This is a genomic window from Micromonospora parathelypteridis (assembly GCF_014201145.1).
GTDB classification, from domain to species: domain Bacteria; phylum Actinomycetota; class Actinomycetes; order Mycobacteriales; family Micromonosporaceae; genus Micromonospora; species Micromonospora parathelypteridis.
The window spans coordinates 3,321,160-3,435,091 of the sequence record NZ_JACHDP010000001.1 but is presented as its reverse complement, the minus strand read 5'-3'; the positions used below and the strand labels follow the sequence as shown (position 1 = coordinate 3,435,091).

The 113,932-nt window shown below is 71.0% G+C and carries 106 protein-coding genes, 3 tRNA genes and 2 pseudogenes (2 of these 111 running past the window's edge); 52 read left to right on the top strand and 59 right to left on the bottom strand.

Features of this window, described 5'->3' with window-relative positions; genetic code table 11:
- The 10 genes and pseudogenes from HNR20_RS15435 to HNR20_RS15390 all read left to right on the top strand — a co-directional run.
- Window positions 1-472: the 3' portion of an SAF domain-containing protein gene (locus tag HNR20_RS15435; RefSeq protein WP_184180493.1), read on the top strand. It extends 188 nt beyond the left edge of the window; only the last 472 of its 660 coding nucleotides appear in the window; the start codon falls outside the window, past its left edge; the stop codon is at window positions 470-472.
- A gap of 2 nt (window positions 473-474) precedes the next feature.
- Window positions 475-1,275, top strand: coding sequence for a CpaE/TadZ family protein (locus tag HNR20_RS15430; RefSeq protein WP_184180491.1), 801 nt, complete (start codon window positions 475-477; stop codon window positions 1,273-1,275).
- On the top strand, window positions 1,265-2,803 hold the full coding sequence (locus HNR20_RS15425; RefSeq protein WP_184180489.1) for a TadA family conjugal transfer-associated ATPase: 1,539 nt from the start codon (window positions 1,265-1,267) through the stop codon (window positions 2,801-2,803). Before HNR20_RS15430 ends, HNR20_RS15425 begins: the two co-directional genes overlap by 11 nt.
- Window positions 2,764-3,710 (top strand): annotated as a pseudogene (locus tag HNR20_RS15420) (type II secretion system F family protein). The gene HNR20_RS15425 and the pseudogene HNR20_RS15420 overlap by 40 nt, the downstream one beginning before the upstream one ends.
- A gap of 58 nt (window positions 3,711-3,768) precedes the next feature.
- The gene (locus tag HNR20_RS15415; RefSeq protein WP_184188491.1) at window positions 3,769-4,641 is read left to right on the top strand and encodes a type II secretion system F family protein; all 873 of its coding nucleotides are present in this window, start codon (window positions 3,769-3,771) and stop codon (window positions 4,639-4,641) included.
- 24 nt (window positions 4,642-4,665) lie between these two features.
- Window positions 4,666-4,872, top strand: coding sequence for a hypothetical protein (locus HNR20_RS15410; RefSeq protein WP_184180486.1), 207 nt, complete (start codon window positions 4,666-4,668; stop codon window positions 4,870-4,872).
- An 8-nt stretch (window positions 4,873-4,880) separates the two neighbouring features.
- On the top strand, window positions 4,881-5,324 hold the full coding sequence (locus tag HNR20_RS15405; protein WP_184180484.1) for a TadE/TadG family type IV pilus assembly protein: 444 nt from the start codon (window positions 4,881-4,883) through the stop codon (window positions 5,322-5,324).
- Window positions 5,321-5,788, top strand: a complete 468-nt coding sequence (locus tag HNR20_RS15400) for a TadE/TadG family type IV pilus assembly protein (protein ID WP_184180482.1) — start codon at window positions 5,321-5,323, stop codon at window positions 5,786-5,788. Before HNR20_RS15405 ends, HNR20_RS15400 begins: the two co-directional genes overlap by 4 nt.
- On the top strand, window positions 5,785-6,240 hold the full coding sequence (locus tag HNR20_RS15395; RefSeq protein ID WP_184180480.1) for a pilus assembly protein TadG-related protein: 456 nt from the start codon (window positions 5,785-5,787) through the stop codon (window positions 6,238-6,240). Before HNR20_RS15400 ends, HNR20_RS15395 begins: the two co-directional genes overlap by 4 nt.
- A 14-nt stretch (window positions 6,241-6,254) precedes the next feature.
- Window positions 6,255-7,331 (top strand): annotated as a pseudogene (locus HNR20_RS15390) (LysM peptidoglycan-binding domain-containing protein); the annotation flags it as partial.
- Between the two features lie 466 nt (window positions 7,332-7,797).
- On the opposite strand, the gene HNR20_RS15385 reads toward HNR20_RS15390, so the two are convergent.
- The gene (locus tag HNR20_RS15385; RefSeq protein WP_184180476.1) at window positions 7,798-8,652 is read right to left on the bottom strand and encodes a Rieske (2Fe-2S) protein; all 855 of its coding nucleotides are present in this window, start codon (window positions 8,650-8,652) and stop codon (window positions 7,798-7,800) included.
- A 79-nt stretch (window positions 8,653-8,731) separates the two neighbouring features.
- Here HNR20_RS15385 and HNR20_RS15380 point away from each other — a divergent pair, with 79 nt between their 5' ends.
- A complete protein-coding gene (locus tag HNR20_RS15380) occupies window positions 8,732-9,532 on the top strand; it encodes a crotonase/enoyl-CoA hydratase family protein (RefSeq protein ID WP_184180474.1) in 801 nt (266 codons plus the stop codon).
- A gap of 1 nt (window position 9,533) precedes the next feature.
- On the opposite strand, the gene HNR20_RS15375 is transcribed toward HNR20_RS15380, so the two are convergent.
- The 8 genes from HNR20_RS15375 to HNR20_RS15340 form a co-directional block, all read right to left on the bottom strand.
- Complete coding sequence (locus tag HNR20_RS15375; RefSeq protein ID WP_184180472.1) at window positions 9,534-13,235, bottom strand: discoidin domain-containing protein; 3,702 nt, start codon at window positions 13,233-13,235, stop codon at window positions 9,534-9,536.
- Between the two features lie 190 nt (window positions 13,236-13,425).
- Window positions 13,426-16,323, bottom strand: a complete 2,898-nt coding sequence (locus HNR20_RS15370) for a galactose-binding domain-containing protein (RefSeq protein WP_184180470.1) — start codon at window positions 16,321-16,323, stop codon at window positions 13,426-13,428.
- 141 nt (window positions 16,324-16,464) lie between these two features.
- The gene (locus HNR20_RS15365) at window positions 16,465-18,072 is read right to left on the bottom strand and encodes a glycoside hydrolase family 13 protein (protein WP_229687022.1); all 1,608 of its coding nucleotides are present in this window, start codon (window positions 18,070-18,072) and stop codon (window positions 16,465-16,467) included.
- A gap of 138 nt (window positions 18,073-18,210) precedes the next feature.
- Entirely contained in the window at window positions 18,211-19,098 is an 888-nt protein-coding gene (locus HNR20_RS15360) for a carbohydrate ABC transporter permease (protein ID WP_184180466.1), read from the bottom strand.
- Between the two features lie 11 nt (window positions 19,099-19,109).
- Complete coding sequence (locus HNR20_RS15355) at window positions 19,110-20,066, bottom strand: carbohydrate ABC transporter permease (protein WP_184180464.1); 957 nt, start codon at window positions 20,064-20,066, stop codon at window positions 19,110-19,112.
- Between the two features lie 87 nt (window positions 20,067-20,153).
- The gene (locus tag HNR20_RS15350) at window positions 20,154-21,533 is read right to left on the bottom strand and encodes an ABC transporter substrate-binding protein (RefSeq protein WP_184180462.1); all 1,380 of its coding nucleotides are present in this window, start codon (window positions 21,531-21,533) and stop codon (window positions 20,154-20,156) included.
- 333 nt (window positions 21,534-21,866) lie between these two features.
- Window positions 21,867-22,871, bottom strand: a complete 1,005-nt coding sequence (locus tag HNR20_RS15345) for a LacI family DNA-binding transcriptional regulator (RefSeq protein WP_184180460.1) — start codon at window positions 22,869-22,871, stop codon at window positions 21,867-21,869.
- A gap of 92 nt (window positions 22,872-22,963) precedes the next feature.
- On the bottom strand, window positions 22,964-24,439 hold the full coding sequence (locus tag HNR20_RS15340) for a dihydrolipoyl dehydrogenase family protein (RefSeq protein WP_184180458.1): 1,476 nt from the start codon (window positions 24,437-24,439) through the stop codon (window positions 22,964-22,966).
- Between the two features lie 92 nt (window positions 24,440-24,531).
- Here HNR20_RS15340 and HNR20_RS15335 point away from each other — a divergent pair, with 92 nt between their 5' ends.
- Complete coding sequence (locus HNR20_RS15335; protein ID WP_184180456.1) at window positions 24,532-25,608, top strand: serine hydrolase domain-containing protein; 1,077 nt, start codon at window positions 24,532-24,534, stop codon at window positions 25,606-25,608.
- 16 nt (window positions 25,609-25,624) lie between these two features.
- Here the strand turns inward: HNR20_RS15335 and HNR20_RS15330 are convergent, their stop codons facing one another.
- Entirely contained in the window at window positions 25,625-26,950 is a 1,326-nt protein-coding gene (locus tag HNR20_RS15330; protein ID WP_184180454.1) for a cryptochrome/photolyase family protein, read from the bottom strand.
- On the bottom strand, window positions 26,947-27,870 hold the full coding sequence (locus HNR20_RS15325) for a phytoene/squalene synthase family protein (RefSeq protein WP_184180452.1): 924 nt from the start codon (window positions 27,868-27,870) through the stop codon (window positions 26,947-26,949). The genes HNR20_RS15330 and HNR20_RS15325 overlap by 4 nt, the downstream gene beginning before the upstream one ends.
- A 64-nt stretch (window positions 27,871-27,934) precedes the next feature.
- Here HNR20_RS15325 and HNR20_RS15320 point away from each other — a divergent pair, with 64 nt between their 5' ends.
- From HNR20_RS15320 to HNR20_RS15285, 8 genes are all read left to right on the top strand, one after another.
- On the top strand, window positions 27,935-29,077 hold the full coding sequence (locus tag HNR20_RS15320; RefSeq protein ID WP_184180450.1) for a polyprenyl synthetase family protein: 1,143 nt from the start codon (window positions 27,935-27,937) through the stop codon (window positions 29,075-29,077).
- Between the two features lie 28 nt (window positions 29,078-29,105).
- Entirely contained in the window at window positions 29,106-30,587 is a 1,482-nt protein-coding gene (crtI, locus tag HNR20_RS15315) for a phytoene desaturase family protein (RefSeq protein WP_184180448.1), read from the top strand.
- The gene (gene idi / locus HNR20_RS15310; protein WP_184180446.1) at window positions 30,584-31,204 is read left to right on the top strand and encodes an isopentenyl-diphosphate Delta-isomerase; all 621 of its coding nucleotides are present in this window, start codon (window positions 30,584-30,586) and stop codon (window positions 31,202-31,204) included. The genes crtI and idi overlap by 4 nt, the downstream gene beginning before the upstream one ends.
- Window positions 31,194-32,138 (top strand): MerR family transcriptional regulator, encoded by a 945-nt coding sequence (locus HNR20_RS15305; RefSeq protein WP_184188490.1) that lies wholly within the window; start codon window positions 31,194-31,196, stop codon window positions 32,136-32,138. The genes idi and HNR20_RS15305 overlap by 11 nt, the downstream gene beginning before the upstream one ends.
- Window positions 32,139-32,212: 74 nt before the next feature.
- Window positions 32,213-32,998, top strand: a complete 786-nt coding sequence (locus HNR20_RS15300) for a polysaccharide deacetylase family protein (RefSeq protein ID WP_184180444.1) — start codon at window positions 32,213-32,215, stop codon at window positions 32,996-32,998.
- A gap of 153 nt (window positions 32,999-33,151) precedes the next feature.
- Window positions 33,152-33,224 (top strand) — tRNA-Glu (locus HNR20_RS15295).
- A 52-nt stretch (window positions 33,225-33,276) separates the two neighbouring features.
- Window positions 33,277-33,350, top strand: a tRNA-Asp gene (locus HNR20_RS15290).
- A gap of 99 nt (window positions 33,351-33,449) precedes the next feature.
- Window positions 33,450-33,523, top strand: a tRNA-Phe gene (locus HNR20_RS15285).
- Between the two features lie 254 nt (window positions 33,524-33,777).
- Here HNR20_RS15285 and HNR20_RS15280 read toward each other — a convergent pair.
- Window positions 33,778-34,572, bottom strand: coding sequence for a hypothetical protein (locus HNR20_RS15280; protein ID WP_184180442.1), 795 nt, complete (start codon window positions 34,570-34,572; stop codon window positions 33,778-33,780).
- A gap of 193 nt (window positions 34,573-34,765) precedes the next feature.
- Between HNR20_RS15280 and HNR20_RS15275 the strand changes: the two genes are divergently transcribed.
- On the top strand, window positions 34,766-35,290 hold the full coding sequence (locus HNR20_RS15275; protein WP_184180440.1) for an SRPBCC family protein: 525 nt from the start codon (window positions 34,766-34,768) through the stop codon (window positions 35,288-35,290).
- A 20-nt stretch (window positions 35,291-35,310) separates the two neighbouring features.
- On the opposite strand, the gene HNR20_RS15270 is transcribed toward HNR20_RS15275, so the two are convergent.
- Window positions 35,311-36,018, bottom strand: a complete 708-nt coding sequence (locus tag HNR20_RS15270; RefSeq protein WP_184180438.1) for a DUF2786 domain-containing protein — start codon at window positions 36,016-36,018, stop codon at window positions 35,311-35,313.
- Between the two features lie 127 nt (window positions 36,019-36,145).
- Between HNR20_RS15270 and HNR20_RS15265 the strand changes: the two genes are divergently transcribed.
- Window positions 36,146-36,586 (top strand): hypothetical protein, encoded by a 441-nt coding sequence (locus tag HNR20_RS15265; protein ID WP_184180436.1) that lies wholly within the window; start codon window positions 36,146-36,148, stop codon window positions 36,584-36,586.
- A gap of 74 nt (window positions 36,587-36,660) precedes the next feature.
- On the opposite strand, the gene HNR20_RS15260 is transcribed toward HNR20_RS15265, so the two are convergent.
- Window positions 36,661-37,050, bottom strand: coding sequence for a hypothetical protein (locus HNR20_RS15260; protein ID WP_184180434.1), 390 nt, complete (start codon window positions 37,048-37,050; stop codon window positions 36,661-36,663).
- Between the two features lie 155 nt (window positions 37,051-37,205).
- Here HNR20_RS15260 and HNR20_RS15255 point away from each other — a divergent pair, with 155 nt between their 5' ends.
- Window positions 37,206-38,549: an ABC transporter substrate-binding protein gene (locus HNR20_RS15255; RefSeq protein WP_184180432.1), complete on the top strand. Its 1,344-nt coding sequence runs from the start codon at window positions 37,206-37,208 to the stop codon at window positions 38,547-38,549.
- 66 nt (window positions 38,550-38,615) lie between these two features.
- Here the strand turns inward: HNR20_RS15255 and HNR20_RS15250 are convergent, their stop codons facing one another.
- Window positions 38,616-39,368 (bottom strand): enoyl-CoA hydratase/isomerase family protein, encoded by a 753-nt coding sequence (locus HNR20_RS15250; RefSeq protein ID WP_373290973.1) that lies wholly within the window; start codon window positions 39,366-39,368, stop codon window positions 38,616-38,618.
- Window positions 39,365-40,222: a 3-hydroxyacyl-CoA dehydrogenase family protein gene (locus HNR20_RS15245; protein WP_184180428.1), complete on the bottom strand. Its 858-nt coding sequence runs from the start codon at window positions 40,220-40,222 to the stop codon at window positions 39,365-39,367. Before HNR20_RS15245 ends, HNR20_RS15250 begins: the two co-directional genes overlap by 4 nt.
- A gap of 176 nt (window positions 40,223-40,398) precedes the next feature.
- Between HNR20_RS15245 and HNR20_RS15240 the strand changes: the two genes are divergently transcribed.
- Window positions 40,399-40,686, top strand: a complete 288-nt coding sequence (locus HNR20_RS15240; protein ID WP_184180426.1) for a hypothetical protein — start codon at window positions 40,399-40,401, stop codon at window positions 40,684-40,686.
- Window positions 40,687-40,736: 50 nt separating this feature from the next.
- Here the strand turns inward: HNR20_RS15240 and HNR20_RS15235 are convergent, their stop codons facing one another.
- On the bottom strand, window positions 40,737-41,516 hold the full coding sequence (locus tag HNR20_RS15235) for a class I SAM-dependent methyltransferase (RefSeq protein WP_184180424.1): 780 nt from the start codon (window positions 41,514-41,516) through the stop codon (window positions 40,737-40,739).
- A 54-nt stretch (window positions 41,517-41,570) separates the two neighbouring features.
- Here HNR20_RS15235 and HNR20_RS15230 point away from each other — a divergent pair, with 54 nt between their 5' ends.
- The gene (locus HNR20_RS15230) at window positions 41,571-41,960 is read left to right on the top strand and encodes a PPOX class F420-dependent oxidoreductase (protein WP_184180422.1); all 390 of its coding nucleotides are present in this window, start codon (window positions 41,571-41,573) and stop codon (window positions 41,958-41,960) included.
- Window positions 41,961-42,040: 80 nt separating this feature from the next.
- On the opposite strand, the gene HNR20_RS15225 is transcribed toward HNR20_RS15230, so the two are convergent.
- Both HNR20_RS15225 and HNR20_RS15220 read right to left on the bottom strand, forming a co-directional pair.
- Window positions 42,041-42,250 (bottom strand): BldC family transcriptional regulator, encoded by a 210-nt coding sequence (locus HNR20_RS15225; RefSeq protein WP_007073996.1) that lies wholly within the window; start codon window positions 42,248-42,250, stop codon window positions 42,041-42,043.
- A 250-nt stretch (window positions 42,251-42,500) separates the two neighbouring features.
- Window positions 42,501-43,340 (bottom strand): DUF8083 family protein, encoded by an 840-nt coding sequence (locus tag HNR20_RS15220; RefSeq protein WP_184180420.1) that lies wholly within the window; start codon window positions 43,338-43,340, stop codon window positions 42,501-42,503.
- A 195-nt stretch (window positions 43,341-43,535) separates the two neighbouring features.
- Here HNR20_RS15220 and HNR20_RS15215 point away from each other — a divergent pair, with 195 nt between their 5' ends.
- Window positions 43,536-44,618, top strand: a complete 1,083-nt coding sequence (locus tag HNR20_RS15215; RefSeq protein ID WP_184180418.1) for a Glu/Leu/Phe/Val family dehydrogenase — start codon at window positions 43,536-43,538, stop codon at window positions 44,616-44,618.
- A gap of 300 nt (window positions 44,619-44,918) precedes the next feature.
- A complete protein-coding gene (locus HNR20_RS15210) occupies window positions 44,919-45,134 on the top strand; it encodes a DUF3073 domain-containing protein (RefSeq protein WP_030332207.1) in 216 nt (71 codons plus the stop codon).
- Window positions 45,135-45,270: 136 nt separating this feature from the next.
- Here HNR20_RS15210 and amcA read toward each other — a convergent pair whose 3' ends face one another.
- The 5 genes from amcA to HNR20_RS15185 form a co-directional block, all read right to left on the bottom strand.
- Entirely contained in the window at window positions 45,271-45,498 is a 228-nt protein-coding gene (amcA, locus tag HNR20_RS15205) for a multiple cyclophane-containing RiPP AmcA (RefSeq protein WP_184180416.1), read from the bottom strand.
- On the bottom strand, window positions 45,467-46,570 hold the full coding sequence (gene amcB, locus HNR20_RS15200) for a cyclophane-forming radical SAM peptide maturase AmcB (RefSeq protein ID WP_308425408.1): 1,104 nt from the start codon (window positions 46,568-46,570) through the stop codon (window positions 45,467-45,469). Before amcB ends, amcA begins: the two co-directional genes overlap by 32 nt.
- A 127-nt stretch (window positions 46,571-46,697) precedes the next feature.
- Window positions 46,698-47,852: a phosphoribosylformylglycinamidine cyclo-ligase gene (purM, locus tag HNR20_RS15195; RefSeq protein ID WP_184180412.1), complete on the bottom strand. Its 1,155-nt coding sequence runs from the start codon at window positions 47,850-47,852 to the stop codon at window positions 46,698-46,700.
- Between the two features lie 57 nt (window positions 47,853-47,909).
- Window positions 47,910-49,448: an amidophosphoribosyltransferase gene (purF, locus tag HNR20_RS15190; protein ID WP_184180410.1), complete on the bottom strand. Its 1,539-nt coding sequence runs from the start codon at window positions 49,446-49,448 to the stop codon at window positions 47,910-47,912.
- Between the two features lie 167 nt (window positions 49,449-49,615).
- Window positions 49,616-49,969, bottom strand: a complete 354-nt coding sequence (locus HNR20_RS15185; RefSeq protein WP_184180408.1) for a sterol carrier family protein — start codon at window positions 49,967-49,969, stop codon at window positions 49,616-49,618.
- 160 nt (window positions 49,970-50,129) lie between these two features.
- On the opposite strand from HNR20_RS15185, the gene HNR20_RS15180 reads away from it, so the two are divergent.
- Window positions 50,130-52,193 (top strand): carboxypeptidase-like regulatory domain-containing protein, encoded by a 2,064-nt coding sequence (locus HNR20_RS15180; protein ID WP_184180406.1) that lies wholly within the window; start codon window positions 50,130-50,132, stop codon window positions 52,191-52,193.
- A gap of 125 nt (window positions 52,194-52,318) precedes the next feature.
- On the opposite strand, the gene HNR20_RS15175 is transcribed toward HNR20_RS15180, so the two are convergent.
- From HNR20_RS15175 to purS, 4 genes are read right to left on the bottom strand one after another with little or no spacing between them, the layout of a single operon-like run.
- A complete protein-coding gene (locus HNR20_RS15175) occupies window positions 52,319-53,074 on the bottom strand; it encodes a 2-phosphosulfolactate phosphatase (protein WP_184188489.1) in 756 nt (251 codons plus the stop codon).
- Window positions 53,075-53,078: 4 nt separating this feature from the next.
- A complete protein-coding gene (gene purL / locus HNR20_RS15170; protein ID WP_184180404.1) occupies window positions 53,079-55,754 on the bottom strand; it encodes a phosphoribosylformylglycinamidine synthase subunit PurL in 2,676 nt (891 codons plus the stop codon).
- Between the two features lie 22 nt (window positions 55,755-55,776).
- The gene (gene purQ / locus HNR20_RS15165; protein WP_184180402.1) at window positions 55,777-56,460 is read right to left on the bottom strand and encodes a phosphoribosylformylglycinamidine synthase subunit PurQ; all 684 of its coding nucleotides are present in this window, start codon (window positions 56,458-56,460) and stop codon (window positions 55,777-55,779) included.
- Window positions 56,457-56,720, bottom strand: a complete 264-nt coding sequence (gene purS, locus HNR20_RS15160) for a phosphoribosylformylglycinamidine synthase subunit PurS (protein ID WP_184180400.1) — start codon at window positions 56,718-56,720, stop codon at window positions 56,457-56,459. Before purS ends, purQ begins: the two co-directional genes overlap by 4 nt.
- 355 nt (window positions 56,721-57,075) lie before the next feature.
- Between purS and HNR20_RS15155 the strand changes: the two genes are divergently transcribed.
- Together HNR20_RS15155 and HNR20_RS15150 are read left to right on the top strand one after the other, a co-directional pair.
- Window positions 57,076-57,759 carry a S1 family peptidase gene (locus HNR20_RS15155; protein WP_184180398.1) on the top strand — a complete coding sequence of 228 codons (684 nt, stop codon included), beginning with the start codon at window positions 57,076-57,078 and terminating at the stop codon, window positions 57,757-57,759.
- 24 nt (window positions 57,760-57,783) lie between these two features.
- Window positions 57,784-58,347 (top strand): YbjQ family protein, encoded by a 564-nt coding sequence (locus tag HNR20_RS15150; protein WP_184180396.1) that lies wholly within the window; start codon window positions 57,784-57,786, stop codon window positions 58,345-58,347.
- A 105-nt stretch (window positions 58,348-58,452) separates the two neighbouring features.
- On the opposite strand, the gene purB is transcribed toward HNR20_RS15150, so the two are convergent.
- The 4 genes from purB to HNR20_RS15130 all read right to left on the bottom strand — a co-directional run bounded on the left by purB (window position 58,453) and on the right by HNR20_RS15130 (window position 64,794).
- A complete protein-coding gene (purB, locus tag HNR20_RS15145; RefSeq protein ID WP_184180394.1) occupies window positions 58,453-59,877 on the bottom strand; it encodes an adenylosuccinate lyase in 1,425 nt (474 codons plus the stop codon).
- Window positions 59,878-59,937: 60 nt separating this feature from the next.
- The gene (locus HNR20_RS15140) at window positions 59,938-62,313 is read right to left on the bottom strand and encodes a hypothetical protein (RefSeq protein ID WP_184180392.1); all 2,376 of its coding nucleotides are present in this window, start codon (window positions 62,311-62,313) and stop codon (window positions 59,938-59,940) included.
- Window positions 62,306-63,343 carry a glycosyltransferase family 2 protein gene (locus HNR20_RS15135; protein ID WP_184180390.1) on the bottom strand — a complete coding sequence of 346 codons (1,038 nt, stop codon included), beginning with the start codon at window positions 63,341-63,343 and terminating at the stop codon, window positions 62,306-62,308. The genes HNR20_RS15140 and HNR20_RS15135 overlap by 8 nt, the downstream gene beginning before the upstream one ends.
- A 158-nt stretch (window positions 63,344-63,501) precedes the next feature.
- A complete protein-coding gene (locus HNR20_RS15130) occupies window positions 63,502-64,794 on the bottom strand; it encodes an acetyl-CoA C-acetyltransferase (RefSeq protein ID WP_184180388.1) in 1,293 nt (430 codons plus the stop codon).
- 53 nt (window positions 64,795-64,847) lie between these two features.
- On the opposite strand from HNR20_RS15130, the gene HNR20_RS15125 reads away from it, so the two are divergent.
- The 7 genes from HNR20_RS15125 (at window position 64,848) to HNR20_RS15095 (ending at window position 71,772) form a co-directional block, all read left to right on the top strand.
- A complete protein-coding gene (locus HNR20_RS15125) occupies window positions 64,848-66,212 on the top strand; it encodes a 3-oxoacyl-ACP reductase (RefSeq protein ID WP_184180386.1) in 1,365 nt (454 codons plus the stop codon).
- Window positions 66,212-67,051 carry a MaoC/PaaZ C-terminal domain-containing protein gene (locus HNR20_RS15120; protein WP_184188488.1) on the top strand — a complete coding sequence of 280 codons (840 nt, stop codon included), beginning with the start codon at window positions 66,212-66,214 and terminating at the stop codon, window positions 67,049-67,051. The genes HNR20_RS15125 and HNR20_RS15120 overlap by 1 nt, the downstream gene beginning before the upstream one ends.
- Window positions 67,052-67,124: 73 nt before the next feature.
- Window positions 67,125-67,880 (top strand): NUDIX hydrolase, encoded by a 756-nt coding sequence (locus tag HNR20_RS15115; protein ID WP_184180384.1) that lies wholly within the window; start codon window positions 67,125-67,127, stop codon window positions 67,878-67,880.
- Window positions 67,877-68,851, top strand: coding sequence for a BUD32 family EKC/KEOPS complex subunit (locus HNR20_RS15110; RefSeq protein ID WP_184180382.1), 975 nt, complete (start codon window positions 67,877-67,879; stop codon window positions 68,849-68,851). The genes HNR20_RS15115 and HNR20_RS15110 overlap by 4 nt, the downstream gene beginning before the upstream one ends.
- Window positions 68,852-68,860: 9 nt before the next feature.
- Window positions 68,861-69,820 (top strand): hypothetical protein, encoded by a 960-nt coding sequence (locus HNR20_RS15105; RefSeq protein WP_184180380.1) that lies wholly within the window; start codon window positions 68,861-68,863, stop codon window positions 69,818-69,820.
- A complete protein-coding gene (locus HNR20_RS15100) occupies window positions 69,817-71,079 on the top strand; it encodes an adenylosuccinate synthetase (protein ID WP_184180378.1) in 1,263 nt (420 codons plus the stop codon). The genes HNR20_RS15105 and HNR20_RS15100 overlap by 4 nt, the downstream gene beginning before the upstream one ends.
- A 72-nt stretch (window positions 71,080-71,151) precedes the next feature.
- Window positions 71,152-71,772, top strand: a complete 621-nt coding sequence (locus HNR20_RS15095) for a DedA family protein (RefSeq protein WP_184180376.1) — start codon at window positions 71,152-71,154, stop codon at window positions 71,770-71,772.
- Window positions 71,773-71,821: 49 nt separating this feature from the next.
- On the opposite strand, the gene HNR20_RS15090 is transcribed toward HNR20_RS15095, so the two are convergent.
- Entirely contained in the window at window positions 71,822-72,463 is a 642-nt protein-coding gene (locus tag HNR20_RS15090) for a response regulator (RefSeq protein ID WP_184180374.1), read from the bottom strand.
- On the bottom strand, window positions 72,460-73,611 hold the full coding sequence (locus HNR20_RS15085) for a sensor histidine kinase (RefSeq protein WP_184180372.1): 1,152 nt from the start codon (window positions 73,609-73,611) through the stop codon (window positions 72,460-72,462). The genes HNR20_RS15090 and HNR20_RS15085 overlap by 4 nt, the downstream gene beginning before the upstream one ends.
- A gap of 167 nt (window positions 73,612-73,778) precedes the next feature.
- Between HNR20_RS15085 and HNR20_RS15080 the strand changes: the two genes are divergently transcribed.
- A complete protein-coding gene (locus HNR20_RS15080; RefSeq protein ID WP_184188487.1) occupies window positions 73,779-74,426 on the top strand; it encodes a DedA family protein in 648 nt (215 codons plus the stop codon).
- 11 nt (window positions 74,427-74,437) lie between these two features.
- On the opposite strand, the gene HNR20_RS15075 is transcribed toward HNR20_RS15080, so the two are convergent.
- Window positions 74,438-75,076, bottom strand: a complete 639-nt coding sequence (locus tag HNR20_RS15075) for a TetR/AcrR family transcriptional regulator (protein WP_184180371.1) — start codon at window positions 75,074-75,076, stop codon at window positions 74,438-74,440.
- Between the two features lie 67 nt (window positions 75,077-75,143).
- Between HNR20_RS15075 and HNR20_RS15070 the strand changes: the two genes are divergently transcribed.
- From HNR20_RS15070 to HNR20_RS15060, 3 genes are all read left to right on the top strand, one after another.
- Window positions 75,144-75,596 (top strand): SCP2 sterol-binding domain-containing protein, encoded by a 453-nt coding sequence (locus tag HNR20_RS15070; protein ID WP_184180368.1) that lies wholly within the window; start codon window positions 75,144-75,146, stop codon window positions 75,594-75,596.
- A gap of 1 nt (window position 75,597) precedes the next feature.
- A complete protein-coding gene (locus tag HNR20_RS15065; protein ID WP_184180366.1) occupies window positions 75,598-76,812 on the top strand; it encodes an acyl-CoA dehydrogenase family protein in 1,215 nt (404 codons plus the stop codon).
- A gap of 272 nt (window positions 76,813-77,084) precedes the next feature.
- Window positions 77,085-78,647 carry an AMP-binding protein gene (locus HNR20_RS15060; RefSeq protein WP_184180364.1) on the top strand — a complete coding sequence of 521 codons (1,563 nt, stop codon included), beginning with the start codon at window positions 77,085-77,087 and terminating at the stop codon, window positions 78,645-78,647.
- Between the two features lie 54 nt (window positions 78,648-78,701).
- Here HNR20_RS15060 and HNR20_RS15055 read toward each other — a convergent pair whose 3' ends face one another.
- The 5 genes from HNR20_RS15055 to HNR20_RS15035 all read right to left on the bottom strand — a co-directional run bounded on the left by HNR20_RS15055 (window position 78,702) and on the right by HNR20_RS15035 (window position 84,702).
- Window positions 78,702-79,907 carry a hypothetical protein gene (locus HNR20_RS15055; protein ID WP_184180362.1) on the bottom strand — a complete coding sequence of 402 codons (1,206 nt, stop codon included), beginning with the start codon at window positions 79,905-79,907 and terminating at the stop codon, window positions 78,702-78,704.
- A gap of 2 nt (window positions 79,908-79,909) precedes the next feature.
- Window positions 79,910-80,542, bottom strand: a complete 633-nt coding sequence (locus tag HNR20_RS15050; RefSeq protein ID WP_311736870.1) for a SigE family RNA polymerase sigma factor — start codon at window positions 80,540-80,542, stop codon at window positions 79,910-79,912.
- Window positions 80,543-80,950: 408 nt separating this feature from the next.
- A complete protein-coding gene (gene purD, locus HNR20_RS15045; RefSeq protein ID WP_184180358.1) occupies window positions 80,951-82,201 on the bottom strand; it encodes a phosphoribosylamine--glycine ligase in 1,251 nt (416 codons plus the stop codon).
- A 103-nt stretch (window positions 82,202-82,304) separates the two neighbouring features.
- A complete protein-coding gene (locus HNR20_RS15040; RefSeq protein WP_184180356.1) occupies window positions 82,305-83,234 on the bottom strand; it encodes a type IV toxin-antitoxin system AbiEi family antitoxin domain-containing protein in 930 nt (309 codons plus the stop codon).
- A gap of 178 nt (window positions 83,235-83,412) precedes the next feature.
- Window positions 83,413-84,702 (bottom strand): adenylosuccinate synthase, encoded by a 1,290-nt coding sequence (locus HNR20_RS15035; RefSeq protein ID WP_184180354.1) that lies wholly within the window; start codon window positions 84,700-84,702, stop codon window positions 83,413-83,415.
- A 124-nt stretch (window positions 84,703-84,826) separates the two neighbouring features.
- Between HNR20_RS15035 and HNR20_RS15030 the strand changes: the two genes are divergently transcribed.
- Both HNR20_RS15030 and HNR20_RS15025 read left to right on the top strand, forming a co-directional pair.
- Complete coding sequence (locus tag HNR20_RS15030; protein ID WP_184180353.1) at window positions 84,827-85,888, top strand: diacylglycerol kinase family protein; 1,062 nt, start codon at window positions 84,827-84,829, stop codon at window positions 85,886-85,888.
- A 97-nt stretch (window positions 85,889-85,985) separates the two neighbouring features.
- Window positions 85,986-88,181 carry a chromosome partitioning protein gene (locus HNR20_RS15025; RefSeq protein ID WP_184180350.1) on the top strand — a complete coding sequence of 732 codons (2,196 nt, stop codon included), beginning with the start codon at window positions 85,986-85,988 and terminating at the stop codon, window positions 88,179-88,181.
- 45 nt (window positions 88,182-88,226) lie between these two features.
- Here the strand turns inward: HNR20_RS15025 and HNR20_RS15020 are convergent, their stop codons facing one another.
- The gene (locus HNR20_RS15020) at window positions 88,227-88,655 is read right to left on the bottom strand and encodes a DUF3151 domain-containing protein (protein WP_184180349.1); all 429 of its coding nucleotides are present in this window, start codon (window positions 88,653-88,655) and stop codon (window positions 88,227-88,229) included.
- A 249-nt stretch (window positions 88,656-88,904) separates the two neighbouring features.
- Here HNR20_RS15020 and HNR20_RS15015 point away from each other — a divergent pair, with 249 nt between their 5' ends.
- Window positions 88,905-90,098 (top strand): LOG family protein, encoded by a 1,194-nt coding sequence (locus HNR20_RS15015; RefSeq protein ID WP_184180347.1) that lies wholly within the window; start codon window positions 88,905-88,907, stop codon window positions 90,096-90,098.
- Window positions 90,099-90,152: 54 nt separating this feature from the next.
- Here the strand turns inward: HNR20_RS15015 and fbaA are convergent, their stop codons facing one another.
- Both fbaA and HNR20_RS15005 read right to left on the bottom strand, forming a co-directional pair.
- The gene (gene fbaA, locus HNR20_RS15010; protein WP_184180345.1) at window positions 90,153-91,178 is read right to left on the bottom strand and encodes a class II fructose-bisphosphate aldolase; all 1,026 of its coding nucleotides are present in this window, start codon (window positions 91,176-91,178) and stop codon (window positions 90,153-90,155) included.
- A 143-nt stretch (window positions 91,179-91,321) separates the two neighbouring features.
- The gene (locus tag HNR20_RS15005; RefSeq protein ID WP_184180343.1) at window positions 91,322-91,696 is read right to left on the bottom strand and encodes a phage holin family protein; all 375 of its coding nucleotides are present in this window, start codon (window positions 91,694-91,696) and stop codon (window positions 91,322-91,324) included.
- 124 nt (window positions 91,697-91,820) lie between these two features.
- On the opposite strand from HNR20_RS15005, the gene HNR20_RS15000 reads away from it, so the two are divergent.
- Entirely contained in the window at window positions 91,821-92,033 is a 213-nt protein-coding gene (locus HNR20_RS15000; RefSeq protein ID WP_184180341.1) for a hypothetical protein, read from the top strand.
- Between the two features lie 219 nt (window positions 92,034-92,252).
- On the opposite strand, the gene HNR20_RS14995 is transcribed toward HNR20_RS15000, so the two are convergent.
- Together HNR20_RS14995 and HNR20_RS14990 are read right to left on the bottom strand one after the other, a co-directional pair.
- A complete protein-coding gene (locus HNR20_RS14995) occupies window positions 92,253-93,314 on the bottom strand; it encodes an LCP family protein (protein WP_184180339.1) in 1,062 nt (353 codons plus the stop codon).
- A gap of 2 nt (window positions 93,315-93,316) precedes the next feature.
- Complete coding sequence (locus tag HNR20_RS14990) at window positions 93,317-93,796, bottom strand: SigE family RNA polymerase sigma factor (protein WP_184180337.1); 480 nt, start codon at window positions 93,794-93,796, stop codon at window positions 93,317-93,319.
- A 181-nt stretch (window positions 93,797-93,977) separates the two neighbouring features.
- Here HNR20_RS14990 and HNR20_RS14985 point away from each other — a divergent pair, with 181 nt between their 5' ends.
- Window positions 93,978-95,564 carry an LPXTG cell wall anchor domain-containing protein gene (locus HNR20_RS14985; protein WP_184180335.1) on the top strand — a complete coding sequence of 529 codons (1,587 nt, stop codon included), beginning with the start codon at window positions 93,978-93,980 and terminating at the stop codon, window positions 95,562-95,564.
- A 128-nt stretch (window positions 95,565-95,692) separates the two neighbouring features.
- Window positions 95,693-96,514: a DedA family protein gene (locus HNR20_RS14980; protein WP_184180333.1), complete on the top strand. Its 822-nt coding sequence runs from the start codon at window positions 95,693-95,695 to the stop codon at window positions 96,512-96,514.
- A gap of 169 nt (window positions 96,515-96,683) precedes the next feature.
- Here HNR20_RS14980 and HNR20_RS14975 read toward each other — a convergent pair whose 3' ends face one another.
- From HNR20_RS14975 to HNR20_RS14935, 9 genes are all read right to left on the bottom strand, one after another.
- Window positions 96,684-97,061, bottom strand: coding sequence for an ArsR/SmtB family transcription factor (locus HNR20_RS14975; protein ID WP_030332125.1), 378 nt, complete (start codon window positions 97,059-97,061; stop codon window positions 96,684-96,686).
- 57 nt (window positions 97,062-97,118) lie between these two features.
- On the bottom strand, window positions 97,119-97,658 hold the full coding sequence (pyrE, locus tag HNR20_RS14970; protein ID WP_184180331.1) for an orotate phosphoribosyltransferase: 540 nt from the start codon (window positions 97,656-97,658) through the stop codon (window positions 97,119-97,121).
- A gap of 169 nt (window positions 97,659-97,827) precedes the next feature.
- Window positions 97,828-98,637 (bottom strand): SDR family NAD(P)-dependent oxidoreductase, encoded by an 810-nt coding sequence (locus tag HNR20_RS14965; RefSeq protein WP_184180329.1) that lies wholly within the window; start codon window positions 98,635-98,637, stop codon window positions 97,828-97,830.
- Window positions 98,638-98,647: 10 nt separating this feature from the next.
- The gene (locus HNR20_RS14960) at window positions 98,648-99,313 is read right to left on the bottom strand and encodes a hypothetical protein (RefSeq protein WP_184180327.1); all 666 of its coding nucleotides are present in this window, start codon (window positions 99,311-99,313) and stop codon (window positions 98,648-98,650) included.
- 72 nt (window positions 99,314-99,385) lie between these two features.
- The gene (locus tag HNR20_RS14955) at window positions 99,386-100,183 is read right to left on the bottom strand and encodes a hypothetical protein (RefSeq protein WP_184180325.1); all 798 of its coding nucleotides are present in this window, start codon (window positions 100,181-100,183) and stop codon (window positions 99,386-99,388) included.
- 94 nt (window positions 100,184-100,277) lie between these two features.
- Window positions 100,278-100,874: a DUF4178 domain-containing protein gene (locus HNR20_RS14950; RefSeq protein WP_184180323.1), complete on the bottom strand. Its 597-nt coding sequence runs from the start codon at window positions 100,872-100,874 to the stop codon at window positions 100,278-100,280.
- A gap of 172 nt (window positions 100,875-101,046) precedes the next feature.
- Window positions 101,047-101,427, bottom strand: a complete 381-nt coding sequence (locus tag HNR20_RS14945) for a hypothetical protein (RefSeq protein ID WP_184180321.1) — start codon at window positions 101,425-101,427, stop codon at window positions 101,047-101,049.
- Window positions 101,428-101,554: 127 nt separating this feature from the next.
- On the bottom strand, window positions 101,555-104,146 hold the full coding sequence (clpB, locus tag HNR20_RS14940) for an ATP-dependent chaperone ClpB (RefSeq protein ID WP_184180319.1): 2,592 nt from the start codon (window positions 104,144-104,146) through the stop codon (window positions 101,555-101,557).
- Window positions 104,147-104,232: 86 nt separating this feature from the next.
- Window positions 104,233-104,877 carry a TetR/AcrR family transcriptional regulator gene (locus HNR20_RS14935; RefSeq protein ID WP_184180317.1) on the bottom strand — a complete coding sequence of 215 codons (645 nt, stop codon included), beginning with the start codon at window positions 104,875-104,877 and terminating at the stop codon, window positions 104,233-104,235.
- A gap of 84 nt (window positions 104,878-104,961) precedes the next feature.
- On the opposite strand from HNR20_RS14935, the gene HNR20_RS14930 reads away from it, so the two are divergent.
- The 4 genes from HNR20_RS14930 to HNR20_RS14915 all read left to right on the top strand — a co-directional run bounded on the left by HNR20_RS14930 (window position 104,962) and on the right by HNR20_RS14915 (window position 108,544).
- The gene (locus tag HNR20_RS14930; RefSeq protein WP_184180315.1) at window positions 104,962-106,098 is read left to right on the top strand and encodes an epoxide hydrolase family protein; all 1,137 of its coding nucleotides are present in this window, start codon (window positions 104,962-104,964) and stop codon (window positions 106,096-106,098) included.
- Window positions 106,099-106,260: 162 nt separating this feature from the next.
- Window positions 106,261-106,761: a cation:proton antiporter regulatory subunit gene (locus HNR20_RS14925; protein ID WP_124815967.1), complete on the top strand. Its 501-nt coding sequence runs from the start codon at window positions 106,261-106,263 to the stop codon at window positions 106,759-106,761.
- A gap of 5 nt (window positions 106,762-106,766) precedes the next feature.
- Window positions 106,767-107,972 (top strand): cation:proton antiporter, encoded by a 1,206-nt coding sequence (locus HNR20_RS14920; protein WP_184180313.1) that lies wholly within the window; start codon window positions 106,767-106,769, stop codon window positions 107,970-107,972.
- 140 nt (window positions 107,973-108,112) lie between these two features.
- Window positions 108,113-108,544 carry a hypothetical protein gene (locus tag HNR20_RS14915; protein ID WP_184180311.1) on the top strand — a complete coding sequence of 144 codons (432 nt, stop codon included), beginning with the start codon at window positions 108,113-108,115 and terminating at the stop codon, window positions 108,542-108,544.
- A gap of 92 nt (window positions 108,545-108,636) precedes the next feature.
- Here HNR20_RS14915 and HNR20_RS14910 read toward each other — a convergent pair whose 3' ends face one another.
- From HNR20_RS14910 to dnaK, 5 genes are all read right to left on the bottom strand, one after another.
- Window positions 108,637-108,831, bottom strand: coding sequence for a hypothetical protein (locus tag HNR20_RS14910; protein WP_184180309.1), 195 nt, complete (start codon window positions 108,829-108,831; stop codon window positions 108,637-108,639).
- Between the two features lie 136 nt (window positions 108,832-108,967).
- A complete protein-coding gene (locus tag HNR20_RS14905) occupies window positions 108,968-109,408 on the bottom strand; it encodes a heat shock protein transcriptional repressor HspR (protein WP_030332087.1) in 441 nt (146 codons plus the stop codon).
- Window positions 109,409-109,438: 30 nt separating this feature from the next.
- Window positions 109,439-110,617, bottom strand: a complete 1,179-nt coding sequence (gene dnaJ, locus HNR20_RS14900; RefSeq protein ID WP_184180307.1) for a molecular chaperone DnaJ — start codon at window positions 110,615-110,617, stop codon at window positions 109,439-109,441.
- Between the two features lie 85 nt (window positions 110,618-110,702).
- Window positions 110,703-111,461, bottom strand: a complete 759-nt coding sequence (gene grpE, locus HNR20_RS14895) for a nucleotide exchange factor GrpE (RefSeq protein ID WP_184180305.1) — start codon at window positions 111,459-111,461, stop codon at window positions 110,703-110,705.
- 48 nt (window positions 111,462-111,509) lie between these two features.
- Window positions 111,510-113,381 (bottom strand): molecular chaperone DnaK, encoded by a 1,872-nt coding sequence (dnaK, locus tag HNR20_RS14890; protein WP_184180303.1) that lies wholly within the window; start codon window positions 113,379-113,381, stop codon window positions 111,510-111,512.
- A gap of 219 nt (window positions 113,382-113,600) precedes the next feature.
- Between dnaK and HNR20_RS14885 the strand changes: the two genes are divergently transcribed.
- Window positions 113,601-113,932, top strand: the beginning of a protein-coding gene (locus HNR20_RS14885; RefSeq protein WP_184180301.1) for a GTPase family protein. The gene runs 1,510 nt beyond the window's last position; 332 of the gene's 1,842 nt are visible here — the first part of the coding sequence; its start codon is at window positions 113,601-113,603; its stop codon lies off the right edge, out of view.

Below are 113,932 nucleotides of genomic sequence, written 5' to 3'. Positions count from 1 at the left end.
CCGGCAGGTGGAGGTGGGCCGGGAGATCAGCGCCGCCGACCTGGTCACCGTGCAGGTCGCCGGCGGCCAAGGGCTGCGCCCGGTGCCCGCCAGCCGGCTCGACGAGGTGGTCGGCAAACGGGCCGCGGTGGCACTCGTCCCGGGCACCCTGCTCACCCTGGGGCAGATCACCGACAACCCGCTGCTCGGCCCGGGCCAGCAGCAGATCGCGCTCGGCCTGAAGACCGCCCAGGTGCCCGCTCGCCAACTGCACCCCGGGGACAAGGTCCTGCTGGTGAGCACCCCGGACCGCAGCAACACCGCAGAGGTGGACGCCGCCGGCACCAGATTCTCGGCCGTCGTGATCGACATGGTCAGCCCGGCCAACGACGACAAGGTGCTCTACCTGGCGCTCACCACACGGGACGTGCCCGCGGTGGTGGCGCTCGCCGCGCAGGGGCGTATCGCCGTCGTGCTGACCGAGGCGGCCTGAGCATGGCGATCATCGCGCTGGTGTCCGCGAAGGGTTCGCCCGGCGTCACGACCTCGGCGCTGGCCTGCGCGCTGGCCTGGCATCGACGACTGGTACTCGCCGAATGCGACCCGGCTGGCGGTTCGATCCTCGCCGGCTACCTCGGCGGCCAGTTGGACGGCCCGCGCGGGATCGGCGAGTTGGCCGTCGGGGAGCTGCGCGACGGCAACCTGGAGACCGCGTTCTGGTCGCAGCTGGTCGACCTGGACGCACCCCGCCGGGAACGACTGTTGCTGCCCGGGCTCGTCGACCCGGCCCAGGGCGGCAGCGTCACGCCGCTCTGGCAGCGGTTCGCCGACTACTTCAACGCCCTGGACCGCGGCACCCCCGGCTACGACGTGCTGGTCGACTGCGGCCGGCTGCACGTGACCGGGCCACCGTGGCCGCTGCTGCGAGCCGCCTCCGTGGTGCTGCTGGTGACCCGGGCGCAGTTGCCGGACCTCTCCGGCACCCGGGCGGTGGTCACCGCGATCGAACGGGACTTCGCCGAGCACCGGGTGCCGCCGGGCACACTGCGGCTGCTGCTGGTCGGGGGCGGGCACGGGCGAGCCGAGATCAGTCGCGCCCTGAAACTGCCGGTGATCGCACGGCTGCCGCACGACCCGCGTACCGCCGGGGTGCTCGCCCTGGGCGGGACGGTCCGCACCGGACGGCCGCTGATGCGCGCGGCCGCCGCCCTGGAGGTGCCGATCGGGGCGCTGCTGGAGCGGCGGCAGGCCCGGCTGGCGTGGCCCGTGCAGCAGGGGGTGCCGGATGCGGTTTGAGCCGGTCTCCGCCGACCCGCGCCAACAGCCCCCGGGTGTCACCTCGACCGCGCCCCCACTGACCGCGCCGAACGGCCGGCACCACTCCGTGCCGATGCCACACCCGACGCCCGCGGCCACACCGCCGCCGGAGTCATCGCCCCGGCCCCGGATGGACTTCCAGGTGGTTCGGGAGCTACGCCGGGAACTCACCGAACGGCTCACCCTGTGGCAGCGCGGCCGGGAGTTCACCGTCGACGAAGAGGACACCGAACGGGCCCGGCTGGCCGTCACGGTGGTCGCCGAGTACGCGGACGCGGTCCGCCGTGCCGGCACCCCGATGGCGGCCGGCGAGGAACGCCTGCTGCTCGACCAGGTGACCGCCGAGTTGGTCGGGCTCGGCCGACTGCAGACGCTGCTGGTCGACGACACCATCGAGGAGGTGCACATCCTCGGCTGCGACCAGGTACGCATCACCCGGCACGGCGGTGGGGTGGACTGGGCCGAGCCGATCGCCGACAGCGACGCGGAGCTGGTGGAGATCCTTCAGGCGGCAGCCCGCCGGGCTGGCGCGACCGAGCGGTCCCTGTCCACCGTGAAGCCCACGCTCGACCTGCAACTGCCCGACGGCAGCCGGCTGGCCGCGGTGTTCCTGGTCAGCCACCGCCCGTACGCGGTGATCCGCAAGCACAACACCCTGGACGTGAGCCTCGACGACGTCGCGGGCACCCGGGCCGACCTGGACGAGATGATCGACCCGCTGCTGCGCGACTTCCTCCGCGCGGCGATGCGCGCCGGGCTGAACATCATGGTCGCCGGGCTGGCCGGCGCCGGAAAGACCACGATCATCCGGGCGCTGATGAACGAGATCCCGCCCGACGAGCCGTACGTGCTGCTGGAGGAGAGCCGGGAGCTGCTGCCGGCCCGCCGCCGCGAGCGGCACCGGGCGGTGATGAGCTTCGAGGCCCGGGAGGGGCACGGCGAACGCGGCTTCGACGGCCGCCCAGCCGGCGAGGTGACCATCGCCGACCTGATCCCCCTGTCGCTACGGATGGGCGTACTGCGGATCATCGTGGGCGAGGTGCGGTCCCGGGAGATCGTGCCGATGCTCCAGGCGATGACCACCAGCCGGGGTTCGATGTGCACCATCCACGCCCGCACGGCTGCCGGGGTGGGTGAACGGATTGTCGAGCTGGCGTTGGCGCACGGCCGAGAGATGACCGTCGACCAGGCCCGCCGCATGGCCGGCAACGCCCTCGACCTGATCGTCTACGTCACCGTCGAGGACGAGACCGCCATCGGTGGGCGTAAACACCGGTTCGTGTCGCATGTGGAGGAGGTGATCGGCGCTGGCGAGGCCGGTCGCATCACCACCACCACGGTCTTCGGGCCCGGCCCCGACGGTCGTGCGGTCCCCCGTCACCTGCCGGAGCGGGTCCGCGACCAGTTGATGAGGGTGGGTTACGACGCGCGGCTGCTGACCCGGTGGATCGAGGCCGGCACGGGCGCCTGGCGGCGGCCTCGGCAGACCCGACTGGCCCGGCGGTGACCTGATGCTGGGCAGCCTGGAGTTGATCGCGGTGGTCTCCGGAGCCGCCTGTGTGGCCGGGCTGCTGTTGGCCCTGGTCGCGCTGATCGGCACCCGACGCCCACCTGGTCCGCGCCCAGGTGCCGGGCCGGGCCTCGGTCGACTCTGGCGAGGGCCTGGCGCCACCCCGGCGGAGCAGCGGGCCTACCAGGCGCTGCTGATCGCCGCGCTGGTTGCTGGCGCGCTTGCCTTCCTGCTGACGGGGCTGCCGGTGGTCGGCCTGCTGGTGGCGGTGGCGGTGCCCGGCACCCCGTGGCTGTTCGGGGTGGGCAAGGCCGAGCAGAAGGCGATCGCTCGGATCGAGGCGGTGGGCGAGTGGACCCGCCGACTCAAGGACGTCTCCGGCACCGGCCAGGGCCTCCAACAGTCGATCATCGGCACGATCGGCAGCGTGCCACCCGGCGTCGAGGACGAGGTACGGCTGCTCGCCGCCCGCCTGCAGGCCGGCTGGACGGCCCGCTCCGCGCTGCTGGCGTTCGCCGACGAGATCGCCGACCCGGTCTGCGACCAGGTGGTCGCGGCGCTGATCCTGCACCTCTCGGACCGGGGTGAACGGCTGGGTGACGTGCTCGGCTCGATCGCCGGCGCGGCGTCCGCGGAGGTGGCCACCCGTCGGGAGATCGAGGCCAAACGCACGCAACCCCGGTTCGCGGTCCGCTTCCTCACTGGAATGACCCTGGCAACCCTGGCGTACGGGCTGCTCAACACCGAGTACATCAAGCCGTACGGCACTCCGGTCGGTCAGGTGGTGATGGCCGCCCTCGGCGCCGCCTTCATCGGCCTGCTGGCCTGGGTGCGGTCGATGAGCCAGCCGCAGCGGCCGGCCCGGTTCCTGCCCGCGCCCGACCCTTCCGAGGTGATCGCGTGAGCGCGAGGAGTGCAGCGCAGCGGAGCCCCGCAGTCGCGAACGAAAGGCGGCTCCCGTGATCGTGAACTGGTCGTTGGCGATCGCGGTCTGTGGTGGTGCCGGGATCGGGTTGGGCGTGTTCCTGGTGATCCGGGAGATGGTGCCGGCGACGCCGGCGCTCGGGCCGGCGCTGCGCCGACTGCACGAGCCACCGGGTATCGGCGGTCGGGTCGCCGCTCCCGCCTCCCGCCGACTGGACTGGCTGACCGGGTTGTCGCGCTGGCTGCGTCCGCCGCACCGGCAGCTCGCCCTGATCGGTCAGACCCCCGAGCAGTACACGCTGTCGGTGCTGCTCTCCGCGCTGATTGGGCTGGCCATGCCGACCCTGCTCGGGGTGGCGCTGCTGGTGCTCGGCATCTCGTTCCCGCTCGTCATACCGGTGCTCGGCAGCCTGGGCCTGGCACTGATGGGCGGGTTGTTGGCGCACCGGGCCGTGCTGACCAAGGCCAACGCCGCCCGGGACGAGTTCCGTCAGGCCGTCTGCACCTACCTCGACCTGGTGGCGTTGCAGCTCTCCGCCGCGCACGGACCGGTGCAGTCACTTGAGCGTGCTGCGGCGGTCTGCGACGGCTGGGTGTTCGACCGGCTCCAGGAGTCGCTGCGGATCGCCCAGATGCAGATGCACGCGCCCTGGGACGAGCTGCGCGACCTCGCCGACAAGATCGGCATTCCGGAGTTGGGCGACGTGGGCGCGATCATGCGCTCCTCCGGCAGCGAGGGTGCGCAGGTTCACGAGACCCTGCGCAGCAGGGCCGACTCGCTACGCGACCAGATCCGCACCGACAACCTCGCCCGCGCCGAGGGAGTCACCAGCCGTCTCGACATTCCGGGCGCACTGCTCGTCTTCGTGCTGCTCGGCTTCGTCGTCTATCCGTTCATCGCCCGCATCTGACCCAATCTCCTGAAGGAGCACGCCATGTCCATCCTCAGCTATCTGCACGTCGTGCTGACGACGCGCCTGGTCGAGCTGCGCCGTGACGGCGAGCGCGGTGACAGCCCGGTCCCCACCGCGGTGATCATCTTCGGGCTGGTCTTCGTGGCGACGGTCGTCACCGGCCTGGCCCTCAACCGGGCCAACAACTGGATGACCAACATCCCGACCTTCACGAACCCGGGTCCGTAGTAGCCGGCATGAGCCGAGCCACGTACCTGAGGTGGCACCGGGCGGTCCTCGCCGCCCGGCGCCGCCTCGCGGGGTGCGACCGGGAGCGGGGTGCCAACCCGGTGGAGTTGGCCGTGATGATGCCGCTGATCCTGGTGCTGCTCTTCGCCTCGGTCCAGATCGCGGCTGTCTTCCTCGCGCGTTCGACCGCGTTGAACGCGGCGCAGAGCGGCGTCAACGCTCAGCGGCCGTACCAGGCGCGGAACGGTGCCGGGGTGGACAGCGCGACCCGGTTCCTGACTGCTGCCGGGGGCTGGCTGGTGGGCTGGCAGACAACCCCCCCGAGCTGCGCGACCGACGCCACCGATGTCACCTGTACGGTGCGCGGCCGGTCCCTGTCGGTGATTCCGGGCGTGACCTTCGCGGTGCAGCAGACCGCCCATGGGACGGTGGAAAGGTTGACCCCGCCATGACGCGCACCACCGAGCGGGGCTCGGTCTCCATCGAGGTGGCGGTGCTCGCGCCCGCGTTCATCGCGCTGATGGTGCTGGCCGGCGTGGTGGGGCGCACCGCGGTGGCGGCGGAGGCGGTCGAAACCGCCGCCCACGACGCCGCCCGCGCCGCCTCGATCTCCCGGAACTCGGGTACGGCCCGACAAGAGGCACTGGAGGCCGCCCAGAAACAGTTGGACTGGCACGGACTGGCCTGCACCAACGACCTCGAACCGGGTTTGACCGGCACGGTGGCCGGCGTGGACACCACCTTCGACTCGGCGTTCAGCAGCAAGGTCGGCGAGGACGCCACGGTGACGGTGACAATCACCTGTCTGGTCTCTTTCCGCGACATCGCACTCGACATCCTGCCCGGGATGCAGAGCGAGAGGCAGATCACGGCGGAATTCACCTCGCCACTGGACCGCTACCGGGGGCGGCAATGATCACCACCTCCCCGACTGCCCGGAGCTTCTACGCGCGCGATCACGGCCGGGTGAGCATCTTCCTGGCGATAACCATGATCGGCGTACTGGCCATCGTGGGCCTCACCTTCGACGGCGCCGGGCAGCTACGCACCCTGCAACGTGCCGAGAACCTGGCCGCCGAGGCTGCCCGCGCCGGTGGTCAGGCCATTGACCGGGCCACCGCGATCGAGGGCAGGCCGACGCGGATCAACGAGGCCGAGGCCCGCGTGGCGGTCGACAACTACCTGGACGCCGCCGCTGGCACCGCCGGCCACACCGTGAGCTTCCCCGCGGTCGCCGGGGAAACCCTGATCCGGGTCACCGTCACGATCACCTACCAGCGCTCGATGCTCGGGCCGTTCGTCCGAGCCAGGACGGTCACCCTCACCGGCGAGGCGACTGCGCGGGCCATCACCGCAGCAGCACCGTAGGAAGGAAGGCAGCCATGCCCGTATCTGGTGGGTCCGTCGTACGACGGACCGGACGGGTCCTCACCGGCATCGGCGCGCTGGCCGTGCTGTGCGCGCTGCTGGTTGGCGCGCCGATCGCACTGCTGGCCTTCGCCGGCAATCCGCTGCCTGACCACCTGCCCACGATCAGCGAGGTGGGCACCACGCTGACCAGCCGGGACGACGGGCAGCTCTTCCTGCGGGCACTGGCCGTGGCCGGCTGGTTCGGCTGGGCCACGTTCGCGTTCTCCGTCCTCGTCGAGTTGGGGGCACAGAGCCTGCGCCGGCCGGCGCCGAAGCTGCCCGGGATGAGCCGCCAGCAGAAGGCCGCCGCCGCGCTGGTCGGCTCGGTCGCGCTGATCCTCGTCGCCAGCCCGGCCGCCGCCAGCGCCGCTGCGGTCTACGGCGTCCCGGCGTACGCGAGTCCGAGCGCACCGGCCGTCGCCACCCTGGCCGCGCCGACCCGCGTGAGCACGACACCCGACACGGCGGCCCCGCTGGCCCGTAGCGAGCTACTCGGCTTGGCCGGGACGGAGTTCGCCGCGCCCAGTGGCTCAGCAGCAGCCAACGACGAGGCCGCCCCGGTGTACCGGGTGGCGCGGGGTGACTACCTCGGCGAGGTGGCCGAGCGTTACCTGGACGAGTTCGGCGACTACCGACAGCTCGCCGAGCTGAACCAGCTCGACGACCCGGACCGGATCCGCCCCGGGCAGCTGCTCCGGCTGCCCACGGAGGCCGCCGACCAGGGTGCCCGTCGACATGCCACCGGCCGGCTGGTCGACCGACCAGCGGCGCCCAAGCCGCCGCCGCCCCGGCCGGCGCCCGAACGGGCCGCACCGGAGCGGGTGGACCCGGCACCACCCAGCGGTACGGAGTCGGCAGGCCAACCACCAGCGATGACCGTCGGCGCAGCCCGAGCCGGCACCGAGGACCGGGTGAACCGACCGCTGGCGGTCTCCGCCGTACTCGCCGTGGCGAGCATTGTCGGCGCCCAGATCGGTGCGGTGCTGGGGCTACGTCGTCGCCCCGCAACCGCCGGGGCGGCCCCCCGGCTGGCCGCGCCCTCGGGCAAGCCCCGGGGCGGTGCGGCCCGGAGGACCGGCGGGAACACGAGCCGGGGTGCTGACGGCGCGGGCCGGACCAGCGGCGGCACTCGGCGGACCAGTGGTGGGATGGCGGGGAGCGGTGCCGCATGGGCTGCCAGCCGGGCGGCCGCCGCGATCGAAGCACCGGCAACGCAGGACAACGGCACGGCACCCAACGGCACGGGCACGGCACCGATCGGTAGCGGCCCCACGCCCGGCGGGGGCGGGATGGCACCTCCCGGCGGAATGGCACCTCCCGGCGGTGGGATGGCACCCGCCGGGGCCTCGGGCTGGGGTGACGACGACGGTTGGGCTGACGACAGTGCCGGAGGCGGGCTGCTCGACGGCGGGCACGGTCTGGATTCCGTACCGGACGGACCGCCGGTCGGCCGACACCGACGCAGCTGATCTCTGCCGCCCGGCTGGACGCCGAAGACACCCCGGGCGCGGGCCGTCAGGGCAGGCGGGTCTGGAGCACGCCGTTCTGGATCCGGGTGGGAAGGATCTGCTGGTCGTTGCCGGACGGCCCCTGCATGACCTCGCCGCCGTTCAGCCGGAACGCGCTGCCGTGCCACGGGCAGACCACGCACGCGTGGCCGTCGATCTCCTGCACCTCGCCCTCGCCGAGCGGCCCGCTCTGGTGCGGACAGCGCTCCAACATGACTGTGACCTCGTCGCCGTGGCGGTAGAGGATCACCGAGATGTCGTCGTCCACCTCGCGGGTGATCAGCGTGCGTTGCGGCAGCGTCGCCATGTCGGCCAGCGAGTGCCAGCCGTCGGTCATCCGATGCAGCTCGGAGACACTCTGGTTGACCTGCGCCCCCTGCTTGTACGCGAGGTGACCCCCGACGTACGCCCCGAGGCTCACGGCGGATAGCCCGAGAAAGCCGAGGGCACGGCCGACGCCGTGCCGGCCGGAGAGCCGAGCGGCCAACGAGCCGGCGTAGAGCCCAATGCCGATGGTGTTCGTTGCAGCGTGCACCAGGCCGACCCGACGCTGGTCCCGGGCGAGTGCCGCCCAGTCGTTCAGCCCGGCGACCGCCGCCGGCAGCGCGCTGGCGGTGCCCAGGCCGACAAGCATGGTGGCGGGTCGGCGTTGCCCGGGCATGAGGTCCAGCACCGCGGCGCTGATCCACGCGCCGACCGGCACCTGCACCATCGCCGGGTGCAGCGGATGCCCGAGGGTCACCCCGTGCAACAGGTCTCGCAACCGCCGCGGACGCAGCGTGCCCAGGACCACCCGCTGCAACCGGTCACCTGTCCGGTCCAGCCGGGATGCCTGCTCAACTTTCGTCAGAAGTGCTCGCACGAGGACCGACTTCCCGGCGAACGCCGTCGCAAACCGGTCGGCGGTGACAAACCTGTCGCAGGGCGGGCATGCTGGGTTGATGGGTGTACGGGTGGAGCGTGCCGGGCCGGTCACCACGGTTGTGCTGGACCGGCCGGCGGCTCGCAACGCCGTCGACGGGCCCACGGCCCGGGCGTTGGCGGACGCCTTCCGCGCCTTCGAAGCCGACCCGGACGCGGCGGTGGCCGTGCTCTGGGGCGCCGGTGGCACGTTCTGCGCCGGGGCCGACCTCAAGGCGATCGGCACGCCGAGCGGCAACCGGGTCGAGCCGGAGGGGGACGGCCCGATGGGTCCGACCCGGATGACGCTGAGCAAACCGGTGATCGCGGCGATCTCCGGCTACGCGGTGGCCGGCGGGCTCGAGTTGGCGCTCTGGTGCGACCTGCGGGTCGCCGAGTCCGACGCGACGCTCGGGGTGTTCTGCCGCCGCTGGGGAGTGCCGTTGATCGACGGTGGCACGGTCCGCCTCCCCCGGCTGATCGGTGAGAGCCGCGCCATGGATCTGATCCTCACCGGGCGTCCCGTGCCGGCGGATGAGGCGTACTCGATGGGGTTGGTCAATCGGTTGGTGCCGCCCGGCCAGGCACGGGCCGCGGCCGAGGAGTTGGCCGCGGCGATCGCCCGGCACCCGCAGACCTGCCTGCGCAACGATCGGGCGGCGGTGCTCGCCGGGGGCGGGCTGCCCGAGCCGGAGGCGCTGGCGACCGAGTTGGCGTACGGGATGAACTCGCTGGCCACGGACGCGCTCGCCGGCGCGGCCCGGTTCGCCGCCGGCGAGGGCCGGCACGGCACGATGCCGCCGGGAGGGGTGACCCTCCCGGCGGCATCCGGTGCTGGCTAGATCAGTTGCGGTTGATGGTGAAGGTCGACGTGGTGTTGCGGATGTCCACCGCGTTGTTGGTCAGTCGCAGGTTGTTGAAGGTGACCGAGCCGACCGCCGGGCCCTGACCAGGTTCCGGCATCTCGTTGGCCCAGACCGCGAAGCCCGACTTCGCGTCGAACGCGTCACCGCTCTTGCGGGCACCGCTGATCGAGATGTTGGTGAAGACCGTGTCGGTGATCGGGTTCTCCGGCCGCGACCCGGTGTACTTGGTCTGGAACATGATTCCCGAGTACGTCGGATCGACGATGTCCACGTCGGACACCCGGATGCCGCGGAACTCCTTCGAGGCGGAGAAGACCCAGATCGCGGGGAATGTCTGGGAGCCCCAGAAATGCCCACCCGCACGGATCAGCGAGATGTTCTGGAACTGGGTCGGTGGGCTGGATCCGAACCCGATGAACGGGTAGCCGAAGTCCAGCGAGCTGATGGTGAGGCCGGAGTACGTCAACATGTCCGCGATGTACAGGTTGCGGAAGATGTTGTTGTAACCGCCGTAGACCGCCAGTCCGGCCGCCCGCCAGGTCAGCGTGGCCGAGAGGTTCTCGAACACGTTGCCGTTGTTGGAGGTCGACGCACCCTGGTCGGTGGCCGAGAAGAGGGCGAACGCGTCATCGCCGTTCGACCGCCCCTCGGTGTTGGTGACCAGGTTGTTGGTGCTGCCGTTGGTGAGGTTCACACCGTCGGCGAAGGTGTTCCGGAAGCGGCTGTTGCGGATGGTCAACCCGCTGACGCTCACTCCCCAGTACGCGCAGACGGTGTGCTCGACCCAGACACTGTCCAGGGTCATGTTGTCGACGTCCTTCAGCTCACCCCAGACCTTGCCCGGCCCGTCGATGCGGTTGGTGTAGTTGCCGAAGAAGGCCAGGTGGGAGAAGGTCGACCCGCTGGCAGACGACTCCACCCGGAAGCCCGCGTCGGTGTTCTGCTGGCCGGTCGGCGTCTGGAAGCGGGTGTACCACATGCCCGCGCCGGTCACCGTGACCGGCTTGCCGTACACCTGGAACTTCTGCGCGGTCTCGTACGTGCCGGCCGGGAGGTAGACGCCGATCAGGTTTCCGGTGGTGTCCATCCGGACCGCGTCCAGGGCGTTCTGGACGTCCTGGTGGCTGAAGCCGGACGGCACCCGGTAGCGGGCCGGGTCCGGGTTCGCGCGCGGTGCGACCAACTCAAGGTTGATGAAGTCGATCGCGTACGTGGTGGTGTTGGCCGGGTCCTTCTGCAGCCGGATCCTGCTGCCGGCCGGGATGGTCGAGTTCAACATCACGTTGGCCTCGTCGTACAGGTGGCGAGGCGGGCCAGCGCTCGGCGAGTCACTCGGGCTGGCCTCCGCGCCGTAGAGCCAGATGTGCTTGGAGGTCAGGTTGATCGGCTTGTGCAGGGTGCCGTTGACGTAGATGTTCAACGTCGAGTCGATGCCTCCGCCGCCCGCCGAGTCGGGGATGGAGAAGCGGGTGACCAGGGTGTTGGTCGCCGCCCGGGTGGTCCACTCGACGTACGAGCCGGTGCTGTTCAGGGTGACCGCCCGACGTCCGGAGGCCTCACCACCGAGGTTTCCGATTTCCCGGTTGGGCCCGACCTGACCGGCGCCGCCGCCGGTCGTGCCGTCCTCGGCCTCGTACATGTCGTAGCCGAGGTTGGCGCCGCGCCCCACGAAGAGCGGGCGATCACTGGTGTTGTTGGTCTGCTTGACCGGCAGCTCGTTGCCGTCGACGGCGAGCACCACCCGGACGGTGTACTTGCCGTTCGCGGCGGTCCAGGTGCCCAGGTTGATCGGGCCGACCGTAGCGCCGGCGTTGATCACACCGGAGTACGACCCGGTCAGCGTGCGTACGACGGTGCCGGACTCGTTGAGCACGGTCAGGGTGATGCCGTGCGAGCCGGACGCGGACGCCTGGTTGCCGGCGTTGCGGATCGACACCGAGAAGGTGACCGTGCTGCCGGGCGGCGGGTTACCCGGTGACCAGTCGACCGCGGAGGCGACCAGGTCCGAGCTGGCGACCGCGCCGACCACCAGCGGGCTGGGGTTGGTGTAGCTGTTGTTGGTGTCGTCCTGCTCGACGACGGTGTTCGACTCGTCGACCTTCGCGCTGAGCGGGTAGCTGCCCGAGTCACGGGTGCCGATGCTGGCGCTGACCGTGGTCGACGCGCCGGCCGCGAGGCCACCGACCGACGCGGTGCCGACCCGGGTGGAGCCCAGGTAGAAGTTGACGTTCGTCGCGCCGGAGGCCGCCGAGCCGGCGTTGCGTACGGTCGCGGAGAGCGTGATGGTGCTGGTCTCCACGGGTGCGGACGGGCTGAACGACATGCCGGTGACGGTCAGGTCCGGGTTCGGCGCCGGAGTGCCGAAGACCTGGAACTCGGCCACCTGCCCGGCCGGTGCGCCGGTGTTCGAGGCGATCGAGAGCCGTACGTCGGCGGCCGCAGCGGAGACCGGGATGGTCACCGTGTTGCCGCTGCCCGGGTTGAAGGAGTAGTTCGCCGCCCCGACCAACGTGGTGAAGGTCGACGAGCCCTGGTCCCGGCCGAGCACGGTGATGTTCTGCGTACGCGCACCCCAGGCCGAGTCCGGGTTCAACTTCACCACGATCTGGCTGAGGCTGGCGTTCGCGCCGAGCTGCACGGTCAGCGTGCTCGGGTTGCCGTTGCCCTCCCAGTAGGTGGCCACGTTGTTGTCGTTGGCGTTGGTGGCCACGAACGTGTGCACGAACCCGGAGGCGCTGATCGGCTTGCCGATCGCCAGGTTGGTGCCGGTCGGCGGGTTGCCGGTGCCGGTCCGGGTCACGGTGTTGCTGTTCGCCGACTGGTTACCGGCCGCGTCCTTGGCTCGGACGTAGTACGACACCGTGGCGCTGTCGGGCTGGCTGTCGGTGTACGTGAGCGTCGAACCGTTGACACTGCCGCGCAGCGCGCCGTTGGCGTAGACGTCGTACCCGGTCACCCCGACGTTGTCGGTGGACGCCGACCAGGTGAGCCGGACCTGCCCGCTGGCCGGCTGGGTGTAGGCCAGGTTGCCCGGGACGCTGGGGGCCTGGGTGTCCGGGCTGCCGGTGGCGCCGTAGACCTCGACCTCGGAGAACTGCGCGGCCGGCCAGCCGGTGTTGCCGGTGACCTGCACCCGGACGTAGCGGGTGCTGGCGGCGGTGAAGCTGACGGTGACGGTGTTGCCGCTGCTGGGATTGAAGGTGTAGCCGGCGGACGCCTTCAGGGTGCTGAAGGACGAGCCATTGGTGGAGCCGAGCACCGACAGCGTCTGGGTGCGGGTCTGCCAGTCCGACGAGGGCGGCAGTTTGAGCACCACCCGGTCGACGCTGACCGTGGCGCCCAGGTCGGCCTGGATCCACTGCGGGAACGCGTTGTTGGCGCTCTCCCAGTAGGTCGACGCGTTGCCGTCGTTGGCGTTGCCCGCCACGTAGTTCTGGTTGTAGCTGCTGGCGGTCATGGTGGCGGAGAGCCCGGCGAGCATGGCCACGCGGGCAGCGGCCGCGGACGCGTCGACCGCCGGCGCGGCGCTGGCCGCAGGCGTGACGACCGGGGCGGTGGCGAGGAGCATTCCGGCGAGCGCACCGGCGAGGAGCCGCCGGCCACGCGTGCGGGTGGTTCGGGGGACGGGGTTGGGCGCGCCGCTCGGCGGCGTGCCTCGTCTGGTGCCGTTGCTGGCCATGGGGTCGCTACACCTCTTTCGGGGGTGGGTGTGGGTGCGTTGCCCGGCGACGGGTGCAGGGGTACGCCCGTCGTTCCGCGACAGGTGGGGGACGGTGCGGGTTGGGGACGGGGGTCGGACGGCCGGGGCTGCGTTGCGCCGGACCGCCCGGACCGGGTGCCCCCGCCCTGGGCGGGCGGGGGCACCCGACCTAGCTGGAATACACCTCGAACTCGCTGAGCTGACCCGCTGGCCAGCCGGTGTTGCCGGTGATGGTCAGCCGCAGGTACCGCTGGCTGGTCGCCGTGAAGGTCACGGTGACCGTGTTGCCGCTGCCCGGATTGAAGGTGTAGCCGGCGGACGTTTTCAGGGTCGCGAACGTCGATCCGTTGGTGGACCCGAGCACCGAGAGCGTCTGCGTGCGCGTCTGCCAGGCCGATGACGGTGGGAGCTTCAGCACGACCCGGGACACCGTCCGGTTGGCACCCAGGTCCACCGTCAGTGACTGCGGGAACGCGTTGTTGGCGCTCTCCCAGTACGTGTTCGGGTTGCCGTCCACCGCGTTGGGGGCGGCGTACACGTCGGAGTGGCTGGTCTCGGTGATGGACCGCCCGGCCGCCAGGTTGCCGCTGGGCGGAGGCGTGGTCGGCGGGGGCGTGGTTGGCGGCGGGGTGGTCGGGGGTGGTGTGGTGGGCGGTGGCGTGCTGGACGTGCCGCCGTACACCTCGACCTCGGAGAGTTGCGCGGCCGGCCAGCCGGTGTTGCCGGTGACGGTGACCCGGATGTAGCGACGGTCACCGGAGGGCAGCCCGATCGACACGGTGTTACCCGTGCCGGGGGCGAAGACCCGACCGGCCGACGACGCCAGGGTGGCGTAGGACGAGCCGTCGGTGGAGCCGAGCACCGACAGCGTCTGGGTGCGTTGCTCCCAACCGCTGGGCAGCTTGAGCACCACCCGGTCGACCGACCGGGACGCGCCCAGGTCGATGGTGACCGACTGGGGGAAGGCGTTGTTGGCGCTCTCCCAGTAGCTGGCCGCGTTGCCGTCCACCACGTTGGCCGCCGTGTAGCTCTGGTTGGTGCTGGTCGCGGTCGTCGGTCGGCCCAGCGCCAGGTTCCCGCCGGTCGGGGGCGGCGTGGTGGGGGGCGGCGTGGTGGGAGGCGGGGTGGTGGGGGCCGGGCTGGTCGGGGGCGGGGTGGTGGGTCCACCGCCCCACTGCGGGTTCGGCCACGGCCCGCAGTACGGGGTCGGGGTGTACCAGCCGGAGTTGCCGGAGCCCTGGGTGATCTGGAAACCGCTGCCGACGCAGTTGTGGATCGGGTTGCTCTGCGCGATGTTGGTGGCCCGGACGTTGGTGAAGGACACCTGGCTGTTCGCCTGCACCTGGAGCGCGTACGTGCCGGCGCCGTCGATCCGCACGTTGTTGAGGTTGATCCCGTTGGTCTGGCCCTCGATCCAGTGCAGGGCCGCGTACGAGCTGTCCAGGATGTCGGTGTCGGTGATGTTGATGGTGGGGTTCTGGAACGCCTCGTTGAGTGCGGAGAACCAGATCGCGCCGACGCCGAAGTTCCAGTTGTAGTCCGAGTTGCCGTTACGGATCAGCGTGTTCCGGGCGATCGTCCAGGTGCCCTGGACCCCGGTGGCACCCTGCACACCCGGGTAGCGGTTGGCGACGTGGATGCCGCCGCCGTTGGTCAGCGAGTCGGCGGTCACGTTATCGGTGATCTTGATGTCCCGGCCGCCGTAGCTGACCAGGTGGTTCGCCAGCAGGGTCACGCCGATGGTGTTGAAGGTGAAGGAGTTGTTGACGTTCGGCACGCTCTGCGCCCACATCGCCAACGCGTCGTCGCCGGTGTTGCGGACGAACGTGTTCGTCACCGTCGAGTTGGTCACGCCGGTGTGGAAGTTCACCCCGTCCGCGGTCTGGTCCAGGATTCGGCTGTTGCGGATGGTGAAGTTGTCCATCGGGCCGTCCATCCACGCCCCGACCTTGGTGTTCTCCAGCCACAGGTTGTCGACCACCGAGTTGGTCATCGCCCCGCCCAGGGCGTTGACCTGGTCGTCGTCGATCCGTTCGCGGATGTCGCCGATGATGGCGAAGTCTCGCAGTGTGACGTTGCGGCTCGGCCCGTTCGCCTCGTGCGAGCGGACCGGGCCGGTGTAGCCGCCACCGGGGACGTACTTGCCGTAGATGCCGACGGACCTGTTCCGCTCGGTGGGGTGCCGGCCGCCGAGCACCGAATACCAGGGGCCGGCGCCGCGCAGGGTCACCCCGTCGACCACCACGTGGTCCCAGAGGGTGAAGGTGCCCGTCGGGATCCAGACCGCCCTGCCCTGGGCCTTACCGGCGTCGACCGCCGCCTGGAACTTCGCGGTCGAGTCGGTCGCGCCGCTCGGGTCGGCGCCGAAATCGGTGACCACGTCGAGCACGCCGCTGGGCTTGCTGATCGCGGGGGCGACCAGCTCGAAGTCGGCCAGGTCGATGGTGAACGAGGGCGACTGGGCGGTCGAGGAGACCTGGAACCGGATCTTCGTGCCGGCGGGCTGGGTGCCGCCGAACATCGCCCGGGTCTCGTCGTAGAAGTGGTGCGGGTTGGTGTCGCCCGGGTTGTTGTTGAACGGGTAACCGCCGTAGTACCAGCCGTACTTCGACGTCACCGGGACCGACTTCAGCAGGGTCCCGTTGGCCCGCAGGTCGATGGCGGCGTCCCGGCCGGTGCCTGCCGAGTTGTCCGGCAGGCTGTACCGGAAGGTGACCGCGTTGGCCGGAGCACTGAGAGTGAACTCGACGTACTCGCCGACCGCGTCGAGGGTGACCGCCTCCCGGCCGGACGCCTCGGACGGCAGCGTGCCGTAACGCCGGTCCGGGCCGATCTTCGTGCCGTTGTGGGCGACCTCCTCCGCCTCCTGTTCGACGAACGGGACGGTGGCGCCCCGGCCGGCGATGTCGAACGGGGACAGCCCGGCCGCCGAGGCCGGGGTCGCGGTGCCGGTGACCGCGAGGGCGGTCAACGATGTGGCGGCGAGCAGGGTGGCGGCGATGGCGGCCAACCCTGCCCGGGCCGGGTGTCGGAGATGGTGCGGGGTGCCGGTGGTGTGGTTGGCCATGAGCTGCGCTCTCCCTTTCGTCAGGCAGGCCAGATCCCCCCGTGTCGGTGCGGCGTGACGCGTTCCCCCCTTGCTCCTCCTTTCCTGGGTGGCGTGGTGCCGGCGGCCGGGACGGGCCGCCGGCACCACGGGCGATCAGAGTCAGGTCAGCGCGGCTCCGTCCGCTGATTCGGCGGTACGCAGCCAGACCGCGGTGTCCGACGGCAGCAACCCGTCGTCAAGCGGCCCACTGGCCAGCACCAACTCCCCCTGGGCTGGCATCGGAACCGGGACGTCGGAGAGGTTGACCAGGCAGCTGAAGCCACCGCCGCGGCTGAACGCGAGCACCCCTTCCGGGGCCGGCAGCCAGGTCAGCTCGCCGTCACCGAGCGCCGGCTCGGCCCGTCGGGCCTGGATCGCCGCCCGGTACAGCTCCAGCATCGAGGCCGAGTCGCCGGTCTGCGCACGGGCGGTCCGGCCCTTCCAGTCGGCAGGCTGGGGCAGCCAGGGCGCGGCGGCACCGGCGGGGCTGAACTCGAACGGCGGCTCGTCACCCGCCCAGGGCAGCGGTACGCGGCAGCCGTCCCGCCCGGGGTCGATCCGACCGGAACGTTCCCACATCGGGTCCTGACGCAGCGCGTACGGAATGTCCTCGACCTCGTAGAGGCCCAACTCCTCGCCCTGGTAGACGTAGGCGGCGCCGGGCAGCGACAGCGACAGCAGCGCGGCGGCCCGGGCCCGGCGGGTGCCCAACTCCAGGTCGGTGGGGGTCCCCTCGCGCTTGGCGGCGAAGCTGAACCTGGTGTCCGCCCGCCCGTAGCGGGTGACGTGCCGGGTGACGTCATGGTTCGAGAGCACCCAGGTGGCCGGCGCGTTGACCGGCGCGTGCGCGCTCAGGGTGCCGTCGATGCTCTCGCGCAGCGCCGAGGCGTCCCACGCGCAGCCGAGGAAGTCGAAGTTGAACGCCGCGTGCAGCTCGTCCGGGCGCAGGTAGTTGGCGAACCGCTGCCGGTCCGGCAGCCACACCTCACCGATCAGCGCGCGGTCGGCGTACTCGTCGGCGACCCGGCGCCAGCCCCGGTAGATGTCGTGCACCCCGTCGAGGTCGTGGAACGGGTGCGGCTGGTCGGGCTGGACCTCGGGCAGTGTGCCGTCCTTGACCAGCAGCCCGGCCGAGTCAATCCGGATGCCGTCCACCCCCCGGTCGAACCAGAACCGCAGGATGTCCTCGAATTCCTCCCGTACCCGGGGGTGGTCCCAGTTGAAGTCCGGCTGCTGCGGGGCGAACAGGTGCAGGTACCAGTCGCCGGGGGTGCCGTCCGGGTTGGTGGTGCGGGTCCAGGTCTCGCCACCGAACTCACCGATCCAGTCGGTGGGCCGCTGGTCGCCGTTCGGGCCCCGGCCGGGCCGGAACCAGAACAGGTCCCGTTCCGGCGCGTCGGGCCCGCCGGCGAGCGCCGCCTGGAACCAGGGGTGCGCGTCCGAGCAGTGGTTGGGCACCACGTCGACGATGGTCCGGATGCCCAGCGCGTGCGCCTCCGCGATCAGCGCCTCCGCCTCGACGAGGCTGCCGAAGACCGGGTCGATGTCGCGGTAGTCGGACACGTCGTAGCCGGCGTCGGCCATCGGGGAGGGGTACCAGGGGCTGAACCAGATCGCGTCGATGCCGAGCGCGGACAGGTGATTCAGCCGCGACCGGATGCCGGCGATGTCGCCGATGCCGTCGCCGTTGCCATCCGCGAAGCTCCGGGGATACACCTGGTAGATCACCGCTCCACGCCACCACGGACTTTTGTCAGCTGTGGACACGAGCACCTGCTTTCTGCGTCAGTACGTCGGCGGGTTCGCCGGACCTGGTTATGTGTCGGGCGAACGGTCGTTGTTCGCCGCGGGAGGTTACGCTGCCGGCTATCCCTTGACGCTTCCTGCGGTCAGACCGGACATGATGTTCCGCTGGAAGATCAGGAAGATGATGACGGTCGGGATCGCGGCGATGACCGACGCGGCGATGACGACGTTCATGGGCGTACCACCGGCGAAGGCGTAGATGCCGACGCTGACCGTCCGGGTCTCTGGCGACGGCATGACCAACTTCGGCCAGAGGAAGTCCTTCCAGACCGCCGTCACGGCGAAGATCGAGACGACGCCGAGGATGGGACGCGACAGCGGCAGGATGATCGACCAGAGCGTGCGCAGCGGCGTCGCCCCGTCCATGAGGGCCGCCGCCATCAACTCCTCGGGAATCGAGTCGAAGAACCGTTTCAACAGGAAGATGTTGAACGCGTTCGCGACCAACGGCAACCAGATGGCAAACGGGGAATCGAGCAGGTTGATGTGCACGATCGGCAGGTCGATCACCGTCACGTACTGCGGGACGATGAGGACCATCGCCGGGATCATCAGCGTTCCCAGCATCAGGGCGAGGATCACGTTGCCGAACATCGGTCGAAGCTTGGACAGGGAGTACGCCGCAGCGGTGTCGAAGACGAGTTGGAACAGCACCGCGCCAACCGCGTAGTAGAAGGTGTTGAACAGCAGCTTGGCGAGGGCCAGGTTGTTCCAGGCGTCGATGTAGTTCTGCGGCTGGGGATCCTTCGGGAACAGCGTGGGTGGGGTCTGCGCGATCTCCTGGCCGGACTTGAGCGCGCCGGTGACCATCCAGTAGAGCGGCCCGAGGAAGACGAGTGTGAAGCCCGCGACGACGACGGCGAGCAGCGTCCAGTAGATGACCCTGCCACGCCCCCGACTGAGCTGGGCATGAGAGATGAGGGTCCGGGTTCCGGAGTCCTGTGCCATTCCTCGCCGTCCTAGTCCTGTTTCGCAGTCAGCCGCACGTACACGGCGGAGAAGCCGGCCAGCACCACGAGCATGATCACGCCCAGCGCGGCGGCGCCGTTGAGGTCGTTCTGGAAGAACCCGTGCTGGTAGATGAGGTACGCCACCGAGGTCGCGGAGTCCTCCGCGCCCGCACCGTTGGCGAGGATCAATGGCTCGATGAAGAGCTGCATCGTGGCGACGATCTGCAGCATCGCCAGGAGCGCGAGGATCAGCCGGGTCTGCGGGATCGTCACGTGGCGGATGCGCCGCCAGATCCCGGCGCCGTCGAGCTCGGCGGCCTCGTAGAGCTCGCCAGGAATGTTCTGCAACGACGCCAGGTAGATCAGTACGGCGCCACCCATGTTCATCCAGGTCGACGCGATCACCATCGCCGGCATCGTCATCTCGGGCGACTGCATCCACTGCGAGGTGGGCAGGTGCAGCGCCTTCAGGATCGCGTTGAAGAGCCCAGCCTCGCTGGGGTCGTACGCGTAGAACTTGAAGAGGAACAGCGCGGACGCCGGGGGCAGCATCACCGGTAGGTAGACCAGGATGCGCAGGTAACCCTTGGCGTGCCGGAACTCGTTGAGCAGGATCGCCACGAAGAACGGCACCGCGTACCCGAGGACGAGGGCGAGCACCGTGAAGTAGAACGTGTTCTGCCAGGCAGGCCAGAAGCTGGGGTCGGCGATGATGCGGGAGTAGTTGTCCCAGCCCACCCAGGTGGTCTCGCCGCGCCTGGTGCGCTGGAAGCTCATCACGATGCCGCGGACCATCGGGTACCAGGAGAAGACGACGAAGCAGAGCACCGCGCCGATCAGGAACGCGTGACCGGTGAGGTTGTCCCGTACCTTGCGGCCGAGGCTGGTTCGCTGCGGCCTCGCCGAGTACGGCGACGGCGGGCGGCCCGGTTTCCTGGGGGTCTCCGGGACGGTGGTGATCGCCAAGGCAACTCCTGGGTGAGTCGGTGACGTCGACGACGCGGTGCGGATGGTGTGGGGGCCGGGTCGGCGTCCCGGCCCCCACACGATCGGTCAGCTCTCGGCGGCGAGGAGTTGGTTGACCTTCTCCTCGGCGGTCTTGAGCAGCGCGTCGATGTTCGAGTTCGGGTTGGTCAGCACACCGGACATCGCGGCGTCGAGCACCGCGTAGACCGCCTGCGCGTTGCGCGGCTCACCCTTGATCGTGACCGGGGTCGCCTCGAAGAGCGCGAAGTTCGCGGTGTCGACGTTGGCGTTCGCCTTACGCAGCTCGAGCTCCTGCTTCTGCGCCTCACTGCCGTTGGCGAAGAGCAGCGGCTGGGGCAGACCAACCGGGTAGTTCTGCGGCTTGGCCCGGACGTAGTCGAACTGTCCCTTGCCCGGCGTCAACTTCTGGTACGCGATCCACTTGAGACCGGCCTTGACCTGCTCCGGAGTGAGGTCCTTCTTGAAGAAGTAACCCTCGCCACCGCCGAGCGTTCCCTTGGCCGCGCCGTCCTGGCCGGGCAGCGGGCTCATCGCCCAGTCCTGGAACTTGCCCTGGAACTGGCTGACGATCGCCTGGGTGGCGTCCGGTGCACCGATGAACATGCCGACCTTGCCCGCGCCGGCGTTCGTCAGCAGGTCGCCCCACTGCAGCAGCTGGCGTGCGCCCATGCTGTTGTCGCCGTACCGCATGTCCTTGATGTTCTGCAGGACCTGCTTACCCATGGCGTTGTTGAAGTCGGCCTTCTTGCCGTCCGCCGTGAGCACCTGGCCGCCCTGCGAGTAGAGCAGGGAGGTGAAGTGCCAACCGCCGGTGTTTCCGGCGCTGTACTCCGAGTAGCCGGCGATGCCGTTGCCGAGCGCGGAGATCTTCTTGGCGGCGGCCCGGACGTCGGCCCAGGTCTTGGGCGGGTTGTTCGCGTCGAGCCCCGCCTGCTGGAACAGGACCTTGTTGTAGACCAGGCCCATCGAGTAGTTCTTCACCGGAACGGCGTAGAGCTTGCCGCCGTCGGTGAAGACCCCCTTGAGCGCCGGGTCGACGCTGTCCCAGGTCGGGATCGTGTCCTTGTTGGTGTACTGGCTGATGTCCATCGCCTGACCGGAGTCGAGCACCTGCTGGAGGTCGGTCATGTACCCGTAGAACACGTCGGTGACGGTGCCGCCGGCGAGGCGAGCGGTGAAGTCCGGCGGGTTGTTGCACTGCTCGCCGACGCTGACGCTCTTGATGATGATGTCCGGGTTCTGCTTCTGGAACTCGGCGACGTCGTCGTTCCAGTTCTTCAACAGCTCTTTCTGAGCACCGACCGGCTGGCAGTCAACCGTGATGGTGACCTTGCCGCCGGCGGTCGAGTCCTTGTCGTCGCTCTTCGTGGAGCATGCCGTGAGGCTGAGCCCCAGGCCGGCCACGAGCGCAACCGCCGCAGCCTTTCGGTATTGCGGTACGGACATCTGTCCATCCCTTCGGGAACGGGTGTCTCCAATGACCTTCGCTGATCTGCGGTGATGCGACCTGACGCCCAGTAGCTGCGTCGGAGCCAGGTGTGAGTGGAGTCACTGTAGCGAGGCCGACTCATTTCGGCAAGGTATCGACCCTGTTCCGAAAGGACACGACGTGATTACGACAGATGTTGGCAAGGCCCTGAAAGTAGCCCGAGATGTTTGCTTTTGCTCACTTATGGAGGGTCATTCGGCCCGGTCGATCTCGCCCGTGGCGAGCAACGACGAAAACGGCCGCCGACCGCGAGTAGCGGTCGACGGCCGAAGCGTCGTGCGGTGCGGGCCCTAGCGGCCAGGGGCAGGCGCGGTCGAGCCGCGCACCACCAACTCCGGCTCGAAGAGCAACTCGTCCTGCAGGACGCCGGCACCCTCGATCTGGGTGACCAGCAGATCCACGGCGGCCTGCCCCATCGTCTCGATCGGCTGCCGCACCGTGGTCAACGGCGGATCGGTGCACGTCATGAAGGCGGAGTCGTCGTAGCCCACCACCGACACGTCGGCCGGCACCGAACGCCCCAGCCGTCGGACCGCGCGGATCGTGCCCAGCGCCAGCACGTCGCTGGCGCAGATGATGCCGGTCACGTCCCGCTCGACCAACTTCGTGGCGGCGACCCGCGCCCCCTCCATCGAGAAGCTGGAACGCTCGACGCACTCGGCGTCGCCCTCGTCCCAGCCGGCGACCCGGATCATCGCGTCCAGCTTGCGTCGGGACGGCACATGCCCCTCCGGGCCGAGCACCATCCCGATCCGCTCGTGCCCGAGCGAGCGCAGGTGCCCGTACGCCTGCTCCACCGCCACCGCGTCGTCCGTGGAGACCCGGGGGAAACCCAGCTCGTCCACGCCCGCGTTGACCAGCACGACCGGAAGCCCCCGGTCGGTCAGCCGACGGTAGTGATCGTGTCGCGCGTCGGCCAGCGCGTACGAGCCACCAGCGAAGATCACCCCGGAGACCTGGTGGTCGAGGAGCATCTCGACATAGTCCATTTCGGACACGCCACCGATGGTCCGGGCACAGAGGGCCGGGGTGTAGCCACGCTGAGCGAGAGTCCCGGTGACCACCTCGGCCAGCGCCGGGAAGATCGGGTTCTGCAACTCGGGCAACACCAGCCCGACGAGCCGGGCGCGTTCGCCGCGCAGCTTGGTCGGCCGCTCGTAACCGAGCACGTCCAGCGCGGTCAGCACGGCGGTCCGGGTCGCCTCGGAGACACCGTCGCGGCCGTTGAGCACCCGGCTGACGGTGGCCTCGCTGACGCCCGCCTTCTTGGCAACTTCAGTCAACCGCTTGGTCACGGTCGCAATCGTACGTCACCTCAATGAAAGAAATGAACAGCAAAGTGCGCAGCATTTGCGCGCTCGCTGCCGCATCTTGCCTGACGCCGCCGTCAGGACAGGTCGTGCAACGCCGCCTCGATGGCTCGGTGGAAGGTCGGGTACGCGTAGATCATGTGGCGGAGCTGGCTCAGCGGCACCGCCGCGTGCACCGCCACCACCAGCGCGGAGAGCACCTCGCCGCCAGCCGGGCCGACCGAGGTCGCACCGATCAGCACGCCCTGGTCGGCGTCCGCGACGACCTTGATGAAACCGTCGTCGCCGACCTGGTGGATCCAGCCCCGGGTCGAGCTGCCGAGCTTGGTGAAACCGACCTGCACGTTGATGCCACGCTCTCGGGCCTGCCGCTCGGTGAGCCCGACCGCACCAACCTCGGGATCGGTGAACGTCACCCGGGGCAGCGCGCGGTAGTCGGCTCGCGGCACGGTGCCGGCCGACCCGCTCGACCCGCTGGAGGCCAGCGAGCTGGACGCGCCCATCGCGCCGCCGACCACGCTGGAGGTCCCGCTGGCGTCCGCCCCCGCCTCCGCCTGCCGGGCGCGGGCCAGCACGTCGGCGATCACGATCCCCGCCTGGTACATGGCGATGTGGGTGAAGGCACCCTCGCCGGTCAGGTCACCGACCGCCCAGACCTGGTCGGTGACGTGCAACCGGTCGTCGACCGGCAGGAAGCGCTGCCCGGCGTCCACGCCGATCGTGTCCAACCCCAGCTCTTCGAGGTGCGCCTTGCGCCCGGTCACCACGAGCAGCTGGTCGGCGGTGAACTCCATCCCGCCGCCACCGTGCAGGGTGAACCGGGTCCCGTCGTGCTCGACCCGCTCGGCGCGTACCCCGGTGTGGATCTCCACGCCGTCGGCGCGCAGCGCCGCGGCGGCGACGTCGGACGCCTCCGGCTCCTCGACGGCCAGCACCCGGTCGAGCGCCTCCACCACGGTGACCCGCACTCCGAAGCGGGCGAAGACCTGGGCAAGCTCCAGGCCGATCGCGCCGCCGCCGAGCACCAGCAGCGACTCCGGCAGTTGCTCGACCTCGATCGCCTGGTGGTTGGTCCAGTACGGCGTGTCGGCCAGACCGTCGATCGGCGGCACCGAAGGACGGGAGCCGGTGCCCAGCACGACCCCGTGCCGAGCCTGGAACACCTGGTCACCGACCCGGACCCGGCCCGGACCGTCGAACCGGCCGCTACCTCGGACGAGCCGGCCGCCCTTACCGGTGAACCGCTCCGCCGCGACCGTGTCGTCCCAGGTGTCGGTGGCCTCCTCGCGGATCCGCTTCGCCACCGGCGCCCAGTCCGGCTGGACCTGCGCCGTCCCGGCCAGCCCATCGACCCGGCGGGCCTCGGCGAGCGCGTTCGCGGCCCTGATCATCATCTTGCTCGGGATGCAGCCCCAGTACGGGCACTCCCCACCGACCAGGTCCCGTTCGATGCCGACGACGCTCAGGCCGGCCTCGGCGAGCCGCTCGGCCACCTCCTCGCCGCCGACGCCGAGCCCCACCACGACCACATCCACCAGCTCCAACTCCGCCACTGGGACAGCATCCCCCAGCGACAACACCGCAACCACCGGGGTGGGAGGAAAAGTCGGCACGCTCTCCGGTCCCGGCCGCCTACCGTGGCGGGATGCACGCACGCTTCGCGCCGGTCCGGGACTGCTTCCACGACCTGTTCACCGCCGGTCGGGAGACCGGCGCCAGCCTGACCATCTGGTACGACGGGCAGCCGGTCGTCGACCTGGTCGAAGGCTCCCGGACCGGTGCCGGGCACGACGGCGAGCCGTGGCGCCCGGACACGCTGGTGAACGTCTACTCGGCCGGCAAGCCGGTGGCCGCGCTCTGCCTGCTGATGCTCGTCGACCAGGGAAAGGTCGATCTCGACGCTCCGGTCGCGCGGTACTGGCCGGAGTTTCGCACCCCCGCCACCCTGCGCCAGGTCTTGTCGCACACCGCCGGGCTGCCAGCCTTCCCGGTGCCCCGGCCGGCCGCCGCGATCGCCGACTGGGCGCTGCTCGCCGACGACCTGGCCGCCGCCGACCCGGAGTGGCCGCCGGGATCGGTCGCCGGGGAGCACGCCTGGACGTACGGGCACCTGGTGGGCGAGGTGGTCCGCCGGGTCGACGGGCGGTCGGTCGGCCGTTTCCTGGCCGAGGAGATCGCCGGCCGGTGGCAGCTCGACCTCGGCTTCGGGCTGGCCGAGGCGGACCAGCGGCGCTGTGCGGACCAGCGGTACGGCGACCCGCAGTGGCCGAGTCGGAAGCTCGGCGAGCCGGGATCACTGCGAGCGCGCGCGATGGGCAATCCGGCCGGAGGACTGGACGTCGCCGTGCTGAACAGCCCGCTCTGGCGGGGTGCCGAGATGCCCGCGGTCAACCTGCACGCCACCTCGGCCGGCCTGGCGCGGCTCTACGCCGGTCTGCTGGCCGGCGGCATCCTGGACGGCGTCCGGCTGATCAGCCCGGAGTTGGTGGCCGAGGCGACCCGGGTCCAGTACGACGGGCCGGACCTGGTGCTGGACCGTCCGGCCCAGTGGACGCTGGGCATGCAGCGGGAGCCGGACGGCAGCTGGGGCATGGGTGGCATCGGCGGCAGCAGTGCGTGGGCCGACCCTGAGCGCGGCTACACCTTCGCGTACGCCACCGCCCACCTGGCCGAGCACGACCGCGTGGACGAGCTGGTCGACGCGCTGCACTCCGTGCTCTGACCAGCCGCAGCGCGCGTCAGCGCAGCCAGACCGGGTCGGTGCCGGGAACGGTGAGCGGCGGTGGGTAGTCCAGCGTGCGACGGACCTGGTCGGGCAGCTTCCACGGTTGGTGGATGGCGTTGCCCTGCACCCCCGCCAGCTCGGGCACCCACCGGCGCACGTAGTCGCCGGCCGGGTCGTACCGTTCGGCCTGCCGGACGGGGTTGAACCCCCGGTACGGCTTGGTGTCGTTGCCGGTGCCGGCGACCCACTGCCAGTTGCCGGAGTTGTTCGCCACGTCCCCGTCCAGCAGCCAGCGGAAGAACACCGCCACCCCGGCTCGCCAGTCCTGCCCGAGGTGCTTGGTCAGGTAGCCGGACGTGATCAACCGGGCCCGGTTGTGCATCCAGCCCTGCGTCCGCATCTGCCGCATCCCGGCGTCGACTATCGGCATCCCGGTCCGCCCCTCGGTCCAGGCCGCCAGCGCGTCGTCATCGTAGCGCCACTGCTCGGTGGCACCCCGTCGGTACGCCGAGGTCGAGATCTCCGGGAAGGCGGCGGTGACCTGGTAGTAGAAGTCCCGCCAGCCGAGCTGACGGACGAACGGCCCGGACCGGTCCCCGGCGCGGTTGGCCACCGCCAGCGGGGACACGCAACCGAAGCGCAGGTACGGGCTGAGCCGGGAGGTGTCGTCGCCGGCCATGTCGTCGTGCTGATCGCCGTACCGGTTCAGGTCGGGCAGCCAGTCGGTGAGCCGCTGCCGGGCGACCCGCTCGCCACCGACCGCCGCGTCCGGCGAGTCCCCGGCCGGCGGTGCCGGCAGGCTGCCCACGCGCACGCCGTCGGGCAGCGCCACCCGGCGCGGGGCGGCCAACTCCTCGCGCCACTTCTTGGCCGCCCAGGCCCGGTGGTAGGGGCTGAACACCCGGTAGTGGTCGCCGCCGCCACCGGGCCGTAGCGCGCCCGGCTCCACCACGGTCAGCCCGGGAAACAGTCGCAGGTGCAGCCGGTGCTGCTCGCACCCGGCACGTAGTCGCCGCTCCCGACGGCGGGCGTGGTGGCTGACGTCGGCGGAGAGCGCGACCGCGCTGGCACCGACCTCGCCGGCCAGCCGGATCGTCTCGGCCACCGGGTCACCGTGTCGCACCACCAGGTCGCCACCGCACTCGCGCAGTTGGGCGCGCAGGTCGGCGAGGGCCTGGTGCAGGAACCGGGTGCGGTTGGCCGACAGGCCGGCCAACTCCGGGTCGAGCACGTACAGCGGCACCACCCGGTCGAAGGCCGCACAGGTGGTGGCCAGCGCCGGGTGGTCGTGCACCCGCAGGTCGCGGGTGAGGAGCACGATCGCGGTGCTCGCGGTCACCGGGCCGCCGGGTGGATCGTCGGCCCCGGGATCGTGACCGGTGTACCGGTCGAGGTGAGCAGAGACCGTGCGGCCACCGCCATCCGTCGCCGCTGCGGCACCACTGCCCGCCGGACGAAGACGTCGTAGTTCTGCGCGGCCACCTCGTCGAGGATGCCGCCGTAGAGGGCGTACGCGGTACGCATGCAGGCCTGCGAGGCCGGCGCCAGCATGGTGATGCCCGGCGCCGCGGCGGCGTAGTGCGCCTGGGCACGGGTCACCTCGTACTCGATCAGCTCGCGGGTCCGGGACGTGCCGCGGCCCCGGGCGCGGGCCTTGGCCAGCTCGTCGTGGGTGACCCCGAACTTCGCCAGGTCCTCGTCGGGCAGGTAGGTGCGGCCCCGGTCGAGGTCCTCCGCGACGTCCCGGATGAAGTTGGTGAGTTGGAAGGCGAAGCCGAGCTGCCGCGCCGGTTCCCGAGCCTCGGCCGGGTCGGAGCTGCCCAGGATCGGCAGCATCATGGTGCCGATGACCGCCGCCGAGCCCTCCATGTAGTCGAGCAGGTGGTCGTAGGTCGGGTACGTGGTGACGGTCAGGTCCATCGCCATGCTCTTCAGAAACGACGCAAAATCGTCCCGGTCGAGATCGAAGACCGCGATCGTGTGCAGCACGGCCGGCAGCAGCGGGTCGTCGACCGGCGCACCGTGCAGGCCGGCCATGAACCGGCCGGCCCAGTCGTCGAGGCGGGCGGCCCGCTCGGCCGGCGGCAGGTCCTCGGTGCGGTCGACGATCTCGTCCGCGAACCGGGTGAACCCGTAGAGGGCGTGGACATGTCGTCGTTTCCAAGCGGGGAGCAGTCGGGTGGCGAGATAGTAGGTGCGGCCGTGGCGTTTGTGCAGGTCACGGCACCGGTCATAGGCAGCGGTGAGATCAGTGTCCACCGGCCCTCCTCATTTATCGACGCACCAATCGACGCAACTCGTAGCCTAGGGTACGCTCAGCCGCATGGCCAACGACGCAGTTGCGGGCAATGCGACTCGTGTGGCGGCGGCAGTGCCGGGCGACGGGGACGACCCGGTGCGTGCCGTTCTGGCCGCGTACACCCATGATCTGGTCACGGCGGTCCACGAGACCCTGACCACCTTCCTCACCGCCGAGGTCAACTCCCTCACCGAAGTCGACACATCGATGGGCAGCTTCGCCGCCGCCGCGCGAGAGGCCGTCCTGGCCGGCGGCAAACGGATCCGGTCCACGTTCGCCTACTGGGGTTGGCGCGGAGCGGTCGGCGGCGCCGAGCCACTGCCGCCGGTGCTACCCGCGCTGGCCGCGCTGGAGCTGCTGCACACCTTCGCGCTGGTGCACGACGACGTGATGGACGCGTCCAAGACCCGTCGCGGCCGTCCCACCGCGCACATCGCGCTCGCGGAGCAGCACATCGCCGCAGGCCACCGGGGTGATCCTGAGCGGTTCGGCGAGGCCGTCGCCGTGCTCATCGGCGACCTCTGCATGGTCTGGGCCGATCGGCTGCTGGCCCACGCCACGGTGTCACCGGCCCGCCTGTTCGAAGTCCGCCGCTGCTACGACCAGATGCGGGTGGAGACGGTCGCCGGGCAATATCTCGACGTGCTCGGCGAGAACGACCCGGTCAGCTGGTCGGTCGACCGGGCACTGCGGGTCGCCCGCTACAAGACCGCCAGCTACACCGTCCAGCGACCGCTGCTCTTCGGCGCCTGCCTGGCCGGGGTGCCCGCCGACGACCCGCTGGCCTCCGCGTACACCCGCTACGGCCTGGCCGTCGGCGAAGCGTTCCAGCTCCGCGACGACCTGCTCGGCGTCTACGGCGATCCGGCCGCCACCGGCAAGCCGGCCGGCGACGACCTTCGCACCGGCAAACCGACCACCCTGCTCATGCTGGCTCAGGAGCTGGCCACGCCGGCCCAGTTCAGGGCGTTGGAGCGGGCGGCCGACGGACCCGTCGACCGGCTCGCCGAACTGGTCGCCGAAACCGGCGCGGTGGCCCGGGTGGAGCGGATGATCGCCGAGCGGGTGAGCGACGCGCTGGTCGCGCTCGACACCGCACCCGTCGACCGGACGGCGCGGACCGCGCTGACCGGGCTGGCCACCGCCGTCACCAACCGGCGAGCCTGATGTTCGACTTCTTCCAGGAGGTGGTCACGTGCGGACGGTGACAGGACGGACGGACCGGGTGGTGGTCGTCGGGGCCGGGCTGGGCGGGCTCGCCTGCGCGCTGCACCTGGCGGGCAGCGGCCGACAGGTGACCGTGTTGGAGCGCGAGCCGGTGCCCGGCGGGCGAGCCGGCCGGCTCGGCGTGGACGGCTACGAGTTCGACACCGGCCCGACCGTGCTCACCATGCCCGACCTGATCGCCGAGGCGCTCGGCGCGGTCGGTGAAGAGTTGCGCGACTGGCTCGACCTGACCCCGCTCGACCCTGCCTACCGGGCGTACTACCCCGACGGCTCGACCCTGGACGTCCTCACCGACCCGACCCGGATGGCGGCCGAGATCTCCCGGGTCTGCGGGCCACGCGAGGCCGACGGCTACCTGCGCTTCGTCGACTACGCGCGGGAGCTGTGGCGCCTGGAGCGGACCGACTTCATCGAGCGCAACCTGGACGCGCCAACCGACCTGATCACTGGCAACCTGCTCAAGCTGCTCAGCGGTGGGGCCTTCCGACGCCTCCAAACAAAGATCAACCAATTCTTCCGAGACCCGCGTACCCAGCGGATCTTCTCCTTCCAGGCGATGTACGCCGGCCTCGCACCGCACGACGCGCTCGCCATCTACGCGGTCATCGCGTACCTCGACTCGGTGGCCGGCGTCTACTTCCCGCGCGGCGGCATCCACGCGGTCTCCAAGGCGATGGCCGGCGCCGCCGAGAAGCACGGCGTGCAGATCCGGTACGACACGACGGTGACCCGGGTCGAGACGGCGAACGGCCGCGCCACCGGCGTGCTCACCGCCGACGGCGAACTGGTGCCGGCCGACGTGGTCGTGCTCAACCCCGACCTGCCGGTCGCCTACCGGGACCTCCTCCCCGCCGCTCGGCAGCGCCGGCTCACCTACTCCCCGTCCTGCGTCGTTCTGCACGTCGGCTCCCGACAGGCCTATGCGAAGATCGCCCATCACAACATCCATTTCGGACGCGCGTGGAAGGGCACCTTCGATGAGGTCATCCGGCGGGGGGAACTCATGACCGACCCGTCGCTGCTGGTGACCAACCCGAGCCGGACCGACCCCACGGTGGCCCCACCGGACCGGCACACCTATTACGTGCTCGCCCCGGTGCCCAACCTGCAGCGTGCCCCGTTCGAGTGGCGTGGTGACCTGACCCAGCGCTACAGCGACCAACTGATCGGCACCCTGGAGGAGCGCGGCTACGTCGGCTTCGGTGCCGGGGTCGAGGTGCTGCGGGCGATCACCCCTGCCGAGTGGGAGGAGCAGGGGATGGCCGCTGGCACCCCGTTCGCCGCCGCCCACACCCTCTTCCAGACCGGCCCGTTCCGCCCCTCGAACCTGCACCGCGACCTGTCGAACGTGGTCTTCGTCGGCTCCGGGACCCAACCCGGGGTCGGCGTACCGATGGTGCTCATCTCCGGCAAGCTCGCCGCCGGCCGAATCACCGGGGAAGGCCGATGAACACCCGCGAGGAGCACCTGGTCGAGCTGGTCGACGAGACCGGCAAGGCCCACGGCGAGATGACCGTCGCGGCCGCACACCAGCCGCCGGGGCAGTTGCACCGGGCCTTCTCGGTGCTGCTGGTGGACCCGGACGGTCAGGTGCTGCTTCAGCGCAGGGCAGCGGTCAAGACCCGGTTCCCGCTGCGCTGGGCCAACTCCTGCTGCGGCCACCCCCGGCCGGGCGAGTCGCTCACCGAGGCGGCCAACCGGCGGCTGCGCGAGGAGTTGGGCACGGGCCCGGTCGAGCTGACCGAGGTCGGCGTCTACGTCTACTACGCCGAGGACCCGGCGACCGGTCGGGTCGAATTCGAGTACGACCACGTGCTGCGGGGCGACTTCCTGCCCGCGGCCCCGCTACTGCCGAGCCCGGACGAGGTGGCCGAGTTGCGTTGGGCCGACCCCGCCGCGCTGGAGGCCGAACTGGACGTCGACCCCCGGTCGTACGCGCCCTGGCTGGGCGGGGTGGTGAACCGGCTGCTGCGCCCCTCGGGGGCCACGCCGGCCGCACCCGGCTCGGCCGTGACCCCGCCCGGATCGTCGGCGGATGACACGGCGGAGCGGCCGGGTGGTCGATGAGGCGCTGAGCGCGGGCGCGGTCGCACGCCGGCTGGGGGTCGCGGTGACGACCCTGCGCACCTGGCACCAGCGCTACGGGCTCGGGCCCAGCGAGCACATCCCCGGTCACCACCGCCGATACACGGCCAGTGACCTGGCCCGTCTCGAGATCATGCGACGGCTCACCGCCGAGGGGGTGAGCCCTGCGGAGGCGGCCCGCTGGGCCCGCCAGGCACCGGATCAAACGCCCACCGGCACTGTCACCGCCGGCCGGATCCACCGACCCGGTCGGGACGGCGGCGGAACCATCCCGGTGGGCCGCGCCGGCCCGACAGCGCGCGGGTTGGCCCGGGCCGCCATGCGGCTGGACGCGGCGGCGATCAGCGAAACGATCGCGCATGCCCTGGCTACTGGCGGGGTCGTCGCCACCTGGGACGGCCTGCTGCGCCCGGTGCTCGCCGGCATTGGCGAACGCCACGCCGCCACCGCCGGTCTGATCGAGGTGGAACATCTGGTGTCCCGCTGTGTCTCGGAGGCTCTCGCCGCAGCGAGTCGGGCCAAGGTTCCCGCCGGGCCGGCCCGGATCCTGCTCTCCTGCGCCGACGAGGAGCAGCACACACTGCCGTTGGAGGCGTTGGCCGCCGCGCTCGCGGAGGCCGGGGTCAGCTACCGGGCGCTCGGCGCCCGGGTGCCGGTGCCCGCCCTCGTCGAGGCGGTCAACCGGACCGGACCGGCTGCTGTGGTGCTCTGGTCGCACACCCGCGCCACCGCCGACCCGGATCAGCTCAGCGCGCTGCTCGCGGCTCCCCGCCGCCCGCTGTTGGTGCTCGCCGCCGGCCCCGGCTGGCGAGCCGACGCGCTCCCCGCGGGGGTGGTGCGGCCGGTCGACCTGGCCGAGGCGGTCTCGCTCGCCGTCGCGGTCCGCGACTCGCTGGACCAGTCGAGGCGTGACTGATCGCACTGTCGCCCGCTGACGGTGTGAACTACCGTCGGGTGGTCCGCCTACCCCGACCCCCCGGGAGCGAGCAGATGCAAGCCCGCGCCGTCCTGGCGTCCGTCCTCGCCGTGGCGCTGGTCTTGTCCGGCTGTGCCCAACCGGACCGAACCATCGCACCCGCCGGCGCACCGCAGCCGGTGCAACCGACCACGCCCGCCCCCACTCCGTCGCCACACCCCACCGTCGCCAAGCCGCCCAAGCCTCCGCTGCGACCGCTGCCGGCCAAGCTCCCCACCGGCCTGCGGCGCAACACCGGCGTACGCCCAGTGGTCTTGACCTTCGACGACGGGCCCAGCCCGGCCTGGACACCCAGGGTGCTCGACCAACTGCGGGCCGCCAAGGTGACCGCCACCTTCTGCGTGGTCGGTCGCGAGGTGCAGCGTCACCCGGAGCTGGTCCGCCGGATCGTCCGCGAGGGCCACCAGCTCTGCAACCACAGCTGGCGACACGACCTCGACCTGGCTCGGCGACCTGTCGCCGAGATCAAGGCCGACCTGGATCGCACCAACAAGGCCATCCAGGCGGCGGCGCCCGGCGCGAAGGTGTCCTTCTACCGGCAGCCGGGTGGCCGGTGGACGTCGGAGGTGCTGGCGGTGGCGAAGGACCTTGGCATGCGCCCCCTGCACTGGTCGGTCGACCCGCAGGACTGGGACAAGCCGACCGCCGCCACGATCGGTAAGCGAGTCCACTCCTCCGCCCGCCCCGGTTCCATCGTGCTGCTGCATGACGGGGGCGGAAATCGGGCTGCGACGCTCGCCGCCTGCCCCCACGTGATCGCCGACCTGAAGCAGCGCTTCGGCATCACCCGGCTCCGCTAGACCGGCCTTGACCTGCAGTTATGCCCCGCTCAAAGCCCTTGCCCATACCGATTTTGTCGACCGACCGGGCATCACGTATGCTTTCCAAGCCTCCGGCGGGGCCGGATGGGAGCAAGTCCGCTTGAAGTTGCAATGTGCAATGATGGCGGGGCCGCCCTCATCGTCTAGCGGCCCAGGACGCCGCCCTTTCAAGGCGGTAGCACGGGTTCGAATCCCGTTGGGGGCACGACCGGCGTAAGCCGGAGCAATACCGGCGCAAGTCGGAGCAACACAAGCTAGGTCCTGTGGAGCAGTTGGAGTGCTCGCCGCCCTGTCAAGGCGGAGGTCGCGGGTTCAAGTCCCGTCAGGACCGCAGCGCTGACGCCGCGCCTCGCGCGGCGTTCTGCGTATCGGAGCATGTCACCCTGCCGCCGGTTCGTCCGGTTGCCGGGTAGCATGAGCCGAGCGGTACGGCCAGGTAGCTCAGTTGGTACGAGCGTCCGACTGAAAATCGGAAGGTCGGCGGTTCGACCCCGCCCCTGGCCACATAGCCTTTCGCCGGGCTACAGAGATCCCCGCCAGCGGAAACGCAGGTGGGGATCTTGCTGTTTGCGGCGCTTCGCCGACAATCCGGATCGACCACTCCCGGCCGCCCGCGTTAGTCCGGCGAGATCCGCTCGATCTCCCGGATATTGGGGCATCCCACCGCCCTGATACCGCGATGTCGCCGACATTGAGTCGATCATGTGTGGCGGCAGTGCCCGCCCAGGGCGGCTACGTCGGACCCGGCTGGGCGGACCTCACTGGTCGCGGCGCCCCTGCTGGCGGTGCTGCGCCATGCCCTCCTGAATCGCCTCCCAGACGCTGCGCCCGGCCTGTCGCAGCGTCTCGCCGGCCTGCTCGGCGAGCTGAGCCGCACTCTGCGCCGCAGCGTGCGCCCCGCCCGGCAGACCGCCGCCGCCGTCACCATTTCCGGACGGGCTCGGACCGGGGGCGGGCGACTGATCGGGTCGATTGCGGGGTTGCCCCGTCGGCGACCCCGCCGGGGCCTCAGCGCCCCAGCCCGCCCCGGCCGGCCGTCGCCCGTCACCCGGGCCTACGGGCCGCTGCCCCGCGGGGTGGTGCCGCTCCCCGTGCCGCCGACCTGGTCGAACACCGTCGGCGAGCGCGCCCGCCTCCGGGCCCGGTTCCTCGGGTACGCCATCGGAGCGCCGCGCCGACGCCCCGGCCAACTGCTGTGCGCCGCGATGGCCGTCGTCAACGGCGGTGGCGGCTGTCCGAGCGAGCGCCTCGATGATCTGCGGGTTGTTGTCGAGCGTGTCGAGCGCGCGCCCCAGAATGTTCGCCAACTGCTCCAACCGCACCCGCAGCTGCGCCTCGGCGTGCACTCCGTTGACGTCCAGCTCGCCACCGCTCAGGTGCACCCGTACGCCGGCGTCGACCTGCAGCAGGTTGGCCACCCGGGCCCGCAGCGAGAGGTCGGCGTCCAGGCCGTCGACCGCCAGCCGGATCACATCGACGGAGACCTTCGGAATGTCGAGCAGGACGTCCGGGTCCACACGACCTGGCTCCCGCTGCTGCGCGTTCTCGCTCATGCTCTCCCGCCCCGCCTGCACGCCGGCCCGGTCATCCGGGCCGTTCGGCGCGGTTACCCGCTTTCCGGCGGCGCATCCCGTCCGTGACGGCTCGGCAACGCGTCCGTTCGGTGCCGGCTCGGCAACCGAGTGTCCGGAACCGGGCACCGTGCGAAGCTGCACACCCAGGCATCAGCCGGTATGGTCCGGGCCTATGGGACAGGAGATGAGTGATCCGGCCGACATCCGGCAGGACTCCGACCGGTTCTCCTTACGCTGCAGCCTCCTCGTCCCGGCCTCCGCAGAGCATGCGTTCGGGGTCTTCACCGATGAGCTGACCGACTGGTGGGTCACCGAGTACACCTGGTCCGGTCCCGATGCCCTCGCCGAGCTGGGCATGGAGCCGCGGGCTGGCGGGATGCTCTACGAGCTCGGCCCGTACGGCTTCCGCGCCGACTGGGGCCGGGTGCTCACCTGGGACCCGCCGCGCAGGCTGGTCTTCGTCTGGCAGATCGGCCCGGACCGGGTGCCGGTGCCGGACCCGGCCCGAGCCAGCGAGGTGGAGGTGCTGTTTCAGCCCGATGGGTCGGAGCGCACCCGGGTCGAGCTGGAGCACCGACACTTCGACCGGCACGGCGAGGCTGCCGAGGGATATCGCAAGGCGCTCACCGCCGGCTGGCACGAGTTGCTCACCCGCTACGTGACCGCGGTGTCGCGCCACCGCCCCACCCCCGCCTGACCGTCGCCGTCACGCGCTCGTCAACGGCCGAGCTGCCGTTCCGGGGCGGCGTTACCGCTGAGGTCCCGACCACCCAGGTCCGCGTGGCGGCCGGCCTCCGCCCCCGAGCCGAAGCCGGTGCCGCCCAGCCTGCGTGGCGGCGCGGTGCGCAGCTGCGGGTATTCCTCGGCGAGCCGTCGCTGCACCCGGTCGGACCGGTCGGCCAGCACCAGCGCCACCGACGGTGTGCCCGACTCGGTGGCCGCCGCCGTCTCCGCCGCCCAGAGCCGGCCCCCGATCACCTGCGCGAAACCGGCCAGCCAGGACCGGCGAAAGGCAGCGGGATGGTCGTCCGCAGGCACCGCGGTGGCGGCGAGGCCATGCGCCGCCTGCACGAGCAGTGAGGTGAAGAGCAGGTCGACCCGTTCCAGGTCGCTGGCGAAGCCGAACAGGTGCAGCGCGAAGCCATTGCCCTGCCGGCGGCGTACGCAGCGGCAGCGCAGTGGCTCGGCAACCGCGGCGAGCAGGCCGACCTTGTCGCGGGCGTACGGGGCGACGATGTCGAGGACCCGGTCGCCGACCGGGTCGGTGGTCGGGTCACGAGCGGCGAGCAGTGCGCGGTCGACGCCGTAGCGGGCGATCAGCTCGGTCGCCTTGGCGGTGAACGCGGCCGACTCGGCGGGCGTACAGGCCGGGTCCTCGGCCTGAGCCAGCAGCTTGCGAACCTTGCTGAGCATGGCCTCGGACATGCCTACAGAGCTATCACACGGGCCGGACACCACAGGGCGCGCGCCGCAATAGATCGATGACTATCAACGTCACGTTCGGATGATCAGTCCAATACGAACGGTCCACCAACTGTTCCCGGAGGCATGCATGTCATCCCCCACCGCTCGCCTTTTCGCCGTCGCCACGGTCACCGCACTGCTCTTCACCGGCGCGCCCGCGCGGGCCGAACCGGTCACACCGGTCACGCCGACCGGCACCGGGGTGAACGCGTTCGCCCCGCTCGCCACCTGTTACGGCGGGGCGGTCCGGTCGTACTTCGAGACCGGCCGCTACGGCGGCTCAGCCGGCCAGTACCGCACCACGACCCGCTGTCGCGACATCAACGTCCGCAACGCGAGCGTGTACGCCACCGAGGCGTGCGTGATCTTCGTCGACAAGACGAGCGCCTGCAACTACTGGACCTACCTGCCGGCCAACTCGGGCTGGATCACGGTGGCGACCGACGTCCGGGACGGGGTCAACTTCCGGGTCCGCTTCGAGAACCTGCGGTACGAGTACGAGCCGCTGATCGCGTACCACGCCTTCTGAGTGGTTCGCGCGGTCGCGGCGTCCGCCCCCCGACGGACGCCGTGACCCGGCGGTACATCGACCGGCACGACCGTTCACCCGGCGCGGCTGCGCAGGGTGGCGATCGTCGAGCCGGCGAGCGTGAGCAGGCAGTCGGGGAGCAGCCCGTCGGCTGCCGCGGCGCCGAACAACGCCTCGCCGGTCGGTTCGTCCCGATTGGCGTACGCGCTGACGAAGCGGGCCACCCAACGGGTGTCGTACTCCGCCTGGTCGATTCCCGGGAAGTCCAGCGCTGCTCCGCTGGCCGCCGGCGCGTCACCGAGCATCGTCGCGGCCAGACACCAGGCGACCCCGTACGCGCCACTCAGGCCGGCTCGGTCGACGACCGCGTCGAACGCTCCCACCACCGCGTCTCCATCCCCGGTCAGCGCCGAGCGGAGCACGGCGGCCGCGTCGTCGAACGTCTGCTGTGGTAGGTCCGTCACCCAGCGCACAGTAGGACGCATGGTCAAGGCCCCGGCCGACCGTCACTGTCCGTGTTCAACGCGAGCTACCTGCGCTTTACGCCACCTCCACGGTCCCGCCGCCGGCCTCGGCACGCTAATGTGCGCAGCGGACCTTCGCCGGAGGAAGGACGACCATGCTCGTATCACGCCGCTCGCGGGTGGCCTCACTGGCTGCCTGCGCGACGATCCTGCTCGCCACAAGCGCTTGCGGGGATGACAAGGCCAAGGAGGCCAGCGCCCAACAGGTGCGCCTCTATGGCACGGACGGCAACATGCTCAACTCCTATCCCGCGGAGTTGAAGGAACGTGCAAGTCTCGTCGACGGGATGAAGGGCACCACGCCACTCGTCCCGCTGCCCGACGACTTCAAGAGTCGTCTGCGGGCCGTAAATCCGGCGCTGACGGACTACCTGTACTCCGCCGAGACGTACGACGCGGTGGTGATCGCCGTGCTCGCCGCCCAGTTGGCCGGAAGCACCGATCCGGCAGTCATCGCGAAGCAGATCGTCGCCGTGACCAACGACGGGCAGCGCTGCGAGGACACGGCGACCTGCCTCGCGCTGGCTCGTAACGGGCAGGACATCGAGTACCGCGGCGTCTCGCTGAGCCGGGCGGGCTTCACCGACAAGGGTGAGCCGGCCACCGCCAGCTACGCCACGCTGACCTTCGACGGGCAGCAGATCAACGACGGCAAGACGGAGTTCGTCGGCGCGGGCATCGAGTCGGCGGCGAGCACCAAGACGCCACCGAAGCCGAAGAAGCAGCGCCCTGGCGGGAATGCCGAGCAGGAACCGCTGATCCTCGGCGGCCTGTTGCCGAAGACCGGTGACCTGGCCATCGCGTACCCGCCCATGGCCGCCGGCGCCGCGCTGGCGATCAGTGAGATCAACGCCGCTGGTGGCGCGCTGGGCAAGCCGGTGACCTGGCTGGATGGCGACGACGGCACCAGCCCGACGGTGGCCAAGGCGACGGTGGCCAAGCACGTGACGGACGGCGTCAGCGTGATCATCGGCGCGGGTGGTTCGGGCATCTCCCGGGCGGTGCTGCCGGACGTGGTGCAGGCCGGGAAGATCCTCTTCTCGCCGTCCAACACCGACAGCAGCCTGACCGACGTGGAGGACAACGGCCTCTACTTCCGCACCGCCCCACCGGACAGCCTCCAGGGCCGGGCGCTGGCCGACGTCATCCTCCGCGACGGGTCGCAGAAGATCGTGATCGTCGCTCGCAAGGACTCCTACGGTGAGGGCCTGCAGGGCACCGTCCGCGAAGAGCTGGAGAAGGCCGGCGTCGCCGGCGACCGGCTCAAGCTGCTGACGTACGAGCCACCGGCGGACGCCAAGGCACCGCCGGTCGACTTCAGCGGCGGCGCGAAGGAGATCAAGGACTTCGGCGCGGACGCGGTGCTGATCATCGGCTTCGGCGAGTCCGCCCAGGTGATCCGCGGCTTGGCCGACACCGGGGTGCAGATCCGGCAGTAACACCACCACAGGGCCACGACGGCCGCACCGGCGCTCCCGCCGGTGCGGCCGTTTCCTTTCGAGGGCTCACCGCGGCCGGCGGCGCTCCAGGAACTCGGTCATCCGCCGGTGCTTCTCCTCGTCCTCGAAGAGCACCGCCTGGCTGACCAGATCGAGCTGTGGGTGCGCGGCCGCGGGCGCATCCACCGCCAGCTTGGTCAGCCGCAGCGCCAGCGCCGAGCCCAGGGCGATCTCGTCCAGCAACGCGTGCGCCACCGGGAGCAGCTCAGCGGGCTCGTCCACCACCCGGTTCACCAGACCGATCCGCAGCGCCTCCTCGGCATCCACCCGCCGGCCGGTGAAGAGCAACTCCTTGGCCCGGCCCTCACCGACCAACGCAGGCAGCCGGTGGGTCGCGCCAGCGCCGGCCAGGATGCCCAACCGCACCTCTGGCTGACCGAAGACCGCCCGCGCCGTGCACACCCGCAGATCGCAGGCGTACGCCAGCTCGGCGCCGCCGCCCAGCGCCGGGCCGTCGACGGCCGCCACGGTCGGCATCGGCAGCGCCCGGATCCGGGCGAAGGCGGCCGAGTTGATTGCAGCCAGGGCGTCCGTACGGCCCCGCTCCCGAAGCTGAGCGATGTCGGCACCACCGGCGAAGATGCCGGCCGCGCCACCGGTCAGCAGCAGTAGCCGTGGGCGGGCCTCCAACTCGGCGCAGACCTGGTGCAACTCGGCGATCAGGTCGGCGTCGATGGCGTTGCGCTTCTCCGGCCGGTCCAGGGTGACCACCAGCCGGTCCGGCTGCTCCTCGATCCGCAGCCCGTTCCTCGCGCTCACTGCTTGACCCCGCCGCTCCACTGGTAGAAGCCGCGCCCGGACTTCTTACCCAGCCGCCCCTCGGCCACCATCTCGACGAGCAGCGGCGGCGGCGCGAAGCGATCCCCGTACGCGGCCTGGAGGGTGCGGGCGATGTCCAGCCGCACGTCGAGGCCGACCAGGTCGGTGAGCTCCAACGGGCCGATCGGGTGCCGGTAACCCAGCACCATCGCCTTGTCGATGTCGGCCGGGCTGGCCACCCCGTCGGCGACCATCCGGATCGCCTCCAGCCCGAGGGTGACCCCGAGCCGGGAGGTGGCGAAACCGGGCAGGTCGCGTACGACGACGGGGTCCTTGCCCAACCGGCCGGCGAGCGCGACGGCCGCCTCGGTGGTCTTCTCGGCGGTGGCCGGGCCGACCACGATCTCCAGAAGCGCCATCGCCCAGACCGGGTTGAAGAAGTGCAGGCCGAGGAAGCGCTCGGGCGCGTCCAGCTCGGCGGCCAGCTCACCGATGGCGATGCTGGAGGTGTTGCTGCCCAGCAGCGCCGGGTGCAGCGCGGCGGCGTCACGCAGCACCGCCCGCTTCAGGTCGAGTCGCTCCGGCACCGCCTCCACGATCACCTCGGGGGCGGGAGCGACCTCGGCCAGAGTGGGGCGCAGCGTGACCCGCTGCCGGGTCGCAGCGGCCTCGTCGGCGCTCAACTTCCCGCGCTGAACCGCCCGCTCCCACAGCTCGGCGAGCCGGTTCAGGGCTGTCGCACCCCGCTCCGGGTCCACCTCGACCAGCTCGACGGCGTGCCCGGCCCCGGCCGCCACGTACGCGATGCCGAGCCCCATCGTGCCGGCACCGACGACCACGAAACGATCGCTCATCACGCCTCCCTGTCCCGCCCGCCGGCGCGCGGGGTCCCCGCCACACCGGCCCGGGTGTTCCGCCCGCTCGGCTCGCTCATGGTGCGACCCTAGACAGCTCGACGACCCGGCCCATGCTTGGGGGAGCGCGGGATCGGGTATTGACGGCCCGTCAACCGAGGGAAGGACCAGTCGACATGAGCCAGGCACCGGAGCACGTCACCGACGGGGAGATCGTGGAGACCCGGGGCGACGAGCGGGTCGAGCTGCTGCGCGCGGACACCAACAACGACGGCCAGACGGACGTGTGGGTGGTGGACACCGACGGCGACGGCAAGGCCGACCTGTTCCAGTTCGACACCGACGGCGACGGCAAGGTGGACATCACCATGGTCGACATCGACGAGGACGGCACCCCCGACGAGGTGGTCGACGGCGACGGCGGCTTCCCGCCCGAGCAGCTCCCCCCGACCGTCCAGGTCTGAGTGGTACGCCGGCCCCTGCGCTTCGCACCGTGCAGCGCAGGGGCCGACGCTCAGTCGGCGAGGCGCAGGGTGGCCAGGTAGTAGGGGGCGTCCCGGTCGTCCACATCGGTCAGCCGCCACCCGGTGCCGTGCACCAGCGCGGCGAACTCGTCGGCGGAGCAGACCAGATAGTCGAACCACTCGGTACCCAGCTCCCGGTAGCGCAGCCGGAGGCGTAGCTGGCCGCCGAGCCGGCCCCGACGGCGGTTGCGTTCGTGGTAGCCGGTGTGCAGCGGGTCGCGGGTGCCGTACGGGTCGGTGCCGTGCGCGATGATCTGCGCCCCGGGTCGGGCCAGCGCGGCGAGCGCGGCCAGGAACCCCCGGGCACGCTCCCGGCCCTCGAACAGTCCGAGGTTGTTGCCGAGCAGCAGGAACGTGTCGTACCGCTGACCGTCGGCGACGTGCGTGTCGACGGTGCCCTGCACCAGCCGCCGGACGCCGCGACGCCGGCTCACCGCCAGCGCGCCCGCGGAGATGTCCAGCCCGGTGACCGGCACGCCGCGCTCCTGGAGCAGCAGCGCGATCCGGCCGGCGCCGGTGCCGACGTCGAGTGTCTCGCCGCGGACCCGGTCCACCGCCCGATGGTCGTACGGCTGCCACTCCTGCGGCCCGTCCAGGTAGTGCGCGGCCGGCGCGCCATTGATGAGGCCGTCATCCCGTTCGATGATCTCGATGACCGGCCGAGGTAGTCGACCGCCGACCAGCGGTCGAGGGCCCACCCCGGTGGCCACGGCCAGCGCGTCCCGCAGCAGTTCACCGATCACGTCACCGATTAGAGGATCACCCGTCACGACGTTCACGCTATCCGGCCACTCGACGGCCCACAGCGGCCGTATCCTGGCGGCGTGACCACGTTGGACCGGCTGTCGGCCGAGAAATATCTCCTGCTCACGACCTTCCGCAAGGACGGTCGGGCGGTGCCGACCCCGGTCTGGGCGGTCCGGGACGGCGAGGCCCTGGCGGTCTGGACCCGGGCCGATTCGGGCAAGGTCAAGCGGATCCGCAACAACGGCGAGGTGACCGTGGCACCCTGCGACGTGCGGGGTCGGCCACACGGTGCGGAGGTGTCAGCGCGCGCCACGATCTGTGGGGGTCGTGACACCGGTCGGGTTCGCGACCTGCTCAAGCACAAGTACCGGCTGATCGGCCGGCTGAGCCTGCTGGGCAGCCGGTTTCGCCACGGCGAGGGCGGGACGGTCGGCATCCGTGTGACGCTGACTGAGGGCCAGCGCTGAGGTCGGTCTGACGTCGGCCGAGCATGGAAAGGGGCGGCGGATCGAGATCCACCGCCCCTGACCGGAAAAACCTGTGCCGCTCAGTCGCCCTGCCGCTGCTGCGGGATCTGACCCTGCAGCAGCGCCCTGACCTCCGACTCGCGGTATCGACGGTGGCCACCCAGGGTGCGGATGGCGCTGAGCTTGCCCGCCTTTGCCCACCGGGTCACCGTCTTCGGGTCGACACGGAACATCGACGCCACCTCGGCCGGCGTGAGTAGCGGCTCTGGTTCGTGCGTTCGCGATGCCATCGGTCACTCCTCCACATGTATAGACATCGGCCGGGGTCCCGCCGGCCGACGCGTCTCCCATGGTCCGGCTAGTCCCCGATGTCCGACATGGGCCGAACGGATGAAGGTCCCTAGACGGACGGATGAACCATGCCCGATTTTTACGACTTTTACACCGTAGAAACTACCTTATTAGGACTCATGATCACGGTTCGTGATGCGTCAACTACGAGCACCCCTCACCTTGGGAGCGCTCCTCGGGCGATATGCCCTAGTTGCACCGCTCCAACAGCTGCACCGCGCGCCACCGGGCAACCAGCTTGTCGTACGCGGTGGACGCCTCCTCGGCCTCACCGCGCGACAGCCCTCCGAGGCCGGCGGCGACCAGCTCAGGCGAGTCGTCCGCGGCGAGGGTCTCGTCAGAGAGCAGGTCGACCAGGCCGCCGTAGTCCAACTCGACCACCGACCGTGGATGGAACTCCTCCAGCCAGCGAGCCGCCTCCTCCACCGCCTCGGTGATCGGCGCCTCGCCCACCGACTTGCGCAGCACGGACAGCGCCCGTGACGAGCGGCGGCGGGCCTTGGAGATCTCGGTGCGGTAGCGCAGCGCCCGTCGGCCCGGCTGGGTGACCAGGTCCCGCTCGGCCGGCTCGAAGAGCACGAACCAGCGCAGCGGCACTCCCCAGGTGGCGATCTGCTCGTGCACCCGGGGCACCCCGTGCTCCAGCACCCGGGCCCCGCTGCGCCAGTCGTCGACGACCGCCCTGGCCTGTCCGGCGAGCACCGGCGGCACGAAGGCGTCGGCGAGCACCGAGGGCACCCCGTCCCGGGCGCTGAGAGCCGCCTCAGCGACCCGGATCCGCAAGTTCCACGGGCAGACCAGCAGGCTGTCGTCCGTCTCCAGGACGTACGCCTCCTCCGGCAGGTCGGGCAGCCGGGTCCAGCCAGCACCCAGCGCCTCGATCACCGCCGTCCGCTGCCGGCCGGGACCCTCGACCGGGGCCACCGCCCGCCCCTCCGAGACATAGCGGCGCCAGTAGCTCTGCCGGTCTCGATCGAAGGCGGTCAACGGTTCGTACACGCGCAGGTAAGAAGCGAAGAGCGACGGCACGGCGCGATCCTCCCACGAACCGCACCCGTACGCGGTCAGCGGCCGGGACCACGCGCGCCGCAACGTGGGACGGGCGGCGGCGCGTCGAGCGCCCTCACGGCGGCCGATACTAGGCTCGATCAGACCGGCAGCATCCCCGCCGGGGTCCAACAGGTCCGCGTCCCACAAGGGCGCACACCACTCCAGGAGCCAACCATGGGTGTATTCGCGAGCACCGACGACCCGGTTTCGACCGGTCACGAACAGGTCGTGTTCTGCCAGGACAAGCAGAGCGGCCTGAAGGCGATCATCGGGATCTACTCCACCGCGCTGGGGCCGGCGCTCGGCGGTACCCGCTTCTACCCGTACGCCAGCGAGGAGGACGCCCTCGCCGACGTGCTCGACCTGTCGCGCGGGATGGCGTACAAGAACGCGCTCGCCGGGCTGGACCTGGGCGGTGGCAAGGCCGTCATCTGGGGTGACCCTGAGCAGATCAAGAGCGAGGCGTTGCTGCGCGCGTACGGCCGCTTCGTGGAGTCGCTGGGCGGTCGCTACTACACCGCCTGCGACGTCGGCACGTACGTGGCGGACATGGACGTCGTGGCCCGGGAGACCCGCTACGTGACCGGGCGCAGCGTGGAGCACGGCGGTGCCGGTGACTCGTCGATCCTCACCGCCTGGGGCGTCTTCCAGGGCATGCGGGCGGCAGCCGAGCAGGTCTGGGGCACCCCGAGCCTGCAGGGCCGCCGGATCGGTGTGGCCGGGCTGGGCAAGGTTGGCAAGTACCTCACCGGGCACCTGCTCGACGACGGTGCCGAGGTGGTCGCCACCGACGTCAACCCGAAGGCGCTGGCCTGGGTGCGCGCCAACCACCCGCAGGTCGCCCTCGTCGACGACGCCAGCGCGCTGGTCGCCGCGGACATCGACGTGTACGCGCCGTGCGCGCTGGGTGGCGCCCTGAACGACGACACCGTGCCGGCGCTCCGCGCCAAGGTGGTGGCCGGGGCGGCGAACAACCAGCTCGCCCACCCGGGCATCGAGAAGCTGCTGGCCGACCGGGGCATCCTCTACGTCCCGGACTACGTGGTCAACGCGGGCGGTGTCATCCAGGTGGCCGACGAGATCGAGGGCTTCAACTTCGACCGGGCGAAGCTGCGGGCGACCCGGATCTACGACACCACCCGCGAGATCCTGCGCCTGGCTGACGCCGAGGGCGTGCCGCCGGCGGTCGCCGCTGATCGGCTGGCGGAGCGGCGGATGGCGGAAGTCGGCCGTCTCCGCGCGATCCACCTGCGCTGAGCGTTCCCGGGGGCGGATCGACGGGATCCGCCTCCGGGCCCCCTTTGTCGGCGCAGGCCAGTAAGCTGAACCCGGGTCAACTTTGATGCGGTTTGTCCGGTGTCACGGGTGCTAACCGTTCCGCTCCTTACCCGGTACACTGGGTGACGGCCGGATCGACGCGACGCGCAGAGCCGGCTGACGGTAACCCGAGGTGCCGAACGGTGGCATCCCCATGTACCGTAAGAGCCACGAGAGATGCCTGACGTCATCGGGGCCCGCCTTCGGGCTGCCCCGCATTCTGTGCGAGGGGGTCGAGCCATGGGGCGCGGCCGTGCTAAGGCCAAGCAGACAAAGGTGGCCCGGGAGTTGAAGTACCACTCCCCGAACACCGACCTCACCGCCTTGCAGCGCGAACTGGCGGGTGCTGGTAAGTCTGAGCACCACTTCGACGACGACTCTAAAGAGTTCGTCGACGACGATGATGAGGATCACGCGGACGACGATCCGGATCCCTGGGTCCGTCCGACCCGCTGACCTCTCGACGCAACTGAGCACGCGGTCAGTCCGCGTGCTCACGCACGTCCCGTGCAGGTGCAGTTGCCGACGATCAGGGGCCTGACCCGACCGGAACCACTCCGGTCGCTCGACAGGCCCCCGATCGTGGCTCCCGTCAGCGCGGGCGGTTGTTCCAGTTGTAGAACGTCGGGATGTTCTCGAAGTGGTTCCATGCGCAGACCGCGCTGGCACCGTCGCCTCCCGATACCTCGGAGCGCAGCCGCCGCGCGTCCTCGGCCTCCTGCAGCAGCTCGACGAGCGCAGGACCCGCCTCCCGCACCCGTTCGATGACGCCGTCGTCCGCTTCGCGCTCAGGCCGCCGGTGACTGGTGATCTCGGGCATGCTCCAACACTCCCTCCAATAGGCGGATCTTGCTGTTGCGGCAGTGCTCGGTTTCCGTGCCGTCAAAACGCCCCAGCTCGAAGTAACGGTTGGCGGCATGGCCACCGCCGCAGAAGCCGAAGTACGGGCAGGACACCCGGCACGCCTCCACCCCAGCCAGAAACTCTCCCACCCACGGCGTCGCCGCCGCACCGCTGAGGATCTCCGCCAGTGGGGTAGTCAGCACGTTGCCGCTGCTGAAGTCGCCGTAGTGGGGGTCGGTGAAGCCGGCCAACTCCGGGGAGAGCACGGTCACCGAGCCGTCGTGACCGATCGTCGGGATCGGGTCCAGTCGGCGGGGCAGCACCCCGTCCGCCGAGTTGTCGAGCACCGCCGCGGCGTAACGCAGCGACCACTCGATCTCGCGCAGGTGAATCCGGGGCTCCCGACGCCAGGCCGCGACCAACTCGGCCCAGAAGCCGGTCACCGCCGCCGGGTCGTGGCTGTTGTCGCGGGTGTTGACCCCTTCGGTCTCCTCGATGTTGATGCCCAACACGTCGCAGCCCAACTCGAGGAAGTAGTCGTACAGCTCGGTGGCGAGCCCCGGCTCCGGCCGGGACACCACGGCCAACGCGGAGAAGGGCAGGCCGCGCTGACGCAGGGTGGTGATGCCGCGCAGGATCCGGTCGTACGCCGGCTGGCCGCCCCGGTTGACCCGGTCGCCGTTGCGCGCCCGGGGCCCGTCGACGCTCACGCTCACCCGCATCTCGTGCCGGGCGAAGAAGTCGCACCAGTCGTCGTCGATCAGGGTCGCGTTGGTCTGCACGTGGTGCTCGACCTCGGGCCCGAACGGCGCGATCAGGTCGGCCAGGTGCTCCCGGCCGGCCGCCAGCGGCTCACCGCCGTGCCACACCACCGAGAACCGGCCGGCCGCCGCCCAGGGTTCGACCGCCGCCGCGACCGCCTCGGCCACCGACACCGGCATCCGCCGGTCGGCGGCACGAAACGGCAGATAGCAGTACGCACAGTCGAGGTTGCAGAGGGTGGTCGGCTGCATGACGACGTACGACGGAACGGCAGCCAGACCGCGCATCCCGCTGAACGAGCGTCCCCGAGCAGCCATCACCCTCCTCCGCCTAGCCCTGAGCCCTTCAGGCTAGGCGGCATTGGCCACTCGGGTGAAGCCCTGATCAGGTGCCCGTACGATCACCAGAGCGTGATCAGCCCCGGGTGTGCTGACCGACCATCTGCACGTTGCCGGTGCCCTCGATGATCTCGCCGGCCTGCCACGCCTCGACCCCACGGCCGGTCAGCGTGGCCAGCGCCCGGTCAGCGTCCTCGGCCGACACGATGGCGAACATGCCAACGCCCATGTTGAAGGTCGACTCCATGTCCTGGTCGTCGATCCGACCCTTCGACTGGATCAGGTCGAAGATCGGCTGCGGCTTCCAGGTGGACCGGTTGACCACCGCGTCGACGTGCTCCGGCAGGACCCGGACCAGGTTGCCGGGGATGCCGCCGCCGGTGATGTGGGACAGTGCCCGCACCTCGGCCTCGGCGATCAGCTTGAGGCAGTCCTTGGCATAGATCTTGGTCGGGGTGAGCAGCTCCTCACCGAGGGTCCGCTGCCGACCGAAGTCGTCGATCACGATGTCCAGTCGCATCCGGGCCGCGCCGAGCAGCACGTGCCGGACCAGCGAGTAGCCGTTGGAGTGCAGGCCGGACGAACGCATGGCGATCACCACGTCGCCCACCTCGACCCGGTCCGGGCTGAGGATGTCGGCTTCCTCGACCACGCCGACACCGGTCGCGGAGATGTCGTACTCGTCCGGACGGAGCACGCCGGGGTGCTCGGCGGTCTCCCCGCCCAGCAGCGCGCAGCCCGCGTAGCGGCAGCCGTCGGCGATGCCCGCGCCGATCTCGGCGACCTTGTCCGGAACGACCTCGCCGGTGGCGATGTAGTCGAGCAGGAAGAGCGGCTCGGCACCGCAGGCCACCAGGTCGTCGACGACCATCGCGACCAGGTCGATGCCGACCGTGTCGTGGATGTCCATCTGCTGGGCGATCACCAGCTTGGTGCCCACCCCGTCGGTGGAGGACGCCAGGATCGGGCTCTTGTACTTCTTCGTGTCCAGCCGGAACAGGCCGGCGAAGCCACCGAGGTCACCCAGCACCTCGGGGCGGCGGGTCTGCCGCACCTTCGACTTGAGCAGCTCCACCGCGCGGTCGCCCGCGTCGATGGAGACGCCGGCGTCGGCGTACGAGACCGAGCGTTTGCGCGCCTGGCGGCCGGCACCGCCCGTCCAGGGCTGGCGGTCGCCGCCGGCGCCGGTCGGGCTGCTTCCTGCGCCGCTGCGCTCGGACACGTGCGTCACGGTTCTCCCCTTTGGTTCTCGGTGCCGCCGGCGGTGGCCGGGCCGCGCCGGTTGGTGCTACGGGCGGTTTGCGGTAACGCCACCCGGAGTGGCGACGAACGAGCCGTTGGTTTCCGGGGCCTCCGGCGCCGAGTTGGCGACGCGTCGGCCCACCCCTTCGAGCACGTGCTTGCCGATCAGGTTGCCGGCCGGCAGCTCGATCGGGTACTCCCCATCGAAACACGCTCGACACAGCCGGGTCTTCGGCTGCTCGGTCGCGGCGATCAGGCCAGGAAGCGAGACGTAACCCAGCGTGTCGGCGCCGATGGAGCGCCGGATGCCGTCGTTGTCCAACCCGTTGGCCAGCAGTTCCGCCCGGGTGGCGAAGTCGATGCCGTAGAAGCACGGCCAGCTGACCGGCGGGGAGGAGATCCGGACGTGCACCTCCAGCGCCCCCGCCTCACGCAACATCCGGACGATGGCCCGCTGGGTGTTGCCGCGCACGATCGAGTCGTCCACGACCACCAGCCGCTTGCCCCGGACGTTCTCCCGCAGCGGGTTGAGCTTGAGTCGGATGCCGAGCTGACGCAGGGTCTGCGACGGCTGGATGAAGGTGCGCCCCACGTACGGGTTCTTCATGAGGCCGGCACCGTAGGTGATGCCGGACGCCTCCGCGTAGCCGATCGCGGCCGGGGTCCCCGACTCGGGCACCGGGATCACGAGGTCGGCCTCGACCGGGTGCTCCTTGGCCAACTGCCGACCGATCTGCACCCGCGCCGCGTGGACGTTGCGCCCGGCGATCGTGGCATCCGGACGGGCGATGTAGACGTACTCGAAGAGGCAGCCCTTCGGCTCCGGCGCGGCGAACCGGGTCGAGCGCAGCCCGTTCTCGTCGATCGCGATCAGCTCGCCCGGCTCGACCTCGCGGACCACGCTGGCACCGACGATGTCCAGTGCGGCCGTCTCACTGGCCACCACCCAGCCGCGCTCCAGGCGGCCGAGCACCAGCGGGCGGACGCCGTGCGGATCGCGGGCCGCGTAGAGGGTCGACTCGTCCATGAAGACGAAGCTGAACGCCCCGCGCAGCTGCGGCAGCACCTCGAGTGCCGCCGCTTCGACCGACAGATCCGGTCGGCCGGCGAGCAGCATCGTCACCAGGGAGGTGTCGTTGGTCGAACCATCCGCGACGAGGCCGCGCTCGGCGACCTCCTTCTCCAGCTCGGCGGTGTTCACGAGGTTGCCGTTGTGGGCCAGCGCGATGGTCGTGCCGGAGGTGGTCGACCGGATCGTCGGCTGGGCGTTCTCCCAGTTCGATGCGCCGGTGGTGGAGTAACGGGCGTGCCCGATCGCCAGGTGGCCGCGCAGGCTCGCCAGGGTGGGCTCGTCGAAGACCTGGGCCACCAGGCCAAGGTCCTTGTAGACCACCACACCCGAGCCATCGCTCACCGCGATGCCCGCCGCCTCCTGGCCGCGGTGCTGCAGGGCGTAGAGGCCGAAGTAGGTCAGATTGGCAACCTCTTCGCCGGGGGCCCAGACGCCGAAGACACCACAGGCGTCTTGCGGGCCAGGTCGTTGGGGGTCAAGGTCGTGGCTCAGCCGGCCGTCGCCTCGGGGCACCTACCGCTCCCTCATGCTGGTCTGGACCGGCCGGGCGGGATCACGGGCGGATCCACACTCCTCTGCCGGGACCACTGTCGTCGCCTGACAGTGTACGCGAAACGCCGTCAATACAGATAGTCACGATTCCCGTGCTGGGTGTGACGCTGAGTAGGACTCCGAAATAATTAGAGGGGCAGATAGGCCGAGAGGTCCGCCCGGACGCCGCTCATCTGGACGCGACCCTCGGTGACCGCCTCCGCCCACCCGATCCTCCCGGTCGCCAACTCCACCCAGGTGTCGGCAGCCATCTCGACCACGTTTGGCGGGTTTCCCCTGGTGTGTCGAGGCCCGGGTACGCACTGGATCGCACCGTATGGTGGGACACGCACCTCCACCGATCGGCCGGGGGCGCGCTCCGCGAGTACGGCCAACAACGACCGGACCGCCTCTCGGAACACCGGCCGTTCGGGCGTACGCCCCTCATCGAGAGCCGACAACACCGCCGTAACGGCAACGGACTTACTGTGCGGAGAGGACACGACGGGACTTTACGACCCGCAGGCCGAACACCCGACGCTGGCCCTGGGTCGCGCCGATCCAGTCGGACAAGGCATAGTTGCCGACGGCGTATTCGAACCGTGATGTCCCCGGCCCGGCGCCCCGCCGGTCAGAGGGAAGTCAGCCCGGAAGGCGGTGGACGTGTCAACACACCGACGTGCCTGGAAGCAGCGGGCCGGTGTGGTCGTAGCGCTGGTTGCCGGCGCTCTGCTCGCCGTCCCCGCCACACCAGCCCTCGCCGCAAGCGTCGAGGTATCCCCCAACTCGGTCTCCGTGAATGCCGGCAGCGACGCCACGGTCACCGTGCGCGTCACTCCCGGTGACAACGACCGGAGCGCGAAGATCAGTCTCTCCGGTCTGCCCTCAGGCGTCAGCTGCGCCAGCGGCTGCGGGGATGTTGATTTCCAAGGCCTGGGCAGCCCTCAGCCGAAGTCGGTGCTGGTCAGGATCGCGGCCAACGACAATGCCGGCGATGCGACCGCCACCGTCACCGTGGCCGTCGAGGCCGACTCCGGCCCGAGCACCGCCACCGTCGCGCTGACGGTCAAGGGCAAGGCGGCCGCGCCGCCGCCGAAGCAGACCGTGCAGTCGATCTCCGGCAAGGTGGTCGCCCAGGCCGACAGCAAGGCGGTGCCGAACGCCGTGGTCATGCTGCTGGACAGCACCGGCAAGACCTTCGACACCACCAGCGACGGCAGCGGCAACTTCCGCTTCACCGGCAGCACGGCCAACCCGATCGCACCGGGCCGGATCGACCTGGGTGCCACCTTCGACAACGTGGTGGCCAGGAAGACGATCAACGCCAGTGCCGGGCAGGCCATCACCGGGCAACGGATCAGCCTCGCGATCAAGGTCGAGGTGACGCCCAGCGCCACGCCGTCCGCCACCCCCGAGGCCACTCCCACCGAGGAGACGACCGAGGAGGGCACGGAGGACCAGGCCACCGATGAGGCAAGCCCAGGTGCTCCGGCGAACGCCGCGAACAGCGACGAAGGCGGCGGCGGCGCGGGCTCCTACCTGATCATCCTGCTCGGTGGCCTCCTGGTCGCCGCCGGTGTGGGCACGATCGTGCTGCTCTGGATGAAGCGCAAGGAGAGCGGCGGCGACGACGACGCCCCGGCGACGAATGGTGGCGGCGCTGTGGTGCCGCCGTCGCGCGGCGGGTTCCGCGGCGCTGACGACCAGACCCGGATGGCGGGCGGTCGGCCCGGCGTCGGGGCCGACCCGACAATGGTCGGCGGTGCGGCGCTGAGCGAGGCGCCGACGATGATGCACCGCCCGGTGGTCGACGACGTCCCGCCGGACCCGTACGGTGCCCCGGCGCAGGGCTACGGCGGTGCGCCCCAGCAGGGCTGGGGCGGTGCCGGCTACGGCGACGAGCCAGCACCCGGTGGGTACGGCGCCGGTGGCTACGGCAACGCCCCCGCGTCGGGTGGCGGTTACGGCAACGCTCCCGCCTCTGGCGGCGGCTACGGCACTCCGGCAGGCGCCGAGGGCGGCTACGGTGACGGTTACGGTGCCGCGCCCGGTTCCGGCGCTGGCTACGGCGGCGCTCCGGCCTCCGGCGGCTATGGCAACGCGCCCGCCTCCGGTGGCGGCTACGGCAGCCGTGACTACGCCGCCCCGGCCGGGACGGCGGCCTACCCGCCGGCTCCCGCTGGCGGCGCGGCCTACGGCGAGCGGTACGACGAGCCGACCGGCCGGTACACCGGCGACAGCACCCAGTACCCGGCCCCGGCCGACCCGTACGCCACCGGGGTCTACCAGCCGGAGCAGGGGCAGGGGTACGGCCAGCCCGACCCGGCCCCGTACGGCGGCCGGGCTGCCGAGCCGACCGCGGGGTATGGCGGCCAGCCGGCTGGCGGTTACGACCAGGGTGGCTACGGCCAGCCAGCGGGTGGGTACGACCAGGGCGGCGGTTACGGCCAGGAGCCCCCACAGCAGCGCGGCGGCTACGACGACCGAGGCTACGACCAGGGCGGCTACGGCCAACCAGCCGGTGGGTACGACCAGGGCGGCGGCTACGGCCAGGAGCCCCCACAGCAGGGCGGTTACGGCCAGGAGCCCCCGCAGCAGCGCGGCGGCTACGACGACCGAGGCTACGACCAGGGCGGCTACGGCCAGCCGGCCGGCGGCCGGGCCCGACCGGACACCCCGCCGCCGACCGAGCGGGGCGGCCGACGCCTCGACTGGCTGGACGACTGACCGACCACCTCGCAGGGAAAGGGTCACCCGGATCTCCGGGTGACCCTTTCGCTTTTGCGAGATCTGGTCGCACTCGTGAGGTCGAGGCGGGCAGACGTGCAAGGGCTGGCCGGCGCCCGCGTTGCTCAGGCGGCGGAGAAGACACCCTGGTGGAGCACCGGCACGACGTCCGACACGCCGATCCGGACCGCGACGTCCACGTCCTCGACGAAACCGCCCTCGGTCAACTCCCTCCCGGAAACGCTGCCGCGCACCGCGGCGGGCACATCCGGAGTGCTCGCCAACGCGGCAAGCGCCATGGCCGCCTCCACGGACAGCCCGCCCGGCACGCCGGAGAGAGCGTCCAGCACCGAGGCGGCACCGAGCTGGTCCTCCACCGATGGACGCAGCGACCCGTCCGGCCAGCGCTCCCCCGAGGCGATCACACCGATCGGAGCGTCCACGGTGCCGTACCCCTGGCGGCGCAGCCAACGCCCGACGGCGCGGGCGTTACGCAGGCACGCCGCGACCACCGGCAGGCCGGTGGCGCTCGCGGCGGCGCTGATGGCGGAGCCGTTCGGCGAGGGCAGCACAAGGTCCGCCACCACCGGTGCGGTGCTCAGTGCGGCGGGTGAGAGTGACCACGGATGCTCCGCGGTCGTCCGCCGACGACCGACCGCGGCGACCGCGCCGACCCGCAGCGCATAGTCGGCGGCCTGCTCACCCCAGGGGAACGGATGCACCCGCATGCCACGGGCGACCGCCACCTCCACGGCGGTGGTGAACGACAGCACGTCCACCACCACCAGCGCCGCGCAGACCCGACCGAGCTCGGCTGCCCCGGTCAGCCCCCAGTCGAACCGGGCACCGGAACCGGGTTGGCCGTAGACGGCGGCCGCCAACGCCTCAGCGCTCGTCAGGCGACGGCTCGGTGGCACCGGGGTCAGACCCGCCCTGGTCGGCGGTGGTGGGCTGGTGCGACTCGACCGGCTCGACCGCACCGGTCTGCGGGACCGGACCGGCCGAGGCGATCGGCTCGGAAGCCACCGCCGCCACGTCAACGGGCTCGGCCTGTGCGACCGGCAGCGGGACGGCCTCGACCGCACCCGCCACGCCAGCGGCCGGCGCGGGCACCTCGACGGCCGCCGAACCCCCGAAGAGGCGAGGCAGCGTCTCGGTGTGCGCGGCGCGCAGCTCGTCCAGACCGATCCGGAACTGACCGTGCACCTCGAGTGCGCCGCCGGACGGGTCGGTGACGCCGATCAGCTCGAACGGCACCCCCCGCTCGGCGCAGAGCGCCGCGAACGCCTTGTCGTGGCCCCGGGGCACCGACACCAGCGCCCGCGTGGCGGACTCGCTGAACAGGTAGACGAACGGCATCGAGCCCTCGGCGAACTGCTCCGGCACCGCGACCCGGGCACCGACGCCGCGACGCAGGCAGGACTCCACGAGACTCTGTGCGAGGCCGCCGTCGGAGAGGTCGTGTGCCGAGCTGAGGTGACCGACGCGGGCCGCCTCGGACAGCAGGTCGGCGAGCGTCTTCTCCCGCGCGAGGTCGACCTGCGGCGGGATACCGCCGAGGTGCTCGTGCGTCACCCAGGCCCACTCCGAGCCGGACAGCTCCACGTTCGTCTCGCCGAGCAGGTAGAGCTGGTCGTGGTCGCCACCGGCGCGCGGGACGAAGCCCATCGGCACCCGGTCGGCGACGTTGTCCAGCACGCCCAGCACACCGACCACCGGGGTCGGGTGGATGGCCGCCGCGCCGGTCTGGTTGTAGAAGCTGACGTTGCCGCCGGTCACCGGGATGCCCAGCTCCAGGCAGCCGTCCGCCAGGCCGCGCACGGCCTCGGCGAACTGCCACATCACGGCCGGGTCCTCCGGCGAGCCGAAGTTGAGGCAGTTGGTCACGGCGATCGGCTTCGCGCCGGTCACCGCCACGTTCCGGTACGCCTCAGCCAGGGCCAGCTTGGTGCCGTTGTACGGGTCGAGTCGGGCGTACCGACCGTTGCCGTCGACCGACAGCGCCACGCCGAGCCCGGTCCGCTCGTCGATCCGGATCACGCCGCCGTCCTCCGGCTGCGCGAGCACGGTGTTGCCCAGCACATAGCGGTCGTACTGCTCGGTGACCCAGGTCTTGTCGGCCAGGTTCGGCGACGCGATCATGCGCAGCACGGTCTCCCGCAGCGCCTCCGGGTCGGCCGGACGGGGCAGCGTCTCGGCACGGTCGGCCTGGAGCAGGATCAGGTCGGCCGGCTCACGCATCGGCCGGGCGTAGACCGGGCCGTCGTCGACCAGCGAACCCGGCGGCACGTCGACGACCAGGTGATCCTGCCAGGTGATCAGCAGTCGACCCGGGGTGCCGTCCGGCTCCGGTGCGGTGACCTCACCGATCGCGGTGGCCAGCACGCCCCACTTCTCGCAGGTCTTGAGCACCGCCTCGAGCTTCTCCGGCTCGACGACCAGCAGCATCCGCTCCTGCGACTCGCTGGCCAGGATCTCGTGCGGGTCCATCGAAGGCTCACGCAGCGGCACCCGCTCCAGCCAGACCCGCATGCCGGTCCCGGCCGCGGCGGCGGTCTCGGTGAGCGCGCAGGTCAGCCCGGCACCGCCGAGGTCCTGGATGCCGACCACCAGCTGGCCGTCGTACAGCTCGAGGCAGGCCTCGATCAGCAGCTTCTCGATGAACGGGTCACCGACCTGCACGGCGGGGCGACGTGCCTCGCTGCCCTCGTCGAAGGTGGCGCTGGCCAGCACCGAGACGCCGCCGATGCCGTCCCGGCCGGTCTTGGCGCCCATCAGCACGACAACGTTGCCCGGGCCGGCGGCGGCCTTGTTCTGCAACCGGGTGACCGGCAGCACGCCCAGGCAGAGCGCGTTGAGCAGCGGGTTGCCCTGGTAGGAGGGGTCGAAGACCAGCTCACCACCGATGTTGGGCAGACCGAGGCAGTTGCCGTAGCCACCGACGCCAGCGACCACGCCGGTGAGAACCCGGGCGGTGTCCGGGTGGTCCGCGGCACCGAAACGCAGCGGGTCCATCACCGCGACCGGGCGGGCGCCCATGGCGAGAATGTCCCGGACGATGCCGCCGACGCCGGTCGCCGCACCCTGGTACGGCTCGACGAAGCTCGGGTGGTTGTGCGACTCGACCTTGAAGGTCACCGCCAACTCGTCGGAGATCTGCACGACACCGGCGTTCTCGCCGATGCCGGCGAGCAGCCGGTCGCTGTGCGGGGCCTTCTCACCGAACTGGCGCAGGTGCACCTTGCTCGACTTGTAGGAGCAGTGCTCGCTCCACATGATCGAGTACATCGCGAGCTCGGACTGCGTGGGCCGGCGGCCGAGGATCTGCCGGATCCGGTCGTACTCGTCGTCGCGCAGACCCAGCTCGGTGTACGGCTGGAGCTCGCCCGGGGTGCCGCCGGCGCGCGGCACGGTGTCCACGCCCTCGGTCCAGACGGCGGCGGCCGGCTGGACGGGAGCGGTCGCCGGTGCGACGGGCTGCGCCGGGCTCGGCTCGGCCGGCTGCGCCGGGGCGGAGTACGCCTCCGGCGTGTCGCGTACCGGGTCCGGATGGGTGGTCATGACCTCTCCTCGCTGCTGGCGCTCACGCTGGCGCCCCCACCAGGTGCTTGAGGACCGACGTGAAGAACCCCAAGCCGTCCAACGACGGGCCGGTGAGCTCCTCCACCGCGTGCTCCGGGTGCGGCATGATGCCGACCACGTTGCCCGCGGCGTTGGTGATCGCGGCGATGTCGCGCTGCGATCCGTTGGGGTTGCCGCCGACATAGCGGGCAACCACCCGCCCCTCGGCTTCGAGCTGGTCCAGCGTCGCGGTGTCCGCGACGTAGCAGCCCTCGCCGTTCTTGACCGGGATGAGCACCTCCTGGCCGGGCTGGAACGCGTTGGTCCACGCCGTGCCGGCCGACTCGATGCGCAGCACCTGGTCCCGGTTGCGGAAGTGCAGGTGCTGGTTACGGGTGAGCGCCCCGGGCAGCAGGTGCGCCTCGCACAGGATCTGGAAGCCGTTGCAGATGCCGAGCACCGGCAGGCCACCCTGGGCGGCGTCCACGATCGTCTCCATCACCGGGGCGAACCGGGCGATGGCGCCGCAACGCAGGTAGTCACCGTAGGAGAAACCGCCGGGCAGCACGACCGCGTCCACCCCGTGCAGATCCGGGTCACCGTGCCAGAGCCGGACCGGCTCAGCGCCGGCGATCCGGACGGCCCGGGCCGCGTCCCCGTCGTCGAGCGAGCCAGGGAAGGTGACCACACCGACCCGGGCGGTCACGAGCGGGCGTCCGCGGTCTCGTCGGCCTCGACCAGGCGGATGGTGAAGTCCTCGATGACCGGGTTGGCGAGCAGCTTGTCGGCAATTTCCCGAGCGCGGTCCAGGTCCGGTTCACCGGTGAACTCGATCTCGATCCGCCTGCCGATCCGAACCGAGGCGACGTCACCGACGCCGAGCCGGGGCAGCGCGTTTGCGACGGCCTGGCCCTGCGGATCGAGGATCTCGGGCTTGAGCATGACGTCGACGACGACGCGAGGCACTGGGCACTCCTGACTGTGTACGCAGTTGGGTGCCGACCCACAACGGGCGAGCGCAGCCAGCGTACCTGGCAGATATCGCCGCGGACGCACCGGCCGGGTGCAGTTCAGGCAGTGATCGACATTGCTGACGCTCAGGGTGACCCAACAGGCGCGACAGGTGGCCTCAGCAGGACATACACGGCGCACCGGGTGGCCGAATCGTTACATTGGGCGACCTCGATTTGCATCTTGATAACGATGACCTCGGGCCCTATCGTACATCGACGTAAGTCGATTCGAGCGTTGGCGGGAACCCCCGCTGCCGCCCTCCCGCACCCGGCGACCCCGGGTCCGCCCTGTCCAAGGAGTCCACCCGATGCGCATCCGCCCTCTGCTCGTCGTACTCAGCACCGCGTTGGTCGGCGCCCTCGGCGCCGCGTCCGGCGCGTCCGCCGCCCCGGCCGGCCCGCAACCGATCATCGGCGGCGGCACCGTCTCGTCCGCGCCCTGGGCCGCAGCGGTAATGAGCAACGGCTCGTTCACCTGCTCCGGCAGCGTCATCGCCTCGCAGTGGGTCCTCACCGCCCGGCACTGCATCAGCGGCACCATGTCGGTCCGGGTCGGCAGCGTCTACCGCGCCTCGGGCGGGGTCACCCGCACGGTCAGCGCCACCTACACCCGCAGCGACCTCGCCCTCATGCGGCTCTCCAGCGCCGTCAGCACCTCGACGGTGACCCTGGCCAACAGCAACCCGCCGATCAACTCGACGAACTCGATCTACGGCTGGGGCATGACCTGCTACAGCGGCTGCTCCGCGTCCAGCCAGCTGAAGACCGCCACCGTGCGGGTCACCAGCAACAGCGTCACCGACGCGTACGGCGGCCAGGCGATCCGCAGCACCCGGATCAACGGCAACGCCTGGCGCGGTGACTCCGGCGGCCCCCAGTTCTACAACGGCCAGCAGGTCGGCGTCGCTTCCACCGCCGACGGGTCGAGCATCCAGAACTACGGCAGCGTTGCGTACAACCGGGCCTGGATCACCTCGGTGGCCGGTGTCTGACGGTTAGCGCCCCAGGCGGCGCGGATGGTCGGCTGCGTGCCGGCCGTCCGCGCCGCGTCGTTTTGCAGCATCCGATCAGGTGAACAATGCACCCGATCGGGTCGCGCCACTCCTGACAGCATCGGAACCGTGCTGGTCGTGACGACAGAGCAACTGCCCGGCTATGAGATCCGCCAGATTCTCGGTGAGGTGGTGTCATCGATGGCCAGGACGCGCAACCCGTACCGCGAGGGAGTCAAGAACCTGCGCGGTGGCGCGTACGACCCGATGGCCCCGGACAACCTGACCCGGTGGCGCACCGACTCGGTGTCCCGGCTCGGCGAGGAGGCCCTGCGGATCGGTGCGAACGCGGTGATCGGCATGCGGTTCGACAGTCGGGACTGCGGCGAGATGTGGATGGAGATCTGCGCGTACGGGACGGCAGTGGTCGCCGTACCCAAGATGCCCGAAGTCATGCCGGCCGACCAGCCGGCGGTCGCCGCGGAGACAGCGGAGGTCGCGGGCTTCACGGAATCGCCCGGCGGCATCGCCGAACCGGCCAGCGCCCCCAACCTCAGAACCGCCGCAGAAACCCCAACCGGCGACTAACCCCACGCGGCCCCACCCTGTTGATCATGAAGTTATTGCCCGACGCGCCGGCGTGTCGTGGCAATAACTTCATGATCAACAGGGGGGCAACGGGGTGGGGTGGGGTTAGAGGATGGGGGGTGGGGAGTAGGTGGCGGCGTTGGGGTGGGTTTCGACCACCTTGGTGATTCGGCGGGTTATCGCGGCCACCTGGGCGGGAGCGGCGCCGACGAAGGCCGTGCGGTCGGCGACCAGGGTGTCGATGTCGGCGCGGGAGAGGCCGAGTCGGCCGTCCGCCGCCAACCGGTCGAACAGGTCGTTCTCCGGCGAGCCCTTCTCGCGCATCGCCAGGGCCACCGCGACCGCGTGCTCCTTGATCACCTCGTGGGCGACCTCGCGGCCGACACCACGCCGGACCGCCGCCACCAGGATCTTCGTGGTGGCCAGGAAGGGCAGGAACCGCTCCAGCTCCCGGTTGATCACCGCCGGGTACGCGCCGAACTCGTCGAGCACGGTGAGGAACGTCTGGAACAGTCCGTCCGCGGCGAAGAACGCGTCCGGCAGGGCCACCCGGCGGACCACCGAGCAGGACACGTCTCCCTCGTTCCACTGGTCACCGGCCAGCTCGCCGACCATCGACAGGTAACCCCGGATGATCACCGCGAAACCGTTCACCCGCTCCGACGAGCGGGTGTTCATCTTGTGCGGCATCGCGCTGGAGCCGACCTGACCCGGCTTGAAGCCCTCGGTCGCCAGCTCCTGGCCGACCATCAGCCGGATCGTGGTGGCCAGCGACGACGGCGCGGCAGCGGTCTGGGCCAGGGCGGCCAGCACGTCGAAGTCCAGCGAGCGCGGGTAGACCTGCCCGACGCTGTCGAGCACGCGGGAGAAGCCCAGGTGCTCGGCGACCCGCCGCTCCAACTCGGCCACCTTGTCGGCGTCGCCGTCGAAGAGGTCCAACTGGTCGGCGGCCGTGCCGACCGGCCCCTTGATCCCACGCAGCGGGTAGCGGGCGATCAACTCCTCCAGCCGCTCGTACGCGATCAGCAGCTCCTCCGCCGCCGACGCGAAGCGCTTGCCGAGCGTGGTGGCCTGCGCCGCCACGTTGTGCGAACGGCCGGTCATGACCAGCTCGGAGTGCTCGTGGGCCAGCCAGGCCAAGCGGGCGAGGGTGGCCACCACCCGGTCCCGGATCAGCTCCAGCGACGCGCGCACCTGGAGCTGCTCGACGTTCTCGGTGAGGTCCCGCGAGGTCATCCCCTTGTGCACGTGCTCGTGCCCGGCGAGCGCGCTGAACTCCTCGATCCGGGCCTTCACGTCATGCCGGGTAACCCGCTCCCGCTCCGCGATCGAGGCGAGGTCGACCTGGTCGAGCACCCGCTCGTACGCCTCGACCACGCCGTCCGGCACCGGCACGCCCAGGTCGCGCTGAGCGCGGAGCACGGCGAGCCAGAGCCGCCGCTCCATCCGGACCTTCTCCTCCGGAGACCAGAGGGCGACCAATTCGGGCGAGGCGTACCGGTTGGCCAGCACGTTGGGGATCGTCGTCACGTACCTCATTGTCCCGCACCCGCAGGCCTTCGGCTGAGCCGGGCCAGGTTGCCGAGGTCGTCAGGGGCGGCTGACCTCGTAGACGGTGACCGAGCCGGCGACCAGCCGAACCTGGGCCAGCCGGGCCAGCTCCGGCGACACCGCGCCCGCCCTGGCGTCGGCGAACAGCCACCGGACCCCGTGCTGCACCCGGAGCCGATCCAGGTCGGCGATGGTCGGGGCGGTGAACACCCGGTCGTTGAACGCGAGCAGTTCCCGATCGGGGAAGTTCTGTCGGGCGTACCCCAGGTTGTCGACGCCGTGCGCGGCCACGACCGCGTCGGTGTAACCCCAGCTCTCCACCACCGTCCGGTGGCCGCCCAGACCGGTCACCCAGAACGCCCGGGCATCGCAGTGTTGGGTGGTCTGCACCGGCCGACAGTGCACGTTGGTGGCGACCACGTCGTCGTCGGCGGCGTGCTCGTCCAGCCACAACGCCGCGCGCATCTCGTCGGCGGTCAGCGCGTACGGCTGCGGCCCGGTCGCCGGCACCGGCTCGGTCAGGACCGAGCGCACGATCCCGCCCACGGCGACGGCGCCGCTGGCACCGAGCATCGCGGCGGTGACCCCGGCCACCGCGATCGTCACCGCCCGCCGACGGCCACCCGGTGACGGGACGCGCCGCCGCCACCGGGCGGCCACCCCGACGGCGAGCGCGGCGGCCACGATCACGAACAGCACGTACCGGACCGCCGAGACACCCAGCACCCGCAGCCACCCCTCGATGGTCGAGGTGTACGGGGTGCCGGGTCGGGCGATCTTCGGCAGGGCGAGACCCGCCACCGTGCCGGCTGTGGCCAGCGCCGCCAACGCGCCGGCTACGGCGGGGACCACCAGCACCGGCCAGGGTGCCCGGGCCACGGCGAGCGACCAGGCGGTCAACACGGCGCCGACCGGGATGACACCCATCCAGAAGTAGATCTGGCTGATCGACGGGTGCTGGAACACCCAGGTGGTGGCCGCACCGGCAAGCACCGTGCCGGCAAGCAGCCAGACGGCCGCATCCGCTCGGTGCTCCCGTTCGACGAGAAGGGTCATGCCCACCCACCGTGGCGCCTGACCCAGCACCCACCAGGCGACCACGGAGAACGCCAGCAGCCACCCGAGGGCACCGCCGTCGTTGATGCCCGGCGGCAGCGGAGCATCTGGCCAGATTCCGTCGCCCCCACCGAGCGTTTCGGAGTACGGGCCGATGAAGTGCAACAACGCCAACGCCTGCACGCGCAGCGTGGAGGCACCGCCACCGGCGAACAGCCGGAAGCCGAGCGCCATCGCCGCCACGAGACAGGCCAGCGCCACCAGGGCAGGCCGCGGCACCCGCCGCTCCCGCCACCAGAACACGGCCGCGGTGAGACCCAGGCCGGCGATCAGCGGTGGCAACGCACTGGACTTCGCCCCCGCGCAGACCAGGCCGAGCACCGGCACCAGCGCCCAGGCCAGGCCGAGGGACCGCCCTCGCGCCACGTCGACACAGAGGCCGACGAGCAGCAGCAACGGCACCAGCACGTACGTCTGGGACGGGCTGGCGTACGACAGCGGCATCTCACCGGACGCGCCGACTGCCGAACCGAGCGTGACCGTCGTCCCGACGAAGCCGGCGACGGCGACCACCGGACCGGCCCAGACGGCACCACTCAGGTCGCGGGCGAGCCCGGCAGCGAGCACCACCGCCGTACCGATCACCGGCACCAGCCAGAGGCGCAGCAGCACCGTTGTCGGCGCGATGTCGGTGATCATGCTGGCGCTGGCGATGTGCGCGTCGGAGAGGTAGTGGTAGCGCAGCCCCTCCCCCGCGACGTGCGGCAACTCGAACGGCATCGCCCGGGTCAGCTCCTGTACCAGCCCCAGGTGGTAGAGCAGGTCCTGGTAGTAGCCGCCGTACACCGGAGGCAGCGGCACCATCCGCCACTGGATGTACCCCCAGGCCACCACGACCAGCAGCGCCGCGCCCATCGCCCAGTGCCACACGACCGGCAGCGGTCGGCGCTCGCCGACCCGCCAGTGCCGGCGTAGCCCGGGGACGGCGGCGAAGGCGAGGATCACGGGCAGCGGCCACCAGCGCAGCAGGGACTGCTGGCCGGTCGCCGCGGCCAACGCCCAGGCGACGATCTCGAGCAACAGGCCGGTGGCCGCACCGTAGGCGAGGTCCTCCGGAAGGTTGCCCCGGCTGCCACGCAGTGCCCGGTGCGCCAGGGTCCCGGGGAGCACCAGCGCGAACACCCAGTACGCGGAGAACCGGGCGAGGTCGGGGGCCGGCACGTCGCCGCGCGACCAGACCAGGAGCAGGGCGGCGATGACGAGCGCCCACGGGAGCGTGGTGAGCACCGGCAGGAGAGCGTTCCGACGTGACACCGGTGCCGGGGCGTCGATCCGTTCGGCCAGCAGGGTGTCAGCCACGGGCGCTGACCGCCGGGCCGAGATTCGGCGTACGCGCGGCATCCTCGAACCGGCCCCGCGCGACCGTCTCGGCGGCCGGCAGCTCGTCGAGAGAGTCGAACCCGACGTGGAAGGCCGGCCGGTTCTGCACCGTGGCGTAGATCCGGCCGACGTATTCGCCCAGCAGGCCGAGGCAGACCAACTGCACCCCACTGAGCAGCAGCACCGCGACGAACATCGAGGTCCAGCCGGGGATCGTGGTGCCGGAGACGTGGGCGACCATGCCGAACACGATCAGCGCGAGACAGAGCAGGAAGCTCGACATCCCCAGCCAGGTGGCGAGTCGCAGTGGCGCGGCCGAGAAGTTGGCCGTGCTCTCCCAGGCCAGGGCCACCATCCGGCGCAGCGGATACTTCGTCTCCCCGGCGGCCCGTGCCGCGCGGTCGTAACGCACCTCAGCGCTGGGGAAGCCGAGGGACGGCACCAGCAGCCGGTAGACCGGGGCGCGTTCGGGCAGCTGGCGCAGCACCTCGATCACGTCCCGACTGAGCAACCGGAAGTCGCCGGCCTGGGCGGGCAGCTCTGCGCCGACGAGCCGGCGCATCACCCAGTAGTAGCCCCGGGCGGTGTTGCGCTTGAAGATCGTGTCGGTGCTGCGGTCGGCGCGGACGCCGTAGACGACGTCCACACCGTCCGCCCGGGCCACCCGGAGCATCTCGGCGATGGTCTCCGGCGGATCCTGGAGGTCGGCGTCGAGGCTGACCACCCACTGGCCGACGGCTCGGTGCAGGCCAGCGGTCAGCGCCGCCTGGTGGCCGCTGTTGCGCCGCAGCCGGAGCACCCGCAGCTGTGGCCAGTCCCGACCGTGGTTGAAGAGCACCGACACGGTGTCGTCCCGGCTGCCGTCGTCGACGGCGACCACCTCGTAGTCGACGCCAAGGGCGTCCAGCACCGGCCGCAGCCGGGCGACCAGAGCCGGGATGACCGCGGTCTCGTTGAACATGGGGATGACCACCGAGAGGGTGGTCGTCCGTGGAACGACGGACTCCATGGTGTTACGGCCCCGTTCCGCACGCAGGAGCGATCGATTCCGCGCCCAGGGCGCGGCACCGATCACCATCGCGTGGTAAACCCTCCACCAGCGGGCCGGCTCCTGAACAGGCCGTTAACGCCTGCTGGCGGGCACCCCGGTAAGGGACGATCCGTCGGTCAGCGTTCCAGGATGGCCGTCACACCCTGGCCACCGGCCGCACAGATCGAGATCAGCCCGCGCCCGCTGCCCCGCTCGGCCAGCAGCTTGGCCAGGGTCGCCACGATCCGTCCGCCGGTGGCGGCGAACGGGTGACCGGCGGCCAGCGAGGAGCCGTTCACGTTGAGCCGGTCGGAGTCGATCGCGCCCAGCGGCGCGTCCAGGCCGAGGCGGTCCTTGCAGAACTCCGGCGACTCCCAGGCGGCGAGGGTGGCCAGCACCTGCGACGCGAATGCCTCGTGGATCTCGTAGTAGTCGAAGTCCTGCAGCGTCAGCCCGGCCCGGGCCAGCATCCGTGGCACCGCGTACGCGGGGGCCATCAACAGCCCTTCGTCGCCGTGCACGAAGTCCACCGCCGCCGTCTCCGACCAGCTGAACCAGGCGAGGACCGGCAGGTTGTGCGCGGCCGCCCACTCCTCGCTGGCCAGCAGCACGGTGGACGCGCCGTCGGTGAGCGGCGACGAGTTGCCGGCGGTCATCGTGGCGCGCTCGGCGTCCGAGCCGCGGGTGCCGAAGACCGGCTTGAGCGAGCCGAGCTTCTCCAGGCTGGTGTCGGGGCGGAGGTTCGCGTCGCGGGTCAGCCCCAGGTACGGCGTCATCAGGTCGTCGAAGAAGTTCCGCTCGTACGCGGCGGCCAGCCGCTGGTGGGAGCGCAGCGCCAGCTCGTCCTGGGAGCGCCGGTCGATCTGCCAGTGCAGCGCGGTCCGGGCGGCATGGTCACCCATGGACAGGCCGGTACGCGGTTCGGCGTTGCGCGGGATCTCCGGCTTGAACGGCTGGAGCGGGCGCAGTTTCGCCGCGACCTTGAGCCGTTCGCCCAGCGTGCGGGCGGAGTTGAGCTTGAGCAGCGTGCGCCGCATCTCCTCGTTGACCGCGAGCGGCGCGTCGGAGGTGGTGTCGACACCGCCGGCGATGCCCACGTCGAGCTGACCGAGGGCGATCTTGTTGGCGACCAGGATCGCCGCCTCCAGGCCGGTGCCGCAGGCCTGCTGGATGTCGTACGCCGGGGTGTGCGGGTCGAGCCGGGAGCCGAGGACCACCTCGCGGGTGAGGTTGAAGTCGCGGGAGTGCTTGAGCACCGCCCCGGTCACGACCTCACCGACCCGTTGCCCGGCCAGCCCGTACCGGGCGATCAGGCCGTCCAGTGCGGCACCGAGCAGGTCCGCGTTGGACGCGTCCGCGTAGCGGGAGTTGGAACGTGCGAAGGGGATGCGGTTGCCCCCGATGACCGCGACCCGCCGGATGCTCTGCACGATCCGCCTCCTCGATGTGTTGCTCGGACCCTACTCGCCAGTAGGCTACGCCCATGACCGACAGGTACGCGAGCTTCGTCCAATCGGCCGCCGGCCGCGCGCTGGTCAAGCGCCTCGGGCTGCCCGACCCGCCCCGACTGCGCCGGCACCACCCCGGCGACCCGTTGCTGCCCGGGCCGGCCCTGCTCGGCGCGGCCACCGGTGGTCGGCTCGCCGAGCCGATCAGCAAGATCCTGACCAACGCCGGGATCGAGTTGGCTGACCCGGCCGCCAACACCGCCGCCGCCGGCACCCCCCAGCGGTACGGCGCACTGCTCTTCGACGCCACCGGGATCAGCGACTCGACCGACCTGCGTCAGCTCTACGACTTCTTCCACCCGCAGGCCCGGTCGGTGCTGCCCAGCGGGCGGGTGATCGTGCTCGGCACTCCACCGCAGGAGTGCGCGTCGCCCCGCGAGGCGATCGCCCAGCGTGCCCTGGAAGGGCTGGTCCGCAGCATCGGCAAGGAGTTCGGCCGGGGCACCACCGCGCAACTCGTCTACGTGACCCGCGCCGAGAGCGGCGTCCTCACGAGCCTCGAGTCGACCCTCCGGTTCCTCCTGTCCGGACGCTCCGCATACGTCTCGGGGCAGGTCATCCGGGTCGGCGCAGGCGCGGCGAGTGCCCCGGCCGACTGGGACCGCCCGCTGGAGGGGCAGGTCGTGCTGGTGACCGGCGCCGCCCGGGGCATCGGTGCTGCGTTGGCGAAGGTGCTCGCCCGTGACGGCGCACAGGTCGTGGCGCTGGACATTCCCGCCGCCGGGGACGCGCTCGCGGCGGTGGCGAACGACATCGGCGGCACGGCCGTTCAGCTCGACCTGACCGCGCCGGACGCGCCGACCCGACTGGCCGACCACCTGGCCGGCCGGCACGGCCGGGTCGACGTGGTGGTGCACAACGCCGGCATCACCCGGGACAAGACGCTCGGCCGGATGGACGCCGACCGGTGGGACCAGGTGATCGATGTCAACCTCTCCAGCCAGGAGCGCATCAACGACGTGCTGCTGGAGCGGGAGCTGATCCCCACCGGCGGGCGGATCGTCTCCGTCTCCTCGATCGCCGGGATCGCCGGCAACCGGGGGCAGACCAACTACGCCACCAGCAAGGCCGGCGTGATCGGGTTGGTCGACTCGCTCGCCCCGGCCCTGCACGGGCGGGGGATCAGCGTCAACGCGGTGGCCCCCGGCTTCATCGAGACGCGGCTGACCGCGCGCATCCCGCTGGTGGTCCGCGAGGCGGGACGGCGGATGAACAGCCTGGCCCAGGGCGGGTTGCCGGTGGACGTGGCCGAGACGATCGGTTGGTTGGCCTGGCCGGCCAGCGGCGCGGTCAGCGGAAACGTGATCCGGGTCTGCGGCCAGAGTCTGCTGGGGGCGTGATGGTCGCGCCGAAGGAGCCATCGGCCGGGGCGCTCTACCGGCGGGCGTTGCTCGGTGCGCTGCCGGGCCTCGGTGGCCGGCGGCGCGGGCCCGGCCTGCCGGCGGTGGAGTTGGCCGCGCGTGGGGTGACCGTCGACCGGGCACGGTTGGCGGACTACGACCGGGTCTGCGGCTTCCGGCTCACCGACCGGTTGCCCGCGACGTTCCCGCACGTCATGGGCTTCCCGCTGGCCCTGCGGCTGATGACCGCGCCGGACTTTCCGATCCCGTTGACCGGTGTGGTGCACGTCGGCAACCGGATCACCGTACGTCGACCGATCACCGCCGACGAGGCCCTCGACTTCACCACGTACGCGGAGAACCTCCGCCCGCACGACCGGGGGCGGCAGGTGGACGTGGTGGTCGTCGGCTCGGTCGACGGGGAGGAGGTCTGGTGCGGTGTCTCGACGTACCTCGGTCGGGAGCGCATGCCCGGCGGCGGTGAGCCGCGCGATCGGAGTGGACGCCCCGAGGCGCCGGCCGCGACGGCACGGTGGCGGGTGGAACCCCACGTCGGCACGCAGTACGCCCGGGTCTCCGGTGACCACAACCCGATCCACACGTCCCGGCTCGGGGCGCGGCTGTTCGGCTTCCGCCGGCCGATCGCGCACGGCATGTGGAGCAAGGCTCGCTGCCTGGCCGCGCTGGAGAACCGGCTGCCGGACGCCTACACCGTCGAGGTCGCCTTCAAGCTGCCCGTACCGCTACCGAGCACGGTGAGCTTCGCCCTTCTGCCCGACGGCGGGTTCGCCCTGCACGACTCGCGTGGTCGACCGCACCTGGCAGGTGTCGTGCGCTGAGTTGCCCCTTGGCAGGTGCGCACCTGTGCGCTAAGTTGTTCTCACAACGAGACGTTCTCAGAATGAGAGTGACATGGTGAACGAGCAGGAGTTCCTGGCCGCGTACGACCCCGGGGCCTACCCGTCGGTCGCCGTGACCGTCGACGTGGTGGCGCTGACGATCCGCGACGGCGCACTGCACCTCCTGCTCATCCAGCGCGGTCAGCCGCCCTTCGAGGGCCACTGGGCGCTGCCCGGCGGTTTCGTCCGTCCAGAGGAGGACCTGACCGCCAGCGCCCGACGGGAGCTGGCGGAGGAGACCGGGCTCGGCGGCGAAAGGCTGCGCCGCGTACACCTGGAGCAGTTGGGCAGCTATGGCGCCCCCGACCGCGACCCGCGGATGCGCGTCGTCTCGGTCGCCCACCTCGCGTTCGCCCCCGACCTGCCGGACCCGGCCGCCGGCACCGACGCCGACGCGGCGATCTGGCTGCCAGTGACCGCCCTGACCAGCCGGCAGCTCGCCTTCGACCACAGCCGGATCATCGACGACGGGCTGGAGAGGGCGCGGTCGAAACTGGAATACACCCCGCTCGCCACGCGCTTCCTCGCCGCCGAGTTCACGATCAGCGAGCTGCGCGCCGTCTACGAGACGGTCTGGGGCCACCCGCTGCACGCCGGCAACTTCCACCGCAAGGTGCTCTCCGTGCCGGGCTTCGTGGAGAGCACGGGCACCAGCACCGAGCGCGGCGGCACCCGGGGCGGCCCGCGCGCCCGGCTCTACCGGGCCAGCGACGCCCGGCTGCTGCACCCGGCACTGCTACGCCCCGCCCGCGAGGAGACGGTGCGATGAGGACAGCGGCGGCCATCGACCTGGTCAGGGCGGCCCGCACCGACGCGGACCTGTTCGGCACGGACCAGCCGGCCCGCCGCTACCGCGAGCTGGTCGCGGCCCTGCACCCCGACCGCCTGCCGGCCGACCCGACGGTACGCGCCGAAGCCCTCGACGCGTTCATCCACGTCACCACCCGGTGGCAGGCCCGGCAGGTCACCGTCCTCGGCGACTACCGCCTCGGCACGCCGGCCCACTCGGGCGACCTCGCCGACCTCTACGACGTCGGTGCCGACCGGCTGCTCAAGCTCCCCCGACGGCCCACCGACAACGACCTGATGGCCCGCGAGGCGCACGCCCTGCGCACCATCGCCGAGCGCGGCGACCCCCGCTACCTGCCGTACGTGCCCCGGCTGGTCGACGAGTTCCCGCACCGCGACACCGCGACCGGCGCCGATCGGCGGATCAACGTGCTCGCCACCGCGTCCGGCCTGCACGACCTCGACGAGGTGCGGCGCGCGTACCCCGACGGGTTGGACGCCCGGGACGTGGCCTGGATGTGGCGGCGGCTGCTGGTGGTGCTCGGTCTGGCCCACCGGGCGGGCGTGGTGCACGGTGCGGTCCTGCCGCGACACGTGCTCATCGAGCCGGACGCCCACGGCGTGGTGCTGGTCGACTGGTGCTTCTCCGCCCCGATCGGAAGCACGGTCCCGGCGCTGGTGCCCGGCCACGACGCGGGGTGGTATCCGGAGGAGGTCCCCCGGAAGCAACCCTGCGGGCCGGGCACCGACATCGCGATGGCAAGCCGCTGCATGAGCTGGCTGATGGGGCCGCGCGCACCCCGCGAGCTGCACACCTTCGCGCAGGGCTGCCGACAGCGGTCCCTGGGCTCCCGGCCCGACGACGCCTGGCGCCTGCTCCGCGAACTCGACCAGGTGCTGGACCGGCTCTACGGGCCACGCGCCTTCCGACCCTTCACCCTCACCCCCTAAGGAGCTGTCATGGGCAGTGGAACCTGGTCCACCGACGTGTACGACGCCGCCGACCGCTACCGCCGCTCCACCGGCCGCAGCGCGTTCTCCTACAGCGACAGCGGTGCGCGCACCGTGCACCCGGCGCTCGACCCGCGCGACGCGATGCGCGAGAGCCGCGACTCCGACGAGCACCCGCAGTCGACGCCCGTCGCGGTGCTCTTCGACGTGACCGGCTCGATGGGCAACGTGCCGCGCGTCCTGCAGACCAAGCTGCCGCAACTGCTCGGGCTGCTGCAACGGCAGGGCTACGCCACCGACCCGCAGATCATGTTCGGCGCGATCGGCGACGCCACCTGCGACCGGGTGCCGTTGCAGGTCGGCCAGTTCGAGTCGGACAACCGGATGGACGACGACCTCGGCCGCATCGTGCTGGAGGGCGGTGGCGGCGGGCAGATGACCGAGTCGTACGAGCTGGCCATGTACTTCATGGCCCGGCACACCCGCACCGACAGCTGGGAGAAGCGCGGTCGACGCGGCTACCTGTTCGTCATCGGCGACGAACTGGCGTACCCGCGCGCGAAGGCCCGGGAGGTGGCCGGCCTGATCGGCGACAACCTGGCCGAGGACGTACCGCTACGGCAGGTCGTCGACGAGGTGACCCGCTGCTGGGACACCTACTACCTGCTCCCCGCCGGCAGCCACTACGCCGGCAACGCCAAGGTGCTCGACTTCTGGCGGGACCTGCTCGGGCAGAACGCCGTCGTGCTCGACGACCTCGACGCGGTCTGCGAGACCATCGCGCTCACCATCGGCCTCGGCGAGCAGGCCATCGACCTGGACGAGGGCCTCCGCGACCTGGACCGCGCCGGCTCTGCTGCCACCGGCACCGTGTCGAAGGCGCTGGCCCGTCTCGACCGGCGGCGACGGGCCGAGGTGTCGACGCTGCCGGCCTTCCGCGACACCGCCGGTGAGGTGACCCGGCTGTGAGGCACGTGGCGGTGGTCGACCTCGGCTACGGCGACGCCGGCAAGGGCACGGTGGTGGACTGGCTCTGCGCCACCCGCCCGGTGCACACGGTGGTGCGCTTCAACGGGGGCGCGCAGGCTGCGCACAACGTCGTGCTGCGCGATGGTCGGCACCACACGTTCGCGCAGTTCGGCGCCGGCTCGTTCCATCCCGGGGTCCGTACGCACCTCTCGCGACACGTGGTGGTGGACCCGCTGGCGCTGGCCGCCGAGGCCGACCACCTCGCCACGGTCGGGGTGCCCGACGCGCTCGACCGGCTGACCGTCGACGGACGAGCGCTCCTCGCCACCCCGTACCACCGGGCAGCCAACCGGGCCCGGGAGATCGCCCGGGGAGCCGACCGGCACGGCTCCTGCGGGCTGGGGGTGGGCGAGACCGTCGCGTACGGTCTCGCCCACCCCGACGAAGCACCCCGCGTCGCCGACTGCCGCAGCCCAGCACTGCTACGTCGCCGTCTGACCGCCCTGCGGGACCGGCTGACCGTCGAGCTCGGCCAACTGGACGCGCCGCCGGTCGAGGACTGCCTGCCCGCGTTCACCGGGTTCGCCGGGCGGGTCGCGATCGTCGACGACACGTGGCTCGCCGGGGCGTTACGCGCCGGGACCTGCGTCTTCGAGGGCGCGCAGGGGGTGCTGCTCGACGAGTGGCACGGCTTCCACCCGTACACCACGTGGAGCACCACCACGTTCGCCAACGCCGACAGCCTGCTCGCCGAGGCGGGTCAGCCCGGGGGCGCGACCCGGATCGGGGTGCTGCGGCTGGTCACCACCCGGCACGGGCCCGGCCCGCTGGTGACGGAGGACGTGAACCTGCCGCTGGCCGACCCGCACAACCCGACGAACCCGTGGCAGGGCCTGTTCCGGTTCGGCCACTTCGACGCGGTCGCCCACCGGTACGCGCTCGCCGCGGCCGGCGGGGTCGACGGCCTCGCGCTGACCCACCTCGACCTCGCCGGCCCCGGCCTGCGGATCTGCCGCCGCTACGACACCACCGACCGGCTCACCCCGGGCCCACCCGGCGACCTGGACCGCCAGGCCGCGCTCACCGCCCGCCTGCTGCGCTCCCGCCCGGTGTACGACGACCCACCATCCGACTGGGCGGAGGCGGTACGCGCGGAGTTGGGCGCGCCGGTGGTGCTGACCTCGCACGGCCCCACCGCCAGCGACAAGACCCCGCTCGGCCCGCTGCTCGCCCCACCGGCTCTGGCCCGCCTGGCCTGACGCCCACCGGCCGAAGGCGGGTGATCCTGGGACTCGGCCACCCGGCCCGTCGCGCCCGGCGAGCATGAGGGCATGGAAGCCCTGCTCGACCTCCTCCGTGGGACGGTCACGTCGCCGTGGGTGTACCTGGTGATCTTCGGGCTCACCGCGGTCGACGCGTTCTTCCCCGCGGTGCCGGGCGAGGCAGCGGTGATCACCGCGGGGGTGCTCGCGGCGAACGGCGGGCACCCCAACCTGGTCCTGGTGATCGCGACCGCGGCCATCGGAGCGCTGGTCGGCGATCACGTCTCGTACGCCATCGGCCGGGGCGGCGGTGCGCGCCGGCTGGCCCGGCTTCCCGACGGCAGCCGCCGACGGGCCAGCTCCGACTGGGCCCGCCGGGCCGTGGACCGGCGCGGCGGGCTGATCCTGACCACCTCCCGGTACGTGCCGGGCGGCCGGACCGCGGTCACCCTCACCATGGGCGCGGTGGGCTATCCCCGCCGGGCATTCCTCCTGTACGACAGCATCGCGACGGTCAGCTGGGCGCTGTACTGCGGGCTGCTCGGCTATTTCGGCGGGCTGGCTTTCGAGCGCGACCCGATACGAGGCGTGCTGGTCGGTGTGGGGCTCTCGGTGCTCGTCACGTTCGGCCTGGAGGGCATCCGGTGGCTACGCCGTCGGGCGCGCCGTCGGGCCGCTGCCCGCCGCTGAACGGTGGATCGTTTCCGCCGCTGAACGGGCGTCGTGACGGCGGGACACGTCATAACAGGTCGGCGTCGTACACCAGGATCGCCAACTGCACGCGGTTGCCCGCTTGGAGCTTCGCCAGCGCCCGGCTGACATGTGCCTTCACGGTGGCCTCGCTCATCGTCAACCGCCGGGCGATCTCCGCATTGCCGTGCCCGCGCGCCACCTCCCGGACGATCTCCAGCTCCCTCGTGGTGAGCGGCGCCAGACGCTGACGAGCCGTCTCCCGGCGGGCCGGACCCCGCTCGGCAAACGAGCTGATCAGGCGGCGGGTGACCGTTGGTGCGAGCATCGCGTTCCCGGCGGCCACCGTGCGGACGGCCGCGGCCAACTCGCGGGGCGGGGTGTCCTTGAGCAGGAAGCCGACAGCGCCGGCCCGCAGCGCCCCGTGCACATACTCGTCCAGGTCGAAGGTGGTCAACATGATCACCTTTGGTCCGGCGGCGACCACGTCGGGCGCGACGGTCAGTCCGTCGACGCCCGGCATCCGCACGTCGAGCAGGACCACGTCGGGGCGCAACCGCTGGGCCTGGTCCAGCGCGCCAGCGCCGTCCGCCGCCTCGCCCACCACGGTGATGTCCTCCGCCGCCTCCAGGATCAACCGCAGCCCAGCACGGACCAGTTGCTCGTCATCGACCACCACCACCCGGATCACGCCGCACCCGCCACCGGGATCAGGGCCCGCACCAGGAAGCCGCCGTCCACGGGCGTCGCCTCCAGCCGGCCGCCGAGCAACTCCACCCGCTCACGCAGCCCGAGCAACCCCTGCCCGGCACCGGGCAGGGCCTGGCCGCCTCCGGACGGGCCGTTGCGGACCACCACCTCCAGCCCGTCGGGCAGGTAGCGCAGACAGACGGTCGTCTCGGCGTCGCCCGCGTGCTTGCGCACGTTGGTCAGCGCCTCCCGGACCACCCGGTACGCCGTGCGCCCCACGGTCGCGGGTAGTGCGGACGGAACACCCTCGTCCCGCCGGCACACCCGCAGCCCGGCGGTACGGGACTCCCCGATCAGCTCGTCCAGCGCGTCGAGCCCTCGCTCCGGCACCACGGCCGGACCGGCCTGTCGCAGCACGCCCAGCACCTCGCGCAGGTCAGTGAGCGCCTGCCGGCCGGTCGTCCGGATCAGCGCGGCGGACTCGACGGTCGCCGGGTCGGCAGCGGTCACCTCCAGCGCCCCGGCATGCACCACCATCAGCGAGACCCGGTGGGCCACCACGTCATGCATCTCGCGGGCGATCCGGGTCCGCTCCTCGGCGCGGACCCGGTCGGCGCGGGCCTCCTGCTCCCGTTCCAGTCGCTCGGCCCGGTCCCGCAGGGCGGCAAGCGTGTCCTGGCGCGCCCGCACCCAGAGGCCGAACACCAACGGAAGCCCGACCAGACAGGCGGCGAGAAGCAGCACGTTGCCGGTAGTGGCGGTGGTGATCCGCCGTACGCCGCCCACCGCCAACCCGACCAGCACCCCACCGGCCAGCACCAGGGCCGCGCCGGCGAGGTAGCCGGCGAGCCGTCGACCACGCAGCCGCAGGCCCGCCTGGTACGAGGCGACCACCCCGGCCGCCGCGGCGGCGAGCACCAACCAGCAGACCGCCGCGGCCAGGAACAGCGGCCAGCGGCGGGTCCGAGCCGTGCCGGCGGCCCCGGCCGCCGCCAGGGCGAGCAACACCACGACCGCGCCCGGCAGCGGCGAACGGACCCCGATGTCACCGGTCGCGCTGGCCATGACAGCCAGCGCGACCAGGACGGCGAGCAGCAACGGGGCGTACCGCTGAACGACCCGCCGAACGGCGACGGCGCTGGAGGCCACGCAGCGAGCGTAGGACTCCGCCGGCTGATCGGACCGCCCCGCGCTGCTGGACCCGGGTGTGGTGGGGGAAGACCCCTACCCGCCGTCCGGGCCGGTCACTACCTAAGTAGTGGCGTCCGGCTGACCACTGGCCGATGGCGGGAGCCGCCGCCCGCACCAGCATCGACATCATGGATCTGCTCGACCTGCTGCACGAGACGATGTCCTCGCCCTGGGTGTACCTGGCGATCTTCGCGATCGCTGTGCTCGACGGCTTCTTCCCCGTGGTGCCGAGCGAGACGGCGGTGATCACCGCCGGGGTGTTCGCGGCCTCCGGTGCGCCGTACCTGCCCGCGGTCATCCTGGTGGCGGGGACAGGGGCGCTGATCGGGGATCACATCTCCTACGCCCTCGGGCGGGGCGGTGGCACTCGGCTGCTCGACCGGCTGCCGTCCGAAGGCCGCCGCCGGGCCGCCATCGAGTGGGCCCGGCGGGGGATCGCCACCCGGGGTGGTCTGATCCTCACCGTGGCCCGCTACGTACCGGGCGGCCGGACGGCGGTCACCCTCACCATGGGCGCGGTGCACTATCCCCGGCGACGATTCCTGGTCTTCGACGCGCTCGCCGCCGCCTCCTGGGCGCTCTACTCGGCGCTGGTCGGCTACCTCGGCGGGCTGGCTTTCGAGCAGGACCCGCTGCGCGGTCTACTAGTTGGTCTGGGCCTCGCGCTGACGGTGACGATGCTCGTCGAGGCGGCCCGCTGGCTCGGCAACCGTCACCGATCCGCACGGCCGGTGTCGACGACCGAGCCGGTGAGTGGGACGCCGGTGCGGTGATGGCAGGGCGGTCAGTCGGCCGCCGGGCGCCAGGTGACGCCATGCAGGAGTTGGCCGGCACCGAGCCAGGCCACGTTCATCATCCGGGTGGCGGTCTTCTCCGGGTCGGCCTCCGGGTGGTCCGCGAGCCAGTCAGCCAGCGACTCGGTCGCGCCGACCAGGGCGTACGCGACGACCTCCAGGTCGATGGCGGCGATCTCGCGGCCCTCGGCGCGCAGCGCGTGGTCGAGCATCCCGGCGACGACCTCGACCAGCCGGGTCCGCATGGTGGCCAACTCGCCGGCGAACGGCTGCTCGCCGCGGGCCTGCCGGTAGAGCACCGCCCAGCCGTCGCGGTGCGCGCCCACGAAGCCGAAGAACGCCCTCAGCCCACGCCAGAGCCGAACGTCCGCCGGCAGGTCGGGTGCGGCGGCGCCAGCGATGGCCTGCATCATCCGGGTGCCCTCCCGGTGCAGGCAGGCGACGAAGAGTTCCTCCTTGGTGCCGAGGTACGCGTACACCATGGGCTTGGAGATGCCGGCATCCTCCGCGATCTCGTCCATGCTGGAGGCGTGGAAGCCGCGCCGGGAGAAGACCTTGACGGCCGCGTCGAGCATCTGCTGCTCGCGGACGGCACGTGGCAGGCGCTTGAACGCGGGAACGGTGGACACCTTGCGAGCATACCTACTCGTGCGTAGGGTTACGCGCGAGTAGCCAATCTTCCGGAAGGCGCACCTGATGACTGACTTCGACCCGGCGAGCTTCGCCAACGTCGGCCCCAAGGAGTTCGCCCAGCTGGTCAAGTCCACCCCGGACGACAAAATCGCCCAGGTGATGTCCGGTGACCTGCGCGGCAAGATCCTGGGCGAGGTGTTCGGCCGGATGCCGGCGCTGTTCCGCGCGGACCGGGCCGGCTCCACCAACGCGGTCATCCACTGGGTCATCACCGGTCGCGCGGACGGCGGCAGCGACACCTACGAGGTGGTCATCGCCGACGGCAAGTGCGACGTGAACGAGACCCCGCAGCACGACCCGAAGCTGAGCCTGACCATGGGTCCGGTCGAGTTCCTGAAGATCGTCTCCGGTGGCGCCAACCCGGTGATGATGTTCATGACCGGCAAGCTGAAGGCCAAGGGTGACCTCGGCCTCGCCGCCAACATCGCCAACCTGTTCGACATCCCCAAGGCCTGACATGGCTGAGTTCTCGCTCGACCTGAACGAGGAACAGCGGGATCTACGCGACTGGGTGCACGGCTTCGCCGCCGAGGTCGTGCGCCCGGCCGCTGCCGAGTGGGACGAACGCGAGGACACCCCGTGGCCGGTGATCCAGGAAGCCGCCAAGGTCGGCCTCTACGGCTTCGAGTTCCTCGCCACCTGCTGGGCCGATCCGACCGGGCTCTCGCTGCCGATCGCCAGCGAGGAGCTCTTCTGGGGTGACGCCGGCATCGGGCTGAGCATCTTCGGCACCTCACTCGCCGTCGCCGCCATCTACGGCGCCGGCACCCCTGAGCAGATGATCGAGTGGGTGCCGCAGTGCTTCGGCGACATCGACTCGCCGACCGTCGCCGCGTTCTGCACGAGCGAGCCGGAAGCCGGCTCGGACGTCGGCGCGATGCGCACCCGGGCCGTCTACGACGAGGCCACCGACGAGTGGGTGCTGACCGGGCAGAAGGCGTACGCCACCAACGGCGGGATCGCCGGAGTGCACGTGGTCACCGCCTCGGTCGACCCCACGCTCGGCTCCCGGGGCCAGGCGGCGTTCGTCGTGCCACCGGGCACCCCCGGCCTGGCCGCCACCCGCAAGCTGCGCAAACTCGGCCTGCGCGCGTCGCACACCGCCGACGTCTTCCTCGACGGGGTACGCGTGCCCGGCCGCTGCCTGCTCGGCGGGCGGGACGCCCTGCTGGAACGCCTCGACCGGGCCCGCTCCGGTCAGCGGGCCACCGGGCAGGCCGCGATGCGTACCTTCGAGTTGTCCCGACCCACGGTCGGCGCGCAGGCACTCGGCGTGGCCCGGGCCGCCTACGAGTACGCCCTGGACTACGCGAAGGACCGAGTCCAGTTCGGACGGCCGATCATCGAGAACCAGGCGGTCGCGTTCGCGCTGGCCGACATGCGGATGGAGATCGACGCGGCGCGGCTGCTCGTCTGGCGTGCGTCGTGGATGGGCCGCAACAACCGCCCGTTCACCGCGGGCGAGGGGTCGATGTCCAAGCTCAAGGCCGGCGAGGTGGCGGTGTCGGTCACCGAGAAGGCGGTGCAACTGCTCGGCGGGGCCGGGTTCCTGCGCGACCACCCGGTCGAGCGCTGGTACCGCGACGCCAAGATCTACACCATCTTCGAGGGCACCTCCGAAATCCAGCGGCTGGTCATCTCCCGGGCGATCTCCGGGATGCAGATCCGCTGATCCACCGGTGCCCTACGCGGTCGGCCGCCCCCTGGTCCGGCCCGATCAGCGTAGTTGGGCGCCCCTGGTCCGGCCGGGCTCGGCCGGGCCGGGGGGCGCACCGAACCTCATACCGTGCAACCACCGAAATCCACGATCCGTGCCGTCTTCGTCACCCCACGCCGACGCGAACTGGGCCTCCAGCCGCACCCAGTGCATGATCAAGGAAAGACGCCCTGATGGACGGGGAATCCAGTCGCCCGTCCGCGCACCGCCCGTAGGAGGTCTGCGGCATGGACCTGCCGTTCATCGTTGCCACGCTGACTCGTCGCGGGCTGCTCATGCCAGGCAGCCCGGTCCGGATCGCCTCGCAGCTCAACGCGTTGCGCACGTGGGGGTGGAGCCTGGCCGGCGAGCTGCGCCAGGCAGCAGCCCGGGACCCCGGCCGGCTGGCGGTCATCGAGGAGGACGGCACCGAGCTGACCTATCAGGACCTCCTCGACCGGGCCGAACGGATGGCCCGGTCGATGCGGGCCGGGCTCGGCGTACAGGCCGGCGATCGGATCGGCGTGCTCTGCCGCAACCACCACGGGCTGGTCGAGACGATCGTCGCGGCCACCCTGCTGGGTGTGGACGCGGTCCTGGTCAACACCGGGCTCTCCGCGGCCCAACTGCTCACCGTCGCCGAGGAACAGCGGCTCCGGCTGCTGGTGCACGACGACGAGTTCGCCGAGCGGGTCCTCGGACTCCCCGCCGAACTGCCCCGCCTCGACGAACGCGCTCGCGAGGAGTTGGTCGCCGGGGCACTCCCGGGCGAGTTGCACCCTCCGGAGCGTGACGGCCGGATCATCGTGCTCACCTCGGGGACCACCGGGGCGCCCAAGGGTGCCCGGCGGCCCACACCCAGCGGTTTCGGCCCACTGGTGTCCATCATCGATCGCATCCCGCTGAACACCCGGGACCGGGTGATGATCACGGCACCGATCTTCCACACCTGGGGATTCGCCGCCCTCCAGGTCTGTTTCGCGCTACGGGCCACCATCGTGCTGCAGCGCCGCTTCGACCCGGCCGCCACGCTCGCCGCCCTGGTCCACCACCGGTGCGACGCGCTGTTCGCCGTACCGGTGATGCTGCAGCGGCTGCTGGAGGTGCCTGCGCCAGACCCGCGCCCGCCACTCAAGGTCGTCGCGGTCAGTGGTTCGGCGCTGCCCGGCGGGCTCGCCCCGAAGTTCATGGACGTCTACGGGGACGTCCTGTACAACCTCTACGGCTCCACCGAGGTCTCCTGGGCCTCCATCGCAGGTCCCCAGGAGCTGCGCGAGGCACCCACGACGGCTGGCCGGCCACCGCACGGGACCCGGCTGGAGATGCTCGACGACAACGGTCAGCCGGTGGCGAACGGACAGGTCGGGCGGATCTTCGTCGGCAACGAGATGCTCTTCGAGGGGTACACCTCCGGTGCCAACCGGGAGACCCGCGACGGGCTGCTCGACACCGGTGACCTCGGCCGACTCAACCCTGACGGGCTGCTCTTCGTCGACGGCCGAGCCGACGACATGATCGTCTCCGGTGGCGAGAACGTCTTCCCGTCCGAGGTGGAGGACCTGCTCGCCCAACTGCCACAGGTCCGCGAAGCGGCCGTGATCGGCGTGCCCGACACCGAGTACGGCCAGCGACTGTCCGCGTTCCTCGCCCTGCACCCGAACGAGACGCTCGACCCCGAGGCGGTACGCGAGTACGTCCGGCACTACCTGGCCCGATTCTCCGTGCCCCGGGACGTGATCTTCGTGAAGTACCTGCCCCGTAACGCCACCGGCAAGGTGCTCAGCCGAGAGCTACGCCGCTACTACGGCTGACCGCCCCGGAACCGTCGGCGAGGCCGGCGAGTTCCGGGGCGGTGACCGCACCCGTCAGTCGACCATCAGCGAAGGCCGCCAGTCCGGCTTGGCCCCGGCGAGGTCGAGGCGCTGGAACAGGCCCTTCGTGCCCTGCCCATCGAGCGTTCCGCGGTGTGCGTCGATCTCGACCGCCATCCCCTGCACGTCGAACACCTCCAGCGACTCACACCACTCCGGATCAGCGGCAGCGAAGAAGGACGCCTGATGACCGTCGACGGTCGTATTCGGCGGCCGGAAGAACTCCTTCCCCTGCAACTCGGCCCGGATCTTGTCGGTCATCTCGAAGTACGGGGAGAAGCCGACGTCCAGCGTCTTCGCCCGCTGCCTACCGGGATCCGCGGTGGAGGGTTCGGCGCTGTACGTGACGCCGGCGTACCACCGCCAGCCCTCCGGGGTCAGTGGCCCGTTGACGGTGGTGCTGATCATCCGCAGGTTCTGCGGCACCTCCATGACCTGGGCCGGCATCTGTACCCGCTCGGTCGTACTGAAGGTGAGTTTCTGCGCCACGTGCAGGGCGATCTCGCGGGCATCCTGGCCCGCCGCCCAGGGTGCGACATCGACCGCGGCCCAGCCGTCCGGGGCGTACCGCCAGCGGAGGGAGAGCCGGTCAGTGCCGTCGACGTCGTACTGGGTGAAGGTCGCCGCTGCGCCCCGCACATCGGGCGCAGGCGCCGTACTCACGGTGGGTGCCCGTTGGTCGATGCCCATGACCTGCGGCGCCTGCGGCGTCACCCCCTTCGGGTAGAGACTGGCCGAAACCCCTGCCCAGCTGGGGTTCGGCGAGTCGGCGGCATGCCCGATCAGGGCGACACCCGGGCCGCTCAGCAGCAGACCCGCCTGGTACTGCAGGCTGTCCAGGCCCGACGGCAGCCAACCGAACCGGACGTACTGAACGGCCGGGTCGACCGTCTCCAACGCCGCCGGGATCCGGGACGTGTCGGGCGACGGCACCTTCCCGGTGTACGGCTCCAGCGGAGCCAGGGCGCCGACCATCTCCAGCGCCGGCGTCGACGACCGGTCCGGTGCGACCAGGCCCGGCACCGTGACGGCGCCGACCGCCACCGCGACCACGGTCAGTGCGGCTCCCGCGCCCCGCACGTACCAGCGCTGCCGCCGCCCGGCGATCATCGCCCGTTCGATGTTCACAACGGCCGACGGCGTCTCGGCCGACTCGACCTCGGCGCGCATCAACCGCGCCACATCCATATCATCGATCATTGTCAACTCCCGTGGGCTAACACGTTGGTCGGCGCGCCACTCGCCGCGCCGGCCTGCATGGTGGTCGGCACGTCATTCCGGACGGGGGCGAGCAGTCCTCGCAGCGTCGCCAGCCCCTTGGCGGTCTGGCTCTTGACGGTGCCCGGCGCGCAGCCCAACGCCTGCGCCGTCTCCTCCACCGTCAGGTCCTGAAAGAACCGGAGCACCAGGACAGCCCGCTGCCGCGGCGCGACCTGGCGCAGCGCCGCCACCAGATCGAGCCGTTCCGTGGCATCCGGGGCGGTCGGTGCGGGCCGTTCCGGTAGCAGGTCGGTGAGCAGCACCCGAGCCCAGCCGCGTCGGCGCTCGTCGATCAACCGCCGCATCAACATCGTCCGGACCAGTGCGTTCAGGCTGTCGGCCCGCCGGGCCCGGGACCAGTTCCGGTACAGCTCGGTGAGCACCCGCTGCACGATGTCGTCGCCCTGATGCCAGTCACCGCACATCAGGTACGCCGTCCGGCGCCACTGCGGCAGACCAGCGCGAACGCACTCGGTGTACTCGGTGTCGGCCGCGGCCCGCTCGGCCAGTCTCCGGCTCAGCGGCATCCTCGGACCTGTCCTCCCACCGGCCAACAGCACGGTGATCGTCCGCACACCCGCATCTCCACTCCTCCCGTCGTCGTGCCTCCGACACCGCTAAGTCGTGGGTGGAGCAACGCCGGGTTGCCCCTCGGGGGCGACAACCTCACCAGACTGGCTCATCTCCCGCACGCACAGCCCCTCCACCCGATCGACCGGAACGCTCGACCAGGTCGGTGACGGTTGCCACGCCGTGTGGGGCGACAGCCTGAGGTGGTGGCAGATCGTGCACGGGTGCGGCTACGACGACCAGCTTCAGGGTGTCGTTCGGCGGCGCGGGCCGCCGGACGAGGGCATCGATCTACGTGATCTTGGACAACCTGCCCGCCCACCGGGCGCGCCACGATCCGGACGCGGGCGGCATCAGCCCGACCCACACCGCGGACGGTCGCGGGCGAGGCACCAACCCGCCGATAGGCGGACTCAGCTCGGGATCGTGATCCGGCTCTCGATCGCGGCGGCGGCGATGTCGGTGCGGTGCTGCGAGCCAGCCAGCTCCACCCCATCCACCAGCGCGTACGCGGCGTCCCGCGCGGAGGCCAGGTCGGGGCCGGTGGCCGTACCGCAGAGGACCCGGCCGCCAGCGGAGAGCAACGCGCCGTCGCTGGCCCGGCGGGCGGTGCCGGCGTGGATGATGCCCGGGCGGTCCGCGCCGGTGATGACGTCACCGGTGTGCGGCGCGGCCGGGTAACCCGGGGAGGCGAGCACCACGGTGACCGCGCTGCCGTCGCGCCAACGCAGCGGCGGATGCTCGGCCAACGTGCCGGTGGCCGCCGCGTGCAGCAGCCCACCCAGCGGGGTCTCCAGCAACGCGAGCACCACCTGGGTCTCCGGATCGCCGAAGCGCGCGTTGAACTCGATCACCCGAGGACCGGCGGCGGTGATCGCGAGCCCGACGTAGAGCAGGCCAGCGAACGGGGTGCCCCGATGGCGCAGCTCGGCCAGAGTGGGGTGGACCACGTCACGCATGACGTCGTCGACCAAGCCGGACGGGGCCCAGGCCAGCGGTGCGTACGCTCCCATGCCGCCGGTGTTCGGCCCGGTGTCGCCGTCGCCGAGCCGCTTGAAGTCCTGCGCCGGCAGCAGCGGCAGCGCCGCCACACCGTCGGTGACCACGAAGAGGCTGACCTCCGGGCCGTCGAGGAACTCCTCGACCACGACCCGCCCGCACTCGCGGGCATGAGCCAGCGCGGCGGACCGGTCGTCGGTCACCACCACGCCCTTGCCGGCGGCGAGGCCGTCGTCCTTCACCACGTACGGGGCGCCGAACTCGTCCAGCGCCCGCGCGGTGCTCTCCTCGTCCGTGCAGACGTACGCGCGGGCGGTCGGCACACCGGCGGCGGTCATCACGTCCTTGGCGAACGCCTTGGAACCCTCCAGCTGAGCGGCCTCACCAGAGGGGCCGAACACGGCGATCCCCTTGGCGCGTACCGCGTCGGCGACCCCGGCGACCAGCGGCGCCTCGGGCCCGATCACCACCAGGTCGGCAGAGGTCTCCACGGCCAGCGCCGCCACCGCGGCCGGATCGGTGGCGTTCACGGCCCGCAACTCGGCAAGGCCGGCGATCCCGGGGTTACCAGGCGCGGCAACGAGCGCCGAAACAGCCGGATCGCTTACCAACCCGAGCGCAAGAGCATGCTCCCGCCCGCCACCACCCACCAAAAGAACCCGCACGACCCCGCATCCTACTGTCCAAACCTCGGCCCAGTCCCGTCGGCCGTCGGTGATCAAGAGGTTTGCGTCGGCGGTCGAACCGTTTCTGACGGGAACCTCTTGATCACCTTCGGTGGGCGGCCGCGATCGCTTGTCGGACCGTGTGGGGTATGTAGTTGGGGTGGAGGGTGTCCTGCCAGGTGAAGCGGAGGATGGTCCAGCCCGCGTTGACCAGTCGGTTCTGGCGGCGGCGATCGGCGTAGGCCGCTTCCGGGGTGCCGTGCGCGTCTTGACCGTCTGCTTCGGCGATCAGCCTCGGGCCGCGCCAACCCAGGTCGCCAATACCGAGCAGATAGCCGTCATCGTCGCGCACTTCCAGCTGCAGCGTGTCCGGTGGCACCCGGCCGTCCACGCACCGCAGTCGGCTACGCGTCTCGAGCGGCGACTGCGCCCGCCCGTCCGCCTCAGCCAGACAAGCGCGAGCCACGACCGCGCCCCTGCGCCCCCGGATCAGATTCGGGATCGCCGCCAGTCGCGCTGGATCGATACGGCCCTGGTTCAGCGCCGAATCCAGGACTGAGACTGCTGGATAACGATCAACCCGGAGGATGACATCCGAGACGGTACGGAGCGGAGAGGTCGCGCTGATGCCCGCAACCTCGACGATGTCGACGGGAGCAACGGTCATCTGATGCACCGTCAGCCACGGCACCATGGCGCGCTGGGGCCGAGGTCGAACAACTGGCACCGAGACATGGACCTGCGAAGTCTGGCGAAGACCTGCAATGCCGTGCAGTTCCAGAGCAGTGTCCAGGACAGCGAAGGCCCCTGGGCCAAGGCTCACGACCGCAGCGCGGATCCGCGCCCGCCGACGCGTCGAATCACTCAGCTCCACGTCCGGGACGAAGCAACCGCGCAGAAGCCGTTGCCACCTGCCGGACCGGTGCAACTGTCTAACCTGGTCCCTGGTCAGGCCAGCACGCAATGCCTGGTCCAGGGTGACCAATCCGTCCTGCCCGGCAGCGATGTCGCGAAGAAGCTGGTGTGGTCCCACACCCACACCCTGCCCACCCGCCCCACCCCACCGAAGCCCCTGTGGACAACGCCCGCCCCCTGTGGATAACCCCACCCCCTTGCTTAGGTGATCAAGAGGTTTGCGTCAGGATTCCGCGCGGGATTGACGCAAACCTCTTGATCACCGGGGCAAATGGGTGGGTGGGTGGGTGGTGGGGTTAGGGGAGGAGGGGGTGGAGGACTACGTTTTCGTCTCGGCCTGGGCCTACGCCTACAACGCTGATCTTGGTGTTGCAGAGTTCCTCGACCCGGGCGATGTAGCGGCGGGCGTTCTCCGGCAGGTCCTCGGCGGTGCGGGCCTTGGTGATGTCCTCCCACCAGCCGTCGAGCTCCTCGTAGACGGGCTTGGCGTGGTGGAAGTCCGTCTGGCTCATCGGCATGTCGTCGACCCGGACACCGTTGATCTCGTAGCCCACGCAGATCGGCACCTTGGGCAGGCCGGTGAGTACGTCCAGCTTGGTGATGACCAGGTCGGTGACGCCGTTGAGGCGGCAGGCGTACCGGGCGACGACCGCGTCGAACCATCCGCACCGGCGCTCCCGGCCGGTGGTGGTGCCGTACTCCGCGCCGATCTTGCGCAGGTGCTCACCGCTGGCGTCGAACAGCTCCGTGGGGAACGGCCCCGCACCGACCCGGGTGGTGTACGCCTTGCTGACCGCGATCACCTTGTTGATCGCGGTCGGCGGGATGCCGGCGCCCACGCAGGCGCCACCGGCGGTCGGGTTGGACGAGGTCACGAAGGGGTACGTGCCGTGGTCCATGTCGAGCATGGTGGCCTGCGCGCCCTCCAGCAGCACCGTCTCGCCCCGGTCCAGGGCGTCCCAGAGCATCGCCCGGGTCTCCGCGATGTACGGCTTGAGCCGCTCCGCGTACTCCAGGTACTCCTCGACGGTCGCCTCAAGGTCGATCGCCTTGCGGTTGTAGACCTTGAACAGGATCTGGTTCTTCTCGCGCAGCGCGAGTTCCAGCTTCTTGCGCAGGATGCCCGGGTCGAGCAGGTCCTGGAGCCGGATGCCGATCCGAGCGACCTTGTCGCCGTACGCCGGGCCGATGCCCCGGCCGGTCGTGCCGATCCGGGACGAGCCGAGATAGCGCTCGATCACCCGGTCCAGCGCCCGGTGGTGCGGCATGATCAGGTGCGCGTCACCGGAGATCCGTAGCCGGGACACGTCGACGCCGCGCTCGGCCAGGCCGTCGATCTCGGCGAGCAGCACCTTCGGGTCGACCACCACACCGTTACCGATGACGATCATCGCGTCCGGCGAGAGCGCCCCGGAGGGCATCAGGTGCAGCGCGTACTTCTGGCCGTCTGGGGTGATCACCGTGTGGCCGGCGTTGTTGCCGCCGGAGTAGCGCACGACGTAGTCGACCCGCTCACCCAGCAGGTCGGTAACCTTGCCCTTGCCCTCGTCGCCCCACTGAGCGCCGATGAGCACGATCGCTGGCATCTTTTCCGCCTCCAGAAGGCTCGGGTGCCAGGTGGCGACCGGTTGGCGAGCCCGGGGTGTCAGGTTAACAAGTAGTGACGGCGTGGCCGGCAGGGGTCGCGTCGAGAGGCAGGAGGCTCCTTCCGTGTACGACGTGGTGCTGCTCACCCTCGGTTCGGAGCGCGACGCTCCCGGGGGCTGTGGCAGCGGCGGGGCCTGCTGTGGCGGCGCGACCGAGGCCCAGACCGACCCAACAGACCAGGCTGGCCCGACCGGCCAGACCGACACCGGCCAGACGACCCAGGCCGACGGTGACGCCGAGCGGTGCGCCACCGAGCGGCCACGGGTGCCGGTGCTTGCCTGCGCCGACGCGCTGATCGCCCGGGGCGCCCGAGTGGAGACGGTCACCGCCCGCTCCGACGCGGAGATCGACGCGGTGTTGGCCCGGCTCGACGGTCCCGCCCGCCCGGACGGCCTCACCTGGCCGGATCTGGACGGCAAGACCCGGCTCGTCGTCGCCACGGCCAGCGACGGGCAGTTGCGCGCCGTGCTGCGCCGGCTGGTCCGGCGGTACGCGCCAGCGCCGAGCCGCCGCCCGGCGGATCTGCCCGGCAACCGGACCCTGCCCGATCTGCCGCCGGTGGCCGTACTCCCGCTCGATCCGGCTCGTGGGGGCACCCACCGGGACCTGGCCGCGCAGCTCGGGTTGCCGCGTGATCCGGCGGCGGTGGCCGCCGCGGTGTTGGACGGCACGGCGCGCCGACTGGACCTGCTGCGCAACGACGGTGGCTCGGTGACCCTGGACGGCGCGCTGCTCGGCGCCGCCGACGACGCTGGCCGGCCACTGCACTGGCGGGCCCGGGTGGAGGTGGACGACACCATCCTCACCAACGGCGACGAACCGCTGCTGGCCTGCGCGGTCGGCAACGCCGGCGGGTACGCGACGCTCGACGACGTGACGCTGCTGACCGCGCCGGACCCGGCCGACGGCCAGATCGAGGTCGCGGTGGCCATTCCGGTGGTCGTCCGCTCGGCGTTGGGTCGCAAGCGGGTACGCCTCGAAGTTCGGCGGGCTCGCGGGCGGGCCGTGTCGGTGCTGCCCAGGGAGGGGAAGGTGCCGTACCTCGACGACGGTGTCGAGGGGGAGCTGACCCGGAAGCGTTCCTGGTGGATCGAGCCGGGTGCCTGGGCGGTCTGGTCGATCTGACCCCTGGGCTGCGCCGAGTGGGGCGGCCTCGGCTGCGCCGACAGCCCCTCGAGGGCGGATGGGGCCTATCCTCGCAGGAGGACTGGGGAGGGCCGTAATGGACGAGAACGCCGACCGGGCGCAGACGCCCGGCCAGCAGCCGGTGCCGGAGCGGGACGTTGAACCGCTCTGGCCACCGGATCCGGCCGACCGGGGCGCGGGTAACGCCGTACCGCCCTGGGCGGCGGTCGCCCACCAGCAGGGTGCGCCGTCGCCGGTATCGCATGGGCCGGTGACACCGCCGGTGGCCGCGCCGCCGACCGGCCGACCGCCGGTTCCCGGGCAACCCGGGGCCCCGGCCCAGCCGCCGCCTTCTCCGTCCGACTACCCGTCGCTCACCGGTGCCGTCCCGGCACCCGGGGGCTGGGACGGCAGCGGCCCGTCCGGCAACGTGTCGGGCTGGGCGCCGTCGCAGCCGAGTTGGCCACCGCCGGCCGCGCCAGCCGTCGCGTCGTCACCGCCCGCGCCACCGGCAACGGGCACGCCGCCCGCGCCACCGGCGGCCGGTGCTCCCGAGAGCGCCGGCGGCCCGGGTGGCACCGGGACCCCCGTCTCGCCGACGAACGCTGCGGCACCGAACACCGCCTCCGCGTCGACGGACCGCCAACCGGAGGCGGCACGCAGCGCAGCCGGCGCGACAGGCACCGTGGCCGGGGGTGATCAGGCGCAGGCACAGGCCGGCGATCGGGGTCAGACCCCCGTCCCACCGATCCCCCCGGGTGGCGTCGACCTGGACCTGCCGTTCACCCTGGACCGTCCCACCGCAGCCGCAATGCCCGCCGCCCGCCCGACCGGCGCGGGCCCCGCCTCGGCAGATTCCGCAACGGCCGGGCCGGCGCCTCAGGCTGGCGAGGACGGGGAGGACGGGTCTGCCGGCGGAGCAACGCGGCCGGCCAGCGAGTCGCCGTGGGCGCAGCCGCCGCAACGCCCGGCTGGGACACCCACACCGGCCCACGACGAGGCCACCACCGCGACGCCACCGCTCCCCGCCCCGCCCGGGCCGCAGCCGCCGCACGTCGGTCCCTCTCCGGCGCACTCCGGACCGTCGTTCAACCCGGTGATCCCCGGTCAAGCCGGCCCGGCGCACATCCCGCCTCCGCCAGACCTGACCCAGTTGAGCAATCTGCCGTCTCCCCAGCCGGCGCCCCCACCCCCGGGGCCGTTCCCACCGTCGCCGGGCTGGTACCCACCGCCGTGGCAGCAGGGCCCGGCCGGCGGCCCGCCTGGGCAGCCTTACCAGGAGGCCGAGGGCGTGACCCGGGTGCCCACCACCGGGTATCCGGATGCCACCGGATATCCGGACGCGAGCTGGACACCGGAGGCCCCAGCGGCACCGACCGCCGAGGACTTCAGCCGGCGCCGGCAGGTCCGGCCCGCCGATCCGGTGGCCACCACGGGTGTCCGGGCGGTGGTCAACAAGATGGGCCTGCTCCGGCTCGCGCCCGGTCGGCACGAGCAGGAGCGCAAGCGGGACATCGAGATGGTGCGCCGCAACTTCGGCGGGCTGCGGCAGGTGACCGTGGTCAACCCGAAGGGCGGAGCCGGTAAGACGGTGGCCATCCTGCTGCTCGCGATGACGTTCGGCCAGAAGCGCGGCGGCTACGTGCTGGCCTGGGACAACAACGAGACCCAGGGCACCCTCGGGATGCGCGCCCAGCAGGACTTCCACTCCCGCACGGTGCGGGACATGCTGCGTGACCTCGGCCAGTTCCAGGGCGCGCAGGGGCGGGTCGGTGACCTGTCGCAGTACGTCCGCTCGCAGGGCGAGGGGATGTTCGACGTGCTGGCCTCGGACGAGTCGGCCACCGGTGGCGAGATGCTGACCGCAGCCGCGTTCGCCGAGATCCGCGAGGTGGTCAGCCGGTTCTACAAGTTGATCTTCGTGGACACCGGCAACAACGTCCGGGCGCAGAACTGGCAGGCCTCAATGGACGCCACCGATCAGTTGGTGGTCACCATGTCGGCTCGTAACGACTCGGCGGAGACCGCCGCCCGGATGCTCGACCACCTGGAGCAGAGCGGCCGGCAACGGCTGGTCCGCCAGGCCGTGACGGTGGTGTCGATGCCGCCGTCCCGCAAGGAGATCGACCTGCCGGCCATCCAGGAGCACTTCGCGGCCCGCACCCGGGCGGTGCTGCTGGCCCCGTACGAGCGGCTCATCGACAGTGGCGAGCCGATCCGGTACGGCGGGCTCTCCTCGGCCACCCGCGACGCCTGGCTGAAGATCGCCGCAGCAGTCGCCGAAGGGCTGTAACCCGCCGACGGCCGGCCCCGAGTCGGGCCGGCCGTCGGAGCGGGGTCAGTTGCTCGCCAGCGCGTCCGCCGCTTCCGGGTCGCAGTCACGCAGGAACTGGGCGCAGCGGGCCGCCTCGTCGGCCTCGCCGATCTCGTCAGCAGCTCGGGACAGCACGTAGAGGCAGCGGAGGAAGCCCCGGTTGGGCTCGTGCGACCACGGCACCGGGCCGTGCCCCTTCCAACCGCTGCGGCGCAGCTGGTCAAGGCCACGGTGGTAGCCGGTGCGCGCGTAGGCGTACGCCGTCACCACCTGGCCCTGGGCGAACGCCCGGGCCGCGAGCTCGGCCCAGCCCGCACTGTAGGTCGGGAAGCCGGCCGCCACGCTGGCGAACGCCTCGTCGGTGCCGGCCTCGTCGGCGGCGGCCAGGGCGGCGTCGGCCTCGTCGTTCGCGGGCAGGCGGGTGGCCGGTGGCTCTGGCAAAAGGTTCTGCATCGCCCCATTCAACCCGTTGGACCGGGCGACACGCGAGCGGGTCGGCCGACGCGTTCGGCTGAACGGCTGAGGAGTTGGTCACGCCTGCGGCCTATGCCGCCGCCAGGTGTTTTCCACTACAACTAATGGTCCGGAGCCTCCCCAGGAACCGGTTATGCAGGAGCCCGGTGGCCTCGGTCACCGGGCTCCTGTCGGTTGCACCCGAGGCCCGAGGTTTCACCGGCCCCGGCGGACGGGCAGGATGGCCCGGTGCCGACCCCACCTCCAGCGGACGTCATCGAGCCGCAGCTGCACACCGACGAGATCCAGACCCGCGACGAGTTCGATCGGCAGTTGGCCACCGGCCGACTGACCGGGCTGACGGTGCAGGGCCTGCGCCTCGACCTGGCGCCGGTGCCCGACCTGACTGGCGTCGAGGTCGCCGGCACCCTCTTCGTGGGCTGCCGGTTCGCCTCCCGGGACGTCGGGGCCGACCTGGTCCGGCGTGGCGCGAACGTGGTGCCACCGTTCTCAGGGCTGCCGTACCCGACCCAGCCTGCGCACCTCTACACCCCGGAGGACCTGGCCGCCGGGTTCGCCGAGGGCGGGTTCACCGGGATGTACGACACCCGGGTGTACGACCACTACCGGGCACACGGGGGTGCGCTGCCGGACGTCAAGGAGGCGCTGGGTCAGCGGCTGCACGACCACGGCGTGGACAACGCGTTGGCCGACGCCACCCGGGTCTGGCTGGCCCGACACGGGCCGCAGTCGGTGGTGGGCATCATGGGTGGGCACGCGGTGCGGCGCGGCAGCCCGGCGTACCGGATGGCTGCCGTGCTCGGTTGGGAGCTGGCGCGGGCCGACCGGCTGGTGGTGACCGGCGGCGGTCCCGGGGTGATGGAGGCGGCGAACCTCGGCGCCTACCTGGCGGACCGCACGGCGGCCGAGTTGACCGAGGCGATCGACCTCCTGGCCACCGCGCCCGACTTCACCGACCACCACCGCTACACGGCCGCGGCGCTGGCGGTGCGACAGCGGTACGCGAGCGTGCCCCGGCAGCGCGGCGCCGACCTCGGTTGGGCACGGGCTGGTGGGCTGGCCATCCCGACCTGGCTGTACGGACACGAACCGGCGAACCTGTTCGCCGGGCGGATCGCCAAGTACTTCTCGAACGCGATCCGGGAGGACACCATCCTGCGACTCGCCCGGGGCGGCATCGTCTTCGCCCCCGGACGGGCGGGCACTGTGCAGGAGGTCTTCCAGGCGGCCACCAAGACGTACTACGGCACCGACGGCGCCAGCGGGGCGTACATCTTCCTGGACCGTGACTACTGGACCCGGGAGCTGCCGGTGGAGGCGTTGTTGCGTCCGCTGCTGGCCGCGTCCCCGTTCGGTGACCTGTCGTCGACGATCCACCTCACCGACGACGTACGCGAAGCCGTCCGGCTGCTGACGACCTGAGCAACGGCAACGGCCGGCTCCCCCGCAGGAGAGCCGGCCGTTGGTGGGACGTCGTTACTTGGTCATCGTGGTGCCGGTGGAGCGCAGGTGCTCGCACGCCTCGACGACCCGGGCGGCCAGGCCAGCCTCGGCGGCCTTGCCCCAGGCGCGCGGGTCGTACTGCTTCTTGTTGCCGACCTCACCGTCGATCTTCAGCACGCCGTCGTAGTTGCGGAGCATGTGGTCGGCGACGGGCCGGGTGAAGGCGTACTGGGTGTCGGTGTCGATGTTCATCTTCACCACGCCGTAGTCGAGCGCCTCGCGGATCTCGCTCAGCAGGGAGCCGGAGCCACCGTGGAAGACCAGGCTGAGCGGCTTGTCCTTGCCGTACTTGGCGCCGACCGCCTCCTGGATCTGGTTGAGGATCTCCGGACGCAGCTTGACGTTGCCCGGCTTGTAGACGCCGTGCACGTTGCCGAAGGTCAGCGCCGCCATGTAGCGGCCCTTCTCGCCGAGCCCGAGCGCCTCGACCATGGCCAGGCCGTCCTCGGTGGTGGTGTAGAGCTTGTCGTTGATGGCGTTCTCGACGCCGTCCTCCTCGCCACCGACGACGCCGACCTCGATCTCGAGGACGATCTTGGCCTTGGCGGCCTCGTCGAGCAGCTGCGCGGCAATCTGCAGGTTCTCCGCGACCGGCACGGCCGAGCCGTCCCACATGTGCGACTGGTACAGCGGCTCCTCGCCGCGCTTCACCCGCTCCTGCGAGATGGCCATCAGCGGACGGACGAACCCGTCCAGCTTGTCCTTCGGGCAGTGGTCGGTGTGCAGGGCGATGTTGACCGAGTACTTCTTGGCCACCTCGTGCGCGTACGCGGCGAACGCCACCGCGCCGGTGACCATGTCCTTGATCGAGGGGCCGGAGAGGTACTCGGCGCCACCGGTGGAGACCTGGATGATGCCGTCGCTCTCCGCGTCGGCAAAGCCCTTGAGCGCCGCGTTCAGCGTCTGCGAGGAGGTCACGTTGATCGCGGGGTACGCGTACCGGCCAGCCTTGGCGCGGTCCAGCATCTCCGCGTAGGCCTCGGGGGAAGCGATGGGCATGTGATGCGCTCCTTACTTACCACTCTCGGCCGTGCTGGCCGCTGTTGTTCATTTGTGCGCCGGACCGCGCTGTCCACCGCCCGGCAGTATCCCGCAGGTGCGGTGCGCCGGAAAAACCGACCCGGCTGCTGGCCAGGATCCCGTCACCGGTCATCCGGCACGATGACACTGATCAGCCAGGTGACCACAGTCATCACGATCGCTCCCCAGAACGCCGCCCAGAAACCGTCCACCTGGAACGGCAGGTCGAGCCCGCGGGCGATCCGGTCGGTGAGCAGGAACAGCAGAGCATTGACCACCAGTGCGAACAGACCCAGGGTCAGCAGGTAGAACACGCACCCGACGACTTTGATCACCGGCTTGAGCACCGCGTTGATCACGCCGAAGATCAGTGCCACCACGATCAGGGTGAGGACGGTGTTGCCACCCGAACGGCCGTGCACGTCGACCCCGGGCACGATCAGCGTGGTTATCCACAACGCGACCGCGGTGATCGCCAGTCGAATGAGAAAGCCCACGGCACCATCCTGGCATCGGGGCGCGTCGCCGAGGGCTGATTCCGCCCACTCCGCTTCCGGGCGCGGTGCCCGCCCAGCCCGTACGGTGGGTGGGAACCGTGCCCCGAGACCCCCGGGAGGGACGATGGGTCAGCCCGACGAGGAGTTCACCCCCGGCGACCACCTCGCCCCGGACGAGCGCGACCCCGAGGCCGACCCGGCCGACGCGGTCGAGCAGGCCGCGGTGGCCAGCCCGGCCGACACCGACAGCGAGCCGCACCGCGGCCTGGAGGTCGACGACTGGGACGCGATGGAGCAGGCCCGGGTGGTCAGCGTGGACGAGGACGACTACCGCTGACCCGTCGCAGGGTCGACTGCCCGTTGCGACAGAGGTGCGCAGCCGTTCGGGTAATTGGACAGATACCGATCCGGCAAACCCACCGGCCAACGACAGGGTTCGCTGCCCATCACCGGCACCCCCCCAACCTGATCGCCGGCATCGGCGGTCTGCTGCTCGTCGCCGGTGTGGGCGGCTACCTGCTCGCCCGACGCCGAACCGCCCGCTTCGTCCCCTGACTCACCGGACGCGGTTGACCTGCTCCGGGTGCTGCGCCACCCACTCCGCCAACCGATCCTCGCCCAGCGCGGCGAGGAACACCGGACCCTGCTTCGGGTCCAGCCGCAGCCGGGAAGAGTTGTCCGCCGCCGGGCCGACCGGGAGGCTGAGCCCCACCGGGTCGACGCTCTTGAGCTCGGGTAGCACCGCCACCAGCCTGGTCAGTGGCAGGCCGTCGTCGTCGACCGTCAGACCCTTGCCGGCCGCCGAGAGCAGCGCCGCGAGTCGGACCGGATTGGTCAGCACGTCCTGCGCGACCGCCCGCTGGATCAGCCCGGCGACGTAAACCTGGGCGTTACGGTCCCGGTCGAACGCGCCGTCGGGCAGGTACCGCCGTTGCCGCAGCAGGTCGACGGAGGCCGCTCCGTCGAGCCGCTGGCAGCCGGCCGGAAAGACTCGGCGGCTGTGCCAGGACCGAACCTCATTCGGTAGGCAGACGTCCACCCCGTCGACGGCCTCGGTGATCCGGCGCAACCCTGCGAAGGTCAACACCGCGCCAGCGTCGACGCGTACCCCGGTCAGGTCGGCGACCACCCGGCGGGTCAGGTCGTAGCCGGCGTCCAGGTCGGGCCGGGGCTCGGCGGCACCGGTGTAGAACGCGCTGTTGAGCTTGTCGATCCCCCGTCCAGGGATCGACACCTCCAGGTCGCGCGGCAACGAGATGAGATACGGCCGGCTACGGTCCGCCGGGATGTGCACCAGCAGGATGGAGTCCGCCAACCGGTACGGCGGTTCCTCGCCGAAGCCGTCCACGCCGACCAGCAGGACGTTCAGCGACCCGGTCGGTGAGCCAGCCGGTTGACCGGACAGCAACGGATCCTCGGCGGGCCGATCCGGGCGCAGCTGCGGCACGCCGACTCCCAGCGCGGCGATCAGGGCGAGCGTGACGCCGGCGGCCTGGAACCGCTGCCGACGGCGACGGCGGGCAGCGGCGAGCCGGTCGATCGCGGCCCGCAGCGGGCCGGTCGACGGGGTCAACGGCTCGTGCCGGACGAACGCGGCACGCAGGTCGTCCTCAATCATGTTCACGCCTCCACGTACTCGGCCCGGAGCGTGGCCAGGGCCCGGGAGATGGACGAACGTACGGTCCCGACGGCACAGTCGAGGATGTCGGCGATCTCGACATCGGGCAGGTCTTCGTAGTAGCGCAGCACCAGGGCGGCCCGCTGCCGACGCGGCAGCCGGGACAGCCAGGACCAGATCTGATCGCGCTCCACGGCCGACTGGGCGTGATCGGTGGGCGCCGGCAGCGTCGGGTCGGGCTCGGCGCGCAGCAGCACCCGGCGCACCCACGAGCCGCGCCGCCAGTCGACGTACTGGTTGGTGAGCATTCGGCGCACGTAGCGCTCGGGTGAGTCCGCCCGGGCGACGCGGCGCCAGTTGAGCTGGACTCGGACCATGGTCTCCTGGACCAGATCCTGAGCCTGGTGCGAATCACCGGTGAGCATCACCGCGTACCGCAGTAGCGGGGTCAGCCGCGTGTCCGCGAACTCCTCGTACGTCACTGCACCTCCAGGGGCTCCTGCCTGAGATGACGGGAGCGGACCAACCGAACATTGCGGTGATTCATGATCAACCTTTCGGTTCGTCTTACTCGTTGGGCGATTCTCGGGGCCACAGCCAGCCTTAAGGGTTCCTTAAGATCCACAGGCTCCACCTGAACCCCCAACTGGAGGAACTCCCCTCATGCTCACCCACTCCACCCGGCGCTGGCTCGCCGGACTGGGCGTAGCAGGCGCGTTCGTCGCAGCCTCCGCCACCCCGGCCGCCGCCGCCCCCGCCTCACCGGCAGAGAATCTCGACCTGTACGCCGACAACGTGATCGTCGCGCCCGGCGGCACCGAGAAGTGGGTCACCCTCTTCTCGCTCACCACGGAGCGGCAGCCCGCCGACTACACGATCAAGGTGGACCGGAGCAAGATCGACGGTTTCGCCAACGTCGAGACCAGCGGGGAGAACTGCACCGAGTCCGGTGCGATCCTGACGTGCAAGGTCGAGGACCAGGACGACGACGGCTCGTACCTGAACCTCGTCTCCCTCATCGTTCGCGCAAAGGCGGGCGCCAAGCCCGATCAGAAGGGCGAGCTGAGTTTCACGGTCACGCCGGACGGCAAGTCCGGATCCGCCTCCTACAGCTCGACCGTCGAAATCGGCGAGGGTGTCGACCTCGCCACCAACGAGTCCCTGGAGCTCAAAGGCGCGCCCGGCGCCACGCTGAAGGCCCCGTTCCAGGTGACGAACCGGGGCGAGGTGCCCGCGGAGGACGTCGTTCTCTACGTCGTCGGCGCGGACGGTCTTCAGCCGTCGAAGCGCTACGAGAACTGCGAGTACACCGACGGCCCGCTGCACGACTTCGCGTTCGCCTGCCACTTGGACACCACCATCGGCGAGAACAGTAGCTTCCGCCTCGACGACAGCTTCGGTTTCACCGTGCCCGCCGACACCTGGGCGCCGAACACCTTCGGCGGGTTCTCCACCTGGTTCACGCCTGCCGACTGGGACGAGTACAGGTCCGAGGCCGAACTCCCGGCCAAGCTCGGGCCGAACGGCACCGAGGGTGAGCTGAAGCTCGAGCCGGTCATGAACCTGCGCTCCCGGCAGACCGACATCAACCCGTTGGACAACTCGACCTGGATCGACCTTCAGGTGACCGGCGACCATCGGGCCGATGTGGCAGCGCGCGGCGCGACGGTGACCGGTGACGTCGGCGCTACCGTCGCGCTCACGGTCGGCTGGGTCAACAACGGGCCGGCGGCCGTCAACACGGGTGGCAGCGAGTCGCCCTGGATCGGCACCACCGTCACGCTGCCGAAGGGCGTCACCGCCGTCCGCGCTCCGGAGGACTGCTTCGACTCCGAGGACGACGGGTGGGAGCCGGGCAAGCCCGGCGCCCGGGTCTACCAGTGCCCCGTGCCCGGCGTGATCAAAAAGGGCGAGAAGGTCGACTACGAGTTCCAGCTGCGGATCGACCAGGCCGGCGGCCAGGCCGGTGAGGTCAAGCTACGCACCGGGCACGAGGAGACCGAGATCAAGGACCTGAACCCAGCCAACGACACCGCCAAGATCCTGGTGAACGCTGCCGGTGACACCGGCGGCAACGGCGGCACGGGCGGCAACGGCGGCACGGGCGGTAACGGCGCCGGTGACGGCGGCGGCCTGCCGGTCACCGGTCAGTCCACCGGCCTGATCGCCGGCCTCGGCGCGCTGCTGCTCGCCGCGGGCGTCGGCGGCTACCTGGTGGCCAAGCGCCGCCGGACCCGCTTCGTCGCCTGATCCACCCCGCACCACCGGTGCCCCGCCGACCACCCGGTCGGCGGGGCACCGTCGTTCTGCCCCACTACGCGGCCGAGTGGTGAGGGTCCGGTCCGGCGCGGCAGGGGACCACGGCTTCGGTACCCTTTGTGGCCGTGGACACAGCTGAGAAGACCCGCGCTCTCGTGGAGAGCGTCGCCCTGAACCCGCTCGATCCCAAGGATCTGTTGCAGACCTTCGGCCTGATCGGCGTGTGGGTGATCCTCTTCGCCGAGACCGGCCTGCTGGTGGGCTTCTTCTTCCCTGGTGATTCGCTGCTGTTCCTCGCCGGTGTGGCCTCGTCGCCGGTGGCGGACGCGATCTTCGGCGACGGCACTCGCCTCTCCCTGGCTGGCCTGCTGATCGGCGGGCCGATCTGCGCGATCGTCGGTGCCCAGCTGGGGCACTGGCTCGGCGCCCGGTACGGCCGGCCCATGTTCGAGCGGCCGAACTCCCGGCTCTTCAAGAAGGAGTACGTGGAGAAGGCCGAGTACTACTTCGACAAGTTCGGCCCGGCGAAGGCCGTGGTGCTGGCGCGCTTCATTCCGATCGTCCGGACGTTCCTCAACCCGGTCGCCGGCGCGCTCGGCATGCCAGCCCGGAAGTTCCTGCTCTGGAACGTCGTCGGAGCGGTGCTCTGGGTGGACGGCATCCTGCTGATCGGCTACCTGCTGGCCGAGCAGATCTATGACGCCATCGGCGACAAGATCGACCACTACATCCTGCCGGTGGTGGCCCTGATCATCGTGATCTCGGTGCTGCCGATCTTCTTCGAGTTCCTCCGCGACCGGCGGGCTCGTAAGCGCGGCGAAGCGGTCGCGGTGGTCGCGGCGGCCAGCGCCGCTGGCGCGGTGGAAGCGGCCCGCGAGGCGTTCGACCACGACAAGCACCAGCACGGCCGCCACCGCCCGGAGCACGGCCAGGACCGCTGAAGCGACGTACGACGACGGCCGGCCCCCTGGTGAGGGGGTCGGCCGTCGGCATGTCGAACCCGGCCTCCGGCGGTGCGGCCGGGGACGAGCAGGTGTTACCCACCGGTGGCGCCACCCCTGGCTCGCCACCGGACGTCGTCCCGGCGCGGGACGACGTGCAGTGCCTAGGTCAGCGAGCCTTCTTGGTGGCCCGCTTACGCGGCGGGGTCAGCAGGTCGGCGATCGTCGCGATCGCACTCGGGACCAGGCTGTAGTACGCCCAGACACCGCGCTTCTCCCGCTGCAGCAAGCCAGCCTCGGTGAGGATGCGCAGGTGATGACTGACCGTCGGCTGAGAGAGGCCGAGCGGCGCCGTCAGGTCACAGACGCACGCCTCGCCCTCGGGGGCCGACTGGATCAGGCTGAGCAGCCGCAGCCGAGCAGGATCCGCAAGGGCCTTGAGGACCCCGGCAAGACGCTCGGCATCGGCACGTTCGATCGGCTCGCCGTTAAGCGGCGAGATCTGAGGCATAGTCATTTCGGCCAACGCAGTTCCCACGTATTCCATCCTTCCACCAGCAGCATCGATCCGCCTGCATATCAGCAGATCCGAATCGGCAGACTTTTACGCCACAAGGCCGAGGTCAGCCAACGTATAGGCCGCCCGGTAAGGCAATCCGGCGGCTCGCACCGCGTCGCCGGCGCCTCGATCAACAATAACCGCCACGCCCACGACTTCCGCCCCGGCCTCTCGAAGCGCCTCGACAGCGGTCAACACACTTCCGCCCGTCGTGGACGTATCCTCCACCGCCAACACCCGGCGGCCGGCCACCTCCGGTCCCTCGATCCGCCGCTGCAGACCGTGCGCCTTGCCCGCCTTGCGCACCACAAAGGCGTCCAGGGCACGGCCGGTCGGAGCGGCGGCGTGCAACATCGAGAGCGCGACAGGGTCCGCGCCCAGGGTGAGGCCCCCGACAGCGGCGTACTCCCAGTCGGCGGTGAGGTCCAGCAACACCCGGCCGACCAAAGGAGCGGCCTGGTGATGGAGCGTGACGCGCCGCAGATCCACGTACCAATCTGCCTCACGCCCCGAGGAGAGCACGACCCGTCCGTGGACCACAGCCAGGTCGGTAATGAATTTACGCAGGTCGTCGTGGTCCCCCATGGCGATAGAGGTTACTGCGCAAGTCTGAACGCCGTGTGTGGGGTCCACCCTGATCAGCCCAGCGAGGGACCGATGGTTGGCGATGTTCGACTACGCTGAGCGACCAGCCCGATAGCGGCGCGCCAACGCCGTACCAACGGCCTCCGGCAACCGGCGGGCCTGTCGGGGCTCAGCGCTCGTCGCGACCGATCCGGCCGCGGGTGTCCCGCGCGACCGCCTGGAGCAGCCGCCGGGGCGCATGCCGCATGCCGGCGACGACCACCTTGTACTTCCATGCCGGGACGCTGACCATCTTGCCTTTTCCCAGGTCACGCAGGGCCTCGTCGACCACATCCTCGGCCCGCAGCCACAGCCACTCGGGCGTCTTGGACATGTTGATGCCGGCCCGCTGATGGAACTCCGTGCGGGTGTAGCCGGGACAGAGGGCCATCACCCGGACACCGAACGGCCGCGCCGACAGACCAACAGACTCGCTGAAGTTGGTGACCCACGCCTTGCTGGCCGAGTACGTCGATCCGGGCATCGCCGTGCCGAACCCGGCGACCGAAGAGACATTTATCACTGCCCCATCCCGCCTTTCGGTCATCGGTCGCAGCGCCGCCAGGGTCAGTCGCATGACGGCGTGCACGTTGAGGCGCAGCAGGCGCGCCTCATCCTCGGCGGTGGAGCGCAGGAACGGCTTGTTCAGGCTGATCCCGGCGTTGTTGACCAGCAGGTGCACCGGGCTTCCGTCGGTGAGTCGCTGCTCCACCACGGCGCAGCCGTCGTCGGTGGACAGATCCGCCGGGATCGTCTCCACCTCGCGGCCGTAGGTGGAACCCAACTCGCCTGCCATCTCGGTCAGCCGGGCCGCATCGCGGGCCACCAGCACCAACTGCCAACCGTCGGCGGCCAGCCGCCGGGTGAAAGCCGCGCCGATGCCTGCGGTGGCTCCGGTGATGAGGGCTCGGCGCTCGGCAGTCGTGGGGTCGAGCGGCACGGGGCGGTCCTCACCTGGGCGGGTACGGGGGCGCTGGCGGCGCCGGCGGGGGCTGGTGCGGGGCGGGCGTGAACGCGGGTGGTGCGGATGGCATGGTCGGCGCGGTCGACCGGCGGTGACCGAACCACGCGTTGGCCGCCGGCAGGGCCAGCAGCGTAGCTACTACAAGGTAACCGAGCCCCTGCCCGACGGAAAGCCCGGCGTTGAGCGGGATCCACCACGACGGGTACGCGTCACCGATCAGGCCCAGCAACTCGGCGAGAGACTGCTCGTCAGCGCCCAGTTGCAGTGGCGCGGCCCGTTCACCGACGAGCACCGCGACGCTGCAGCAACCGCCGAGCAGGCCGAGCCCGCTGACCACCCAGGTGGCCACCCGGGCACCGTTGCGACGGGCCCGCAGCCCGAGGGCCAGGCCGGCGAGCACCGGCGCGGAGAGCGCAGCCACCACCGCCGACAGCACGGCGGACGCACGCAGCAGGGTCACCACGTCGTCGATCTGCTCCGGGCTCGCTGAGGTGTCGCGGGCGGCGGAGCGGAACGCGTCGACCGTCCCGCCCAGCACCACCAGGTCGACCACGGCGTACGCGAGCGCACCGACCGCCATCACCACCAGCACGGACGCGGCCGACAGGACGACGGCGGGCCGGCGGGCCGGTGCCGATTCTGGGTTCGACACGACGAATCCCTCCGGTAGGCGTCGGGTTGCAACCTACTCGGAGGGATCGTCGGCGTCGTGCTTATCGAGCGGTCAACTCGTCGACGGCGGGGTCGGCCCGGGCCGGTCCGCGGGCGGCGTGTCGTCCGGCCGGTTCGTGGCCGGTGGCGGCGGGTAGCTCGGCTCCCCACTCGACGGATAGCCAGGCTCAGCGGGCGCCGGCGGGTAGCCCGGCTCAGCGGGCGCCGGCGGGTAGCCCGGCTGACCCGGGGCCTGCGGGTGTCCCGGGTAGCTGGCGCCCGGGGTCGGCGGCTCCCAGGCCGCGGTCGCCTTGCGGAAGAACGGGTTGGCCTTCGGCAGGGCCAGCAGGATCAGCGCCGTGATCAACGCGATCAGGCTGATCACGCCCAGCAGGATGCTTACCGGGTTGACCCAGGAGGGCAGAGCCTCCTCCAGTCGGCGCTGGACCTCCTCGGCGCTCGGCCCGTTGCCGCCCGTCTCCCCACCGGTGGTCATGCCGCCGGCAGCCCCGCTGAGCAGGCCGCCACCCACGCAGCAGACCATGATGCCGCCAACGATCCAGGTGGTGATCCGGGCGCCGTTGCGGCCCTGGTTGTTGAACAGGGCCAGGACGGCGAGCACGATCGCGAGCACCAGCAGCAGCACGCTGCTGGCGAGGCCGATGGCGAAGAAGACGTCCGCCACCTGGTCGGCGTTGTCAACGGTGCTGCCGGCGTACGCGTCGCGGATCGCGTCACGCGTCTTGCCGATGGTGCTGAGCGTGATGATCAGGCTGATCACCTGGCACGCCAGGAACAGGAAGAGCAGGTAGCTGGAAATCGACACAATGGACGGCCGCTGGCGAGCCGGCGTGTTCTGGGAATCGACCACGATTCTCCTTCCCTAAGAGCGCGGCCCACACCGTATCGACAACCTGCCACTTCGGCACACCGTGACGAGCCCGGCACGCCCACCCGATCCGGGCTCAGCGCTCCCCGGACGTGGGGCGGATCGCCAGGTCAGCGCTGTCGAGCAGGTCGCCACGGGCCACCCGCCAGCCCTCCTCGCCGTACGCCTCGAAGGAGAGCCACGCGGTGCCACCGGACTGGTAGTCGTGGTAGCGCACGGTGCCGGCCGACGGCAGCCCGGTCTCGCCGGTGGCGGTGTAGCGCGCCTGCCCGGTCTCGGCCCAGGTGTAGCGCAGCCCACCGAGGTCGATGGTCGGGGCGCCGGGGGTGACGGTCGCGCCCGGCTCGGCCGTCCAGAGCACCAGTTCCAGTTCGGGGCCGTCTTCCACCGAGAGCCGGTGGCGGGTGCCGGAGCCGTCGTCGAGCAGGTGCTGCACCCAGCTCCAGTCCCCCTCGACCAGGCGGATGATGCCGCTCACCGCGTACTCCCGCTCGCGGATCCGGACGCGGTCGCCGAGGTTCAGGCGGAGAGGGCCGCCGCGCGGCGAGCTCGCCGCACGGGCGTCCGACGACTGCCCGGTCGTCGCCCGCCGCCGGGCCCGCACGACCACCACGACCACGACCACCACGAGTACGGCAAGCGCCACCACCAGGTACGTCACTGACCCGCCCACCCGACCATCCCCCCAGGTACGTCGGCGCAGACGGTAACAATCTTCGGCACCCGCAGGACCCGTACCGTGACCGACAGCTCAGCTACCGACGGCCGCCGTGGTGTCGCCTGCTGTGCGCGATCGCATCGTGGGCGGCCGGGTGGGTGCCGGGTCGCCCGGGTCAGCGAGTTGATCAAGCGGCGGTGAGTCGTTGGTTGGCGTAGTTGCCGAGGGTTTCGCGGTCCATCACGCAGCCGACGAAGGTGGTGAACTCGCTCGGGTCGTCCCGCAGGGACGTCCAAGCCGCCCGTGCCGCCGCCGGGTCGATCCGTTCCAGCAGTGTCGCCGCGTACGCGCGGCCGGCGGGTGTGCCGTCGGCCAGCACCCGGTCGAGTTGCTGGCGCACCTCCGCGGGGTGGTCGTCGAGGGCGGCCGCTAACCGCTCGTACGCCTCGGTCACCGGCAGAGTCGTGCCAGCGATGCCAACCCCACCGAAAGCGAGCGTGTCAGCCGTCACCAACGTGTCGACGGCCGCACCAAGTTCCCGCTCCCACTTCTTCCCGATACCGAACATGCCCCAACTCTTTCCCCGCCCGACCCACTTCGACCCCACTGATCATGAAGTTATTGTCCCGACACGCCGAGCTGCCGGGCAATAACTTCATGATCAGCGTCGATGGGTGCGGGTTCGATGGGTGGGCTCAGGCCGGGGTTACCTTTAGGGTGTTGGTATCGGGGGATTGGTCTACTTTTACTGTTTCGCCGTCGCGGATCTGGCCGGACAGGAGAGCCTTGGCCAACTGGTCTCCGATTGCCGTCTGGACCAGGCGGCGTAGCGGGCGGGCACCGTAGATCGGGTCGTAGCCGTGCTCGGCCAGCCAGCCACGCGCGGCATCGGTGATCTCCAGGCCCAGCCTGCGGTCGGCCAACCGCCGCCGCATCCGGTCCAGCTGGATGTCGACGATGGAACGCAGATCGTCGCCCCGCAGCGAGGCGAAGACCACGATGTCGTCCAGCCGGTTGAGGAACTCCGGCTTGAAGTGCGACCGGACCACGGCGAGAACGCCCTCCCGACGCTGCTCGTCGGCCAGCGTCAGGTCACCGATCACCGACGACCCGAGGTTGGACGTGAGGATCAGGATCGCGTTCCGGAAATCCACCGTACGGCCCTGGCCGTCGGTGAGCCGGCCGTCGTCGAGCACCTGGAGCAGCACGTCGAAGACGTCCGGGTGCGCCTTCTCGACCTCGTCCAACAGGATCACCGAGTACGGCCGGCGACGCACCGCCTCGGTGAGCTGACCACCCTCGGTGTAGCCGACGTAACCGGGCGGGGCACCCACCAGGCGAGCGACCGAGTGCTTCTCGCCGTACTCGCTCATGTCGATGCGGACCATCGCCCGCTCGTCGTCGAAGAGAAACTCGGCGAGGGCCTTGGCCAGCTCCGTCTTGCCGACACCGGTGGGGCCGAGGAAGAGGAAGCTGCCGGTCGGGCGATCCGGGTCGGCGATACCGGCCCGGGCACGGCGTACCGCGTCGGAGACCGCGCCGACCGCCTCGGCCTGGCCGACCACCCGACCGCCCAGCGACTCCTCCATCCGCAGCAGCTTGGCCGTCTCGCCCTCGAGGAGGCGGCCGGCGGGGATGCCGGTCCAGGAGGCGACCACCGCGGCGATGTCATCGGCGCCGACCTCCTCCTTGAGCATCGCGCCATCGGCCTGGAGCTGGGCCAGCTCCTCCTCGGCCTGCTTCAGCTCGACCCGCAGGGCGGGGATCCGGCCGTACCGCAGCTCGGCGGCGCGCTCCAACTCCCCGTCGCGCTCGGCCCGTTCGGCCTCACCGCCGAGGCGCTCCAACTCCTCCTTGGCGGTGGAGAGCTTGGTGATGTGGCTCTTCTCGGTCTGCCAGCGCTCGGAGAGCACGGTGAGCTGCTCGTGCTTGTCGGCCAACTCCTTACGAAGCCGCTCCAACCGCTCGGCGGAGGCGGCGTCTGGCTCCTTGGCCAGCGCCATCTCCTCGATCTCCAGCCGACGAACCGCCCGCTCGATCTCGTCCACCTCGACCGGGCGGGAGTCGATCTCCATCCGGAGCCGGGACGCGGACTCGTCGACCAGGTCGATCGCCTTGTCCGGGAGGAACCGGTCGGTGATGTAGCGGTCCGACAGTGTCGCGGCGGCGACCAGCGCGGCGTCGGTGATCCGTACGCCGTGGTGCACCTCGTAGCGCTCCTTGAGCCCACGCAGGATGCCGATGGTGTCCTCGATCGTCGGCTCGCCGACCAGCACCGGCTGGAAACGACGCTCCAGCGCCGGGTCCTTCTCGATATGCTCGCGGTACTCGTCCAGCGTGGTGGCGCCCACCATCCGCAGTTCACCACGGGCCAGCATCGGCTTGAGCATGTTGCCGGCGTCCATCGAGCCCTCGCCCTTGCCGGCGCCGACGACGGTGTGCAGCTCGTCGAGGAACGTGATGACCTGCCCGTTGGAGTTCTTGATCTCCTCCAGTACGGACTTCAACCGCTCCTCGAACTGGCCGCGGTACTGCGCGCCGGCGACCATCGCGCCGAGATCCAGCGAGATCAGCTTCTTGTCGCGCAGCGACTCGGGCACATCGCCGGTAACGATCCGCTGGGCCAGACCCTCGACGATCGCGGTCTTCCCGACGCCGGGCTCGCCGATCAGCACCGGGTTGTTCTTGGTGCGTCGGGAGAGCACCTGGATGACGCGGCGGATCTCCGAGTCGCGGCCGATGACCGGGTCGATCTTGCCGTCCCGGGCGCTGGCGGTGAGGTCGACGCCGTACTTGGTCAGGGCCTGATAGGTCTGCTCCGGGTCGGCGGTGGTGACCCGGCGGTCCCCACCGCGGACGGTCGGGAAGGCGGCGACCAGGGCCTCCTCGGTGGCACCGGCCGTCTTCAGCGCCCCGGACACCGCGCCGCCCACCCGGGCGAGGCCGGCGAGCAGGTGCTCGGTGGAGGTGTACTCGTCGCCCAACGGCCGGGCGATCTGCTCGGCGGCGCCGATGGCGTTGACGAACTCCCGGGCCAACGTCGGCTCGGCGATGCTCGAACCTCGGGCGGCCGGCAGGGCGTCGACCGCGCGCTGGGCGGCCCGGCGCAGCTCGACGGGGTCGGCCCCGACGGCGCGCAGCAGACCGGTGGCGGTCGAGCCATCGGTGTCCAGGAGGGACAGCATCAGGTGCCAGGGCTCCACGGTGGCGTGACCACGCTGGTTGGCCAGCGCGACAGCGCCCGTGATGGTTTCGCGGCTCTTGGTGGTGAGTTTTTCGGTGTTCATGGGCTCCCCCGGATCGGCGTTGTCCATTGGGTTGGACACAACCAGAGTTGAGCGTATTCCGCTCAACCTTAGCGCTGTGACACCCGTCACCCCCGGTGGCGCCACCGCCAGTCGAACTCCCCGGCCGCCGGCGGCGGGCCGGGCAGCGGGTCCGCGCCCGGCACCGTCGACAGGCCCGCCAGCAGCACCGCGAGCTGGCGACGGCGCAACTCCCCGGTCCGCTTCGAATCAGGTACGCGCACCGCGGCGCACGACTCCAGCAACAGCCCCAGATCCTGGACGACCGCGTCGGGGCGCAGCCGCCCGCTGACCCGGGCCCGGTCGAACAGGGCGGTCGCCAACTCGTTGGCGCGCATCGCGTCCCGGCCCATCTCCTCGGTCGGCGTGAACGTGCCGGCCAGGTGGACGGTGAGCGAGTGCACGTCGGCGTCGACCACCCCGCCCAGGAAGCCGGTGAACGCGGCCCAGTCGTCCGGCTCGGCGAGGGCCGACTCGGCCTCGGCGATGTACCGACGCAGCCCGTCATGGCAGAGCTGGCGCAGCAGGTCCTCCTTGCCCGCGTACCGCCGGTAGAGCGCGCTGATGCCGACGCCCGCGCGTTCGGCGACGGCCGCGATCGGCGCCTTCGGGTCGTCGAGGAAGACCGCGCGGGCGGCTTCGAGGATGACCTCGTCGTTGCGGGCGGCCTGGGCGCGGCGGCCGGCCAGCGTCCTGCCGGGAGTCGTTGACATGACTTCAGTCTACCAGTGGAACGGATCATTCCGGTCTGCTACTGTGATTGCAGAACGAAACATTCCGTTCCGAAGGAGTTCGAGATGACCAGCACCGCGATCCGCCCGTTCCGCGTCGAGATTCCGCAGATCGCCCTCGACGACCTCGCCGCCCGGCTGGGCCGCACGAGCTGGCCCGCCGAACTGCCCGACACCGGCGACGCCTACGGGATGAGCACCGACCGGGTGCGCGCCCTCGCCGAGCGGTGGCGCGAGGGGTTCGACTGGCGGGCCGTCGAGGCCCAGTTGAACGCCCACCCGCAGTTCGTCACCGAGATCGACGGCGAGCAGATCCACTTCCTGCACGTCCGGTCGTCCCGGCCGGACGCCACCCCGCTGGTGCTCACCCACGGCTGGCCCGGCTCGGTCCTGGAATACCTGGACCTGATCGCCCCGCTCACCGAGCCGACCGACCCGGCCGCGCCGGCCTTCCACGTGGTCATCCCGTCACTGCCCGGCTTCGGGTTCTCCGGCCCGACCCGCAGCGCCGGCTGGAACCGGCACCGGACGGCCCGCGCCTGGGCCGAGCTGATGAACCGACTGGGGTACGACAGCTACGGCGCGATCGGCAACGACGCCGGCTCGATGATCGCGCCCGAGTTGGGCCGGATCGACTCGGAGCACGTGCTCGGCGTGCACGTCACCCAGCTCTTCTCGTTCCCCTCGGGTGACCCGGCCGAGTTCGCCGACCTGTCCGAGGCGGATCAGGCGGCGCTCAAGCACCTGCAGTGGTTCTACGAGAACAAGTTCTCCTTCAACCAGGTGCACAGCCAGCAGCCGCAGACCCTGGCGTTCGCGCTGGCCGACTCCCCGGTCGGGCTGCTCGCCTGGAACGCCCAACTCTTCGACGAGGGCCTGGACACCGACTTCATCCTGGCCAACGTGGCGCTCTACTGGTTCACCGGGACGGCCGCCTCGGCGATCCGGTTCTACTGGGAGGACGCGCACGCCGAGCAGGCACCGACCACGCCGACCACCGCGCCGACCGCGCTGGCCATGTTCCCCGGCGACTTCCAGTCCATCCGCCGCTTCGCCGACCGCGACCACGCGAACATCGTCCGGTGGACGGCCTACTCGACGGACGTCGAGGGCCGCGGTGACGTCGGCGGACACTACGCCGCCCACCAGGCCACCGACGTGCTGGTCACCGACATCCGCGAGTTCTTCGCCAGTCTGCGCTGACGCAGGCTCATGATCGAGACGACATCACCGATGTTGCGGCATCCATCGCCCTGGATGCCGCAACATCGGCGACATGGCGAGGACCAATGCTGGACGAGGCCAACCAGAGGGGCGCTTCCATCCAAGATCTAGCCTTCGTTCAGCAAGCGGTAACCTTGATGAGTGCGAGTACGCGTTGAACAGACTGCCTTGCCGGGCATCGGAGTGCGTCACGATCTGGTGACGGAGTCCGGACGCCGTCTGGGCGTCGTCTCCCATCGCAACGGCCGCCGTGATCTCGTCCTCTACGACCCCGACGATCCCGACGCCTGCCAGGCCGACATTCCGCTGACCGACGACGAGGCCGAGGCTCTGGCCGACATCCTCGGCGCGTCGCTGATGCTCGGCCAACTCTCCGGGCTTCGCGAGCAGGCCGCCGGTCTGCTCACCGAGCAGATCGCCATCACGGCCGGGTCCCCGTACGTCAACCGGAAGCTCGGCGACACCAAGGCGCGTACCCGCACCAGCGCCTCCATCGTGGCGGTGCTGCGCGAAGGCGAAGTGATCGTTTCGCCACTCCCCTCCTTCCGCTTCGCGGCCGGCGATGTGGTGGTCGTCGTCGGGACCCGACGGGGTCTCGACGGCGTGTCCGCCATCCTCGCCGACAGTGACCCGGACGGCTGAGGCGGATGCACGATTCCACCACTCTGCTCGTCGAAGTCGGCGCGCTGCTGCTGCTGCTTGGTGTCCTCGGCCGGCTCAGCCGCCGGGTAGGCCTCTCACCCATCCCTCTCTACCTGCTCGCCGGGCTGGCGTTCGGGCACGGCGGGTTGCTTCCGCTCGCCGCCAGCGAGGAGTTCTTCGCGGTCGGCGCCGAGATCGGCGTCATCCTGCTGCTGGTGATGCTCGGCCTGGAATACTCCGCCAACGAGTTGGTCGGCAACCTCCGCTCGGCGGCCCCGGCGGGGCTCATCGACGGCGTCTTCAACGCGCTGCCCGGCGCGGCGTTCGCCCTGCTGCTCGGCTGGGACTGGGTGGCCGCCCTGGTGCTCGGCGGCATCACCTGGGTCTCCTCCTCCGGCGTGATCGCCAAGGTCCTCGCCGACCTGGGACGACTCGGTAACCGGGAAACCCCGGTGATCCTCTCGGTCCTGGTGATCGAGGACCTGGCGATGGCGCTCTACCTGCCGCTGGTCACCGCCGTGTTGGCCGGCACCGGCCTGCTCGGCGGCGGCATCGCACTCGCCGTCGCGGTGGGCACGGTGCTGCTCGTGCTGGTGGTCGCCATCCGCTACGGCCACCTCATCTCGTCCGCCCTGTCGGCGAAGGATCCGGAGGCGCTGCTGCTCGGCGTACTGGGTCTGACCCTGCTGATCGCCGGACTCGCGGCGAAGCTGCAGGTGTCGGCGGCGGTCGGCGCGTTCCTGGTCGGCATCGCGCTCTCCGGTCCGGTGGCACACCACGCGACCGAGTTGCTCTCGCCGCTACGGGACCTGTTCGCCGCGGTCTTCTTCGTCTTCTTCGGGCTCGTCACGGATCCACGGGACATCCCACCGGTGCTGCTGCCGGCGCTCGCCCTGGCCCTGGTCACCATGGCGACGAAGACGCTCACCGGCTACCTCGCGGCCCGTCGGGTCGGCATCGCGGAACCCGGTCGGTGGCGGGCCGGCCTGGCACTCGTACCCCGAGGAGAGTTCTCCATCGTCATCGCCGGCCTCGCGGTGGCCGCCGGCAGCGTCGAGCCGCGGTTGGCGGCGCTGGCCGCGACGTACGTCCTGATCACGGTGGTGACCGGGCCGATACTCGCCCGGCTGCCGGACTTCCCGTGGTTCAAGCGGTGGCTGCGCACCCGCGCCGCGGCCCAGCGGCAAGCGCCGGTGCCGATCCACGACTGAGGACCCAGCCCGACCAACGGTTGTTGAATTGCAGCCCCCAGGTACTACCGCAGCACCCGGCGGCAGGTTACCGTTTCGCCCCAGCAGCCAGGGTCCGCAGGCAGCGTTGCCACACGCGGGCGAGAGCGGAAGGTTGGCCGGTGAGCGTGCAGGAGTCGACGTTCCACGGCTTCGCCAACCCCGTCGATCCGAGTCCGGCGGAGTTGCGAGCTTGGGCGTACCAGCCCGATTCGGTGCCGTTGGCTTCCATGCCACCCGACTGGGACCTGTTGGTCTCCGGCGACCGGCTGATCCTGACGCTCTTCGAGTTAGCGATGGATCCGACCTGCCCGGCTCGGCGTTTCGCGCTGCACTGTCTCTACATCTACGCGGCCGACGGCATCCGGACGAACTTCCGCGCGCACCCCAAGCGGCGCTTCCGCAAGCTCGTCGAGCAGGCCGAGCGGGACGGCGACGAGCTGATGAAGATCTGGGCGCACAACGGGCGGGTGCTGCTGGCCCGACCGGAGCTGTTCGCCTACCGGGACTGGTGCGAGGGCGGCCTGGTCCGCGAGAACCGCCGCCTCGGCTGAGGCGGTCGCGGCCGCCTGCGGGCGGTTCCGGTATCAAGACGGCGAACGAGCCGGGACCCCCCGTGAGTCCCGGCCCGCACGTCGGTCACCGCTCAGTCCTGCTTGCGTTCGGTCCCGGCTCGGCCCTTGTCGCCGTCACGGTCGCCCTGTTCGGCGAACCGGCCCGCGACGACCCGGTCCCGGTAGGTCCCCTCGGTCACCTTGTCGAACTTCTTGCGGACGGTTTCGGCAAGGTCTTCCAACCGATCCTCCGTCTGCTGGGCCACCTTCTTCTCCTGCTCCGCCATCGCTCCCCCTCGCCATGCCGGCAGGTCCGAATTAAGCTGATTGGACCCGTATTTGCAGGCTACCGAAGCGGCCCGGACCGCGCCGGGGAATCCGGCGCAGTCCGGGCCGAGGAGACAGATCCGGAGGTACGGCAGGTCAGCGATCGGGCGTGCGGCGGGGTCGCCAGACCACCAGCGCGGTGGACGTGCGATTGGTCGGCACCAGATCCCGGCCGGGGAAGCGGGCCAGTGATTCCAGCTCAGCCACCCGGCGGTACGCGGCGTCCAACTCCGCCTCCAGTCGGGCCACCCGCTGCTGCGCCTGCTCCAACAGCCGCTCCAGCCCGATGATCCGCTTGACGCCGGCCAGGTTGATCCCGTCGTCCTGACTGAGCCGCTGCACCTCGCGCAGCAGCACCACGTCGCGGACGCTGTAGCGACGCCCGCCGCCAGCGGCCCGACCAGGCTGCACCAGCCCCAGCCGGTCGTACTGGCGCAGGGTCTGTGGGTGCATCCCCGCCATCCGAGCCGCAACCGAGATCATCAGCACCTTGGCCTCGTAGGCAGGGTCGCCTGAACCGAGGAACTCGCCCGACATCCCGCTCACCTCCGCGTCCATTCCACCGGACTAACTGACTCGACGCACCCGTGCGTCGAGATGTTCCCGGGCCGCCGGCGGACTCTGCTCGGCGAACGCCTCCAACGCGGTGCGCGCCTCGTCGGACAGCCGGGCCGGCACCACCACGTCCAACGTGACCAGCAGGTCACCGGCCTGCCCGTCGCGGCGAACCACACCCTTGCCCCGGGCGCGCAGCACCCGCCCGCTCGGTGTACCCGGCGGAACCCGCAGGGTCACCGCGCCGTCGAGCGTGGGCACCCGCAGGTCCGTGCCGAGCACGGCCTCCGCGAAGGTGACCGGCACGCTCAGCGTCAGGTCGTCACCGGTACGCCCAAACAGCTCGTCCGGCCGAACCTTGACCTGCACGAAGAGGTCACCCGCTGGCCCGCCGCGCTCGCCTGGCTCACCGCGCCCGGCCAGCCGGATCCGCTGACCGTCGGCCACTCCGGCCGGAAAGCGCACGTTCATGGTGCGGGTCTTGGTGACACCGCCGCTGCCGTGGCACTCCGGGCACTTCTCCTCGACCACCGTGCCGACACCCTGGCAGTTGCGGCACGGCTCGGAGAAGCTGAACGACCCCTGGTTGCGGGTGGTCACGCCGGCACCATGGCAGACCGGGCAGGTACGCGGCTGGGTGCCGGGCTTGGCCCCGTTGCCGTGACAGGTCTCGCAGACGCCCGGCGCGCGCAGCGTCAGGGGCAACGTCACCCCGCGCACCGCGTCGCCGAAGTCCAACGCCACTTCGGTCTCCACGTCCCGACCACGACCTGGACCGCGCGGCGCCGCCTGCCCACCGGCCTGACCACCGGTGAAGATCGAGCTGAACAGGTCCTGGAAGCCGGAGCCTCCGAAGCGACGGTCACCGCCACCGCCACCGAACATGTCGGAGACGTCGAACGGCATGCCGCCCGGCTGACCCTCGCCCCGGGCGTTGCGTCGGAAGGCGCCCGAGCCGAACAGCGAGCGCATCTCGTCGTACTCGCGACGGCGCCCGGCGTCCGACAGCACGTTGTACGCCTCGGACGCGGCCTTGAACCGCTCCTCGGCCTTGGGGTCGCCCGGGTTGTGGTCCGGGTGCGACTCCCGGGCCAGCTTGCGGTACGCCTTCTTGATGTCATCCGCGGAGGCGGCCTTGTCCACGCCGAGCACGGCGTAGAAGTCCTTCTCGATCCAGTCCTTCGAACTCACCGGTCCACCCCCTTTCGACCATCGCGGCCCGGCCGTCCCGCCCACCGCTGCGCGGTGGGCGGGACGGCCCGGTCACCGTCTCGCACTATTCCGGATCCGCGACCGCGACCAGCGCAGGGCGCAGCAGCCGCTCACCGAGTTGGTAGCCGCGCCGCATGACCTGTACGCAGGTCGGCTCGCTGACCTCGGCCGAGGTCTGGTGCGCGACCGCCTCGTGCCGGGTCGGGTCGAACGGATCGCCCTGCTCGCCGAAGGCGTTCAGGCCGAACTTGCCCAGCGCGGTGGTGAGTTGTTCCGCCACCGTGCCGAACGGCCCGACGAGGTCGCCATGTTCCCGAGCCCGGTCCAGGTCGTCCAGGATCGGCAGCAGCGCGGCCAGAACCGAACCGGTCGCCTGCTCCTGCACCAGGTTGCGGTCCCGGTCGACCCGCTTGCGGTAGTTGGCGTACTCCGCCGACACCCGCTGCAGATCCCTGGTCCGCTCGTCCAGGTCGGCCCGCAGCGCTTCCAGCTCAGCGCCGAGCGAGTTGCCCGCGCCGCTGCTGTCCACCGGCTGCGCCGGGGCGTCCACCACCGGCGGACCGGACGGCTCCGGACCGTCGGTGGCGTTGACCTCGGCCTCGATCTCGTCGACCACGACCTCGGCGTCCTCGACCAGGCCATCGGCCGGTACGCCGGTTTCCGCGTCGGCGGCGGTCCCCTCCGGCTCGGAGGTGTCGACGAGCTTGCGGTTGTTGCGGATGACGACCCGCTCCCCGTCGCCGGTGGTCGGCTCCGTGGGCGCGGAGCCACCCGGCGTCGACCCGGTGTCGCCCGGGTCGGCGGCTCGTGGCTTCTGCGTCATGCGGCTACCTCATCCCATTCGCCGTGGATACGTGTCGGAGGCCGACGGTCACTTCTTGCCGTCCTCGTCCACGATTTCCGCGTCGACCACGTCGTCGGCGCCGCCGGCCTGTGCGCCAGCCTGCGGGCCGGTCGCCCCGGTCGCACCCGGGCCGGCCTCGCCACCCGGCTGCTGACCCTGCTCGGCCTGCTGCGAGTAGAGCAGCGACCCAGCCTGCTGGGAGACCTGCGCCAGCTTCTCGTGCGCGGACTTGATCTTCTCAATGTCCTGACCGCCGAGGGCGCCGCGCAGCTCGCCGAGCGCCTCGGTGAGCTGCTCGCGGTTCTCACTGGGCAGCTTGTCGCCGCTCTCGGCGAGGAACTTCTCGGTCTGCCACTGGAGCGCCTCGGCCACGTTGCGGGTCTCGGCGTCGTCGCGGCGACGCTTGTCCTCCTCCGCGTGCTCCTCGGCGTCCCGGCGCATCCGCTCGATGTCGTCCTTCGGCAGCGAGGAGCCGCCGGTGATCGTCATCTTCTGTTCCTTGCCGGTGCCCAGGTCCTTGGCGTGCACGTTGACGATGCCGTTGGCGTCGATGTCGAAGGCGACCTCGATCTGCGGCACACCGCGCGGCGCCGGCGGGAGGCCGGTCAGCTCGAAGGTGCCGAGCTTCTTGTTGTAGGCCGCGATCTCCCGCTCACCCTGGAAGACCTGGATCAGCACCGACGGCTGGTTGTCGTCCGCCGTGGTGAAGACCTCGGAGCGCTTGGTCGGGATGGTGGTGTTGCGCTCGATCAGCTTGGTGAAGATGCCGCCCTTGGTCTCGATGCCCAGGCTCAGCGGGGTCACGTCGAGCAGCAGGACGTCCTTGACCTCACCCTTGAGCACACCGGCCTGGAGGGCGGCGCCGACGGCGACCACCTCGTCCGGGTTGACGCCCTTGTTGGGGTCGCGGCCGGTGAGCTGCTTGACCAGGTCGGTCACGGCGGGCATCCGGGTCGAGCCGCCGACCAGGATGACGTGCTCGACGTCGGAGATCTTGATCCCGGCGTCCTTCACGGCCTGCTCGAACGGGCCCTTGCAACGGTCCAGCAGGTCCTGCGTCATCCGCTGGAACTCGGCGCGGCTGAGTGTCACGTCGAGGTGCAGCGGGCCGGCCGCGCCGGCGGTGATGTACGGCAGGTTGATGTTGGTGGTGGTGGCGGCGGACAGCTCGATCTTGGCCTTCTCGGCGGCCTCACGGAGGCGCTGGAGGGCCATCTTGTCCTGACCGAGGTCGATGCCGTGCTCACCACGGAACGTCTTGACCAGGTGGTCGATGATCCGCTGGTCCCAGTCGTCGCCACCGAGGTGGTTGTCACCGCTGGTCGACTTGACCTCGATGACGCCCTCGGCCAGTTCCAGCAGCGACACGTCGAAGGTGCCGCCGCCGAGGTCGAAGACCAGGACGGTCTGCTCCTTGGAGCCCTTGTCCAGCCCGTACGCCAGGGCGGCCGCGGTCGGCTCGTTGACGATCCGCAGCACGTTGAAGCCGGCGATCTCACCGGCCTCCTTGGTGGCCTGGCGCTGGCTGTCGTTGAAGTAGGCCGGAACGGTGATCACCGCGTCGGTGATCTGCTCGCCCAGGTACGCCTCGGCGTCCCGCTTGAGCTTCATCAGCGTCCGGGCCGAGATCTCCTGCGGGGTGTACTTCTTGCCGTCGATGTCGACGGACCAGTTCGTGCCGACCTCGCGCTTGACCGACCGGATCGTCCGGTCCGGGTTGGTCACCGCCTGGCGCTTGGCGACCTCACCGACGAGCACCTCGCCGTTACGGGCGAACGCGACGATCGACGGAGTCGTCCGCGACCCCTCAGCGTTGGCGATGACGGTGGGTTCACCGCCCTCGAGAACGCTGACGCAGGAGTTCGTCGTGCCGAGGTCGATACCGACCGCACGTGCCATCTTCGCTTCCTCGCTTCGTAAGGTTGTGCAGGTGACGGGCGTCGCCCGTGCTGCCTGGCGAGCACCGCCCGCAGCGGGCCCCACCACAAGTTGAGTGAACTTGACTCAATACTGCCACGCGTTGGCGAATCGTCAAGTTGGGTTGAGTCAACCCGACGCAACCCAGCCGTTATTACCGTCCGGTTGTCTTCCCTTGCATCGGTCGGGCACGCTTTAGCGGTGACGACGCACGGCGATTCCGCCACCCGTTCCGGCGCGCCCGCCGTCGCAGCCCGCACCGGCCCGCCGGACGCCGCGGAGGAGCCCCCCGCCACCACCGGGGGCGACAGCCTCCCCGACGCGCTGTCGGGCCTCCGGGAGGCGATCGGTGCGACCCGGTACCCCCTCGCACTGCCCTCCGCCAACTCCGCCCGGCACACCGCCACGGCCCTCACCGATCAGCTCGGCGACTATCTGCTGCCCCGGCTCGCCCGGTTGGACGCCCCCCTGCTCGTGGTGGTCGGCGGCTCCACCGGCGCGGGCAAGTCGACCCTGGTCAACAGCCTGGTCAA

What these genes read in the sequence shown, in the direction of transcription:
- HNR20_RS15430 (WP_184180491.1), top strand. Translation starts at nt 475, where the DNA reads ATGGCGATCATCGCGCTGGTGTCCGCGAAGGGTTCGCCCGGCGTCACG.
- HNR20_RS15425 (WP_184180489.1), top strand. Translation starts at nt 1,265, where the DNA reads ATGCGGTTTGAGCCGGTCTCCGCCGACCCGCGCCAACAGCCCCCGGGT.
- HNR20_RS15410 (WP_184180486.1), top strand. Translation starts at nt 4,666, where the DNA reads ATGTCCATCCTCAGCTATCTGCACGTCGTGCTGACGACGCGCCTGGTC.
- HNR20_RS15405 (WP_184180484.1), top strand. Translation starts at nt 4,881, where the DNA reads ATGAGCCGAGCCACGTACCTGAGGTGGCACCGGGCGGTCCTCGCCGCC.
- HNR20_RS15400 (WP_184180482.1), top strand. Translation starts at nt 5,321, where the DNA reads ATGACGCGCACCACCGAGCGGGGCTCGGTCTCCATCGAGGTGGCGGTG.
- HNR20_RS15395 (WP_184180480.1), top strand. Translation starts at nt 5,785, where the DNA reads ATGATCACCACCTCCCCGACTGCCCGGAGCTTCTACGCGCGCGATCAC.
- HNR20_RS15380 (WP_184180474.1), top strand. Translation starts at nt 8,732, where the DNA reads ATGGGTGTACGGGTGGAGCGTGCCGGGCCGGTCACCACGGTTGTGCTG.
- HNR20_RS15375 (WP_184180472.1), bottom strand. Translation starts at nt 13,235, where the DNA reads ATGGCCAGCAACGGCACCAGACGAGGCACGCCGCCGAGCGGCGCGCCC.
- HNR20_RS15370 (WP_184180470.1), bottom strand. Translation starts at nt 16,323, where the DNA reads ATGGCCAACCACACCACCGGCACCCCGCACCATCTCCGACACCCGGCC.
- HNR20_RS15360 (WP_184180466.1), bottom strand. Translation starts at nt 19,098, where the DNA reads ATGGCACAGGACTCCGGAACCCGGACCCTCATCTCTCATGCCCAGCTC.
- HNR20_RS15350 (WP_184180462.1), bottom strand. Translation starts at nt 21,533, where the DNA reads ATGTCCGTACCGCAATACCGAAAGGCTGCGGCGGTTGCGCTCGTGGCC.
- HNR20_RS15335 (WP_184180456.1), top strand. Translation starts at nt 24,532, where the DNA reads ATGCACGCACGCTTCGCGCCGGTCCGGGACTGCTTCCACGACCTGTTC.
- HNR20_RS15320 (WP_184180450.1), top strand. Translation starts at nt 27,935, where the DNA reads ATGGCCAACGACGCAGTTGCGGGCAATGCGACTCGTGTGGCGGCGGCA.
- idi (WP_184180446.1), top strand. Translation starts at nt 30,584, where the DNA reads ATGAACACCCGCGAGGAGCACCTGGTCGAGCTGGTCGACGAGACCGGC.
- HNR20_RS15300 (WP_184180444.1), top strand. Translation starts at nt 32,213, where the DNA reads ATGCAAGCCCGCGCCGTCCTGGCGTCCGTCCTCGCCGTGGCGCTGGTC.
- HNR20_RS15280 (WP_184180442.1), bottom strand. Translation starts at nt 34,572, where the DNA reads ATGAGCGAGAACGCGCAGCAGCGGGAGCCAGGTCGTGTGGACCCGGAC.
- HNR20_RS15275 (WP_184180440.1), top strand. Translation starts at nt 34,766, where the DNA reads ATGGGACAGGAGATGAGTGATCCGGCCGACATCCGGCAGGACTCCGAC.
- HNR20_RS15270 (WP_184180438.1), bottom strand. Translation starts at nt 36,018, where the DNA reads ATGTCCGAGGCCATGCTCAGCAAGGTTCGCAAGCTGCTGGCTCAGGCC.
- HNR20_RS15265 (WP_184180436.1), top strand. Translation starts at nt 36,146, where the DNA reads ATGTCATCCCCCACCGCTCGCCTTTTCGCCGTCGCCACGGTCACCGCA.
- HNR20_RS15255 (WP_184180432.1), top strand. Translation starts at nt 37,206, where the DNA reads ATGCTCGTATCACGCCGCTCGCGGGTGGCCTCACTGGCTGCCTGCGCG.
- HNR20_RS15245 (WP_184180428.1), bottom strand. Translation starts at nt 40,222, where the DNA reads ATGAGCGATCGTTTCGTGGTCGTCGGTGCCGGCACGATGGGGCTCGGC.
- HNR20_RS15240 (WP_184180426.1), top strand. Translation starts at nt 40,399, where the DNA reads ATGAGCCAGGCACCGGAGCACGTCACCGACGGGGAGATCGTGGAGACC.
- HNR20_RS15225 (WP_007073996.1), bottom strand. Translation starts at nt 42,250, where the DNA reads ATGGCATCGCGAACGCACGAACCAGAGCCGCTACTCACGCCGGCCGAG.
- HNR20_RS15215 (WP_184180418.1), top strand. Translation starts at nt 43,536, where the DNA reads ATGGGTGTATTCGCGAGCACCGACGACCCGGTTTCGACCGGTCACGAA.
- HNR20_RS15210 (WP_030332207.1), top strand. Translation starts at nt 44,919, where the DNA reads ATGGGGCGCGGCCGTGCTAAGGCCAAGCAGACAAAGGTGGCCCGGGAG.
- amcA (WP_184180416.1), bottom strand. Translation starts at nt 45,498, where the DNA reads ATGCCCGAGATCACCAGTCACCGGCGGCCTGAGCGCGAAGCGGACGAC.
- amcB (WP_308425408.1), bottom strand. Translation starts at nt 46,570, where the DNA reads ATGCGCGGTCTGGCTGCCGTTCCGTCGTACGTCGTCATGCAGCCGACC.
- purL (WP_184180404.1), bottom strand. Translation starts at nt 55,754, where the DNA reads ATGACCACCCATCCGGACCCGGTACGCGACACGCCGGAGGCGTACTCC.
- HNR20_RS15155 (WP_184180398.1), top strand. Translation starts at nt 57,076, where the DNA reads ATGCGCATCCGCCCTCTGCTCGTCGTACTCAGCACCGCGTTGGTCGGC.
- HNR20_RS15150 (WP_184180396.1), top strand. Translation starts at nt 57,784, where the DNA reads ATGGTCGGCTGCGTGCCGGCCGTCCGCGCCGCGTCGTTTTGCAGCATC.
- HNR20_RS15135 (WP_184180390.1), bottom strand. Translation starts at nt 63,343, where the DNA reads ATGGAGTCCGTCGTTCCACGGACGACCACCCTCTCGGTGGTCATCCCC.
- HNR20_RS15125 (WP_184180386.1), top strand. Translation starts at nt 64,848, where the DNA reads ATGACCGACAGGTACGCGAGCTTCGTCCAATCGGCCGCCGGCCGCGCG.
- HNR20_RS15120 (WP_184188488.1), top strand. Translation starts at nt 66,212, where the DNA reads ATGGTCGCGCCGAAGGAGCCATCGGCCGGGGCGCTCTACCGGCGGGCG.
- HNR20_RS15115 (WP_184180384.1), top strand. Translation starts at nt 67,125, where the DNA reads ATGGTGAACGAGCAGGAGTTCCTGGCCGCGTACGACCCCGGGGCCTAC.
- HNR20_RS15110 (WP_184180382.1), top strand. Translation starts at nt 67,877, where the DNA reads ATGAGGACAGCGGCGGCCATCGACCTGGTCAGGGCGGCCCGCACCGAC.
- HNR20_RS15105 (WP_184180380.1), top strand. Translation starts at nt 68,861, where the DNA reads ATGGGCAGTGGAACCTGGTCCACCGACGTGTACGACGCCGCCGACCGC.
- HNR20_RS15095 (WP_184180376.1), top strand. Translation starts at nt 71,152, where the DNA reads ATGGAAGCCCTGCTCGACCTCCTCCGTGGGACGGTCACGTCGCCGTGG.
- HNR20_RS15070 (WP_184180368.1), top strand. Translation starts at nt 75,144, where the DNA reads ATGACTGACTTCGACCCGGCGAGCTTCGCCAACGTCGGCCCCAAGGAG.
- HNR20_RS15065 (WP_184180366.1), top strand. Translation starts at nt 75,598, where the DNA reads ATGGCTGAGTTCTCGCTCGACCTGAACGAGGAACAGCGGGATCTACGC.
- HNR20_RS15060 (WP_184180364.1), top strand. Translation starts at nt 77,085, where the DNA reads ATGGACCTGCCGTTCATCGTTGCCACGCTGACTCGTCGCGGGCTGCTC.
- HNR20_RS15055 (WP_184180362.1), bottom strand. Translation starts at nt 79,907, where the DNA reads ATGATCGATGATATGGATGTGGCGCGGTTGATGCGCGCCGAGGTCGAG.
- HNR20_RS15035 (WP_184180354.1), bottom strand. Translation starts at nt 84,702, where the DNA reads ATGCCAGCGATCGTGCTCATCGGCGCTCAGTGGGGCGACGAGGGCAAG.
- HNR20_RS15025 (WP_184180350.1), top strand. Translation starts at nt 85,986, where the DNA reads ATGGACGAGAACGCCGACCGGGCGCAGACGCCCGGCCAGCAGCCGGTG.
- HNR20_RS15020 (WP_184180349.1), bottom strand. Translation starts at nt 88,655, where the DNA reads ATGCAGAACCTTTTGCCAGAGCCACCGGCCACCCGCCTGCCCGCGAAC.
- fbaA (WP_184180345.1), bottom strand. Translation starts at nt 91,178, where the DNA reads ATGCCCATCGCTTCCCCCGAGGCCTACGCGGAGATGCTGGACCGCGCC.
- HNR20_RS15000 (WP_184180341.1), top strand. Translation starts at nt 91,821, where the DNA reads ATGGGTCAGCCCGACGAGGAGTTCACCCCCGGCGACCACCTCGCCCCG.
- HNR20_RS14995 (WP_184180339.1), bottom strand. Translation starts at nt 93,314, where the DNA reads ATGATTGAGGACGACCTGCGTGCCGCGTTCGTCCGGCACGAGCCGTTG.
- HNR20_RS14985 (WP_184180335.1), top strand. Translation starts at nt 93,978, where the DNA reads ATGCTCACCCACTCCACCCGGCGCTGGCTCGCCGGACTGGGCGTAGCA.
- HNR20_RS14975 (WP_030332125.1), bottom strand. Translation starts at nt 97,061, where the DNA reads ATGGAATACGTGGGAACTGCGTTGGCCGAAATGACTATGCCTCAGATC.
- pyrE (WP_184180331.1), bottom strand. Translation starts at nt 97,658, where the DNA reads ATGGGGGACCACGACGACCTGCGTAAATTCATTACCGACCTGGCTGTG.
- HNR20_RS14945 (WP_184180321.1), bottom strand. Translation starts at nt 101,427, where the DNA reads ATGTTCGGTATCGGGAAGAAGTGGGAGCGGGAACTTGGTGCGGCCGTC.
- clpB (WP_184180319.1), bottom strand. Translation starts at nt 104,146, where the DNA reads ATGAACACCGAAAAACTCACCACCAAGAGCCGCGAAACCATCACGGGC.
- HNR20_RS14935 (WP_184180317.1), bottom strand. Translation starts at nt 104,877, where the DNA reads ATGTCAACGACTCCCGGCAGGACGCTGGCCGGCCGCCGCGCCCAGGCC.
- HNR20_RS14930 (WP_184180315.1), top strand. Translation starts at nt 104,962, where the DNA reads ATGACCAGCACCGCGATCCGCCCGTTCCGCGTCGAGATTCCGCAGATC.
- HNR20_RS14920 (WP_184180313.1), top strand. Translation starts at nt 106,767, where the DNA reads ATGCACGATTCCACCACTCTGCTCGTCGAAGTCGGCGCGCTGCTGCTG.
- HNR20_RS14910 (WP_184180309.1), bottom strand. Translation starts at nt 108,831, where the DNA reads ATGGCGGAGCAGGAGAAGAAGGTGGCCCAGCAGACGGAGGATCGGTTG.
- HNR20_RS14905 (WP_030332087.1), bottom strand. Translation starts at nt 109,408, where the DNA reads ATGTCGGGCGAGTTCCTCGGTTCAGGCGACCCTGCCTACGAGGCCAAG.
- grpE (WP_184180305.1), bottom strand. Translation starts at nt 111,461, where the DNA reads ATGACGCAGAAGCCACGAGCCGCCGACCCGGGCGACACCGGGTCGACG.
- dnaK (WP_184180303.1), bottom strand. Translation starts at nt 113,381, where the DNA reads ATGGCACGTGCGGTCGGTATCGACCTCGGCACGACGAACTCCTGCGTC.